Here is a 115,343-nt window from a genome sequence, read left to right as displayed (position 1 = left end):
CAGCTCAAAAAGATACTAATAAAGAGAATAGCAGCGAAGTTGCAATCTCTAGCGAAAGCAGTACTTCTGATTCTAGTGCTGTAAATGAAGAATTAGTAAAAATGTTAGAAGAATCAGAAGCCGCTAACAAAGATCTTTCAACCTATAGAACAGACGTGACATTTGAAAATCTTGCACGAACACCCGATAATTTTCAAAATGAAAAAATAGTATTAAGTGGTGAGGTAATTCAAGTAATGGAAGACGCTTCTGAAACACAGTTACGCTTAGCAGTAAATGAAAATTATGATACAATCGTTCTTGTTAAGTATGGTAAAAGTATTGTTCAAGAAAGAATTTTGGAAAATGATATAATTACAATTTACGGTTCTAGCAATGGATTAATTTCATATGAATCAACTATAGGTGGCACTATTACAATACCCGCTGTAACTGCTTATATCATTAATAGATAAAAGATTAGCCTTCGGGCTTTTCTTTAAAAATAAAAAAGAACATACATTCGTATTCAGTTAAATAAAATCCATAAATTCATTTTAAAATAAACTTAAATACGTGAATTTTTTCATCATATTCCGTACTTCGAAAGGACGAATTCATATGCAAGGTTCGGTTAGAAAAAAAGGTAATAACTGGTATTACACTATCGAAGCTGCTCGTATCAATGGTAAAAGAAATAGAATTGAGCGAGCTGGTGGTAAAACTAAAAGTGAAGCATTGGAAGCCATGAGAAAAGCTATAAGTGAATACGAGACAACTGGCCAAGTAGTAGATTTATCTGATATTTCTGTTCATGATTATTTTAACTTTTGGTTTGATAGTTATGTTGTTCTCAACTTAAAATATAATACTCAAGAAAATTATAGAGGGATCATTGACAATCATATTTTGCCTAAAATTGGTATGTATAAACTAAAATCAATAAAACCCGCTATATTGCAGGAACTTATAAATGACAAATTTAAAGAAGGCAAAGCAAAACAGACGATTGAAATAATTGGAACTGTCTTGAAAGGCGCTTTTAAAAAAGCTGTCTACCCTCACCAATTAATTAAAGAAAACCCAATGTTCTATGTTGAGATGCCAAAACATGATGTAAATATGAAAAAAACAAAAGATGACCTAAAAATTTTCACCTATTCCGATTTTAAAAATATGATTGACTTCATTCAACCAAATAATTCTTTTTACATTCCTATGATGATTGCATTTCATACAGGATTAAGACGTTCTGAAGTTTGTGGTTTAACCTGGGATAATATTGATTTTGAAAACAAAACTCTTTCCGTTGATAAAATTATGATAATGAAGAAAAAAGATATATCAATAGGCACTCCAAAAACGCAGTCATCATATAGAACTATTTCACTTGGTGATTCTATTATTTCTATTTTTCGTTTGTCAAATTAAGCTAGACAAATCATCTTTACCTACGTAACTCAAAAATACTTCCAATGGTGTGCGATAGTGTAATGATTTTCTAGGAATATGATTTCGTTTTGATGCCACCGATTGGATAAAGGTTTCGGATACCTCATTAAAATCCATAGCTTTATATAAGCCATCTTTACGTAATAAGCCATTCGAATGTTCATTTAGTCCTCGTTGAGAAGGTGTTCCTGGATCAGCGAAATAAATCGAAATATCATTGGTATTACTAATCTTTTTCCAATTCGAGAACTCTTTTCCACAATCAAATGTGATGGATTTAAACAAGTGTTTCGGTACAGATTGAAACCATTGATTCAGTCTATTCTCAATATCTATAGCTTGCCTACCAGCGGGTTTCAAGGTGATGATCACTTTAGATAATCGCTCAACTAACGTGATCACCGCACTTTTATGTTTTCCACCGACAATGGTGTCACCTTCTAGGTGACCAAACTCATGATTGAACTGTATATAATCAGTTGTTCTATCCTGAATCGAACGGCGAAAAGCTTGTTTTCCTCTTTTTTCTTTATGTCCGTTTGGTTTTCTTTTCCCTTTCATTGGTAAATCGTGAGGGTCAAAGGTTTTATCTTTAAACATCCGATATAGTGTACGTACCGAACAAGCAATAGGAAACTCTGCTCGACCAATAAGGACATCTGGAGTCCACCCTTGAGCCACCTTTTTTTGAATGTATTCTTGTTGCCCATCTGGTAACACAATTGGACGTCTTCCGCAGTTACGTTTGTTTTTCTTATATTGTTCATAGTAGCTTATTGCGCTTCCACCAGATTTAAGAAAACGATAGACATTATAAATGGTTTGTCGAGAACGTTGTACTAGATGGGCTACTTTTGAAACAGAGTGTGATTGATTGAAATAAGCTTCTATCATTACGAGTTCAGTTGGTGTAAGATGGGTATAGGTCATTTGTACTCACTCCTTATAATTCTTTCGACGGAACTATTTTGAGTGTAGCACAAATGACTTTTTTAGTTGTCTAGCTTAATTTTACAATTGGCGATTTTAAAAATATGGAGTAAAAGGCAGAAAGAAAACAAAATATTTTATGGCCAACATTATACTATTACTGATTTTGTATGTACTAAAGAAAATGGTGATCCAGTAACACCTAATAGCATCAAATGGTCGTGCGGATATGTAAGAAAAAATATTGATGTAGATTTCAGTTTCCACTCTTTTCGGCACACTCATGCTACTATGTTATTAGAAAATGGTGCTAAACCAAAAGAAATACAAGCTAGATTAGGCCACTCACGAATTTCAACTACTTTAGATACCTACTCTCACATAACCGAAAAAATGAAGAAAGAAACGGTCGACATTTTCGAGAAAATGTTGAAAGACAATGCATAGAATAAAAAAACTTCCGACCAAAAATTAAGTAAATTTCTTTTTGGTCGGAAGAATGGCGGAAGAACATTAATATTCTCCCTGTATTATTAAATTGTTTTCAAACAAACCCTTACTACTTCTTAGGTTGATCCTCGTCCATTTTCAGAACAGCCATGAAGGCATCCTGAGGTACTTCAACCGAACCGATTTGTTTCATGCGTTTTTTACCTTCTTTTTGTTTCTCAAGCAATTTACGTTTACGTGAAATATCTCCACCATAACATTTTGCTAATACGTTTTTACGCAAAGCTTTAATTGTTGAACGTGAAAGAATTTTATTTCCAATCGCTGCTTGAATTGGAACTTCAAACTGCTGACGTGGAATTAATGATCTTAATTTCTCAACAATAATTTTACCACGTTCGTAAGCAAAATCACGATGTACAATAAAGCTTAATGCATCTACTTTTTCAGAATTTAACATGATTTCCATCTTAACCAATTTACTTGGACGGTAACCAATCAAATCATAATCTAAAGAAGCATAGCCTTTTGTACTTGATTTTAATTTATCAAAGAAATCATAAACAATCTCAGATAATGGAATTTCATAGATTACATTGACACGGAACTCATCTAAATAGTCCATTGTAATAAATTCTCCACGCTTACGCTGTGCAATCTCCATTACAGCTCCAACGTAGTCATTTGGTACCATAATACTCGCTTTAACGTAAGGCTCTTCAACAGAGTCAATAACCCCTTGTTCAGGCATTTCTGCCGGATTGTCCACCACAACTTCTGAACCATCAGTCAGATTCACATGATAGATTACTGACGGAGCAGTTGTAATCAAATCTAAATCAAATTCACGTTCTAAACGTTCTTGAATAACGTCCATATGCAAGAGTCCTAGGAAACCACAACGGAAACCAAAACCTAATGCTTGAGAAGTCTCAGCTTCAAATTGCAAAGCCGCATCGTTTAGTTGCAGGCGTTCTAATGCTTCACGTAATTCATTGTAACGGGAAGAATCAATTGGATACAAGCCGCAATAAACCATTGGATTCATTTTACGATAACCAGGCAAGGCTTCTGTTGCTGGATTATTTGCAAGTGTAATAGTATCCCCAACTCGAGTGTCTTGCACAGTTTTTATACTAGCCGTAATATAACCAACATCCCCGACCATTAAGAAATCACGTTTAATTGGTTTTGGTGAGAAAATCCCCACATCAGCAACTTCAAATGTCGCTCCATTGCTCATCATTTGAATCTTATCGCCAGATTTAACCACACCCGACATAATGCGGACATTTAAAATAACTCCACGGTAAGAATCATAGACTGAATCAAAGATTAAAGCTTGTAATGGAGCATCTAAATCGCCAGTTGGTGCTGGAACTTTTTCAACAATCTGTTCTAAAATATCTTCAATCCCAATACCAGCTTTAGCACTCGCTAAAACGGCATCACTGGCATCAATTCCAATCACATCTTCAATTTCTCCACGAACGCGCTCTGGATCGGCGGCGGGTAAATCTATTTTATTAATAACTGGAATAATTTCTAAATCATTATCTAAGGCTAAATAAACATTGGCCAGTGTTTGTGCTTCAATTCCTTGGGCAGCATCAACCACTAAAATAGCTCCTTCACAGGCCGCTAAACTTCTAGAAACCTCGTAGGTAAAATCGACGTGTCCAGGAGTGTCAATTAAATGGAATGTATAATCAATTCCATCTTTAGCTGTGTACGTTAGTTCAACTGCATTTAATTTAATTGTAATCCCACGTTCTCTTTCTAAGTCCATAGAATCTAACAATTGTGCTTGCATATCACGATTAGCTACCGTATCCGTTTTTTCTAAAATACGATCGGCTAACGTAGATTTTCCATGGTCAATATGGGCGATAATCGAAAAGTTTCGGATTCGCGATTGACGAATTTTCATTTCATTTTTGTCCATCTAATTTATTGCCTACTTTCCTTTATTTAATCAAAAGTGTCACTGTAAATTATACCAATGAAATAGCTTAAATACAAGAAAAGTTGCAGTTAAGGGGCTTACTCAATGTAAAAAAGCACAAGTAAACCAATTTCCAAGTAAAAGTTTACATAAAAAAAGATAACTTGAAGAAAAATCCTCAAGTTATCCAACTTATTATTTTTTATTTACGTTTTTTTTTACCATCTGATTTAAAGGCATCTTTGACTTTATCAAAAATGTTGCCTTCTTGTTCACTAACTTCTATACCACTTGCTTCAGCAAAATCACGCATTGCTTTGGCTTGTTTCTCAGAAAGGTTTTTAGGTGTAATCACTTGAACTTTAACGTGTTGGTCACCCGTTCCATTCCCACGAAGTTTAGGCGCACCTTTACCTCTTAGACGGAAATTAGTTCCTGTTTGGGTTCCAGCTGGTACTTTTAATTTAATCTTACCATGAACTGTTGGAACTTCAATTTCATCTCCAAGAGCTGCTTGGACAAAACTAATTGGTAAATCGTAATAAATTTCAGAACCATCACGATCAAACAAATCACTTTCCTCAACGCGGAATACGACAAATAAATCGCCATGAGGTCCGCCATTCATACCTGCTTCACCTTGACCTTGTAAACGCATTTGTTGTCCATCTTCAACACCAGCAGGAACGGTTACTTTAACAGTATGGCGTTCTTTCACATGTCCAGCACCATGACAGGTTGGACATTTTTCTTTAATTTCTTGGCCAGTTCCATGACAAACGTCACAAGTTTGGCGTGTCATAACACGACCAAGTGGTGTATTACGCTCAACATTCAATGTACCTGAACCATGACATTTCGAACAAGTTACTGGGTCTGTTCCTGGTTTAGCACCATTCCCATGACACGTTTCACAAGTATCTTCACGGTTATAAGTAATCGATGTTTCTTTCCCAAAAACAGCTTCTTCAAACTTAAGATTTAATGTATATTGTAAGTCATCACCTTGTCTTGGTGCATTTGGATTTTGCGAACGACCGCCGCCACCAAAGAAAGATTCAAAAATATCTTCAAATCCGCCACCAAAACCTGCGCTACTTCCGCCAAAACCACCAAATCCGCCGCCACCGAAACCGCCACCGCCAAAGTTTGGATCTGTACTCGCATGACCGTATTGATCATAGGCTGCACGTTTTTGTGCATCACTAAGAACTTCATAGGCTTCAGCAATTTCTTTAAACTTATCTTCTGCACCAGCTTCTTGGTTAATATCTGGATGATACTTCTTTGAAAGCTTACGATAAGCTTTTTTTATTTCATCGTCACTTGCACCTTTGGCTACACCAAGTGCTTCATAATAATCTCTTTTTGCCATCTAATTCCCTCCATCGTTACGTATGCAAATTAAGTCACATTCGCTACCTCTCGATTATCCTTTAAAAGCATACCACATCCTAGAAGAAAAAGCCAAAAGCATTTTGCCTTGGCTTCTCCCTCCTAGAACATTTAAATTAGTTATAGATTATTTGTCTTCGTCTTTTTCAACTTCTTCAAACTCTGCATCAACTACATCATCTGCACCTGCTTGAGCTGCTTCTGGATTTTCTTCAGCTTGTTGTTGAGCAGCTTGTTCATATAATTTTACTGTCAATGCTTGAACGATTTCATTCAATGCATCGCGTTTTGTTTTCATAGCTTCTAAGTCATTTGCTTCAACAGCAGCTTTCAACTCTTCACGAGCTTCTTCAGCTTTTTTAACTTCATCTGCATCAACTTTTCCTTCTAATTCAGCTAATGTTTTATCAACTGAGAATAACAATTGATCCACATCGTTACGTAAGTCAACTTCTTCTTTACGTGTTTTATCTGCTTCAGCATTCGCTTCGGCATCTTTAACCATGCGTTCGATTTCTTCGTCTGATAAGCCTGATGAAGATTTGATAGTAATTGTTTGTTCTTTTTGAGTACCTAAATCTTTCGCACGAACATTTACAATCCCATTTTTGTCGATATCAAATGATACTTCGATTTGTGGAACACCACGTGGAGCAGCTGGAATATCAGTTAATTGGAAACGACCTAATGTTTTGTTATCTGCAGCCATTGGACGTTCACCTTGTAATACATGCACATCTACAGCAGGTTGGTTATCTGCAGCTGTTGAGAAGACTTGTGATTTACTTGTTGGAATTGTTGTGTTACGGTCAATAAGTTTTGTAAATACGCCACCCATTGTTTCAATTCCTAATGATAATGGTGTTACATCAAGTAAAACGATGTCTTTAACATCTCCAGTAATAACTCCACCTTGAATTGCAGCACCCATTGCTACAACTTCATCTGGGTTTACTGATTTGTTTGGTTCTTGGTTTGTTTCTTTTTTAACAGCTTCAACAACTGCTGGAATACGAGTAGATCCACCAACTAAGATAACTTCATCAATATCAGAAGCTGTTAAACCAGCATCTTTTAATGCTTGACGAACTGGAACTTTTGTACGATCAACTAAGTCATGAGTTAATTCGTCAAATTTAGCACGAGTTAAATTCATTTCTAAGTGTAATGGACCAGCTTCCCCAGCAGTGATAAATGGTAAGCTAATTTGAGTTGAAGTTACACCTGATAAGTCTTTTTTAGCTTTTTCAGCAGCATCTTTCAAACGTTGAACAGCCATTTTATCTTTAGATAAATCGATAGCATTTTCTTTTTTGAATTCAGCTACCATGTAGTCGATGATTTTGTTATCAAAGTCATCTCCACCTAATTTGTTGTCCCCAGCTGTTGCTAGTACATCAAATACACCGTCGCCTAATTCTAAGATAGATACGTCAAAAGTACCGCCACCTAAGTCAAATACTAAAACTTTTTCATCTTTATCTGTTTTGTCTAAACCATATGCTAATGCTGCAGCAGTTGGCTCGTTAACAATACGTTCTACTTCTAAACCAGCAATTTTACCAGCGTCTTTTGTTGCTTGACGTTGTGCATCGTTAAAGTAAGCAGGAACTGTAATAACAGCTTTTTCAACTTTTTCGCCTAAATATTCTTCAGCAAAACCTTTTAGATATTGTAAAATCATTGCTGAGATTTCTTGAGCTGTATATTTTTTGCCTTCCATTTCAATACTGAAACCAGCTTCACCAATGTGGCGTTTTACAGAGCTGATTGTATTTGGATTTGTTACTGCTTGACGTTTAGCTACTTCACCAACTTGGATTTCACCATTTTTAAATGAAACAACTGATGGTGTTGTACGGTTACCTTCTGGATTCGCAATAATTTTTGCTTCTCCGCCTTCTAATACTGCAACTGCAGAGTTTGTAGTTCCTAAGTCAATACCAATAATTTTACTCATAGTTAATTCCCTCTTTACAATTTATTTTTTTTTTCGTTTTTAAACATTTATTGATTCATACTGATTACTCAGTGAATACTTATTTTTTGCCTCTAGCTTTAGTATAAGCCTAATGCTAGAAATTATCTAAAGAAAACCATCGACTACTCAATAATTATTGAGCAACAATCACCATTGCTGGTCGTAATACACGGTCTTTTAATACATAACCTTTTTGTAAAACGGTAACGACAGTATCTGATTCTTGACCTTCTTCAACTGGTTGCGTTTGAACAGCTTGATGGAAATTCGGATCAAAAGCTTCGTTGACAGGATTAATTTCTTCAATCCCTTCATTTTTCAAAGCCGTTCTGAAAGTCGTCATAACCATTTCTAACCCTTTTTTCAAGCCTTCGCTTTCTTCATCACTAACTTGTGATGCCATTGCTCGTTCCAAATTATCAATAACTGGTAAAAGCTCTGTTGCTAAGTTTTGTGCACGATATTTTGCAGCATCTTCACGCTCTTTTTGATTTCTTTTACGGATATTCGCCAATTCAGCTTGTAAACGTAAATAGCGATCTTCCATTTCATCTAAAGCAACTTTAGTTTCAGTTAATTCATCAACTTCAATTAACTCTTCTACTTCAGTGTCTGTTGATTCCTCAACTTCTTCTGTCTTATTTTTTAATTCTTCGTTTAAATCTTGCTTCTCTTCTTTAGCCACATTAAAATCTCCTTTTCATTAGTCTTCCATTGAACGATAGTACTCAATCATCTTTTGCGAAAGTTCATTTCGAAAAACATCAACTAAACCAATCATTTTTGAATAAGGCATGCTCGTTGGTCCTAGTAAAGCAATCATACCTGAACCATGTCCGACTACATCGTAACTAGCTGTAATCAAACTGAAGTCTTGGAATAATTCATTTTGTAATTCTTGCCCAATCTTCACTTCAATTCCTTCATGGCTTTGATTAATTAAACTAGTCAAACTTGTATTTCCATCCATCAGATTGTATATAGATTTAAACTTTTCAACATCCATCGCTTCATTAAAATCAAGAATATTCATTCTACCTCTAACAAAAATGCGATCTTGCGCTGCTCGAGTGATAATATTGTCTACCACATCAATTATGCCAATTGGAGTACGAACATATTTTTGCAGAAGTTGGGGAATATCATTTTTTAATTTCTGATACACCTCAACTAATGGATAACCCACTAATTGATCATTAAAAATACGCACAATTTTTTCCAATTCATACCCATTGATGCTTTTTGGCAAATTAAAAATTTGATTTTCAACATGCCCTTTATCCGTTACTAGAATAACCATTACTTGAAAATCACTTAATGGTACTAAGCGAAATCCAGTTAAGCGACTATCTTTTAGTTCCGGACCTAATGTTATTGCTGTATAACTAGTTAATTGTGAGAGTACCTCAGCTGATTCTGCCACAATCTCATCTAACTCATGGAATTCATTTCCAAAAGAAGATTTGATAATCGCAATATCTTTTGAGGTTACTTTATCAGGATGAACTAAGTGATCCACATAAAACCGATAGCCTTTAATCGATGGAATACGACCTGATGAAGAATGGGTTTTTTGAATAAAACCAAGCTCTTCCAAACGTCCCATTTCATTACGAATGGTAGCAGAACTGTAGTTCAATCCAGCCTCATTCATTAATGTCTTCGATCCGACAGCATTTCCATAATCTGTGTACAATCGAATGATTGTTGTAAGAATTAAAATCTGCCTTTCTGTTAACATTATCTCACCTCTTTTTAGCACTTAACAAGCACGAGTGCTAATACAAGTATTAATTTACCAAATTCCCCCGTACTTGTCAACGATATACTACTAATTTTTTATGATTTTTTTGCTTTTTTTATGTATTTTTCTAAAAATCCAACTAAGTATGTAGCTATTTCTAGGTACTTAGTTGGATTTTTATTTTTTATTAATAGATTATTATTTTATTTTTTTAAAAATGGAAATTGTATGAATCATTTCTCCACTTTTATTACTTTTTGTAGTGCTCCACTTTCAAAAAAGCAACTAAAGTACTGTTTATCAGGGCTTGTTAATAAATGATTTAATATAAAGGGAATATTATCTGGCATGCCTTGGTTTTTTTCTGCAAATATCCAATCAATTTTTTTAAAATCCAAAATCCCTTCACGTGTTCCTTTTGGAGTTGGGTAGTGAAAATCAGCTGGTAATTCTGCTAAGTATAATTCTAATCCACCTCGCAACTCTCCATCTTCATACCAATCCATTTGCCCGCCATAGTGCGCATGATCCAATGAAATGTCGGTTTCTTCTTTAATTTCTCGTAAAGCGCACTCTAATGGGGTTTCTCCAACTTCAATTTTTCCTCCAACACCATTCCAACGCCCCATCCAAGGATTTTTTTGACGATTTAGTAATAGAATTTCATTTTCTTTTTTTAGAAAACACAATGTATATATCTGCACTTTAGAACCTTCTTTCTTTACTATGAATCTTGAGGGAATAAAAAAAATGAGCTTAATAAATAAGGGATTTCGTAATGAATTGTAAGCTTTCTTAAATACGTCACGAGTATTTCTGAAGATGCCATTCCTGCTTGATAATCAAAAAGTTTTCGTTGAAAGGTCAGCTTTTCCTCATTTGTTGCAATTTTTTTGAAATATCCCCAAACATGCTGCACCGCATTGCTAAATGAGCCAATAGTTTGCTCAACGGCTAGTGCTTCTCCCACTAACCGTTTAAAGTCAACATAGCTCTCTACTAGATCGCAACTCTCTTTAAACAATAACCGAATTTGATTATAATGCTGTTGAGAATGGGCCATAACTAAATATTTGAATTGTCCCCACTCTTTTTGTATCTCGTGAATGGTTCTTTTAGATTCTGTCACTAGCGTAAACTCCTAACTTTTTGCGAATGAATTCTGATTCTATTTTACTCTTATTATGTACAAAAACAAACCATCTTATCCAATAAATGGAATAAAATGGTTTTTAATTAACTTAATTTAGCTTTAGCAATCGCTGCTTCTATTTCTGAAAAGGCTGTTCCGCCAGCAGATGTTCGTCTTGCAACGGCAGTATCAGACTCTAGAAAATAATAAATATCTGCTTCTATAATTGGAGCAACTTTTTGATACTCTGCTAGCGATACATCTTGTAAATAAATGCCTTTTTTAGTACATGCTAAAACTAATTTCCCAACAATTTCGTGAGCTTCTCTAAATGGAATCCCTTTTGTAGCTAAATAATCTGCTAATTCAGTCGCATTTGAAAAATCTTTTTGAGTCGCTTTTTTCATTGTGTCTGAATGAAATTGAATTGTAGCAATCATTCCTGTAAAAATGCGTAAACTTTGAAGAACAGTCTCAACTGTGTCGAACATGCCTTCTTTATCTTCTTGTAAATCTTTATTGTAGGCTAACGGTAGGCCTTTTAGGACTGTTAATAAGCTAAATAGATTGCCATAAACTCTACCCGTTTTGCCACGAATCAATTCCGCCATATCAGGATTTTTTTTCTGAGGCATAATCGAACTTCCTGTTGAAAAAGCATCTGTTAATGTAGCAAACTGAAATTCATGACTCGTCCATAAAATAATTTCTTCGCAAAATCTGGAAAGATGCATCATTAAGATACTGCTATTACTTAAAAATTCAAGAATAAAATCTCGATCACTTACCCCATCAAGGCTATTGCTATAAATCTTAGAGAATCCAAGTAAATCAGCGGCATAATGACGATCAATGGGGAAAGTGGTACCAGCTAAAGCTGCACAGCCAAGTGGAGATATATCAATTCGTTTTAGACTTTCCTCTAAACGTTCCAGATCGCGTTTAAACATACTGTGGTAAGCCAATAAATGATGGGCTAATGAGATAGGTTGAGCGTGTTGCAAATGAGTATAACCAGGCATAATTGTTTGAATATTGCTCTCAGCTTTTTCAATTAAGATGTCCAATAAATCATTTACCCCATGAATAATTTCAACTACTTGATTTTTTAAGTACAAGTGCATATCTGTCGCTACTTGATCATTACGACTTCTAGCCGTATGCAGCTTCCCAGCTACTGGGCCAATCTCATCGTGAAGTAACTTTTCCATATTTAAATGGATGTCTTCATTTACACTGGTAAAATGCAATTTATTTTCGGCTAATTTTTCTACTAGTTTATTTAATCCACCAACAATTGTCTCTACCTCTTCTTGTGGAATAATTTTACATTTTCCTAGCATTTGTACGTGAGCTAAACTGCCTAATAAATCTTCTTTGGCAAGTTTCTGATCAAATTCAATGGACGCTCCAAATTGATCTACCCAAGCTTCACTCTTTTCTTCAAATCGACCACCCCATAATTTTTCGCTCATTTACGTATGCACCTCCATTAACTTTTTTACTTTTTTAGAACTTCTGCACTAACTTGAGTTGGTAAACCCCATAATTTAATGAAGCCCACTGCTGCTTCTTGATCAAATGTGTCCGCCGATGTATAGGTTGCCAGTTCTTCATCATACAGAGAGTTTGGTGATTTTCTACCTTCAACAATCGCATGACCTTTAAATAGTTTTACCCGTACAATTCCATTTACATATTGCTGCGTTGTTTTTAAAAAGGCTACTAAAGCTTCTGTTAGAGGGTTAAACCATAAGCCATTATAAATCATTTCAGTAATTTTTTGCTCAATCAGAGGTTTAAAATGTGCAATATCACGAACAAAGGTTAAATCTTCTAATTCTTTGTGTGCAGTAATTAAGGTAACTGCGCCTGGCGCTTCATAAACTTCACGGGATTTGATTCCGACTAAACGGTTTTCAATATGGTCAATCCGGCCAATTCCATGTTTGCCTGCTAACGTATTTAATTGAATAATTAATTCAGATAATGACAAAGATACTCCGTTCAAAGCCACCGGAACGCCAGCTATAAATTCGATTTCAATTGTATCAGGTGTATCAGGTGTTGTTTCTAAACTATTCGTTAATTCATACGCAACTTCTGGTGGTGCAATCCACGGGTTTTCTAAAATACCACATTCATTACTTCTCCCCCATAGATTTTGATCAATTGAAAAGGGATTATCTAAATCAATTGGAACTGGTATCTCATGTTTTTGAGCATAAGCAATTTCTTCTTCCCGTGACCATTTCCATTCACGGACAGGGGCAATAACTTTCATCGATGGAGCCAGAGAATGAATGGAAACTTCAAAACGTACTTGGTCATTTCCTTTGCCAGTACAACCATGGGCAATAGCTGTTGCCCCTTCTTTTTCTGCGACTTCCACTAATTTTTTCGCAATCAAAGGACGAGAAAGAGCAGAAATCAATGGGTATTTCCCTTCATAATAAGCATGAGCTTGTAGAGCGATTAAAGCAAAATCATTGGCAAATTCTTCTTTAGCATCAATGGTATATGAAGCGGATGCTCCCATCGTTAAAGCTTTTTCTTTAATAAAATCAAGATTTTTTCTTTCACCGACATCTAAACAACATGCTATTACATCATAACCTTCTTCTAGTAACCATTTGATGGCCACTGAGGTATCTAATCCGCCAGAATAAGCTAATACAATTTTTTCCTTTGTCATCCTTGTTCTCCCCTTTTCTACATTTCCTTAAAGTTAATCTGGTTGTATCATAACATTAAAGAAAAATTAAAACAAGATTAAAAACGGATTTTTATACAATTATTTGTATTTAAAACACTATATACAGCTTTTTTATGTATATTAATATATTTTATGCAAAATAAAAAGAGTTGAGACAATTGCCTCAACTCTTTTTATCAGTTAATTACTTAATCCCAGTATCCTTCATGAACAGCGGCAGCTTCCATTTCAACACTTGGAAAAGGTCCAATAATTTGGATATCTTTTTGACCACGAGCAATAATTTCACTACTAGGTAAATTAAATGTTGGGTTTTGATCATTATCGCCTGTTAGCTCTAAAAGACGCTTTTCAGTCATGGCAAAAACAATAGTTCCAATGTTCCCCCAGTAAATAGCTCCTGTACACATTGCACATGGTTCAGCTGTTGTGTATAAGGTACATTCCCATAAAAAGTCTTTATCATATTTTTGTGATGCACGGGCTGCTAAAGACGTTTCTGCGTGCCCAGTACAAATATGTTCTGTGATCTCAATGTTTTCTTGTTCAAGCAAAATGCTTCCTTCTGCATCCACTAACAATGCTCCAAAAGGGGTATTTCCATTGTCTCTTGCACTTTGTGATAGTTCAATACACCGTTTTAAGTAAAACTCATGGCTCTCTCTTGTCAATATAATCATCCTTTCCTCATTTATTTATTTTTTCCATCGCTCAATAAGAACGCTTGAAAAACTTCGTTGCCTAGAAATTTCCCTCTAGGAGTTAAACGTAACCACTGTTGGCTGACTTCTAACAAACCAGCTTCAACTAATTCCTCAATCGTTTCTTGATAGATATCAAAAACAGAAACTTGAAATTTGTCGAAAAAGTGTTCAATGCTCACACCTTGCAACTTGCGCAAACCTAAGAATAATTCTTCTTCTATTTTTTCCTCAAGTGATAATTTTTGGTTTCTTAAAACTGGCAATTTATGCTCTCTTAAAGGTTTTAAATATTGTTGGATTGGACCATTATTTTGGTAACGATGTCCACCTAAATAGCCATGAGCACCAGCACCAAAACCATAATATTTTTCATTTTTCCAATAAATCAAGTTATGTTTAGACTCATAACCTGGTAAAGCATAGTTACTAATTTCGTATTGCTTACGCCCTTTGTCCGCCATTTGATCAATAGCCATTTGATACATATTAGCCTCAGCATCTTCCGTCGGTAAAGGCAGCTTCCCTTGCCGCATTATATTATAAAAAATCGTCTTGTTCTCTAAAATTAACGAATAGGTAGAATAATGAGGTAAATCTAGCTCTAAAGCTTTTTTTAAACTTGATTCAAAATCAGCCTCAGTTTGACCTGGTAAGCGATAAATAAGGTCAATGCTGATGTTTTCAAAACCGACTTGTCTGGCGTTACTAATAGATTGATAGACATCGGAAACACGGTGGATTCGTCCAATCTTTTTTAGTAAGTCATCATTGAATGATTGAACGCCCATACTTAAACGATTGACTCCATGGTCATGTAAAACTTGTAATTTTTCAACTGACAAATCACCAGGATTCGCTTCAAAAGTAAATTCATTCCCAATTTTAAAAGGTAAATTTTCCTTGATTCCAATTAATAAACGATCTAATTGTTTTTCATTTAATGTTGTTGGAGTCCCACCACCAACATAAATCGTTTCGATTTCGGTTTCTCCTTGTTGTTCCATTGTTAATTTCATTTCCCTAACCAGTAAATCCACGTATTCATCAACTGGTTGACCTTCTAAGAAAACTTTATTAAAATCACAATAAAAACAAATATGCTCACAAAAAGGAATATGAATATATGCTGCAGTCATTTTGCGCGACTCCTTTCAAACAGATTACTTGCTCTCATTGAAAAAAGTAGCAGTATCAATTTCATCTTGCTTTAATTGGGCAATCAATTGTTCAACTGAATCAAATTTCAACTCACTTCGTAAATAGTGATACCAAGCAACTTCAACTTGTTCCCCGTATATATCTTGATTGAAATCTAAAATATAGACTTCGACTGTTAAATCTCGATCGTCACCAAAAGTGACATTGTAGCCAATTGAAGCCATGCCAAGATGCCAATTTTGGCCAACTTTAATTTTAACTGCATAAATGCCTGGTTGCGGCAAACGAACCCCAGAGGTAACTTCAATATTAGCAGTTGGAAAACCTAACAGTCTTCCCCTAGCGTCGCCATGAACCACACGTCCCGGCGTTTGATATGCATAGCCTAATAAGGCATTAACTTTCTCCATTTCACCTTCTGCTAACTTTTCTCTAATTCTAGTCGAACTTATTTTTTTATTATCCGTTGTTTGTTTGTCTACAACTACGACATCAAAGCGTTCCGCCGCATATTCTGGTAAATGAGCCATATCAGCTATTTCTTTTGGTCCATAAGTGTAGTCAAAGCCTGCAACAACAACCTTAGCATGTAAATCAACCATGTACTGATCAACAAAATCTAATGGCGCTAAACTCGCAAAGTGTGACGTAAATTCGATAATGTATAAATAATCGACCCCTAAGTCTTCCATTAAACATTTTTTGCGTTCGATAGTCGATAAATATTTCATTTGTTCTGGATTAATTTTTTGAAAAACAATTGATGGATGCTGATTAAAAGTCATAACAGCTAATTTCAACTTTTTTTCATTTGCTATTTTTTTTGCTCTTTCAATGACTTCTTGATGACCTAAATGAACGCCGTCAAAAAAACCTAACGCTAAGACAACATCCTCATTTGGAATTTGACTTGCTTCGTATGGATGGTGAATGTTGATAACTTTCATAATCAGAATACCCCTTTAGCTTTCTTGATTTCGTAAAACTTTGACTGGTTTTAACAATGTTGGTTTAGTCGGATGAACATCGTAAATACTACAAGCCCTATCTTGATACATGACGACAAAAGGAAAGCTTGCTACATCTTGGTAGTCACTTTTTGCTAAGACTGCTCCATCCTTAACTTTTTCCCAGACATCTTTTGAAATTTCAACTGCCGGTAACTCTTTTAAACCAAACTCTAATGGAAAAAGTTTTTGATCAATTTCGGCTTGATCGACTGCTTCTTGAACTTGAGCGAGAGTCACACAATCACTAGCTTTAAATGTCCCGCTTAAAATCCGAGTTAAATCTGACATATGAGCCGGATAACCTAATGCTTCACCTAAATCAACAGCCAAAGTTCGGACATAGGTGCCCTTGCCACATTCAACTTCAAAGCGCCAAGACACCGTTCCAGCGTTTTCATTAAACACAGGCTCTGATGAACGAATAAATTTTTTGATAGTGGCTTGTCTTTCTGGGCGCTCTACAGTTTCACCGTTTCTAGCATATTCATATAACCGCTTTCCGTTAACTTTAACAGCTGAATACATTGGTGGGACTTGTGTGATTATCCCTTCAAATTTTTTCATTAATTTATCAATTTCTGCTATTGTTGGGACTTCACTAACTTTTTTCGTTTCAACTACTTCACCGCTACTATCTTCTGTAGTTGTTGAAAAACCTAGCGTGATTTCACCAACGTAGGCTTTCCCAGTTTCCATCATATATTCAACAACTTTAGTTGCTCGTCCAACGCAGATTGGCAACACACCGTCTACGTCTGGATCTAAGGTTCCAGTATGTCCAATTTTTTTTGTTTGTAAAATTTTTCTTAGTTTAAAGACACAGTCATGACTTGTCATACCGCGTTCTTTCCACAATGGGAGAATTCCCTCCACAAAGCATCCCTACTTTCTTTTCATAACTTGATAATTATAGCATATTTCTGAGAATCATTAAACTTTTGATTCTTAAAATTCCTTAATGTTCACAGTGATTCAGGTAATTACTATGTCTTTTTCGTGTGAAATTTGTTATTCTTAGTAAGTAGGAAGTTCCTTTTCCTAATTTCCATCTATCTGAGGAGGCAACTTTATGAAAAACATCAAAATTGTAACGGATTCTACCGTTCAATTATCCAAGGAAGAAATAGAAAAATATGACATTACTATTGTTCCCCTAACGGCCATGATTGATAGTACAGTTTATATTGATGAAAAAACAATTACAAAGGAAGAGTTCCTTGAAAAAATGAATGCTGCAACTGAACTCCCAAAAACTTCACAACCAGCTATTGGTTCGTTTGTTGACACTTATCATGATCTAACTGCTGATGGTAGTGATGTATTATCGATTCATGTTACTGAAGTTTTAAGTGGAACTGTTCAAGCGGCGCATCAAGCTTCAAATTTAATTAAAGGGAATGTAACCGTTATAGATTCGAAGTTTATTGATCGGGCAATGGCTTTCCAAGTAATTGCTGCGGCTAAGATGGCACAAAAAGGGCATTCAATAGCTGAGATTTCTGAAAAACTAGATGCTATTCGTAGTAAAACGGATTTATTTATCTGTGTTGTTCATCTAGATAACCTAATTAAAGGCGGCAGAATTGGGCACACAATGGGGAAAATTTCTAATTTCCTGAATATTAAATTAATGCTTCGTCTAACAAAAGATGGTTTGGAACCAGATACAAAAGGTCGGGGTATGCGTTCTATGCAAAAACGAGTCGATAAAATGATTGAAGATATGAAAAAAACTGCTGGGATTAAAGCCATTGGAATTACGCATATTGGTTTAACCCCATTTACTGAAGAGTTGATTGCTAATTTTAAACAGCAATTTCCAAGTGCGGAATACCATATTGCATATGCAAGTCCAAGTATTATGACCCATGCTGGAAAAGATGCTTTTTCGGTTATGTACCTCACTCATTAAAAATTAAATGCAAATAAAGAAAGTTGATGAAATAATATGGTAAAAAAAGTAATGATTATTTTCAATCCCTCATCTGGTAAAAGTCAATCTAAAAAAATTGCACAACAAGTTCAAGATTATTTAGAAGAACAAGATTCAGCTTACCAGGTAAAACAAATGGGAACTAAAAGTGAAACAGATGCCACTAAATTCGCTAAGGAAGCCGCTGAAAATAAATTTGATTTAGTCGTTTCAATTGGTGGTGATGGCACAATCAGTGATGTGGTTTCTGGACTATCGCCTTTTGAACATCGCCCTAAACTAGGAATTATCCCAGCTGGAACGGTTAATAATTTAGCTCGAGTATTAGAAATACCACTTGATATCCCTGCAGCTATTGAAAATTTAGTCACTGGTGATTTAACTCCGCTTGATGTTGGTCAAGTCAATGATTCTTATATGATTAGTACTCTAACCTTAGGAGTTTTAGCTGATGCCGCTTTAGAGGTCAGCCAACAGGAAAAACAAAAATTTGGACCGTTCGCCTTTATTTTTAAAGGGAGTAAAATTCTTGTTCAGCACAAACACTACCACTTAAAAATCCAGCATGATGGCGGAAAATGGCGTGGTTCAGCACAATTATTACTGGTAACGATGACCAATTCAGCTGGCGGATTTCCTTATTTGGATCCCGACGCAGCCGTTGATGATGGTTATTTTCATGTCTTTATCGTTCCAGAATTATCTTTTATTGGCTCTTTACGTTTTTTACCGTATTTTATTAGTGGAAAAGCCAAAAAAATTCCTGATGTGACTTATTTTAAAACAAAAAAAATGACAATTGAAGGAGCAAAAAAGGAAATCCGCTCACGTATAGATGGTGATCCATCTGAAAAATTGCCCTTAAATATGCAAGTTTTAGAAGGACACATTCAAGTTTTAGCTCCTTAATGCAAAAGACAACGCTAAGTTTACCTAGCGTTGTCTTTTTTACTAATAATTAATTTTTGATTGATTTTTAAGTTGATTGCTTCAAATTCTCTAAAAAAATCATTTGTCGCTAGGTGTTTTTCAACCCCTTGAAAGCAATCCTCTGCATTTAAGCCCGTAATATACAAACCACAAGGTAAAAAAGAATAGGGTCTTGATTTCCCATTATCACGATGATCTCTAATTGGATCCCAGTATAGTAAACATTCTACTTTTTTATTTCTTATAAAAAGAGTTTGAAAATACTCTTCACAACTAGTTAATTGTGCGAAATAAATCTTCTCCATTTTTGATAAAAGTACGTTATCATTTAGCTGAGATTCAGTTAGTGTTAAATGATAGATTTCAGTTTCAGCGAAAGGAAAATCCGTAACTTCATAGACATAAGGTAAGGTAAACATAGAAAGAATCAGCGGATCAGTAACTTGCTGTAAGATACTAAATACATTAAATAGTGGTCTGCTATCGCCTTTTTCAATAATCCTAACTTCTTCCCTTTTTAGTACTGGATTACTCTTTTTCATTTCAGTGTAAAAATCTTCCTCAGATAAATCTGCCGGCATATTTTCACGTTCTGCAATGATGCAACGACTTGGATCTAAAATTTTTGATAATTTCAGAGGTTTCTCCGTAGCTAAATAAGAAAAAGGCATCATACTAGTTCCCCTCCTATCCTAATCATTCAGGTTTTAAAACTATTTTTCAATCACTAAAAATTCTTTTTCTCCTAAGTCCAACAATAGTGGATTGGCTTTAACTATATCCCATTTTTCGACGCGGCGTTGTGCTTCTCTCACACCTTCCTCACCCATCCAACATGTATACAGCTCGACTTTATCTGTATCTTCAAAACATTTTTCTAATACATCCATAAAACTAGTTTGTTGAACAGCGTTAACAGCACGTGCTTCATCCATCATTTGTTGGTATTGCGTAATTTGCTCAAAGGTATACTTATCACCAGTATTGGTTTCATTTTCTATTGGTTCCCAGACTGGAAAGTCAGAACATTCATAAACAAATTTTGTGGTGAAATGTTTTTTTATATCTGTTGAGTTAGTCAAATTTAGGATTTCAAATCCTCCAACAATTTCTTTTTCTGTATCAAAAAAAGCAATTTGATCTAAAGTTAAACTATCATCACCAGTCTGGTTTTGTAAATAACTTAGTACCATTTCATCGGTTACACCTTTATCTAAAGTATCCCGAGCAATCATTGCGACAATATTTTCAGCTGGCGGTTCAGCTACTGGCATCTTTTTTTCTGTTCCAATATAAGAATATAAACTCATTTAAACTTAGCCCCTTTTTAATTTATCTCGTATTAGTATAACAAACTTCTAAAGAAATACCTATAGTTAAAAGGCTTATTTGTTTCTAATTTAAGAATACAAAAAAAGAACCAATCACTTTTCAGCAATTGGTTCTTTTTTGTTATTCTTTATTTAAATCACGTAATAACTCATCAATCCGATTTCCGTAAGCTACAGACTCATCGCGCGCAAAACTAAGTTCTGGCGTTTTATAAAGTGTTAAACGTTGACCTAATTCTTTTCTAATTAAACCAGCGGCTTTTTCAAGACCTGCTTGAGCTTTTTCAATATCGCTTGCTTTATCAGATAAGATACTATAATAAATAGTCGCTTGTTGTAAGTCTCCTGTAACACGTACATCTGTAATATTTACATCTTGAACGCGTGGATCACGAACACGTTTTTTTAAAATGTCATTTACTTCTCTTTGGACTTCTTGAGTGACACGACCTAGTCTATGATTTGCCATGATATATCCCTCGCTTTTCCATTAAGATTTTATTTATTTACGTTTAATTTCTACCATTTGGTATGCTTCAATAACATCATCCATTTGAACTTCATTGTAATCTTTAATCATGAAACCAAATTCAAATCCAAGTTTAACTTCCTTAACATCATCTTTAAAGCGTTTCAAACTAGCTAATTCGCCTTCAAAAATAACAATGCTATCACGGATTAAACGAATGCTACTGTTACGTGTGATAAAGCCTTCAGTTACATAACCACCTGCGATTGTTCCAACTTTAGACACTTTGAAGGTCTCACGAACAATTGCTTGCCCAGTGATTTTCTCTTCAAATTCAGGATCTAACATCCCTTTCATTGCTGTTTCAATTTCATCGATAGCATTATAAATAATGCGGTGTAAGCGAATATCAACGGCTTCTTGTTCAGCTTGTTGTTTAGCTTGAGGTGTTGGACGAACGTTAAATCCAATCACAATTGCATTACTTGCTGCAGCTAAAGTAATATCACTTTCATTAATAGCTCCAACTGCCGTATGAATGATTTTAACACGAACGCCTTCAACTTCAATTTTTTGTAAGCTTGCTGCTAAAGCTTCAACAGATCCTTGTACATCTGCTTTGATAATCACGTTAACTTCTTTTAATTCGCCTTCTTGTAAGCTATCAAACAAGTTATCTAATGTTACACGATTCGTAACAGAACGTTGCTCAACAGCAGCACGTTTCGCACGATCTTCACCTGCTGAACGAGCAGTTTTTTCATCTTCAAAGACAACAAAACGATCGCCAGCTTGTGGAGCATTGTTTAATCCAGTAATTTCAACTGGTGCAGCTGGACCGGCTGTTTTCACACGACGACCTGTTTCGTTAGACATTACACGAACCCGACCAAATGTGTTTCCAACAACAATTGGATCTCCAACTTTTAGTGTTCCTTCTTGAACTAATAGCGTTGCAACTGGACCTTTACTCTTATCTAAACGAGCTTCAATTACTGTTCCAATAGCCAAACGAGTTGGGTCAGCTTTTAATTCTTGAACTTCAGCAACTAATAAAATCATTTCAAGTAGTTCTTCTAAGTTTTGTTGGAATTTAGCAGAAATCTCAACAAAAATTGTTTCTCCACCCCATGATTCAGGAACCAATCCATGCTCAGTTAATTCTTGCATCACACGCTCTGGATTTGCACCAGGCTTGTCAACTTTATTAACTGCAACAATAATCGGTACTTCTGCTGCTTTAGCATGGTTAATTGCTTCGACAGTTTGTGGCATAACACCATCATCTGCTGCTACAACTAATACAGTAATATCTGTGATACCTGCTCCACGAGCACGCATCGTTGTAAAGGCCGCATGTCCTGGTGTATCTAAGAATGTGATTGGTTTTCCATCAACATCAATTTGATAAGCTCCAATATGTTGTGTGATTCCGCCTGCTTCTCCTAAACTTACTTTTGTATTACGTAATGAATCTAGAAGTGTTGTTTTACCATGGTCAACGTGACCCATAATTGTAACAACTGGTGGACGAGTAACTAAAGCCTCTTCGTTGGTCTCTTGGTCAAAGTAGACATCTAAATCAGATACATCTAATTCGATTTTCTCTTCAGCTTCAATACCATAATCTGTTGCTAATAATTCAATTGCTTCTTTGCTTAAAGATTGATTTAAAGTAGCCATTACGCCTAATAGGAATAACTTCTTAATAATCTCTGCTGGTTCACGGTAAATCTTTTTAGAAATATCCGCAACTGTCATACCATCAGAATAAACTAATACTTCTGGTAATTCTTTAAATTTACGTGGCACTGGTGGTGCTACTGGTTTTGTTTCGCCACTACGACGTTTTTTCTTTCTGAAATTATTGCGATTGTTATAACCGCCTTGATAGCCACCGCGATTGCCGCCTTGTCCACCACGGTTACCTTGATAACCGCCTTGTCCTCCGCCGCTTCCACGATTTGCTCCTTGAGCATTATTTCCACTTGTTGTTCCTTGGCCTTGAGCCGCTGGACGACTAGTGTTACTTGATTGCCCTTGACTAGTTTTAGCTGCTGGGCGATTTGTGTTGTTTGATTGTCCTTGACCTGTTTTAGCCGCTGGACGGTTTGTGTTGCTTGATTGTCCTTGACCTGTTTTAGCAGCTGGACGATTTGTATTATTTGATTGTCCTTGGCTAGGTTTAGTAGCTGGACGAGTATTTGTTGTTTTATTTTGTGCTGGCTTCCCTGTTTGAGTTGGTTTACCTGCATTTTGTCCACCACTTTGAGCTGGACGCTTCTGATTATCTTCTTTAGAGTTCGTAGTGTTACCCCCTTGTCCACTTGAGTGTGGACGGTCTGATTTTTTAGTATTAGCAGCAACCTTTGTTCCTGCTTCTTTTTTTGTAAAAACTTGATTTAATTTTTGAACTTGATTTTCATCGATAGTAGACATATGATTGCCTAATTCAATTCCCAGTTCTTTTGCTTTTTCAATTACACGCTTACTAGACATATCATGCTCTTTAGCATACTCATGAACACGTTTTTTCCCCATGTAATCACCCTCCAATTATATTGATAATAACTCACGAAATTTCTTTGCGAAGCCTTTATCGATAATCGTACAAATGGTCCGTTCTTTCCCAATCGCATGGCTCAATTCCATTTTTGTGAAATGAACTGCTACAAGGACTTCATAATGCTGACCTTTATCGGATATTTTTTTTCGTGTATTTTCACTTGCATCCACTGCTACAATGACTAATTTAGCAGTGCCATTTCTGATTTCTTTCAAACTTAAGTCTTCTCCAGAGACGAGCTTTCCGGCACGCTGCGCCATTCCAAGAAGATTAAGCACCTTTTGATCATTATTCATAAACTCATCCGTGCTTTCTGATGGGTTACATAATCCAATAATTCTTGGTAAAATTCATCGTTAATGGTTGCTTCTAAATGACGATCAAGGACATGTTTGTCCCAAGCCGTTTGAACAACTGTCGGTTCAATAGAAACATAAGCTCCACGTCCAGGCATTTTTCCAGTTGGATCAATGGCGACAACGCCTTCTTTGTTTCTAACAATTCGAATCATTTCTTTCTTAGGCTTCATCTCGTTAGTTACAACACATTTACGCATTGGTACTTTTCGCTTTTGCATCTAAACAACCTCCTGCTTACTCGTCGACTCCGTCTTGTTCTTCTGCTAATTCGATTAACTCTTCTGCATCTTCTGGATTTAAAATATCTTCTTCTGTTTCAGAATCCAATTCTGAAACTTCACGAGACTCTTCTAAATCTTCTATGCTTTCAAGAACTTCTTCAGCATCATTTTCAGCTTCAACTGCCATATTTTCTTCTACAGCCTCAACATACTCAGCAACCGTCTCTAAATCAGTTTCTTCTTTTACTTCTGCTAATGCAGCCATATCAGATTCTGATTTAATATCGATTTTAAAGCCAGTTAATTTGGCAGCTAATCGCGCATTTTGACCACGTTTCCCAATAGCAAGTGACAATTGATAATCTGGAACTACAACTACACAACTTCCTTGTGCTTCGTTAAAGGTTACATCAACTACTTGTGCTGGGTTCAATGCATTTGCAATATAAGTTGCTGGATTTTCATTCCATTCAACAATATCCATGTTTTCGCCTTTCAATTCATTGACAATGGCTTGAACACGTTGACCTTTAGGACCTACGCAGGTTCCGACAGGATCAATATTAGCATCTCTTGACATAACAGCTACTTTAGCACGATCGCCAGCTTCACGAGCGATAGAGACAATTTCAACTGTTCCATCATAAATTTCAGGAACTTCTTGCTCGAATAAACGTTTTAATAAATCTGGATGACTACGGCTAACAAAAATTTGTGGGCCTTTTGAAGTATTTTCTACTTTAGTCACATAAACTTTAATACGATCATGGGCTTTATAGGTTTCATTTGGAATTTGTTCTTGCTTAGATAGAACAGCCTCAATCTTGCCAAGGTTTACATAAATGTAACGATTGTCTTGACGTTCAACAATTCCTTGCATGATATCATTCTCATAAGCGACAAACTCATTATAAATAATACTGCGTTCAGCTTCACGAACACGTTGCATAATGACTTGTTTAGCTGTCTGTGCAGCAATACGTCCAAAGTCTTTAGGAGTTACTTCAAAACGGATTTTATCGCCAATTTCATATGCTTTGTTGAGCTCTAAAGCATCTTCAATACTCACTTCTAAACGAGAATCAAAAACAACTTCAACGACTTCTTTAACGGCATAAACGTGGATATTTCCCTTTTTCATATCAAACTCGACTTCAACATTTTGCGCTTGACTATAATTCCGTTTGTAAGCAGAAACTAAGGCAGCCTCCAACGCTTCAATCACGATTTCTTTTGCAATACCTTTTTCTGTTTCTAAAGCATCAAGAGCATTTAACATTTCTTTGCTCATAATTCACTTCTCTCCTATCTACGTATCATAAATTTAAAACTTGATCGCTAACCTTGCTTTCGCAATTTTCTTGCGATCGAATTCCATCTTTTTCTCTCTAGTTTTTATTCGAATTGTTAAAATCAAACTGTCTTCATTCACTTCTTCTAAAGTGCCTTCATACATTTTTTCGCCATCAACAGGTTCATACAATGAAATATTCACATAAGAACCAACTGCATTTTGATAATCCTGTTCTTTCTTCAAAGGTCTTTCTGCTCCTGGAGAAGAAACTTCTAAGAAATACGCTTGAGGGATTGGATCTGGATTAATAGCATCCATTTTTTCACTAATCTTTTCACTCACTAACGCACAGTCTTCAATGTCAATTCCACCGGGCTTATCAATGTACATTCTTAAAAACCAACTTTTACCTTCTTTTACAAATTCCACGTCAACCAATTCAAAATTAAATTCGTCAACGATTGGTTGAACAATAGTCTTGACCGTATCAACCACATTACTCAATCTCATCGCCTCCTTTAGACACTTTTCACCTGACTGCCGAAAAAGAGTGAGCGTCGCCGCTCACTCTCTACAGGATATCTAAATACATTAACTATAATACCACGTTTTTACAGTGTTTGCAACTAAAGTCAGGTAGTTTATCGAATCATTTTGTGGTGTAATAAAGGTTTTACTATCAAATAAAAAAACTCAACTTTCTTAGTTAATTTAATTACAAAATTATTTAGTGCTATTTGTCCATATTTTTTTTGCCATGGGTGTATTTATTCTGTTTAATGAATCCTTTCAAGATGCTTTATAAGAACTTTTAAAAGATACTTATTATCACTATCAAGTACCTTACATTTTTGTTATAAGATTGTTAGATACTCCAATGGTAGATTGTTTTTAATGCTGATAAAATGAATGTTGAGGTGACAAAAACACGCCACATGAAACCTCCTTATTTTTCATTAACAGACTAAACTGGATTAAAAAAATTAGTGTCAGGAGGAACGTTTATGGATCAAGATTTTTTATTTATGTGTGGGATTATTGTCTTTTTCACAGGTGCTTTTTCATTAAGTTTATCAGGAATGTGCTACCGTTGGCGTGCTTTTCTAAATAAAAAAGCCTGGGATGGTTTAACATTGCCCTTTCTCTACTTTGGTTTGCCACTAGTTAGTATTGGATTAATTCTCATTTATTTCTATTATCCATACTAAAAATAAAAATAGGAACAAAGCCTATAATTCGGCTTGTTCCTATTTTTTTACATCATATCAAATAAAGATAATTGATTTTCATCTGGTAAGTCTTTCAAAACATTGTTCTCAGTCATATACTCAATCAATGTTTTAGAAACTTTACCACGCTTCGCTAAATCTTCTTTAGATAAGAATTTCTTCTCTTCACGGGCAATACAAATTTGCTTCGCCACATTGGCTCCCAAACTTGGTACTGCTCTGAAAGGAGCAATTAAAGCGTTGCCTTCGATAATAAAATCATTTGCATCTGATTTATATAGATCAATCATTTTAATTTCAAAGCCACGTTCAACCATTTCATTACAAATTTCTAGTATTGTTAGTAAATTCTTTTCTTTGGTTGAGGCATCAAGGCCCTTATCATTTATTTCTTTCATTTTAGCTTTTAACGCTTCTTTTCCTTGGCTCATTGCGACTAAATCAAAATCAGCTGCACGAACTGATAGAAACGCTGCATAGTAAAGAATTGGGAAATGGACTTTATAATATGCCACTCGCAAAGCCATTAGAACGTATGCTGCCGCATGGGCTTTAGGGAACATATACTTAATTTTCAAGCAAGAATCAATATACCAAGTTGGTATTTTTTCATCTCGCATTGATTTTTGCCAATCTTCTGGAATTCCTTTACCTTTACGCACACTTTCCATGATTTTAAAGGCTAATCCATCATCTAAACCATTATGAATCAAGTAGACCATAATATCATCCCGACAACCAATTACTTGAGAAAGCGGAATATCTTTTGTTCGGATTAGCTCTTCGGCATTCCCTAACCAAACATCGGTACCATGTGATAACCCAGAGATTTGGAGTAACTCTGCAAAGGTAGTTGGCTTCGTTTGTTCCAACATCCCTCGAACAAATCTTGTTCCAAACTCAGGAATGCCAAGCGTTCCAGTATTTGATTCAATTTGCTTAGGAGTCACACCTAAGATTTCAGTCCCACCAAAAATTTGCATTACATCCGGATCGTCTGTTGGAATCGTTTTTGGATCGATCCCTGATAAATCTTGTAGCATCCGAATCACAGTTGGATCATCGTGACCTAGAATATCAAGTTTTAAAACATTATCGTGAATGGAATGGAAATCAAAATGTGTTGTTTTCCACTCAGAATCTTGGGCATCTGCCGGAAATTGAATCGGTGTGAAATCATAGACATCCATATAATCAGGAATAACAATAATTCCCCCAGGATGCTGTCCAGTTGTTCGTTTCACGCCTGTTGAGCCTTTAGCTAAGCGATCAACTTCAGCTGCTCGGAAATTTAAATTCATATCTCGTTCATAGCCTTTTACAAAACCATAGGCGGTTCGATCGGCAACCGTTCCAATTGTACCAGCCCGGAACACATAATCTTCACCAAATAAAACTTTGGTATAATCATGGGCTTTAGCTTGATAATCACCCGAAAAGTTTAAATCAATATCGGGGACTTTATCGCCGTGAAATCCTAAGAAGGTTTCAAAGGGAATATCATGACCGTCTTTAAACAAACGAGCACCACATTTTGGACAAGCTTTTTCTGGCAAGTCATATCCTGAACCAACGGAGCCATCTTCGAAAAACTCAGAATATTGACATTCTGGACAACGATAATGAGGTGGCATTGGATTTACTTCGGTAATTCCCGTCATTGTTGCAACAAAACTGGACCCAACGGAACCACGTGACCCAACCAAATAGCCCTCGCTGACACTTTTGTGTACTAGTTTTTGGGAAATTAAATAAATTACGGAGAAACCATTTCCAATAATACTTTTTAATTCTTTTTCAATCCGTTTTTCAACTATTTCGGGAAGCACTTCGCCATATAATCGATGAGCTTCATCATAACTTAATTTTCTAATTTCATCTTCAGAACCTTCAATTTTAGGTGTATATAAATCTGTTTTAACTGGCGTAATATCATCTGCGACTAAATCTGCAACTTTGTGCGTGTTTTCCACGACGATTCGCTCAGCCATTTCTTTCCCTAAAAAGCTAAATTCTTTTAGCATCTCATCAGTTGTCCTAAAATGAACTTCTGGCAAAATACTACGATTAAGCGGATTAGCACCACCTTGAGAATGAATCAAAATCTTGCGATAAGTGGAGTCTTCTGGATTTAAATAATGAACATTTCCAGTTGCCACTACTAACTTACCTAATTCATCACCCATTCGTACCATATTTCGAATAATTTCTTCTAAATCTTTTTCACTTTTTACTAGTTCACGCTCAATTAATGGTGCATAGACTGGTTTAGGCATGACTTCTAAATAGTCATAAAATTTGGCACGATTTTTTGCTTCATCGTAGCCTTTCTGCATCATTGCTTCAAAAACTTCGCCTGAGCTACATGCAGATCCAACAATAAGTCCTTCACGATATTCAGTTAGTTTTGACCTTGGAATTCGTGGTGTCCGATAAAAATAATTGACCATTGACATCGAAACAAGTTTGAATAAATTTTTCAATCCGTCTTGGGTTGTCGCTATAATAGTGGCGTGGAAAGGTCGCGCTCGTTTATAGGAATCCCCTTCACCAATGTGCATATTTAATTCATCATGATAATGCATATCATGTTCTTCTCTAGCTTCTTTAATAAATATCCAGCATAATTGACCCGTTGATTCCGAATCATAAATGGCTCTGTGATGCTGTTCTAAATTTACACCATAGCGTTTTGCTAACGTATTTAAACGATGACTTTTTAATTGCGGATGTAAGAAACGTGACATTTCTAACGTATCAATAACTGGGTTTTCGGCTTCTGCTATGTCATATTTGCCATAGCTTGTATTTAAGAATCCCATATCAAAACTAGCATTATGGGCTACTAAAATATCATCACCAGAAAACTCTTTAAACAGGCGTAAAACTTCTTCTTCAGATTTTGAGCCACGAACCATATCATCAGTAATTCCTGTTAAATTAATGGTTGTTTGGGACAACGGGTGACCTGGATCAATAAACTGTTCAAAAGTTTCAATAATATTGCCTTTATACATTTTTACTGCAGCCAATTCAATAATCGTATCATAGACTGCCGAAAGACCGGTTGTCTCCACATCAAAAACAACATAGGTTGCTTCGCTTAAGGCAATATGTTTTGGATTATAGGCAATTGGAACACCATCATCGACAATATTCGCTTCAATACCATATAAAATCTTAACCCCATTTTTCTTCCCGGCATGATAAGCATCTGGAAAAGATTGTGCGCCACTATGATCTGTAATAGCTACTGCTGGATGTCCCCATTTAGCTGCTTGTTCAACTAAATCGGTAATATTGTTTGTTGCATCCATTTGGCTCATATTGCTGTGCAAATGGAGTTCAACTCGTTTTTTATCTTCATCAGCTTTATCTTTTCTTAACTCTCGACTGACTTCGGTGATATCTCGTGCGCTCATTACTAAATCACGCATAAAGTTATCTTCTTGTACGGCTCCTCTAGCTCGAACCCACATGCCTTTTTTCAAAGCTGCAAAGACAGCCTCATCTTCTGGCGAATTCGAAAACATTTTAACCGCAAAAGATGAAGTGTAGTCCGTAATTTTTAAAATTAAGATTTGGCGTTCGGAACGCAATACTCGCACTTCTACATCAAAGACATATCCTTCAATTGTCACACGACGTTCTTCTTCAATAATTTCAGCCATTGGCTTAATTTCTTCTTTATCATTGATTGCTCTTCCTAAGACTAATTTTCCTTTTGGAAGATTGGCAACTTTATTGTCACCGCCATTACGTTTTCTTTCTTCTTCAGCTTTTTGTAAATTATCCGCTGCACGTTCAGCTAAAAGTTGCTCGGCTTCTTCTTTTTTAGCTTTAAATTCAGCCAATTTCGCAGTATTCGCTTCTTCATCAATCACAGGTTCAATCCTAAATTTAGGAAAACCGAGTTTTTGATAGTGCTCTTCAACTGGAGGCAGGTACTGATTCGTCAAATGACCTTTAACTACTTCATTTTCAACATAAAGTTGCACTTTTTTTAGATTCAGAACAGGTAACTGTTGGCGAAATAGTTGATTGATAATTGGTGAAGAAACACCACTACGCTTAACCGCTTCTGGCCAATAATGTTCTAATTTTTCAATCGTTAATTCTGGATTTTCGGTTTCAATAGAAAAAGAAATTGCGGCTATCGAACGAAAAGCAATCTGCAATTTCTCTGAAAAATTTTGGTAGATTTCAAATGGCAAAATATCTTGAAAATAAAAATCAAAATGCCATAACTTTGACTGTTTATGCACTGTTACTTTACGTATACTCGCTTTTTCAAAATAAGGTTGGTAGTCTAATTCTTGATGCAAATTAATTTGCTCCAATAATTTTTGAAATAATTCTTCTTGACTTAAACTCATAGGATACCCCTTTCGTCATAATTCTTTGACGGTATTTCCTGCTTTACACTTGAAAAAAGGCACACTTCCTAAAAAGGTGCCTTCTGATTTTACTTCTATTATTGTATCATAGTTTTACTAGTTTGCGTTTAATAAAATATTTAAGGTATCAATTAGTTCTTCTTTTTTAACTTCAATCGTTTCACTTGTTTTGCGTAATTTAATTTCCACGATACCTTCACTCGCTTTTTTACCAACTGTAATTCGTACTGGTAAACCAATTAAATCAGAATCTGCAAATTTAACACCGACACGCTCGTTACGATCATCCATTAAAACAGATAATCCGGCTTGTTTTAATTCAGTGTATAAATCGTCTGACAAGCTTGTTTGATCTTCTGCCTTCATATTAACAGGAATTAAATGAACTTCATATGGTGCAATGTTACGTGGCCAGTTTACACCACGGTCATCTGCTTGCTGTTCAACAATAGCTGAAAGTAAACGACTAACGCCAATACCGTAACAACCCATAATAACTGGAATAGAACGACCATTTTGATCTAAGATTGTCGCGTTCATTGATTCACTGTAGCGAGTACCTAATTTGAAAATATGTCCAATTTCAATCCCTTTAGTAAACTTAATGACACCTTGTCCATCAGGCGATAATTCCCCTTCTAAAACAAAACGTAAATCAAGATACTCTTCAACTTTTAAATCACGATCTGGATTCACGTTGATGAAATGGAAACCTTCTTCATTTGCGCCACAAACAGCATTTCCTAAATCTTGTACATAACGATCAGCAATCACTTGGATTTCTTCTGGAACATTAATTGGTCCAAGAGAACCAAAACTAGCACCTAACAACTCAGAAGCTTGTTCATCGGTTGCCATTTCTAAGAAGTCTGCATTTAAATGATTTTTCAATTTCACATCATTGATTTCATGATCTCCACGAACAACAACTAAAACAGGTTTTTCATCGGCAATAAATAAAATACTCTTAATCACACGGCTTTCTTCAACTTCTAATAAATTCGCAACTTCTTCGACTGTTTTAACACCTGGAGTTGCAACTTTTTCCAGTTCTTTTTCAATCTCGTGGGATTTTTTGCGCATGTAAAAATTTGTCGCCATTTCTAAGTTTGCTGCATAGTCACTAGCATCAGAATAACAAATTGTATCTTCACCAATATCTGAAATCGCCATAAACTCTTTTGAATCACTACCGCCCATTGCTCCACCGTCACCGATGATGCTACGGAACTCTAAACCACAACGTTCAAAAATGCGATTATATGCTTGTTCAAATTGACGATATCCTACATCTAAACTTTCATCGCTATCGTGGAAAGAATAGGCATCATTCATAATAAATTCGCGACCACGTAATAAACCAAAACGCGGACGTTTTTCATCACGGAATTTTGTTTGAATTTGGTAAAGTGATAATGGCAAACGTTTATATGAATTAATTTCATCACGAATTAAGGTTGTAAAAGCTTCTTCATGAGTTGGCCCTAATAAGAAATCACGTCCATTACGGTCTTTTAAACGCATTAAATTTGGTCCGTATGTTTCGTAACGACCAGATTCTTCCCATAATTCTTTAGGTAGTAATGAAGGCATTAACATTTCAACTGCATCTATTTTTTCAAATTCTTCACGAATAATTGTTTTTAACTTTTCAATTACTAGATTAGCTAATGGTAAATAGCTGTATACGCCACTTGAAATTTGACGGATGTATCCAGCTCTTAATAACATTTGATGACTGATAACCTCAGCATCGTTTGGAACTTCCCTTAATGTTGGGACAAATAATTTTGATTGTTTCATTCTTCTTCTCCTTTATGCACTTCATTCTATCCCTCTATCAGACTTCTCCAAAAGTTTACTCTAAAAGACAAGATAGAATATGTGCGGTTCGACTTTTACATTACTTAATTATAAGCTTTCTAGACTAAAAGAAATAGCGTTGGATATCGTTCCAAGTCACTAAAATCATCAACAACATCATTAAACCAAAACCAACCATTGTAATGATACCTTCTTTATCTGGATCTAAAGGTTTGCGTCTGATGCCTTCTATAATATTTAACAATAACTTTCCACCATCTAAAGCTGGTATGGGAAGTAAATTAACAATACCTAAATTAATACTCAAAACAGCTAGGAAATTAAACACGCCCATAAAACCAATTTGAACGACTTGCTCTGTTGCTGCATAAATCCCTACTGGACCTGAGAACATTCCAATATTAAACCCTTTGGTAAAAATAGAGCCTAAAACTGTTACGATTTGAACCATAATAAACCATGTTTGGGTAAATCCGTATGCAATCTTCGCTCCAAATGAAGTATCAATTGCTGGTCCAATTCCAATCTGACCAATTTTTTTATCTTCAACTTTTACAGATTTAGGTGTTACATTGATTGTTTCTTTTTTGCCAGCTTTTGTTTCAACATCCAATTTAATTTCTTTGGCTGGATGAGCTTGAATCGTTGTTGCTAACATTGTCCAATCTGACATTTTTTTTCCGTCAACTGCTAAAATAGTATCGCCTTGAACAAGTCCAGCTTTAGCCGCTACGCTGTCAGAGGCTATCTCACCTAATTGCGTACTATGACTCACAACCCCGCCTTGCATAAAAGCAATCACGGTAAAGGCTAAAATTGCTAAAATAAAATTATTCATAGGTCCTGCAAAGTTTGTCATCATTCGTTTAGGTAAGCTTGCAGATTGAAATTGAACATCAATCGGAGCAATCTGAACCTCTGTACCGTCTTCTTCAATAATAGTCGCATCATGTAAGACAGGATAGCGAACTAACTCGTCTTCATTTCCTGCTAGATATCCTTCAACGTGTAAATCCTTTTCCAAATCAATTGAAACGACTTCCATTGGAACAGCTTCCATCAATTGGGTTTTCTTAGAGGTATTAATCGTTGTCACAATACCTTCAGAATTAATAATTAAACCAATCGGCATACCGGGTTTAATTTCGGTTTCATCTTCCCCGTAACCAGCCATACGTACATAGCCACCAATTGGTAAAATTCTAATCGTATAGGTTGTTCCATTTTTACGATAAGAAAAAATTTTCGGTCCAAATCCAATCGCGAATTCGCGTACGAGGATTCCCGATTTTTTAGCAAAATAGTAATGTCCGTATTCATGTACGACTACTAAAATACTAAAAACAATCAAAAATGTGATAATCGTTGTTACCATAGAATTCGCTCCTTTATAGCCAACTTGTGACTAATTTTCTTGTTTCTTTGTCAACATTAAGAATGGTTTCCAAATCTGGATTTTTTACATAATTATCCAGTTTAATCGCTTTTTCTACATAGTTCTCAATCTCCAAAAAGGAAATTTGCCCTTTTATAAACGCTGCAACAGCTATTTCATTCGCTGCATTCATCATGGTTGGTGCGGTACCACCCATTTTACCAGTCTCATAGGCTAGGGCTAACAATGGAAAACGTTCAAAATCCATTTCAGCAAAATGTAAAGCGCCAATCTTTGCTAAATCAAAGGGTTTTGGCTGAATCATTGGAATGCGCTTTGGATAAGACAATGCATACTGAATCGGCTCACGCATGTCACTAGCTCCCATTTGGGCCATAACGGCTCCATCGACAAAACTGACCATTGAATGTACAATGCTTTCTTTGTGTAAAACAACTTTAATTTTATCATAAGTCAGACCAAATAACCAATGTGCTTCGATAACTTCCAAACCTTTGTTCATCATTGTCGCAGAATCAATCGTAATTTTCTGACCCATTGCCCAATTTGGATGGTTTAAAGCATCTGATAAAGTTACATTAACTAACTCTTTACGACTTAACTCTCGAAAACTACCACCAGATGCTGTAATAATTAGTTCTTCTACTTCGCTAATATTTTCACCTTGTAGACATTGAAAAATAGCTGAATGTTCACTATCAACAGGCAGTAACTTAACATTTTTTTCTTTCGCTAAATTCATAACCAGAGCACCTGCCATGACTAACGTTTCCTTATTAGCGATGGCGACAGTTTTACCAAGTTCAATAGCTGTCAGTGTTGGCAATAAACCCACACTACCACTTAAGGCTGTTACTACTAATTGAACTTCTGAGTCAGCAACAACTTCTGATAATCCTTCTATACCATAAGTAAAGCGAATTTCGGGAAATTCTAATGAAAGTCCAGCTGCATCCTCTTTCGTAGCTACTGAAACAAGTTTGGGTTGCAGTTTTTGAATCAGCTTGCGCCCTTTTTCCTTATTTTGGTAGAAAGAAAAGGCGACTATTTGAAATTGATCTGGATGGGCAGTAACAACAGCTACTGTGTTTTCACCAACAGACCCTGTTGCACCTAACAAGCATATTTTTTTCATATTAGATTAAAAGTAGCTATCAAAGGCTGACAACTACTTTCCCACTCCCTTTCAACAAATTAAATAAGTGCAACTAAATGAAGCATTGGTAAAACAAATAATAGACTATCAAAGCGGTCTAAAATTCCACCATGTCCGGGTAAAATCTTACCTGAATCCTTAACATCATAATGACGTTTAAAAGCGGACTCCACTAAATCACCTAATTGACCGAAAATAGAAAATAGAACCGTTAAAGCTAACATGATGCCCATTGAGTAATCTTGTGGATAAAATGTTAAATATAGAGCTGCTACTACTAGAGCTGATAAAATACCACCTAATGATCCTTCAATCGTTTTATTCGGACTAATTGCTGGAGCTAATTTATGCTTCCCAATTTTTCTACCAAACATATAGGCGCCGATATCTGTTGCCCAGACAACAAAAAGAATATACATTAACAAATCTAAGCCTGCAGCGCGAGTAGCAATAAAATAATGGAAGCCATATCCAATATACAAAGCACCTAGAATAGCCACACCTGCATCATCAAAAGAAAAGCTATTTTTCGAGAACACAGTACAAACTAATAATAAAATTCCGCAAATATAAAATAAATAAAGCGGGGAATAATTACTTGGTAAAAAACTCAGACGTTCCGTTGGTACTAATAGTAGCAACATACCGATACTAGCTAATAACCCCTCTATTGTAAAAAATGAGTTACCTTTCATTCTAAATAATTCAAACAAGCCTACTAATCCCATCGCAGCTGCCACAATTTCTAAAGTCCATGATCCAATATAAAGAACAGGGATAAAAAATACTAAAGCAACTACTGCTGTAATAACACGTTGTTTCACTTTACGTTCCTCCTTTAATAAAAAGCTCGTTGAATCGATTAGCTCTGACAAGAAAATAGGAAAAATTGATAGGACGTTTTTTGTCCTCTCGAATTTTTATCTTTTTCTCGAAGAGTTGACTCAAAAGAGCTGGCCTTGATAAAAAGCTCGTTGAGTCGGTTAAACCTGGCAGAAAAATAGGAAATTCTAAGAAAAGTGTCTCTTTACTTTTTTAGGAATTTATCTTTTTTCCGAAGGTTTGGCTCAAAAGAGCTAGCCTTGATAAAAAGCTCGTTTAATAATTTCAGTACTAAACAAAATACTAAAGACATTTGATACGAACTTTTCGTCACCTCTAGTCACCTATTTTTTACATCCTATCAAACTCAAAAAATAACCACCTAATAAATTATAAGCCACCGAATCTCCGATGACGAGTTTGATATACTCCGATAGCTGTTTCTAGGACGTCTTCATCAAAGTCTGGCCATAAAACTTTTGAGAAATAGAATTCACTATATGCCACTTGCCATAGTAAAAAATTGCTAATCCGTTCCTCACCACTAGTTCGAACCAATAAATCTGGATCTTGGTAGTCACCCAATGTATGCGTCATTAAGGCCTCTGCATAAACTTCCTCAGTAATTTCATCAAGTTTCAATTGATTATTTTGAACTTTTTCAGCAACTATCTTTGTAGCCTCAAGCATTTCACTACGACTGCCATAATTTAAGGCAAAATTCAAAATCATACCAGTATTGTGCTTCGTATCTTCAATGGCTTTTTCAACTGCTTTTTTTGTATGATCAGGCAATTGATCAACAAATCCCATGACATTCACTTTGACATTTTCTTTAATTAAGTCGGGAACAAATGTATCGAAAAAATCAACAGGCAGCTGCATTAAAAAACTGACTTCATCGGTTGGGCGCTTCCAGTTTTCTGTTGAAAACGCATAGAGCGTTAAAACTTTAACGCCTAGTTTATTTGCATGTTTAGTAATTTTTTTTACTGTATTCATGCCTTCTCGGTGTCCTGCAACTCGTGGCAGGAATTTTTTTTGTGCCCAGCGTCCATTGCCATCCATGATGATAGCAATATGATTGGGGATTACTTCATTTTCTTGAAAAGGATGCGGATTTGTTCCAGCTTGTTGTTTTCCTTTTCGCTTAAATAAATGTTTCAAGTAGTTCCCTCCAATTTCTGTACTCAACTTAATCTATTGTAGCAAAAAGTTAAAGACATTCCTATTAGTTTTGCAAAAAATCCCACATTTTTCACATGATTTATATTTGTTCGTTAAACTTCTTTTCTATTTTAAAGGATATAAGACCGCTTGACTACTTTATTTGTGTTAAATTTTAGTTAATTAGCTCTAATAGCCTATTAAAACTTGCTCATTTGAAAGGGTTATCATTTGACTAGGTTTGGTTGCTTTAGTATGCTTATTTTATCTAATAGAGAAAGAAGGAATCGATATGGATGATTTTACAGAGTTCACAGATAGCGAAACGAAAAAAGTAGCAGCGCTACAAGAAATTGCAGATACCGTTGACCGTCTAGACACTATTTTAGAAGAACTTAAAGGAACAGATAACAAATTAAAAGCTTGGTATGAACAAAAAAAAGCCGTTTATGAAATCAAAAAAATCTTGCATGATGCGACTCATTACGAACGTTACAACAAAGCTGAAGCAGATGAATTTTTAAGCGAATATAATAGCTTTGTTCGTCCAAAACAACCCTAATATTTCAACATAATTTTTTTCAGATTAAAATAAACCAACATTTAAGGACCACAGTCCATCTTTGATGGATGTGTATCTTGGTTCTAAGTTGCTAAAGCAACAATAACCATGAAAAAAAGAGGCTAAGGATCAAAAATCCTTAACCTCTTTTTTAACTGATTGCTCTTATACTTCTAAGAGTTCTTTTTCTTTATCTGCTGCAATCTTATCAAGATTTTTAACACTATCATCTGTCAATTTTTGAGCTTCTGTTTCATAGTTGCGTAATTCATCTTCAGTCATTTCTTTATTTTTCTCTGCTTTTTTCAACTCATCAATTAAATCACGACGAATATTTCGAACAGTTACTTTAGAATTTTCAGCTTCTTTTTTAACTCTTTTCGCTAATTCTTTACGACGCTCTTCTGTTAACATTGGAATCACTAAACGAATCACATTTCCGTCGTTTGTTGGGGTAATTCCAACATCACTTTGCATTAATGCACGTTCGATATCTTGTAAAGAAGTTTTATCAAATGGTGATACCATTAAAACTCGTGCTTCTGGAATCGTGATTGAAGCCAATTGGTTTAATGGAGTTGGTGCTCCATAATACTCTACTTGAATACGATCTAAAATACTTGCATTTGCGCGACCAGCACGGATAGAACCTAATTCACGTTGTAAAGCTTGTTCAGCCTTTGTCATTTTTTCTTTTGCTTCATTTAATAATACTTGACTCATTTTATTTCCCCCTCACTGTTGTACCGATTGTTTCTCCCAGCGCAACACGTTTAATATTGCCCGTTTCATTTAAGTTAAAGACCACCAATGGAATATCATTGTCCATACTTAATGAACTTGCTGTTGTATCCATAACCTGTAACCCTTTATTAATAATTTCTAAATGAGTTAATTCTTCAAATTTAGTAGCTGTAACGTCGACTTTTGGATCTGCTGAATAGACTCCATCAACATTGTTTTTAGCCATCAAAATAACATCCGCATCAATTTCAGCAGCACGCAATGCAGCAGTTGTATCTGTTGAAAAATAAGGATTCCCTGTTCCACCTGCAAAAATAACAACACGCCCTTTTTCTAAATGGCGCATAGCTTTGCGACGAATATAAGGTTCTGCAATTTGACGCATTTCAATAGATGTTTGAACTCGTGTTGGAACACCAACAGTTTCTAAATTATCTTGTAACGCTAAAGCATTCATAACGGTTGCTAGCATTCCCATATAGTCTGCTTGAGCACGATCCATTCCCATTTGAGAACCAACTTGTCCACGCCAAATATTTCCACCACCAACAACAATAGCGATTTCAACACCAAGATCATGCACTTCTTTAATTTCTTTCGCAATCTCTCTAATTGTTGGCGGTTTAATACCGAATCCTTCTTCTCCAGCTAAAGCTTCTCCGCTTATTTTTAAGACAATACGTTTGTATTTTGGTTTGTTCATGTTAGCTTCCCTCCATTGGCTTCATTACTCTTCTATTTTAACATAATTGCAAGAAAAAAGGGAGCGCTCAATACGATGCGTTCCCTTTCTCATTAAAGTCTCAGGTTTGATTATTTATTTACTTGACTCATAACTTCTTCAACAAAGTTATCTTCGCGTTTTTCAATTCCGTCTCCAACTTCAAAGCGGACAAATGTTTTCACAGATGCGCCTTTAGATGCTAAGAATTGTCCAACAGTTTGGTCTGGATCTTTAACGAATGGTTGATCAACTAAACTGATTTCAGCTAAATATTTGTTCAAACGACCTTGAATCATTTTTTCAACGATATTAGCTGGTTTTCCTTCGTTTAATGCTTGTTCAGTTAGAATTTTTGTTTCATGAGCAATTTCATCTTGTGAAACTTGGTCACGTGAAACATATTTAGGATTGATTGCAGCAATGTGCATAGCAACATCTTTAGCAATTTCTTCATCAGTTGTTCCTTCGATTAAAGTTAAAACAGCAATACGTCCACCCATATGCAAGTATGCACCAAAAGCAGAGTTGTCATCTTTAGTTAAACGTTCGAAACGACGGAAGCTGATTTTTTCACCAATTACAGTCGTTGCTTCCATGATTTCAGAGCTAATTGTACCACTAGCAGTTTTGATTTCTAAAGCTTCTTCAAGAGTTGCTGGATTTGCTTCAGCTACTTGGCGAGTTACTTCTGCAACTAATGTTTGGAATTGATCATTTTTAGAAACGAAATCTGTTTCTGAATTAATTTCTACGATTGCAGCAGTATTTCCTTCAACAAAAACACTTGCTAAACCTTCAGCAGCTACACGGTCTGCTTTTTTAGCAGCTTTTGCCATTCCGTTTTCTCTCAAATGGTCAACGGCTTTATCAATGTCACCTTCTACGGCTACTAATGCTCTTTTCGCATCCATCATTCCAACACCGGTCATATCACGTAATTTTTTAACTAAAGCTGCAGTTACTTGTGTCATTTTTATATTTCCTCCTAATAGATAATGTTTGATTTTCAATTTATTTATAGAAAACTCCATAAATAAAAATTAGGCTATCTCTAAAAGAGAAATGATGCCGCTTCGTAAAAAGTCGCTCTCACTTCTCTCTTTACTCGAGACAGCCTAAAAGTTTTATATTGGTTGATTATTCAGCGTTGTCGCCTTCAACTACTTCAACGATTTCTTCGATTGATGCAGTTTCAGTACCTTCTTCTGCTACAACTTCAGCAACAAAAGTTTCTTCAACAACTTCATCTTCACCTTGACGACCTTCAATCATTGCATCAGCCATTTTAGCTGTCAATAATTTAACAGCACGAATTGCATCGTCATTCGCTGGAATAACTACGTCAATCTCGTCTGGATCACAGTTAGTATCAACGATACCTACGATAGGAATGTTTAATTTGTGAGCTTCTTGAACAGCAATACGTTCTTTACGAGGGTCAACAATAAACATTACATCTGGGATTCTAGGCATATCTTCGATACCGCCTAAGAATTTTTGTAAACGTTCGCGTTGTTTAACTAAGATTCCAACTTCTTTCTTTGGAAGAACTTCGAAAGTTCCGTCTTCTTCCATTTTGTTGATCTCTTTCAAACGTTTGATACGTTTTTGGATTGTATCCCAGTTAGTTAAAGTTCCACCTAACCAACGGTGATTTACAAAGTATTGACCTGAACGAATTGCTTCGTCTTTAACAGCTTCTTGAGCTTGTTTTTTAGTTCCTACGAATAGCGCGATTCCGCCATTTTCAGCAACATCTTTCATGTAGTTGTAAGCTTCGTCTACTAATTTAACTGTTTTTTGCAAGTCAATAATGTAGATTCCGTTTCTTTCTGTAAAGATGTAGCGTTTCATTTTAGGGTTCCAACGACGTGTTTGGTGACCGAAATGAACACCTGCTTCTAGCAATTGTTTCATTGAGATTACTGCCATGATGATTTTCCTCCAATATGGTTTTTTATTTTCCTCCCTCGAATTCAACTGTAAGGAGACTTGAGTTGCTCAAGCACCATTCCTTTACATCCTTCAAGGTGTGAAATTAGTTGGTTTTTACACCGTTTATAATTTTACTACACAGACGAATACTTTGCAAGAGTTTTCTTATATCTAGCACTTTTGATAACACTTATGGCTCAACAAGTCTTTCAATGGGATACGTCCAAATAATAAATCTCTTCCCCATTTTCATCAACTTTAGTTGTAGTGATAAATCCGTACGCTTCATAAAATTTTCTAGCGTTTTGATTTTCAGGATAGAAACTTAAAAGGATTTGCTTCAGTTCATATTCTGTTGGTAAATATTGACAAATTTTTTCTAAAAATAGTTTACCAAGGCCATGGCTTTGATTGGCTTCACCAATCATAAAACGATCTAACCAAATTGAGCGGTTAGTTGAATCATAACAACCATACATAGCAAAACCCACTAATTGATTTTCACTATATAAACCTACTGGAACCCAATCTTCTCCTTCAAATACAGCTTCTAAAAGGGACTCAGCATTGCTTTCAATAAAATTTTCTTGCCCCTTAGCTACCTTGAGTTGAACAATTTCTCGCCAATTTTCTTTTGTAACCCTTCTTATTTCTGTTTTCATTATATCCCTCTTCTATTGATTAATTTATCAATCGTAACTTTAACATAACCAAGCTAAAATTTAATTAAAAAATGAGGATATGACTTTTTTAAAGTTGACTATTTTTATTTTTAGTCACATTTAACTGACTAATTTCTATTATCGTTGCTGTGGCTTTTTCCATGCTTTCAACACTAATAAATTCATAGCGACCATGAAAATTTTCTCCACCTGTAAATAAGTTAGGGCATGGTAACCCTAAATAAGAAATTTTAGAACCATCTGTTCCGCCTCTGAAAGGTTCCACAATGGCTTTAATACCAATATTTTTCATCGCCTCAATTGCCAATTGAATAATTTCAGGTTTTTTTTGAATTATTTCACCCATATTATAATATTGATCTTTCAAAACTAAGCTGATAGCTTCATAACCTAAATCTAGATTCATTCTATCGACTAAGTTTTCAAAAAATTGTTTACGTTCACTAAATTTTTGCTGATCATGATCACGAATAATATACGTTAACTGAGCATCTTCTACATCTCCACTCAAGTTATTTAGTAAATAAAAACCTTCATAACCCGCTGTTCTTTCAGGAACTTCATTTTGTGGCAATGCCGCATCAAACTCTAAAGCTATTTTCAATGCATTAATCAACGTATTTTTAGCAACACCTGGGTGTACACTCTTTCCTTTAATTACAATTTTAGCCTCAGCGGCATTAAAGGTTTCATACTCTAAACGTCCGACCGTGCCACTATCAATTGTATAAGCAAAATCCGCACCGAAATTAACTACATCAAATAAGTCTGCTCCCCTGCCTATTTCTTCATCGGGACCAAACGCAACCTTAATCATTCCATGCTCAATTTCCGGATTTTGAATAAAGTAATCTATTGCTGTCACAATCTCAGCTATTCCAGCTTTATCATCTGCTCCTAAAAGAGTGGTGCCGTCTGTCGTAATTAACGTTTCCCCAATATAATTTTTTAAATTTGGAAAATCAGTGGGCTTCAATTTAATATCCAAATCTGAATGGAGTACTAGCTCTTTCCCATCGTAATTAGGATGTATTTGTGGCTGAATATTTACTGCATTAAAATCGGCTGTATCAATATGGGCAATAAAACCAATAGTTGGTACTTTATAGCTAGTTGTACTAGGTAAAGTTGCTGTTACAAAGCCATTTTTAACATTCAACTGAACATCTCTCAAACCTAAATTCGTTAATTCTACAACTAAATCTTTAGCAAAATCTGTTTGTGATGTTGTTGTAGGGACTGTCGAACTTGTTGGATCTGAACGGGTTTCTTTTTTTACATAGGTCATAAAACGTTGAACCAAATCGGGATACATATACTTCCTCATTTCTCGCTATTGCGCTCTCATTTGTTTTTCACTTTTAATTAGTATACCTAAAAAAGACTCATGAATCCATTCTATTTAGTTGCTTTAAATCATTTTAAAATTGTCTATTGACAAGCACCTAAAGAATTTGTTATGATTCATCCATAGATTAGAAATAGATGTTTTTTTAATGAGAAAAAAATGAATAACTAACAACTTTGAGAAGGAAAGTAGATATAAATAAGCTTTTAGAGAGCCCTCATTTGCTGAAAAAGGGCAGCTGATGTTTTATCGAAAATGGCCTTTGAGTTTAACAATCGAACAGCTTTGGCCTTTAGATTGTTACAGGTGCACCTGTTATCGTGCAACAGTTTAACGAATCGAATTTGATTCAAGAACTGTTTGAGATAGGAATCTTGAGATTCTTATAAATTAAGGTGGTAACACGACGTTTAAACGCTCGTCCTTTCTAGTTTTTTAACTAGTTATGGATGGCGTTTTTTTATATACTCGATTCTTTCTCATTCAAGATAGCTTCATTCGTCATTAAAAAAATAAATTTTACTATAAAGGGGATTGGGAGAAAATGAAAAAATGGAAACTAGGTTTAAGTTTGGTTATAACTGCTAGCATCTTAGCAGCATGTGGGGGATCTAACGGTAAAGATACAGCTGCAACGAAAGAATCAGATACAAATAAATCAGCAAATGTGGCACAAGTTCTGCGTGCTAGCGTACCGGCAGAGATTACTACATTAGATACAACTAAAGCTACAGATCGAAATACTTTTACAGTTATCGAACAAATTTTTGAAGGCTTGTATCGCTTTAACGGTGATAATGAACTTGAATTGGCCTTAGCAAAAGAGCCGGCAAAAATTAGTGACGATGGGTTAACTTATACATTTAAATTGAAAGAAGATGCAAAGTGGTCCAATGGGGAACCTGTTACTGCCAATGATTTCGTCTATGCTTGGAGCAAGATTGTAAATCCTGCTAGTGCTGCACCAAATGCCTACTTATTTGCTAATATAAAAAATGCAAAAGCCATTACAGCTGGTGAAAAAGAATTAGCTGAATTAGGCGTTAAAGCTACTTCAGACTATGAGCTAGAGGTGAATTTAGAATTGCCACAACCCTCTTTTCTTAGTTTAGTGGCCATTGGGTGGTTCTATCCGCAAAACCAAAAATTTGTTGAAGAACAAGGTGAGGGCTACGCTATGGATACAAGCAAGATTTTGTATAACGGACCTTTTACTTTAACAGATTGGAAAGATGGCGCTACAAATTGGAGCTATGAAAAAAATAAAAGCTATCATGATCAAAAAAATGTTTCTTTAGATAAAGTTGATATCTCTGTAGTTAAAGAAACTTCAACTGGTGTTCAACTTTATGAAGCCAATGAATTAGATGTAACAACATTAGTTGGCGACTATGCTAAAGAAAATGAAGACAACCCTGATTTAGTACGAAAACAAGAATTGGCTTTGCAATATCTGAGCTATAATACAGTTGAAGGCAGCCCACTAGCAAATACTCATTTAAGAAAAGCACTCTCTCTTGCAATTGATCGTTCTGCTATTACAGATAACATCGTAGCCAACGGTTCAGATCCATTGGGTGGACTGATTCCAACTAAGTTAGCTAAGAACCCTGAATCTGGCGAAGATTTCCGAAAAGAAAATGGTTCATTTTTAGATTATGACCTAAAAGAAGCTAAAAAAGAATGGGATTTAGCTAAAAAAGATGTTGGAGAACAGTTAGAATTGGAATTAGTAACTTCAGATGATGCGATGGAGAAAAAATTAGGCGAGTATATCCAAAGTACAATTAGTGAAAACCTTAAAGGAATTACAATTAAAATTCGTAGTGTACCAAAAAATGTAGCCTTAGAAGAACGTCGTGCAGGTAATTTTGATTTAGCAACTGCGGGTTGGATTGCTGGTGATATTGATCCCACTGGATTTTTCGTTTTATTTGAAACCGATGGTGCCTATAACTATGGAAAATATAAAAATGATAAATTCCAACAATTAATTACTGATTCTAAAACAATTGATGCTAATAATCCTGAAAAACGGTATGAAAAATTCTTAGCTGCTGAGAAAATTTTATTTGAAGACGCGGCATTTGAACCCTTATATCAAAGAACTACCAATTATTTACAACGCTCAACAGTTAAAGGATTAGAAAGTCATCTGTTAGGTTCCGACTTCACCTTTAGAAACGTAACGATTTCAAAATAAAGATTTATTAATTGAAAAATCAGCTCTAATCGTATTTTACATGAAATGCAGTTAGAGCTGATTTTATCTTTTCCTCGACCATTTAGGCGCTTTTGCCATTTAAAAAATAGACTTTCTAATTTTTCAAGAAATATTTCATGAAAATATACATAGAACTACTAAGAACGCCTTTTTAAATAAGAAGCTTTTTGCTATACTAGAAATTGTGTGAAAAAAGTAACTTGATGGAAGGATTTGTCCGATTTTGATTAATGCAATTGTTTTTGATGTTGATGATACATTATATGACCAACAAGCACCTTTTAAAAATGCTATTGCCAATTGTTTCCCTGCATACTTTAGTTCTTTAGATTTAACCAGAGCTTATCTCCGCTTTCGTTACCATAGTGATGAGACTTTCTGCAAGTATATTTCTGGAGAATGGACTTTAGACTATATGCGTTTTTACCGAATTCGCGAAGTATTAAAAGAACAAGGTTACTCACTAACTGAGGATCAGGGACTACTCTTTCAAGAAAACTATGAAACGGAACTGAACTCCATCCAATTATTACCTGAAGCTAAAGAATTGCTAAATGCGTTAGCTTCAAAAAGTGATATTCAAATTGGGATTATTACCAATGGCCCTACTGATCATCAATCTAAGAAGATTCAACAACTACAACTAGAACGATGGATTCCAGCAGAAAAAATGATTATTTCAGAGAGTTCAGGATTTGCAAAGCCTGATCGACGTATCTTTGATTTGGCCGCTAGACAATTTAAATTTGAGCCTAGCACTACTCTCTACATTGGCGATAATTATGATAATGATGTTAATGGAGCCAAGGAAGCTGGTTGGCAAGCTTTCTGGTTCAATCATCGGAAACGTGAAAAACCTGTTAGTCTATGGTCTTGTGATGAAGAAATTACTGAATTTCATGAATTCCCCTCAAAAGTATTGAGTTTACTTGATTAATCAGAGTAAAAAAACAAGGAATGCGGCAGTTTAACTGTCCACATTCCTTTTTTTTATATACTCCATTTTTCTAACTTTTGTTTAACAATGCTAGGTGTATTTGAACTTAGTAAAAACTGCTGATAAAAACGACGTGTATTGTAGTAGTTATTTTGATGGATTAATTCTTGCTTGCTTTTATTTTTTTCAATCTCTATTTGTTGCTTCTCAATTAAACAAATAATACTGACTGAAAAATCTGGTTGTTTTTTTAAGATTGTTAACAAGCTTTGTATCAATCGTTCTTCCTCACCAAAACTAAACATCTTGCCAAAGTTCGTGACTTTCCGAAAAATTGTCACTGTTAATAGACTTAAATCACTAGACTCTAGATATGGATGCTTGGCTAGTTCATTAGCCAGATCACCCGCATGAGCAAAAGCATGAGCCCAACCTTTCCCATCGATAAAACCGCGGTTATCATTTTCTAAAGTTAAGTAGCAACACAAATTCAACGCAATCTCTGACAATTCTTTGGTAGACATAAAGTGCTCTTTTGTCCGGTCATACTCCACAATAACGGCTAAATACAAATTACTAAATGAACGCCAAAAGATATCATCTGTTTCATCCTCTTGCATTCCTTTAAATAAATAATTTTTTGACAAAAGCTGGTTTTTCATTGTACGTAATTGCACTGTGTTTAAACAATTCTTTTCAACTAATAAAGCAACTAAGGTATATAAACCTTCATCACGCAAACTAGCATCACTATCCCCTAAATGAGCCATTAATAAAGAAATGTCATGATCATCCATTTTAAATTGCTCAACTGTTTCAACCTTTTGAAGTAAATCAGTAATGAATTTTTCTATAACAATCACCCCACTTTTTTCAATAAATATGGTCACTGATGACTCTTAAACCCCAATATTTAAAATCTCACGAATATCAGATTCGGTTAATTGAGTCAATTGTTTCGTATCTGTTGCTTCAGATGTAATCACTTGATCAAATAAAGCCTTCTTTTCTTGTTGCAATTGGCTAATCTTCTCTTCAATTGTACCTTCCGCAATTAAGCGCCAGACTTGAACCACTTTCTTCTGACCTAGACGATGTGCTCTACCAGCGGCCTGTTCTTCAACGGCTGGATTCCACCATAAGTCATAAAGAATAACGGTATCTGCTCCAGTTAAATTCAAGCCAGTACCTCCGGCTTTTAGTGAAATCAAGAATACTTCTTTTTCACCTGCATTAAATCGATCAACCATCTCGATCCGTTCTTTAGGTTTCGTTTGACCGCTTAAGTAGAAGGTCTCAATTCCTTCTTGAGCCAGTTCTTCTTCAATAATAGACAGCATTGATGTAAATTGAGAAAAGAGCAAGACACGCTGTCCATTTTCTTTGGCCGTTTGTAGCAATTCTTTCAATTGCTCAAGTTTACCAGAGTCTCCTGTATAATTATCAACAAATAAGCGGGGGTCACAACAAATTTGGCGCAATCTAGTTAAGCCTGCTAAAATTTCAATTCGATTGCGCTTAAAGTCATCACCGCTCATACTTCTGACACTATCTTGAATTCGTTGTAGATAAGCTAAATAAACCGTTTTTTGTTCTTTCGTCATCGAGCTATATAAATCTGTTTCAATTTTATCTGGTAACTCTTTAAGCACGTCTTTTTTGATACGTCTTAAAACAAAAGGTTGAATCATTCGTGCAATTTGCGGATACGGCATCGTTTTAAATTGTTTCATTGGCGGGAAAAACCCTGGCATAATTAGTTGGAATATCGCCCATAATTCTTCAATTTTATTCTCAATAGGTGTTCCACTAAGGGCAAAACGTTTACGAATTGTTAACTCTCGCAATGCTTGTGCTGTTTTCGTATGGTAATTTTTCACCATTTGCGATTCATCTAAAACTAATGTACTGAATTTTTTCTTTTTATAAAATTCTACATCCTGTCTAAAACTAGGATAAGATGTAATTAGAATTTGATTTGGTCCAACTTCTTCAATCCGTTTTTGACGCTCTTCTGCTGTGCCCGAAACGACAAAGCTTTCTAAACTAGGAGCAAATTTTTTGATTTCATGATGCCAGTTATAGGTTAGTGAAGCTGGAGAAACAATTAAGAATGGCTCGTTTTTTCCATAATCCTCAATTTCAGATAAAATAAATGTAATCACTTGAATTGTTTTCCCTAATCCCATGTCATCTGCTAAAATCCCACCAAAGCCGTATTTAGCTAACATTTTTAGCCATTTAAATCCTGTTATTTGGTAAGGTCGTAATTCAGCTTCTAGATTTTTAGGAACTTCCGCCTCAAAGTGAGCAGGGTCATTTAAATCTTCAATTAGATTTTTAAATTTTCTTGAAAGCTTTCGTTTATTGCTTTCTTCTATACCAATTGTCTCTTGTACTTCAAGTCCACGATAACTTGGTAATGTGATTTTTCCATTTTGAAAATCCTTTGTAATGCGTAATTCGGCTAAAACATCACTAACATGCTTAAATGCATCTGTTTCTAATGAAAGCAATACACCATTGTCCAATTTGTGAAAAGAACGTTTTTCAACTAAGCTTTTCAACACTTGATCAACTTCGTCTGGAGTGATACCTTTGATATCAAATCTAACATCTAAAAGTGAACCTTCATTTTGAACATCAATTGACGTTTCTGGATCAATTTGATCTAAAAACATACTATCTAATAAATCATCTACATAAACTTCTGCATCCATTTCCAAAAAAGGTATTTCTTTGGTAAATAATGTATAAAAGTCATCATCTCTAACCATGCGTTTCGCATAACTTGTTTCATCACGATGATAGTCAAATTGTTTAAATGAATTTAAAATTTTCAACTCTTGTTGGCTATCTCGAATCACTTGAACACCTGAATCGCCTAGTTGATTGTTTTTTTCATCTGTTGATAATACTAAGTTTTTATAGCTGAAATCAACAACTGCATGAACTGCATCTTGGTGATAGGTAAAATAAATTTTTGTTTTTAAAGGTTCTTGAATAAAGGTATCTTGAATAGCTTCATCAATTGAAACTTCACCAATTTTTGCTAGTAACGGCAGTACATAGGCTGTGAAATCAGGCATATTAATTGGATCAATGACCACTTCTTTCCCATCATATCGCTGTAAAAAATTTTGCAAAGGTTGATATGCTCTCAATTGTTCTTTTGAGGGTTGAAAAATGGCATGCTTCGCAATAAACCAATGATAAGCTTTTAATCTCGCATCCGTTTGGTTATTAATATATAATGAAATCTTTTGGTTTTGCTGAAATAGTTCGAATGAGATTGGCAATTGATTGGGCACAAAAATCATACGTTTATGTTTGTTTTCGCCAACAAAAAATTGTAGCTTACCATTTTCTTGAATCAATTGAATGGTTTCTTCTGCTAAAATTGGGGAAATAACTAAATAACGTTTATTGCTATAAATTGATTTTGGTTCTTTACTGCCGACACCCATCATTTCATTAGAAGCTGCTTGTTGTCCTAAAAAATCTAAAATCAAGCTATCTTCAGCTGTAATTTTGATTTGCTTAAAATCTAATGTCTGATTTGTATTTAAGTCAAAAGTTCCTTGATTGTGATAGCTTTCAAAAAAACTGGCGACATCTTTAACAATATATAATTTATCTAAGCCTGCTCTTAAACTTAAAGCAAGGACTTCATCATTATTTCTAATTAATGAATTGCTCGTTGATTTTATCTCAACTTTATATTCCATCATTAATTCAAGCTTATCCTCAACTTCTAAAAAAATCTCACGGTTTTCTTTCAAAAAAACACGAGTGAAGGATTCTGTTAGTTCTTGTCCTGGATCAGGTAAGACAGCAGTCATTTTCTCAGCATTTTCAGCTGTCATCACACGACTAACACCTTGTTCTTTTAGTGCTAATTCCACTGCAACTGTATGCTTACAGTACCCATGGTCTTTCCAATAAGGGCATTCGCAAAAATCTGATTCTCTTGTTGTTCCATCTAGCTCTACATGATAGATTTCGCTGCCCATTACTTCCGCAGTCCAAATTTTCTTTTCTAAAAAAGGTGTAATAACAAGAACCCTTTTTTCGGCTACGTATATTCTGGCGCGATCAATAACTTTTTCAGGTATGCTCCACTTCATTCAAAATTCTCCCACTTTCTTCCAACAATCCATCAAATTCTCAGCTTATTTTTATTTTATCTATCTCACCATTGTACGCTATTCTTGAAAAAATTACACTAACTTCATGATAATTTTTGATTGAACGATCGAATTAACTGACTGGATACTTTCCTTTAAATTTGTTAACCATGACTAATTTTAATTTTACTCTTACCGGTACCATTAGATTCAACTAATAACTTATCTGGAATCCGTTCTTTAAGCTCTTTAACATGGCTAATAATTCCGACTAATCTCCCACTACCTTCAATTTGCAATAAGGCATCCATCGCTTCTTCCAATGCATCTTCATCTAAGGAACCAAAACCTTCATCAATAAACATCGTTTCGATTTGAATCCCACCAGCATGCTGTTGCACAACTTCAGATAGTGACAGCGACAATGCTAACGCCGCAATAAAGCTTTCTCCACCAGATAGGGTGCGGACATTGCGTAAACCACCAGCATTATCATCATAGATATTAATTTCTAAACCTGTATCTGTTTTTCTTGACCCTTCTTCACGATTTAAATCAAATAAATAACGATTATTTGATAATTGTTGTAATCGGCCGTTAGCAATCGTTAAGACTTCTTCTAAAAAATAAGTCAAAACATAGCGCTCAAAGCCCATTTTACTTTGATCACCGTCACCATTAGCCACTGCTGATAAATTCGTTACTTCATCTAATAAATCCCATTGTTCTTGAATAGAACGAATAATTTCAGTCGCTTCTTTTAAAACTTTTTTATTTTGCATGTGAATTTGTTGATTCCTTGTCTGCTCTTCTTGCATAGTTTCTCGTTCAATAGCCACTTCCTTAAGACGCGATTCTGCAATCTCAACATTTGGCTTTTCAACAGAAAGTAACTGGTTTTCTAATTCAGCTATCCGTTGAGTGATGCGATACTCTTCTTTTTCGTATTGTTGAACTTCCTTTTCCCAATCAACTACTTCTTCCAATTCAGTCAAGGTTGCTTCAATCGACTTTTGGTTTTCAAAACTTGACTGACTAATCGCATCATTCAATTTTTCTGTTAACTCAAGTTCTAATTTTTCAGCCTTGGCTGATTGTTTTTTTAAATGAACTTGATTACTTATAATTTCTTTTAATTGATCTTGTGCTGCTACTTTTTTTAGTTCACGTTCTGAAAGTTCTTGCTTAAATGCTGCAACTTCCAATTCCAATTGAGATAATCGCCCTTTAAAAATCGTTTCATCTAGTAATTCTAAAGGTAATTGTTGTTTTATTTGGGTTAATTCTCCCTTTTTCTCCAGTTGCTCTTGCCATACATTTTGATAATCCTGCTCTATTATATTTAATTCTGCAGATTTTTTCTCAATAAAACTTTTTAATTTATTTTGCTCTTCTAACAATTCTGTTTCTTTTGAATGCTGTTGCTTTAATTCCATTATCTGTGTTTCTATTTTCTCTAATTGCACTTTAACTTCTTTTTTTAGTTGATCTAGACTACTTTTTTCCAATCTAGTCGCAAGTGGGTCATTTTCCATTCGTTTTTCTAATTGACTTTCTGAATCAGCAAGTTGCTCGTGTAGCCCTTCAATTCGGGTTTTAAAACTAGCAACCGTTTCTTTAACTGTTGTTAATTCATTTTCCCAAAAATCCAATTGATTTTCTGCCTGGCTCATTGTTTCAAATTCATCCATATCTTCAACTTGGCTGTGTAAGTACGGATGTTCCACCGACCCACATACTGGACAAGGAGCACCATCTTCTAAGTCTAAAGCGAGTCGCCTAATTTGAATTTTAGCCCAATCACTTTTGGCTTTCAAATAATTTTTTTCTGTTTCCGCTACTTTTTCCTCAGCCAATAATAGTGAGTCTCTAACTGTTATTTCTTGGTTTTTTAACTGCTGAATTTTCTCTTCTATTTGACTAAATTCAACCAGTTTTTGATCAATGGTTTGTACCCTTGTCTGTTCTTTATCCAACTGATTCAGCTGTTGTTCAACTTCTTTTAATTGATCTAATTTTTGAACAATCGCCATTTCTTGTTTTTGTTTTTCTTGTAACTGGTTACCACAAGCTACTTTTTCTCTATCTAATAAGTTAATTTTTTCAGCTAATCTTTCAGCCTCTTGTCGCACTCGACTATAACCATCCAGTACTATTTTTTGTTGTTTCAATTCAATCAGCTTCATTTCACGACGTTCTTGTTCTGGACTTTCAGCTAGCTTTTCTTGATACAGAGTTTCCCAATAATTTTGCTCTTTTTCAGCTAGTTTTTTTTGATCCTCAAGAGAATGCACTTCCGTCGCTAACTCAGCCAGTTCATTTTTCAGTTCTAATTGTCGAACTAATAATGGTTGAATGAGTTCTGCTTCCTTAAGTTTATTTAATTTCTCTTTTAAAGTCGTTATTCTTTCTGTTGCTGATTTGTGTATATTTTGTTGAGAATATAGCTGTTCCTTTTCGTTAAACAATAAGATTTCTGCTTGAACTTTTTGTAGCTCAAGTTGCCTCTTATTTTCTTCTTCTTTTAGCAATTGAATTCTTTTTTCATTTTTTTGCAATTGATTATGCATATTCTCTTGCTGTTCTTTTAAGTAGGATAACTCTTTTTTACCTCGCGCTTGTCCAAGCTCAAGAATTTCAGGTAACTCGGTGACCCAACGAGCATGTTGTAAAGTAGTAATTAATTCTTTCTCTTGATCTTTAATAGCAACACTAATTAATTTTTTTTGTTCTTTTAACTTCTCACTAAATAAACGATAAGGTTCTGTACCAAATAATTTGCGTAGAATTTTTTCTTTTTCATTACTATTCGCATTTAAAAAGCGTCTGAAATCACCTTGAGGCAACATAATAATTTGTCGAAATTGCTCATCTTCTAATTGAACAACTTCTTCAACAATCTGATTGACTTCTGTAGTCTTAGTAAAATGGTTTAGCTCTTTGCCAAATTCATCAAAAATTGTGATTGTGGCTTTAGCTTTAACTTCCCTAACTCCATCACCGCGTTTTTTGGCTAGGACTTGTTCAGGAATTCGTTCTATTTGATACACTTTATTTTGTGCCGAAAAAGTAAAAACAACTTTTGTTTCTTCACTTGGTTTTGCAAAAGTTGATCGCATTTCTTTTGGCTCACGATTTAAACCATTGGTTTTACCAAATAAAGCATAACTCATTGCATCAAAAAGGGTTGTTTTACCTGCACCAGTTTTACCAGCAATCAGAAAAATATGATGTTCATAAAAGGAACTAAAATCAATCGTTTCATTTAAGTATGGGCCGAAAGCCTGCAAATTTAATTTTATTGGTTTCAATTTCTTCCTCCTTTGTTTGTCACATCTAAATTTTGTAACAACTCGTTTAATAAGGTTTCCTGCTTACTTGATAGTGCTTCACCCATTACTTCTTCATAGTAGTCTTTAAATAGTTCACTTGGATCCTTTGTTTTTAATTTTTCACGAGTAGTCAAATTCATAGTTGCCATTAAACCACTGCGGTCCAAACGTTCCATTCCTAATACATTCGGATAAATTTCCCGCAAACGATTCATTGCATCAGGAATCATTTTTGTATCTTTTAGCTGAACATAAATAAAATCATCTCTTTTTTGTGCTTCATAATAGGTTGGTTCAATCAAATCAGCAAAAAAACCTTCAAGTACTCGAAGTTCTTTTTCAGGAGAAACAGGGAAAAATTGATTGGTCAGTTCGCCCTCATCGGAAAGTTCAATTAATTTGAAGCCTTTTTGCTGATTCGCTTCCGAGATTGAAAACTTTAACAAGGTACCCGAATATTGTAATTTAGCATGTCTAGTTGCATTTGGATCATGTAAATGTCCGAGGGCAACGTAGTCAAAAGCATTAAAAATACTTGCAGATACTTGATCCAATCCCCCAACCATCACTTCAGTTTCAGATTCTGTCCGTAAACTCCCAGCCACAAATAAATGCGCCACCAATACCTGATTATACTCCGAATTAAACTGCTTCTCCATTTCTTCAACGACCCGTTTAGCCGCTAATTCATGAGTAACTAGTGTCTCATCTTTAAAATAGAGACGAGCATCTATAGGTTCAAAGTAAGGCAATAAAAAAAACTGAGTATTCCCAATCACAATTGGTTTGAGGCTCTGACTAATTTTTGTATGAAGATGAAAATTTAGGGTTTGGTACCATGGTCCTCCAGTTTCTAATCGGGTTGGGCTATCATGATTTCCAGAAATAGCTAAAATAGGGAAACGATTTTCAATATTTAGTTCAACAAATAATTGATTTAACAATGCCACTGCTTCACTAGGTGGAACCGCACGATCATACAAATCACCTGCTACAACAATAGCATCTACTTCCTCACGTATAGCCACTTCTAGCATTTGCTCAAAAACTTCGCGTTGCTCTTTTAACAATTGAAAACCATGAATTTTCTTTCCAATATGCCAATCTGCAGTATGAATAAATTTCATTTTTTAACCTCCGAATTTTAGCTTCTGCTTCTATTATAACAAATTGTAAAAAATTAAGATGCTTCCTAGTGCTTTTTTAGCAAATTCTTTTTTATGTATAGGAATAAGAAAATTTTCTTGCTAAATACGTAATAATCTTGCATACTGTTAAGTAAGAAAATAGTTACATTTGAATTTAAAACTAGAGAGGTTGAGTTAACGTGTTCTATCGATTTATACGTCAGGTAGCTCGATTTGTAGTTTTTCTCCTTAATGGAAATGCACGCTACACGAATAAAGAGCGCCTACCTAAAGAAGAAGCTTATATTTTAGTTGGTCCCCATAGAACTTGGTTTGATCCAATCTATTTTGCCTTAGCAGGAACTCCAACTATTTTTTCATTTATGGCCAAACAAGAATTATTTAAGAATCCCATTTTACGTTGGATTTTGGTCCATGCCAATGCTTTCCCTGTCGATCGAGAAAATCCAGGACCAAGTGTAATCAAAAAACCAGTTAAGTTTTTAAAAGAGGGCAATCTAAGCTTAATTATGTTCCCAAGTGGAACACGCCATTCAAACGATTTGAAAGGTGGAGCCGCAACAATTGCTAAGCTAAGCGGCGCTCCAATCGTTCCAGCTGTATTCCAAGGTCCCTTAACCATTAAAGGACTACTTTCTAGAAAACGTGTAACTGTCAATTTTGGTGAACCTATTTATTTAGATAAGAAAGTAAAATTAACCAAAGAAACACTGAAAGACATTGAAGATCAAATGCAAGCAGCTTTTGATCAGTTAGATGCAGAAATTGATCCAAACTATAAGTATGAAGCTAAATAAAATAGAACCAATTAGTTTTCTCGCTAATTGGTTCTATTTTTTTAGGCTAGTTCGTTTAAAGCCAGCACCTCGAGCTTTTTAATTAGCGAATACCACGTTCATACTGTTTAGGAGGTACAACTGATTTGCCTATTTTTTTCAAAGCATGGATTCCCCAGTAAGGATCATCTAGCAAACCTCTTCCAATCGCAACTAAATCAGCATCTTGATTGGCAATAACCGCTTCAGCAAGTTCAGGACTCTCTAATTTTCCTACCGCAATCACAGGTACATTTAGCATTTCACGATATTTCCTAGCCATTGGAACTTGGTAACCTGGATAATTACCTGGTTTTAAAGTTCCTGGAGTCCCTTCTCCACCACTTGAAATATGAAATACATCAACACCCGCTTCTTGACATTTTTTAGCTATTTCAAGAGAGTGTTGAATATCGTAGCCATTTTCAACGTACTCAATTGCTGAAAGACGCATAAGCAATGGCATATCATCTGGCATAACACTTTTGACAGCCTTAATAATTTCAACTGGAAATCTAGCTAAGTCCTGCCCGTATTGATCCTCACGGGTATTCACCAAAGGCGAGATAAACTGATGAATTAAGTAACCATGAGCTCCATGAATTTCAATCGTATCTACCCCAGCTTCAACGGCTCTTCTAGCTGCATCTTTGTATTTATCCACCATAGCACCAACCTCTTCAGTTGTTAATGCTCTAGGTACACCACGTCGAGAGACGCCATCTTCGATTGGTTGATTAGTTGCTCCAACAGGTTCCTCTGTATCTTGTGCCTTACGACCTGCGTGGGCAATTTGAATACCAATTTTAGCTCCTTGACGATGGACTTCATCAATTATTTTTTTGAAAGCTGGTATCTGTTCATCTGTCCATAAACCTAAATCATTATTTGTAATTCGACCATCAGGTTCAACATCCGTCATTTCTATTAAAATTAAGCCGACACCACCAACCGCACGAGAAACATAATGCACAAAATGCCAGTCATTTGGTTTACCATCTTCTTTTTCGACTGAATATTGACACATTGGAGCCATAACAATTCTATTTTTTAAGGTTAACCCTTTAATTGAAAATGAATGATCTAAATTCACCATACTTTTCGCCCCTACTTTCGGATAAGTTTTTCTATACTATCTCGCTAAAAAAATTATTTGTCAACTAAAAAAGTTCGTTGAACTGGTTAGCTCCCACAAGAAAACAGGAAAATGGATATTACGCTTTTTGTCCTCTCGAATTTTTATTTTTTATCGAAAAGTTGGCTCATAAGAACTGCGCTAAAAAACAATACGGAAGCAACATATAAGTAGCTTCCGTATTGTCTATTTAAATGAATTAACCAGTTGCATTTTCACTATTTTGCAAGCGATACATATCATAATATATACCACCTAATTCAATTAGTTCTTCATGAGTTCCACGTTCAATAATTTTTCCATGATCTAAAACAAGAATTAAATTTGCATCGCGAATTGTTGACAGACGATGAGCAATCGCAATCGTAGTCCGACCTTGTCGCATTTTTTTAAGGCCTTCTTGAATTAATGTTTCGGTCTCCGTATCAATATTAGCCGTTGCTTCATCCAATACTAAAATTTTCGGATCCGTTACAATTGTTCTGGCAAATGAAATCAGCTGACGTTGACCACTAGAATAACTGGCACCACGCTCAATAACTTTTGCATTGTATTGCCCGGGCAACTCTTCTATAAAACTATCTGCTTGAACAAAACGAGCAGCCTCTTCAATTTGATAGTCCGTAATCGTTTGATTCATTAAGCGAATATTACGTTTAATATCTCCATAAAACAAGAAAGAATCTTGTAATACTAAGCCCATTTTTTCACGTATTTCTGTAATCGGATACTCTTTAATGGATTTTCCATCAATTAAAATATCTCCTCGATTAAATTCATAAAAGCGTAATAATACATTAATTATCGAGCTTTTTCCACTCCCAGTATGACCGACTAAAGCGACCGTTTCACCAGGTTTTGCTGTAAAACTAATATCTGTTAACACATCGTGCTCGCCGTCATATGAAAAACTCACATGCTTAAATTCAATCTCAGCATCCTGAATTTCACCTGTAGCGAGTGAGTCTTGTTGAGGAGTTAGGCTTGTTTCATCCATTACTTTTAACACACGGCTACTTGAAACAATCCCATCTTGAAAAATGCTTAAATAATCCATCATATTTGTCATTGGATTAAAAAAACTTTGAGTGTATGAAATAAATGCATAAACCACACCAATACTAACAGGCTCTGTCAGTGCATTATATCCAAAAAAGCCTAGAATAACTGCAAGAGAAAACGTATAAAGCAAGCTAATAATTGGTCCTAGTAACAACGCGTTAATTTTAACCATCGAAATTCTTGATTGAAAATAGTCGTTATTCGTTTCATTAAATTCAGCTTGTAGTCTTTTTTCCTGACGAAACTGCTGAATAATTCCCATGCCTGAAATAGACTCATTTAATTTTGTATTTAATTGGCTTAGTTTTTCACGCATACCACGATATACTTTCGAACTAAAATGTTGGTAATACCATACAACTACCATTAAAATTGGCAAGAAAAGTAAGCACCACATAGCAATTTGACTATTCAACAAGAACATCGCTGTAAATGCGGAAATAATAGCAAATAGACCTTGTAATACTGTTAAAAAGACCGCCCAAAATTCTTTAATCGTTTCAGTGTCATTTGTTACTCTTGAAACAATTGATCCTGCTGGAGTTTGATCAAAATAACGCATTCCTAGTGTATGCAGTTTTTCAAATAATTGATTACGAATATTTTGAACTGTTTTTTCAGCTGCCATATTAAAAATATACATCTGACAAAACCAAACAACTATTTTTGCTAAAGTTACTGCAAAATAAATGCTTGCAAAAGTAATAATTATCTCTGTTGTAGCTTTTCTTGGCGTTAAATAACTATCCATAAAAATTTGTAAAATACGAGGCAATAAAATGTTAATAATCGCTAAAATAACTCCGAAAAAGATAGCAATAAAAAACTGTTTCTTAAATGGTTTAGCAAAAACAAACATTCTTTTTACAATGGCGACTTGTTCTTTGACTGGAATTGACTTTAACCACTCTGATTTATTTTCTTCCACTAGTTCGCACCCCCTTCAAGCTTGTCTTCTAGTTGTTGGCGATCGAACATATCTTGATACCAGCCGTCAATTTCTATTAATTCTTGATGATTTCCTCGTTCAATAATTTCAGCATCGTCTAACACAATAATCTCTTCTGCATGCATGACACTACTAATTCGATGTGCCGCAATAATTGTAGTTTGGTCTAGACGTTGGGCTTTCAAAGCCGATAAAATGGCTTCTTCTGTTTTTGCATCAACTGCAGAAAGGGCATCATCTAAAATTAATAACTCTGGATTTGTAATTAATGCGCGAGCAATAGAAATTCTTTGCTTTTGCCCACCTGATAAGGAAACACCACGCTCACCAACTAAAGTGTCATAGCCATTCGGCAATCCCAAAATATCATCATGAATAGCTGTTAATTTAGCTGCATTGATTACGTCTTCTTCCGTTAAATTGGGGTTTGCAAACCGGATATTTTCACGAATCGTTGTTGAAAATAAAAATTGATCTTGAGGAACATAGCCAAGCCCATGAAGTAATGCATTTAATGAATAATCACGAATATCGTGACCTCCAAATCGAATACTTCCTGCATACTCATCATATTCTCTCAATAATAATTTAAACAAAGTCGTTTTGCCTGCTCCAGTTTTACCAACGATACCCAAAGTATCCCCCTGTTTAATGGTAAAATGTACGTGATTAAGCGCTACTCGATCATCCTCAGGATAATGAAACTCATCAATTCGATAATCAAGTCTGCCATTAACTAGCTCTTGAACAGTATTTGGATTTTCAATAATTGATGAACTTTCGCTTAATAATTCCTCAACTCGGTTATAACTCGCACTCCCACGTTCTAAAATATTAAATAAACGACCAATTGCAAACATTGGCCAAATTAGCATTGCAATATAGCTGATAAACGAAATCAGTTGCCCAATTGAAATTGTCCCAGACATTACGTAACTTCCACCAATAATAATGGTAAGCACATAAGAAATTCCCATGATAAAAGTAATCGCCGGGTCAAATAGGGAATCAATCAGATACACACGTTTATTTTTTGCAACAACTTTATCTGTCTGTTCTTTAAAATCTGCCACATCTGCTGCTTCTTCTCCAAACGTCTTAATGACCTTAATCCCACTAATACTTTCTTGTGTTTTATCGTTCATAGAAGAAAAGGCAGCTTGTGCACCTCTAAAACGTTCATGTAGTTTGGACCCTAAAACCCGGGAAGCCACTGCTAAAAGTGGCAAAGGAATGAGCGCTATTAACGTTAAACGCCAATCAATAAAAATAGCCATTGCGATAATTGTTGCTCCACCAGTAATCATTGAATCTGCTAAGGTTAAAATTCCACCACCTGCAACCATTTGAATTGCAGATAAGTCATTCGTAGCATGTGCCATCAAATCCCCAGTTCGATATTTTTGGAAAAAGCTATGATCCATCTGGGTAAAATGTTTAAATAAATTATTTCGTAGCGTTTGCTCTAATTTTGCAGCGCCACCCCAAATATTTAATCGCCAAATGTAGCGAAAAGTATATTGACCGATTCCAGCGGCAACTAAAATAAGGATCCAACGACTAAGATAAGCCCCCGTCATTTTCCCAGCCGCAATTTCATCCACAACTACTCCGATAACCCGTGGAGGTACTAGTTGAACTAGTGCAACTAAAATAAGGAAAAAGATACCTGTGATATATGATTTTTTTTCTTGCTTAAAAAACCAACCTAACTTTTTAAAAATACCCATAACTGTTTCTTACACCTACTTTTTATTTTTATTTTGACCACTCTATTAGAAGCCTGTTTATTTATACATGATTTCAAAACAATAGCCAAAATCCGCTATTAAAAACAAAAAAGACGAGCAGAATAATCTGCCCGTTTTTTTTGAAAGAATCAAAATAAAAAATCAGTCCCCTAATTTATTAAATTATTTCTTTTTATTCGCTTTTTCTGTTTGAACTTGCATTGAAGCCATCATCTGTTTAATTTTCTTTTCAGACGGTTTTTGACCCATTTGCATCATTAACATACGTAGCATATCCTCATTAACGGGAGGATTCTTTTTAAAATAATCCATCATGTATTTTCTTGCAATAAAATATCCACCAACTAATCCTCCTACTAAAGCAAGAACGATTAATAAAATAGCAATTCCCATGTTCATCTCAATTCACTCCTTTCCAGACTTCTCATTTATCAATTGTACTAGATTATCACTTAAAAATAAATAGCTACTCAAAAGAATATTAAAAAAAGTTGATTTATTTCTTAATTTAGCAGTTTTATAGCTTAATTTGACTATTCTTTTGAATAAACATGCAAAAAGGAGCTGAGATTTCTCAATCCCAGTCTCCTTTTTACTACTTTGATGTGACATTATTTTATAAATTTTTAAATGTTTGAACTACATTTTCAACTGTAAAACCATATTTTTCAATAACAATATCGCCAGGAGCACTTGCACCGTATTTGTCGATTCCAATCATAGCTCCATCAAGTCCAACAAAACGTTCCCAACCAAAAGTTGCACCCATTTCAATTGACACTCGTTTGCGAACATCATTTGGTAACACACTTTCTTGATAAGCTTTGTCTTGTTTCGCAAATAAATCAAAGCTAGGCATTGAAACAACTGAAACATCTTGACCTTCTGCTTGTAACGCTTTTTGAGCTTCAATTGCTAGAGCTACTTCAGAACCTGTTGCAATTAAAATACCAGCTGGTTTTTCACCGGCTTGAGGAGAAATTACATATGCTCCTTTAGCTACATTTTTACGAGCATTTTCTTTTGTTCCAGGTAAAACTGGTAAATTTTGACGAGTTAAGACAAGAATAGTTGGATGATCTGTTGATGTAATAGCTTGTTCCCAAGCAGCAACAACTTCATTTCCATCAGCCGGACGAATCACTGAAAGATTTGGCATTCCTCGTAAACTTGATAACTGTTCTACTGGTTCATGAGTTGGTCCATCTTCTCCAACTGCAATTGAATCATGAGTAAATACATACGTTACTGGCGCTTTAGAAATAGCAGCTAAACGAATAGCAGCACGTAAATAATCTGTAAAGACAAAGAATGTTCCGCCATATATTCTTGATCCGCCGTGTAGAGCAATTCCGTTCATTGCTGCTGCCATTGCAAATTCACGAACACCGTACCAAATATTGCGTCCTTCATATTGTCCTGGTTCAAAATCTTTTTCACCAGCGACCATTGTATTATTTGATGCTGATAAATCAGCTGACCCGCCCCAGAAACCTGGTAAACGTTTCGATAATGCTTGGATAGTTTCGCTACTTGTCACACGAGATGCTGCACTTTGTCCAACTTCATAAACAGGTAATTCACTATTCCAATCACTTGGTAAATCGCCAGAAATAATTTTTTCAAATTGTGCTGCTAATTCAGGGTAAGCTGTTTTGTATGCTGCAAATTTCTCATTCCAAGCAGCTTCAGCTTCAGCTCCTTTTTGAATCATCGTTTCTTCAAAACGCTCTGCAACAGCAGTTGGTACTGTAAATGCTGGATAATCCCAACCGTACGCTTTTTTAGCTGCTTCAATTCCATCAACACCAAGTGGAGCACCATGAACTTTAGATGTTCCGGCATTTGGAGCACCAAATCCGATAACAGTCTTAACCTCAATTAATGTTGGTTTTTTTGTTTCAGCTTTAGCTGCTTCAATAGCTGCTTCAATCTCAGCTAAGTCGTTGCCATCTTTTACTAAAATATGTTGCCAATTATATGCTTCAAAACGTTTTCCAACATTCTCTGTAAATGCTTTAGAAGTTGGTCCATCTAATGAAATATCATTTGAATCATAAAGAACGACTAATTTACCTAATTTTAAATGCCCTGCCATACTTGCTGCTTCAGCAGAAACACCTTCCATTAAATCACCATCTCCACATAAAGCGTAGGTGAAATGATCAACGATTGTATGTCCCTCTTTATTATACGTAGCTGCAATATGGGCTTCTGCCATTGCCATACCTACAGCATTAGCAATTCCTTGACCAAGTGGTCCTGTTGTTGCTTCAACACCATCTGTATGATGAACTTCTGGATGTCCTGGTGTTTTGCTATCCCATTGGCGGAAGTTTTTAAATCATCCATAGTAACCGCATAACCAGATAGATGTAACATGCTATATAAAAGCATTGATCCATGTCCAGCGGATAACACAAAACGATCACGATCCGTCCAGCTTGAATTCTTAGGGTTGACTTTCAAATGCTTTGTCCAAAGTGTATAGGCCATTGGAGCTGCCCCCATTGGTAAGCCTGGGTGTCCAGAATTAGCTTTTTGAATTCCATCCATACTAAGTGTTCTAATCGTATTTACTGCAAGTTGGTCAGTTGTATCGAACAATTAAATCATCCTCTCGGTTTTAATATCTTTATTCTACTGTTTTATTTGTATTTGTGCAACGCTTTCTACAAAGAATTTAATCGTTTTTTCGTTTAATAACAACTAAACGTTCATTTTTAGGTATTTTTCACTTATATTATTTTTTATTTTTATGTGAAGATTTTAATCAATTGGTCTATTTGGCTCCTATTTAGTTTTAAAATTCTCACAACACTTTATTTTGTCCAAAAATTTATTTAGGTATTTTTCACTACTATTAAGCATTTTATATTTCTTATTCTTTAGATTCTTTTAATTTCGATACATGCCATTGCTCTATTTATTTCCTAGATTTCTTTAATCCGCTTTTTATCGTTTAAGTAAATTTTGACTAATTTAAAAAATCATTAAATTACAGCACTGCTTATAAAATTAAATTAACCATTTATTGTTTAAACAGAAAAAAGAACTCAGAAAACAATCTGAATTCTTTTAAAAATACAAATAGACAACAAGGGATTAACGACCATGAAGTCCTTTTTCTTTTTGAATATCTTTTAACTTCTCAGGAGTTACATCATTTCCTTCATCATCAACAACCTTCATTCCTTCGATATGATGGCGCATCCCACCGCGAAATGCTGTTAAATATTCTTCACGTAACTGTTTTTGCTCTGCTTGTTCAGTTATAGTCAAACCTTCCTTTTTAGCTTTATTAGCTAGTTCATTAATTCGACTCATTTTATTTTTTTCTAACACTTTAATCACTCCATCTCTCTTATCTTCTCTTCATACTATACCAAAAAAAACCAAAAAAATATATTCCTTTGCTTAATTCTCCACAAAAGCGAACATCTGTTTGAATTTCATTTCAATCTATGGTATTCTATAGATAAGAAATTAAGAAAGAAAAGGGGTGCACTATTTTATGCGTAAAACACCAGAATCAAGACAAATCGAGGTACTACAGTACATACATGAACAAGTGCAGTTAAAAGGTTATCCACCGACTGTTCGTGAAATTGGTACTGCAGTCTCACTTTCTTCTACATCTACTGTCCATGGACATCTATCACGTTTAGAAAAAAATGGTTACATCCAACGAGATCCTAGTAAACCTCGTGCAATTGAATTAACCAGTTTAGGCCTTTCAAAATTAGGTGTTCCATCTGATAAAATTCCTTTATTAGGAACTGTTACTGCTGGTGAACCAATTTTAGCAGTTGAGGAAGCCATTGATTATTTTCCAATTCCACCTCATCTGAGTTATGATCCCGAATCTTTATTTATGTTAAAAATTCGTGGAGAAAGTATGATTAATGCAGGCATACTTGATGGAGATGATGTCATTGTTCGTAAGCAAACAAATGCAGATAATGGTGATATTGTTATTGCTATGACCAATGAAGATGAAGCAACATGCAAACGATTCTACAAAGAAAAAACACACTATCGTCTGCAACCTGAAAATGATGCTTTAGAGCCAATTATCCTGAATGAAGTTAGTATTTTAGGTAAAGTTGTCGGTTTATACCGCAGCCATATTTCTTAAATCTATGTAGTCACTAAATAAAGCAAAAAGCTCACACTTTTTGCTTTATTTTTTTGTTTTCAATTCGTTTCATTTGTATCTTCTTGTATTTGTGCTAAAATTTATGGTGTAGATAAAGGCTAGTTCTTTTGAACCAGGCCTTCGGAAAAAAGATGAAATTTCGAGGTGACAAAAAGCGTCACATCAAATTTCCCTATTTTTCTGCCAGGCCTAGACGGCTCAACAAACTTTTTATTATTAAGGAGGAATTATTAATGGTTGCATTTATGTTTTATTGGTTTAGTTTATTAGTACAAGTAGCTTGGATTGTTTTAAGCGTAGGTCTTTGTGCTATGTATCTAAACAACAAAGAAAATGGAAATTTATGGGCTTTTGGTGCTTTAAATATTCTATCAATGATTTACAGCTTGGTCGTAATTTGGATTTATAATACATGGGACTTCGGTGTAACAACATCCAGTTGGTTTATCATCATTGTTGGTATACTTGCCATACTAACTGTACTAGAATTTATCTTAGGTCGCGAACCTAAAACAAAAACAGCCTAATTTAATTAACTTGTAGCAAAAACCTTTCGTGGGTTTTTGCTTTTTTTTATGTGAACTCTTTAAATACATATGAAATTAAAAAATAAATAAAAATTCATTAGCATAGGAATCATTATTATGATATGCTATATTTTAGAGCCTTTAACTAATAAAGACTACACTTAAAAATATTGGAGGATATGTAAGTGAAAAATGTAAAAGTTGTATTGGTATTTCTATTCTTGTTAAATGGTTCACTATTCCCTGCTTTTGTCAATGCGGATGAAGCAAAAAATGACTTTATTACAGTGGAAAAATCAACTGTAATGGCAAACAAAAATGGTGAAGCAAAAGTATCTGGAACTACAAAGAAAAAGACTAAAGTCAACTATGGTAAGTTTAAATCTGAAAAATCAGATAGTAAAGGAAAATTTACGCTAACTTTAAAAAATAAAACAAAAGAAAAAAAGCATTCACTTTAAAAGTTAAAATAAACGGAGAAACCTACTCTAAAAAAGTTTCTGTTAAGCCCTATTCAAAAAAAGAGGCTGAGCAAAAAAAATTAGAAGCAGAAGCTAAAAAAATAAAGAAAGAAAAACTTGCTAAAGAATTAAAAACTGCCACTAATGCAGTCAAATTAGCCGAAAGGAAACCTACTAGAGCTAGCTACGATAAAGCGAACACTCTGGTCGTTGCTTTAACTAATGAAAATAAAGAATTATCTAACCGGTTAATAAAAATAATGGATACAGTTGAAGCAAATGAAGCTCTAGCTCAAAAAAAAGCTGAATCTGAAAGTAAAGAAAAAGAAAGAATTGCAAATGAAAAATTAGAGGCCGAACGTAAAATTGCAGAAGAACAAAAAGCTCTGGAAGAAAAAAGAATTGCTGATGAACAAGCTAGGATAGCTCAAGAACAAGAACAGCAACAAGCTCAAACAGCAGCAGAAGTTGAAACTGGACAAGGACTAATAAAAGGAAGCGAAAGTGGCATTTATCACACTCCTGGTAGCACCTATTATGATCGTACGACAAATGTTGTCCAATGGTTCAATACCATTGAAGAAGCTGTTGCTGCTGGTTACCGAGCACCAAAAAGATAACCAGTCGGATAAGCTATTATCCTTAAAAAAATCGATATAATTGTAATTCCAACTATTTATTGTGAACATAAAAAAAGTTGCTGACTAAAATTCTTAGTACAGCAACTTTTTTTGATTCACATTCTAAAATTTTAATTGTTTTATTTATTGAAAAAATTTACTTATTTTACTTTTGATTCTTTTCTCATAATGAATGCTGAAATAACTACCAATAATATATTAGCCATGAATCAAACTAGGAAATAATTGATTATACAACAATATCTAACTATCTAATGGGTTTTCTATTGCTCTTAAACTATTCTAAAATTTATCTTTTTTTACTATTCATTCGCATTTTCCACCTTAAGCTAAGTTGCTCTCAGATTTCTCACGATGAATAGTAGACATTACTTTTCGAGCTAGTGGTTGCGCAATCAATAGTTCAATAAATAGAACAACACCAAAGTTTCTAGGCCAAGCCATTAAAAATCTAGCTACAATCCCTTTCTCAAGTACAAATCCATGTCCAATAAAATCGCCTATCAGTGTCATACAAAACGACATTCCAACCACAGTAAAGAAGATGGAAAAGAGAATGTGAGCGTTAAAGCTATCTTGAGTTGCTGAATATTTTTCTACTAGTTTATTTGCAAAACGACTAATAACAAAATTTTCCAGTAACATCGCCACAATAAAAAATAAAGGAAAAGCTTTTAAAATAATAAATAGCACCTCTTTATTTACTGTATAGAATTGGAGGTAAATATTTAGAAAAGTCATTAAAAATGCTGTAATTCCACAAATAATCATACCGTATAAAAGTCCTTCTTTACTACTTTGGGGTAAACGTAAATCATGTTTCATTGTCAATCTCCTATCTTTTTTTCAGAGAACAAAAAAAGACGCAGAATCCCATCTGTTCAGATGGTTCCTACGTCTACTTGTAATGTTCACTGTTTGATAATTATAACAAAACAACTGGATTTTGTCTAGATTTAAATAATAAATTTCATTCGTTTTCAATAGGAGTAATTCTAGTATCAAATGATAATGATACACACTCACCCACTGAATTAATGAAAACTTCACCTACTAGTTCAAAAAAATTGTTTATTTAAAAATAATATTTACATTTTTTCAAACAAAATTTTAAAATCGCTTTTAAATAAGCCTAAAATGCTACTAGTCTTAATATTCCATCAAATTAAAGATATCATAACCTTTAATTTTATCTCGGCCATTTAAATCTGTTAATTCAATAAAGAAGGCAGTTCCAACTACTACTCCACCTAATTTTTCAATTAATTCAATAGTTGCTGCGATTGTTCCACCAGTTGCTAATAAATCATCACAAACTAAAACTTTTTGCCCTGGTTTAATCGCATCTTTATGAACTTGTAAAATATCAGAACCGTATTCAAGACCATAGCTAACCTCAATTGTTTCACGAGGGAGCTTTCCTTTTTTACGAACGGGTGCAAAACCAATTCCCAATTCATATGCGACTGGACATCCTACAATAAACCCACGAGCTTCAGGCCCAACAATCATTTCTACACCTTTGTCTTTTGCATATTGAGTAATTTGATTGGTTGCATAACGATATGCATCCCCATCAGCCATTAAAGGTGAAATATCACGAAAAATAATTCCTTTTTCAGGGAAATCAGGTACATCAGCTATATATTTTTTTAAATCCATCTTCAAAAATCCTCCATTCAATCTTCGTTTGTTAATTGTGCTTTTAACCATGTCTCAAGTTCAGCAAAGTGACTATAGACCAGCAATTTTTCAGCTTCTATTTTTTCTAACCGGTTTTTATAAACCACTGCTTCACTCAATTCACTTTTTGGTGCATTTTCAACAAAATTCATTATGCCGTTTTCTATTGTAACAAATCCAACTTCAAAAAACACGTTAATCATAAAAATTAAATTATTTTCTTTAATTTTTAAATAATCTGATAGAACTTTTAGTTTGTGACGAATGTCAACATCACGATGACTTGCTGCAAATTTAAATAATTGACCAAACTGTTGGCGACTAGGCATGCCATTCAAGTATGAGTCGTCTCCACTGTAAAAACAAGCGATTATTTTTTCAGCTTGTGTATTACGAAGAATTTCAGTTACTAGTTCTGTTTGATTAGGACAATCTACAAAAACAATTTTTTCTTTTGTAGTTGTAACAGCACTTGCTTCAGCTAAATTCTCAATGAACTCGACTTGACTGCCCGCCGGAATATTTGTTTGTTGCTTTTCTTGTATTTTTTTATTGAAAAAGACAAAACAAGCATCCTCTTGCCAAATTGTTGGTGAAATATGAGTACCACGCATATCAAAAATTTGAAGACCCTCAACAGCAATATCCTCTAACATTAATTGTGGTTTTTTATTGCCATTCCACTCATTCACGCTGAGTTTTCCAACCAATGAAACCTCGGCATCTTTATTCATCTCATCAGCAACTGGACCAAATTGAAAGCCAATTACATCCAATGATGTTTCTTTATCAACAGCTTTCATTTTTAAATGGGCATTGTTGCCGCCAATTTTTCGAATATCTTGGCCTGAGACATGTTCAATTAAGAAACTAGGTTTCGGATTCCCCGTTCCAAATGGCGCCAATCGATCAATTTCATCAATTGTAGCAATCGTAATTTCTGATAATGTGATTTTTTCATCAATTGAAAGTTCAATACCAGCAACAGAAGTATTATTTTGGTGCTCCCAAAATAGATTTAACTGTTCTTGCAGTAATTCGATATTTTCCATTGGCAACGTGATGCCCACAGCCATATGATGTCCTCCGAAGCTAGTTGTTAAACCTCGCACCTCATTAATCGACTCATATAAATGATACGATGAAATACTTCGACCAGAGCCTTTTACATAACTTTCTGTTTCATCTATATTCAAAACAAGTGCCGGTTTCCCCGTTTTTTCAACAACTTTACTAGCAACGATACCTAATACACCTTCATGCCAGTTCTGACGTGCTAAAATATAGACTGATGGCTCTTCGGTTAAATCTGCAATCATTTGAAAAGCTTCTTCTGTAATTTCAGCTACATATGCTTGACGTTCTTCATTCTTCTTATTTATAAAAGTTGCTAAACTATCGGCTTCTTCTTCATCAAAAGTAGTTAGTAATTCAACAGCTGGCTTGGCTTCTCCAAGACGTCCAACAGCATTTAAACGTGGTGCTAAAGCAAAACCAACTGTTTCTTCTGTAACAGCTTCTTGAGTTACTCCTGCCGCTTTAATTAAAGCACTTAATCCAATTCTTTCAGATGATTTTAATACTGCTAGTCCTTGCTTGACTAAAGCACGGTTTTCACCAGTCAATGAAACCAAATCAGCAATTGTCCCAATCGCAACTAAATCCAATAACTCAACTGGAAATTCTCCAAGAAGAGCTGTTGCTAGTTTAAATGCGACACCTACTCCCGCTAAATCACCAAATGGATAAGCACCTGCTGGATGTCGTGGATGGATAATTCCATAGGCCTCTGGTAAAGTTTCTGGTAACTCGTGGTGATCTGTTACAATCACATCAATACCCAATTCATTGGCTTTTTGAATTGCTTCATGTCCGGAAACACCGTTATCACAAGTTAAAATTAAACCTGCTCCCTCTTCAATTAGTTCCTCAAAGACACGAACATTCGGTCCATATCCATCCGTAAAACGATTAGGGATATAAAAATCAACTTCAGCCCCTAACATCTCCAGCGTTTCTTTTAAAACAGAGGTACTTGTGACACCATCAGCATCATAATCTCCGTAGACAACAATTTTTTCGCCAGCTTCAATAGCAGTCGTAATCCGTTCTACTACTTTATCCATATCAAACAATAAAAACGGATCATGAATCCAACTTTCATCAGGGGTTAGAAAAGCTTCGGCCTTTTCCTTCGTATCTAGCCCTCTGTTTAGCAATAGCCCTGCGAATAATGGCGAGCTAGACAATGATTCACTTAATTCAGTTATTTTATTATGTTCAACTACTTGATTTATTAATTTCCAGTTCATTCGAGATTTCAACAATCAAATCACTCCTAACCTATTTATTATACCAAATTATCTCTCAATAGAGTAGCAACTCTTTCAATGTTATTTTTTATTTTTGTTGTATCTTGATTCGTTTAACTTTATACTAGAGATGTTCTTTTTTTTGTAACATTTAGGAGGTTTTAACCATGACTTGGAAAGTGAAAAATTTTAATGAATTAACAACTACTGAACTCTTTTATATCTATCAACAACGGATTAAAATATTTGTTGTTGAACAAAATTGTCCTTATCAGGATATTGACGAATTAGATTTAACGAGTCTTCATGTCTTTAAACAAAGTGAGTCTGGTGAAATTATGGCTTATGGACGAATAATTGCGCAAGATCCACGACTCCATTTCGGTCGAATTATCGTTGCTCAAAAATATCGAAAAACTGGACTAGGTAAAGAACTTCTTTCAACTATTTTAAAAACCATTGAAGAGAAATTTCCTAACCGCGAAATTGAAATCCAAGCTCAAGCTTATTTAGAAAAATTTTATGGCAGTTTTGGTTTTCTACCGATTTCTGAAATCTATTTAGAAGATGATATTCCACATATAGATATGTTGCGCCAAGTTTAGTTTTTTCAAATCAAAAAAAGCATTGAGAATCTGATTCTTCAGATCCACAATGCTTTTTCATTTTATGATTTATTTCTTTTTCTTTGTAGATTTTGGTTTTGTAATAATGCCAAATGGTTTTCCAATTGGTAAGAAGGTATACCCAAAATGTCCATTTAAAACAGCTGCTCCACAACCATAGAATGAGAATACAGCGATTAAAAATTCTGCAATAGCTGCCATCATATGGAAAAACTCAGGTGCAATGCCTAATGTTGACATAAATAGTCCTAGGAATAGAAAATCAATTAAAAAGAAAATAATAAATAGAACTTTATTTGTTTCAAGCGCACCAATTGTCATAAAGACGGTAAAGATAAAATAACCAATAAATGCAAAACCTAAATCTTTCACATCAAATGACTCTTGTAAAGCTGTTCCAAACAAGCCACTTTGAATCATCCAGCTCATACCAGTACCTAACCAAAACAATCCGTATGCCGCAAATGCTGTTGCTCCAAAAAGATTGTTATGCTTAGCATCATATGCTGAAGCAATTAATTGTGCTACACCACCTAAGAAAATCGCCCAAGGAATAACACCGCTTGTTCCTTCAGTCCAACCTAATTTTTGTGAAGATGCTACTAATGTAACGATTGCTAATCCAAAAAGACCAATTGCAGTCGGATCAATCGTGACTGTTTTTACTTCATAATACTTTTTTTCCATTATCTGTATGTGCTCCTTTAAAAATATAATTATCAACTCGTACTAAAATAACACGTTATAGATCACTCGTCAATCTAATTTTATCCCTTGTCATCATCCCTTAATAATAAGTAGCCTCTGTTTCTTAATGAAAGCGAAACCATCTATCTTAATTTCTTAATTCACCTTTTCTAGTACTTTTCCATATGTAAATAATAAAAAAAAAGCTAGCCAAAATATTATTGGCTAGGCTTTTTAATAATAGTTAGTTTTAAACGATTGGATTTGTCATTTTACTGACTAGCTCATCTTCTAAACTGTTAATTTTCTTTTGTTTTGCTTCGATTTCTACTTCTTTTTCAAGTAACTCTTGCTCATACTCTGCTTGAACCTTAGAAAGTTGTTCTTTAGTTTGGTTATCTTTATCATCCAATTCTTTTTTCACTTTTTTTAATTCTTTTTTTACTTGAATACTTGAACTAGTAGAAACTAAAACTGTTGCGATAGCCCCAATAAACAAAGAACCTAAAATAATCATAATTAAAGGCCAATCAACTTTAATAAAGCCAAAATTCACAGGAACTGCATCTACATTAAAAATTGCAAATAAAACGATAATTAACACTAAAATAATACCAACTACTAAACGCCATTGATTTTTCATCCCTAACACTCCTTATAATAAAAGTTTGTTGAGCCGATTAGGACTGACTCATAAGAACTAGCCTGATTAAAATTTTTGTTGAGCTGGCCAACTCCGATAAGAAAATAGGAAATTATGCGAAAAGTGTTTTTTTCCTTTAGCTTAATTTATCTTTTTCTTGAGAGTCCAACAACATCAACCTAGCTTTCTATCTAAATTTAAATTCAGATTTAATTCATCTACCACTTAAGCATACCTTTTTTTTATTTTCTTGTCTAATATTTTCTACTAAATTTAATAATTTTCAAATAGAAAAAGCTAAGAAAAAATTCTTAGCTTTTTATGTGTTTATTTATTATTAAATACATTTCCGGCGATATAATCTCCAATATGCGGAAATAATGTATAAAATTTGCTGGCGACTTCAATTAACACAGGTAAATTTAATTCTCGACGAGGAATCCCCATAACACCAACAATACGATTGGCAACTACTTCAGAATCAAGCACTAGACGGTCTACTTTATCCAAATAGCCCCCCTCTTTATCTGCAATATCAAAAAAGTTTGTAGCAATTGGCCCTGGATTAACTGTTGTTACATAAATACCTAAAGGTTTTAATTCCAAACGTAATGCATTGGAGTATCCTAGTACAGCAAATTTAGTTGCTGAGTATACGGATGATTTAGGAGTAGCCATTTTACCAGCCTGAGAAGCAACATTAATGATGTGCCCTACTTTGCGTTCTGCCATTTGTAAGGCCACTAATTGAGTCATATACATCATTCCCAATACATTGACGCGGAACATTTTTTCAGCAAGATCCATATCGAATTTCAAAGCTTCTTCAAAGAAACCAAATCCAGCATTGTTAACTAAAACATCCACAGTTCCAACTTCATCATAGATACGCTCAACAACTTCTTTAATAATTTCTGGATTCGCTATATCAAGTTGAAAAGCATAAGCTTCTTTACCCGAAATTGCTTCACAATTTTGCTTCACCTTACCCAGTTTATCAATTCGTCTTGCGCAAACAACTACTCTAGCATTTTGGCGAGCACAAGCATACGCTATCTGTTCTCCCAAACCACCTGAACCACCTGTAATCACTACTACTTTATCCGTTAAGTCTCGACGATTATCTAACATAAATTTCAGCTCCCTTATTTTAGTTAACTTTATTTATCGGTTCGCACCAACTGAATCTCAATTTCTTCAAAATCTTTGACGATGTGTGACTTTTTAAAAATGCTCTGAGCTTCCTTTTCAAGGGCGTATGCTTCTTTCCCTAAATATCTAGCACTGATGTGTGTAAGCAATAAACGTTTGGCATTGGCCTCTTTAGCCACTTCTGCAGCATCTAAGCTAGTTGAATGGTGATAATCACGAGCAATTTTTCGATCTTCTCCATCAAATGTACTTTCATGGACTAATACATCGGCATTTTGAGCCAATAAAACACTATTAGGATGCTTTCTTGTATCACCTAATATGGTTACAATTCGACCTTTTTGATCTTCTCCCACAAAATCCCGACCATCAATTACTTGTCCATTTTCTAAGGTCACTGTCTCTCCATTTTTGATTCTACCATACATTGGTCCAAAAGGAACGCCAACGGCTTTCAACGCTTCAACTTGGAGCATACCTTGGTGATCGCTTTCTTCAATTCGGTAACCAAACGACTGAATTCCATGATCGAGCTCTAAACAGGTAACTTTAAATTTCTGATCTTGAAATAAAACCCCTTCTTCAGTAATTTCATGAAAGCTCAAAGCATATTTCAAATGAGTTCCTGAAACTTTTAAACTAGTTAACACATATTCACGAATTCCTTTTGGACCATAGACAACGAGTGGTTCGTCTCCACCTTGAAATGAACGACTACTCAGCAAACCAGGTAAGCCAAAAATATGATCTCCATGCAAATGTGTGATAAAAATTTTCTCTATTTTTCTCGGTTTAAGCGTTGTATGAAGAATTTGCTGCTGTGTTCCTTCACCGCAATCAAATAACCAGATACTATTACGTTCTTCTAATAATTTTAATGCAATGCTTGTTACATTACGATGTTTCGCAGGGACACCTGCTCCAGTACCTAAAAATAATAACTCCATATATTCATGTCCTATCTATATCTTATTCTTTCATCTTCTTTATTTTAGCAGAAAACGGAAACTTTGACTAAGAAATAATTGATTCTGGCTAAATTTATTTTTACTTTATTTAATTCTTCAAAACGCTTGTAGCAATCAACTTCGTATATTCTTCCGCTCCAGTTTCATTCGGATGAACTCCATCTTCATAAAACCAGGCACTATGATTTTGACTGTAGCTATTCCAGTCAATTACTTCAACATTAGAATGTCGCTTAGCAGCACTACTTATGCCTTGATTCACACTGTTTTTCCAATTCTTTGGCACTTGAGTATTAACTAGATAAACTTTTTTAGAATCGCCAACAGCTGCCAATAAATCATCCATTTGTTTATCTGTAAAGGCTCCATTTGTTCCTAATGCTATCACGACTGGATTGCCTAATTTATCCTCTTGCTTCAAGCTTTCTACTACTGGAACTGTTTGATAAAGTTGTCTTCCAATCACACCATCAATCACTGCTTTTGGAAATAGTTGTTCAACAGGATTGACGACACTTAACATCACAGAATCGCCAATTAAGGTTACTTTCAGTTCACCAGCTTCTTCCATTTGCTCTGGAGTTAGACCAAATAGCGGTTCTCTTACAGCTGATTCTTCTACTTCTTTATTTTTTTGTTCAATCAAGTCTTGTTTTTGCTTATCAATTTTAGTTTGATTTGCCTTTAACTGAGCAGCTAATCTTATTTTGCCAGGGCTATCCCCAACTGGCGCTACTGTAAAACCTACTAATGAAATAATCAAGATCAAGCTCAATAGCACAATCCCTACTTTATGCATCTTTCCTGTTATAGTTTGATTTCTCCATAAAGATTTCCCATGGTCTACAATCACATTCCAATTCAAAACTTCACGAATGTTTAGTTTCTTGAATGGCATCTCAACGAATCGATATGAAGCCTCTGAAATCAGAATAATCAACGTAATTTGGATAATTAAATGGCGCAGTGGATGTAAACTTGTATCACCTACTTTGACTTCATATAAAATCATCACTGGATACTGCCATAAGTACAAGCCATAACTCCGTTGACCAATCCATTTTAACGGTTGAAGGCTTAATAATTTAGCTAGCCATGTCGCTGGGTGAGCTACTACTGCCACTAAAATGCCACTGATGAGACTAAAAATAAAAATGCCACCATAATACGTAAATGGATCACTATCCATCAATTGAACCATTAACCAGATTAAAAGGCCTAATGACAACACACCAACAGCATCTAATGTTACTCTACCTGCATTTGGCAAGTTTTTTTTCAGTTTCGTGCTTGGCCAGATAAAAGCTAATGCTGATCCAATTAATAAAGAAAATGCACGTGTGTCAGTTCCATAATAAACACGACTAGGATCTGCTCCTGGAACATATAAAATAGCCATTAACAAAGCCGATAAGATTGAAACACCAATAAAAGTATAGAAAATCCAATCATTTCGTTTAATAAAGACAATCGCAAAAACGACTATCACAGGCCAAATCAAGTAAAATTGTCCTTCAATTGCCAACGACCATAAGTGGACAAATGGTGAAGGTGTTGTAAATCGATCAAAGTAAGAAGCACCTTGGCTAATTTGCCACCAATTATTTAAATAAACTAAACTAGTTAAAATCATATTTCGAATATTTAATAACAAACTACGCTCAAAAATTGTAATCCACCCGGTGACTAAAATCAACATAGTCACTAAAGCAGGATAAAGACGATTTAAACGTCGTTTCCAAAATTGTTTCAAACTAATTTTGCCATTTTGTTCAAATTCTTGAATCAATAAATCACTAATTAAATAACCAGATAAAACGAAAAAAATGGGAACCCCTAGAAAACCTCCTGGCAATATATGAGGTGTTAAATGATAAAATATGACGCCAATTACTGCTAATGCTCTTAAACCATCTAAACCAGACATATATCGACTACTTTTTAGTCTTTTAGCTTTCTCCATTTGTTCCAATCTCCTTTAAACTCTGTTACTTTTTCTTTAAGTTTCTTTTCTTTAGTGTAACAAAGTTAGTTGAAATATGCGACACTGATTGACTGTTTCATTCTAATTATTCTTAAAATTTATAAAAAAAGTAAAAAATAAAGCTTGTTTTCATAAAAAATAACCTAAAACGAATTTTCGTTTTAGGTTATTTTAAAATTAGAGAATAATTGATTTTCTATTATTCAACAAATTCAAATTCATATTTCATAATACGAACAATATCGCCATCTTTCGCACCACGAGCACGCATCTCTTCATCGACACCCATCGCACGTAATTGTCTAGCAAAACGCATGATACTTTCATCATGTTCAAAGTTCGTCATTTTAAAGGTTTTCTCAAGCTTGTCGCCACTAAGAACCCAAGCAGCATCAGGATCACGAGTAATTTCAAAACCTTTTTCTTCTGGTGTATGTTTGTATAAAACAGTTTCATCTTCATCAACTAATTCATAAAGTGGGAATTCTGATGTAACATCTAAAACATCAGCTGTTGCACTCAACACATTATTCATTCCTTTATGGCTAATGGCAGATATTGGAAAGACCGGAATATCGTCAGTAAACTCATCCGTTTTCCCTGCATTTAATTTCTCTCTGAAAATTTTCAGATTCTCTTCAGCTTCAGGCATATCCATTTTATTGGCTACAATTAATTGCGGACGTTCCATTAAACGTAGATTATACGTTTCTAACTCTTTATTAATTGCTAGATAATCATCAAAAGGATCTCGACCTTCACTCCCACTCATATCAATCACGTGTAAAATAACACGAGTACGTTCAATATGACGTAAAAATTGTGTTCCTAAGCCTATTCCTTGAGAAGCCCCTTCAATTAAGCCGGGTAAATCAGCCATAACAAAGCTACGACCATCTTCTGCTTGAACCATGCCTAAATTAGGAACCAAGGTTGTGAAGTGATACGCACCAATTTTGGGACGCGCTTTTGAAACGATAGATAAGATTGTTGATTTTCCTACTGAAGGAAATCCTACTAAACCAACATCAGCTAAGACTTTTAATTCTAATTCTAAATTACGTTCTTGACCTGGTTCACCATTTTCAGCAATCTCTGGCGCTGGATTTCTAGCAGAAGCAAAACGGATATTCCCACGTCCACCACGACCACCTTTAGCAACGACTAATTCTTGGTCATGATAAACTAAATCACCTAATACCATTCCAGAATCTGTATCTTTAATCGTTGTACCTGGTGGAACTTTAATAATTGTATCACCAGCACCACGACCATGCATGCCTTTGCTCATTCCTTTTTCGCCTTCTTGAGCTTTAAAGTGACGAGTAAAACGGAAATCTAAGAGTGTACGCAGACCTTCGTCTACAACAAAAACGATATCTCCACCGTCTCCACCATCTCCACCTGCAGGTCCACCATCAGGAACATATTTTTCTCGACGAAAAGCCACCATACCATTCCCACCGGAACCGGCTTTAACATTAATTGTCACTTGATCTAAAAACATTGACATCTTTTTCTTCCTCCTCATTAAAGTCTGAGTTTGTGAGAATTTAACTTCATTCATTTATTTAATTCATTAAGCTACTCTTTGGATTACTGCGACTATTCTAAGTGTTACACTTGTTCCAAGATGTAATTTAAGATGCGAATTCCCAAAACACATTCGCCATTTAATTGAGGCATGTTCAGTCTGCCCCACTTAATCCATTCTCTATTGTACTTGTCAATTGCTAGTTTGTCTATAAAGATACTCGATATTTAATGTAATTTTAGTTGAAATTGTAAATTCTCACTCTGAATTCTAGGAATTTACTGGGCTAAAATAAAAAATACCACAAACTTAAGTTTCTAGCAAAAGTTTGTAGCAACTTATTTTTATGTCAATTGGCTATAATTGATTCGTTCAATCCCTAAAGAAGCAATTTTATTTTTAACTTCATTAGAAGTTAAGATATCTAATTCATCTAGCCTTTTCTTTGTATACGAACTTAGGGCTAATAAATCATTGTCAATAAAAGCCGGATGAGTGGCAATTTCCAAAGATTCAACTGCTTGGTAGCTTTGCAATAATTGATTGAGTTTTTCAACTGTTGCTTCAGAAGCATAAAATCCAGCGTCAAAATTCGTTGTGTGTCGAACTGTTGGCGTTAATTCTTCAATTTTTGCGCCTGTATTAAGGTCGTGGTGACTTTGTCTCAAAGGCACTTGGTACTTTTCAGCTAATTTCAAAACAAGAGGCAATAAACTCGGATTCATATGAACATGATGATGACTGTCTATATGCGTCATAGATAATCCAGTCTGTTTAAATTGTTGTATTTGCGCTTCCCATTCCTTTTCCACTTCTGTAACAAGTACTTTTTCACTATAGTCTTCTTTTTTATAAAAATTGTTCGTCTTTTGATCCGTTAATGATGAGACATTTTCAGCAATAGATTGCCCCGCTGTCAACACCAAATGAATTCCTACTCCTAGACTTGGGTTTTCTTTGGCTAATGCAACTGCCGAAGAAAATCCAGGCATGTTGACCATTAACGTTGTTGATGTAACAATTCCTGAACGATGGGCCTCTATAATTCCGTAATTAACTCCTTTAGATAATCCAAAATCATCTGCATTGACAATTAATTTCATCTAACATTCCTCATTCCATCATTTATTAAGAAAAAAACAACTTCTAAACTGGAGCTTAATTTTTTTTATTTTGTTCATCCTTATTCTTTTTACGCATAAACACTAAAAATAAAATCACTAAAATGACTAATATTATCCCCATAATTAAAGGTAGCTGACTTTTTTGTTCCCCAGTTTGTGGAAACACATCTGTTACATAAGTAACTTCATCCATTACTTTGTTTTCACTATTATTAGCATCCGCTGCTGGCGGATTAACTGCTGGAGTTTCAATAGTTGCTTCCTGTTCCGCTTGTGTGCCCGGATTTTGTTCTGAAACTGCATTATTAAGATTATTTCCAGAAGAAGTCGAATCTTCTAAATCAGTATTTCCATTGGAGACGTCAGCTATACTTGATGATGATTCCTCTTTCGTTGGTGCATTTTTTTCGCTAGAACTACTATCTAAACTCGAAGTTGACTCTTTGTTAGATGAATCAACCTCACTTGAGTTACTAGCTAGACTCGAAGATGATTCTTTTTCTTCACTTGAACTCACTTCTTCTGAATCCGTTTTTGAATTTTTATTTTGGCTGTCATTATTTTTAGTTGTAGATGCTTCGCTACTACTTTTAGAAGATGATGACACATTAACTTGACTTTCTGGACTCGATCCGCCTAAATCAGCAAATGAAGCAACTGCCGTAGCAGCTAAGCCTAGTCCAATTGTTCCTAATACAATCACTCCTAATAATGTTGAACTTTTCATTGTTAAACACTCCTCCATTCTACCAACTTGCTATGTATCAAATTGTTATATTTCTATTATACGTGTTTATGTCTAAAAACGCACGTCTCTCTCTTTCTTTTTTCTTCTTGAACTAAAGAAATTTTAATAATAGCTTTTATACTCGGTTATATATATAACCGAGTATCCAATTTATAAACAAATTAAAAATAGCAGTTGCACCAGAAAATTGGTGCAACTGCCACTAATGTAACCTTATTTATTTTCAATTAATTTAAAGTTTGACCATGGTTTTAAGAAGTCTAGTAAAAATAATTCGTCGTCACTAATTCGTCCAACTACATTGACACGACCGATATTTTCCATTTCCTTCAAAGCAATTTGCATCTCCCCTTTATACTGACCAAAATCAACGTTGTCGACTAATAAATCGCCGCGTTTAATATCGATTGTATTATGAGGTGGAAACTCTTCATTTTTATATTTTATTCTAGTCATTGTTGAACGTAAAATATAAGCCGAACGGTCACCACGGTAACTGTGTAACTCATCTAACACAACTTTTCTTTCAACATCACTAATCTCTTGATCTAAGTCTACTTTAACAGATGGATAATCTGCATTAAAAGCTTCTGCCATGGCAATAATTTCAGCTTCTGATGCATACGCATTTCCAATAATGATATCATCAATTAAATCTGTTAGTACTAAGTGTTTGACTTGAGTCGCAATCTCTAAATCGCGATGATCTTCTAATGAACAAAGTCCATCCTGTGTTGGCCAAGGTCCAAAAGTCGCTTCATGCGAATTCACAAAGGCTGCTGTATTTAAGTTATGGTTACGATATTGGTTTGAACAATAAACAAAATGATTATATTCTAAACCAGAATAACGATGTGGGTAAAAATTATGTGAGCCTAATAAATTTTCACGATTTGGTGAAAATGCCATAATACTATCTACATACTTTGTTCCAGAACTCATATTAACTTCTATTTTAATGCCATAAGGATTACGTGTCATACGCGCTTCTTCTTGGCCAGTAAATCCAATATCTAAGCGAATGCCATATGCTCCCATTTTATGGAAGAACGATAAATCATCATAAGAAATATTTAATTGTGTAAATAAACCTGGGTTGATATCAACCATCACTTCCATGCCTAAACTATTTGCATAGGCTACAACTTTATTAAAACTACCTAAAACTTGATCAGCATCGCCGTCAATTTCTAACAAACTAGTAAAAACTCGTGTGTACCCATGTTTGTGTGCTAAATCTAAATAAGCTTGGTCCTTTTCAAATGTTGAACGTTCTGGATAAATCGAAACACCTAATTTTCCCATCGTTTATTCCTACCCCCATACTCTATTTTAACGCATCTATTTTACTTAAACGAATACGCTACCATAAACATTATAACAAATGAAAACTGTTTCATCTAGGCTTATTTCCGATAAAACTTACACAACTTAACCACCAATTAATTGGTACGTAAAAAAACAAACGATTGCCCCTAGTTGAAAAGTTTCTTTAAAAAAACTGGTATACACCATTTAATTTTTTGTTTATTTTCAATCTGATGAAGAAAAGAAAGAAACGAACAAATCCAATGACTTCTATTCCATATTTGCTCATTTTAAGGTAAAATAAACGTTGGCTAATAAAATAGAATGAAAGTGTGGTAAAAAAATGAAAAACAAAAAATTAATTTTAGGAATTTTACTTTTAATTGTTGCAATTGTAGCAATTATTTTTGGAATCAACTATGTCAACAAAGACAAAAAAGATGATGTAAAAACAGAAAATTCTTCATCTAGTGAACAAATTGAAAGTAGTAGCGAAGCTGAAGCACCTGTTGATTTTTCAAAATTGACACTTCCTCAGCTTTCAAATGAAGTCACAGAAAACGAAGCTGTTGTTGAGATTGTAACAACAATGGGAACGATTAAAGCGAAACTATTCCCAGAATTCGCTCCTAAAGCTGTTGAAAACTTTATTACTCACAGCAAAGATGGCTACTATGATGGTACAATCTTCCATCGCGTCATTGAAGACTTTATGATTCAAGGTGGCGATCCCGACGGTACTGGCATGGGTGGCGAAAGTATCTGGGGTAAACCATTTGGTGTAGAAATTTCACCAGAACTTTATCATATTCGCGGTGCTTTAGCTATGGCTAAAACAAATCAACCCATTTCAATCGGCAGTCAATTTTATGTTGTTCAAAATCCGGCTGATATGAGTGCTGGATTATCTTCAAGTACAACTCCTGAAAAAATTATTGAAGCTTATAAAAATGGTGGATATCCAAGTTTAGATGGAGGATATACAGTCTTTGGCCAAGTAATTGAAGGCATGGATGTTGTCGATAAAATCGCTGCTGTTGAAGTTGGACAAAGTGATAAACCAAAAGAAGATATCAAAATCGAAAAAATTAACGTGATTCAAGAAGCAAAGTAAACTGAAAAAACTGCGCAAGAGTCTCTCTTCGCAGTTTTTTTTATACATAATAATCAGATTGGAGTGAATAGAATGGCAGAAGAAGCAGAGTTAAAAGCTATCATTCAAAATGATCAAGAAATGCTACGCATCCTAAAAATAGTAAAAAGTTTAAATTTACCAGATTGGTGGATTTGTGCTGGTTTCATTCGCAATAAAATCTGGGATGTTCTACACGGTTACCCTTCAGATACTCCTTTAAATGATATCGATATTATTTTTTTTGATCCAGTAGATACGAGTATTGAAACAGAAGAAAATTTGAATGAAAAATTACATGTTCTAGATTCTACCATGCCTTGGTCTGTAAAAAACCAAGCTCGAATGCACCAAAAAGCTGGCTTTCCACCATTTAAGTCTTCACAAGATGGAATTGCTCATTTTCCAGAACTTCCTACCGCTATTGGAGTTAAGTTGACTCAAGATGGTCAACTCCTGATTGCTGCACCATGGGGAATAAAAGAATTAATGAACTTAATCGTTTCGCCAACACCTTACTATCAACTAAATTCACAACATTATAGTATTTATCAAGAACGATTAAAGAAAAAAGACTGGCAAAAAACTTGGCCTTTGCTAAACTTTAAAGACTGTTAATAAATTTTAAAAACAACAAAGGATGAGCTTCTCTAAAAATAGATTAGCCCATCCTTTTATTGCTATTACATTGTTTTCACAATTAACTCTACTGCTTCTCTCACAGCTTCATCCTTTTCGGGATTTGTGCCATTTTCATACTCAATTGATTGAATCAAATTTTCAGCAACCATTAATCCCATGACTTTATCGATACTGGAACGAACAGCTGATAATTGTACAATGATTTCTTTACACTCTTTTCCATCTTCCATCATTTTTAAAATGCCACGCATCTGTCCTTCTGAGCGCTTCAAACGATTTAAGATTTTTTTATCACATTCCATAGACACTTTCTCCCTTCCAAGCTGACATTCCTCCCATTACATTCGTAACATGGTACCCTTCTTGAGCAAGATACTGACAAACGGCATTTGAACGTACTCCACTATGACAAATAACATAATAATTTTCATCATAATCTAACGTATCTAATTGTTCTGGAATAGATTGCATCGGTATAAATAATACATCCGCAATATGTCCTTGTTCATATTCATGAGCTTCTCTGACATCAATAATTGATACAGATTTCTTTTTAATTAATTGCTCAAATTCAGGCATAGAAATCGTTTCAAACATTTTTACTTAACCTCCTCAGGTCGAACCGTTGAATACAGGCTAAAAGCCCCGTCTAAATTTTTCACTCGGAAACCATTTTGTTTTAAAATTCTTTCCGCTATATAACTCCGTAAACCACTTTGACAACTAACGATAAATTCTTTATCTTGTGGAAGTTCATGCATTCTTTCACGTAAACTATCTAAAGGAATCGTTAAAGCATTAGGAAAATACCCATTAGTAGCAATTTCTTTTTCTCCGCGAACATCTAACAGCAATGCACCCTTTTTTAAATAACTTTGGAGTTCATACCACTGAATGGATTCAGTGATACCTTCCATACTATTTAACGCTGCATAACCAGCCATATTTACAGGATCTTTTGCCGAGCCAAATGGTGGCGCATAAGTAAACTCCAATTCTGGTAAATCTTCAACTGTCAGATTACCTTTAATTGCTGTAGCCAAAATATCGATTCGCTTATCAACACCCTCTTTTCCAACAGCTTGGGCTCCATAAATTTCTCCAGATATCGGATTAAATAATAATTTAAGCAGAATCATAGAAGCATTTGGGTAATAGCCTGCATGATTCTTACCTTGAATATGGACCACTTGATAATTTTTTTCTTCACTCTTCAACTGCTGTTCAGTTAATCCTGTTGAAGCAATTGTTTGATCAAACACGCGCACAATTGCCGTTCCTAAGCTACCTAAATTCTTTCTCTTTAACCCTGATAAAATATCGGCAACTTGTCTTCCTTGACGATTAGCAGGAGAAGCAAGTGAAATTAAAGTATCTTTTTGAGTGCTATATTGCTTTACTAAAATAGCATCCCCAACAGCGTACACATCTTTAGCACTTGTTTGATAATTATCATCTACTACTATACCACCTCGTAGCCCAGTTTGGATACCTGAATCTACTGCCAAACGACTTTCTGGCTGAACTCCCACAGATAACAAAATAAAATCAGTTTCAATCTTAGCTCCATTTTCTATTATGACACTGCGACCCTCATTTTCGATTCCAATAACAGAGGTACCAGTTATTACATTGATTTGATTCTTACTTAATTCTTTCGTAATAAAAGCAGCCATCTCTTCATCAATAGTCGGCAATACATGTGGTGCTTTTTCAACAATTGTTACATGAATTCCTCTGTTGACTAAACTCTCAGCCATTTCTAGCCCTATAAATCCCGCACCAATAATAACTGCCTTCTTAGGATTGTGTGACTCAATATAAGTCATAACTTCATCAACATCTGGCACATTCCGTAAAGTAAAACTATTTTTTGCCATTTCCAATCCTTTAATTGGTGGAATAAATGGTTTCGCACCTGGCGACAAGATAAGTTTGTCATATGCTAATGTATAGGTATCACTTTCCGAAGCTACCATTATTTCCTTACCCTCCGTATCAATTTTAATGGCTTCACTATTTGGACGGACATCTAATCGAAATCTAGCTTTTAACTGTTCAGGGGTTTGCACAAGCAAATCAGAACGGTTTTCAATCTCCCCTGCCACATAATAAGGCAATCCACAATTAGCAAAAGACACATAAGGACCTTTTTCCAGTACAATAATTTCAGCTTGTTCATTTAACCTTCTTAATCGTGTAGCAGCAGACATTCCCCCTGCTACTCCACCAATAATTACAATTTTCATCTTTAGTTTCCTCCTTTAATACTACCATTCCATGCTAACATACCGCCTTTAACATTGATCGCATCGTATCCTGCATTGATTAATTTTTTTGTGGCTGCTTTGCTACGCATACCTGATTGACAAATAACATATACCTCTGTCTTTGGTTTATAATTGCCAATTTTATTTAGCGGGATATTTTTTGCACTAAGAATATGTCCATTTCTAAACTCATTTGGTTCCCTAACATCAATGAGAACAATCTTTTCAGTTAACTTACGTTCTAATTCCTTAATTGAAATAGAAGGAATTTTTTTAAATAAAAACATAATTTCCCCTTTCTGTAAACCTAATTTATCCAAAACCTCGCAAACAATACCCCTGCAGGTATAAACGTATTATACCTGTAGGGGTATTGTTTGTAAAGAAAAAAAATTCAGCATTACACTGAATTTTTTTTCTTAGCAGCAATTAATAGCATCATTGGTCTGCGTAATTCATCCTGCATATAAGGAATATCTAGCAGTTCTTCAGCAGGTTCTGGCTCAACAATACTCGTAATTTCAAAATTATTTTTTAATAAAGTATTCAAATAACTTGTCAATGTTTTATGATATTTTATTACTTCTTCACCTAAAAATATACTGCTACGTTGATCTTCATCAAAATAACGATCCACAGGCCAATGAAGTCGATTACCAGCCTCATCGTAGGACCAATCTTGCATTCCTTGTGCTGTAAAAATAGGATGCTCAACAGAAAAGACAAAATCCCCACCAGAAACTAAACATTGTCTAACATTTTTACAAATTTGTTCAAAAGACTCAATGTAGTGGAAAACTAATGAGCTAATAACTACGTCAAAGCTATCTTTAGGATACTCATACTCTTCAATTCCTTGTTGAATATACTGTATCTGCGGAAACGATGTTTTCTTTTTTGCCTCAGCTAACATTCTTTCTGATAAATCAATTCCAATCACTGAGGATGCGCCTTGCTCAGCAGCATAAATACAATGCCAACCAAATCCACAACCTAAATCTAAAACTCGTTTCCCTTTGAAATCAGGTAACATTTTTTTTAATTCATGCCATTCTCCCGCTCCTTTAAGTCCTTCAACAGAACGACTCATTTGACTGTATTGTTCAAAAAACTTCGGATTATCATACTTATTTTCTTTCATCATCTCACCTCTCAGCTCAATTTATATTACTTCAAAAAAAATATAGGAACAAAAATAATTATAAACTTTTATTTTTGTGATATCAATAATCTTAAGTTCTATTTAAGTTATAATTTATTTGAACTTTTTTTACTTTAATTGAATAAAATACCTATTAAAAGAGGAATTGCTAAAATAGCAATTAGAAACGCCCAACTTTGCCAACGTGCCATGTTCATTGTATTTCCAACGCCAAATCGTTTTTCTACCCAAATTGAGGGATCTTTTGAATTAAAGTAAATCACACCTAATTTCCAACTTATGTCGTCATCGTAACCTGCGACGGTTTCAATTTTATCACCTTTGCTGTCTTTTAATTTTAGACGTTCTCCCCCTTGACCATATTTAATAGACAAGATTAATGTTCCTCCGATTGTTAAAACAACAAAAATAATAATCATGAGCGGAAAATTGACTTTATTCATCCAGTCAAAAATCATAATTAATTGTAATCCACCTAGCAAAAGCTGAAGTAAAATCGACATCACTAATCCATAAATGGACCAAGCATAACGAAAAGCTCGATTCTTTTCAATCGATACTGCTGGATTACGTGGATCTACTTTTTGCTTAGCTTTTTGAAAAGATAGATTTGCGACATACATTGTTCCCATCATAAATAATTGCATCACTGGTAAAGCCAAAGCACTTGTATAGCTTTTAGCAACTGTTACACTAGGTTTCATATTAATATCCCAGTTCGTAATAATTCTGTCTGGCATTTGTTCATAGTTTATTAATGTTATTCCGACAACAGCTAAAATAATAATTAAATTAGAGATGATAATAAAATAGCTTGGTACAATCAACCTTCTTTGACGATAGGTGGTATCAACTACGATATCATGGCTCTCATCTTCTACTATTTCTTTTGGTATCGTAGATTTAAATTCTATAATATTTTTACGAATTTTTAAAAATAATAGTCCAACAATTCCCATGAAAGCTACTAGTGCAAAAAGTAAGTAAAAAGAAATAAATTGAGCAATTTGTTCAGAGACGTCAAGTCTCATTGCATACAAAATGGGCAATCCTAAAATAAAACTTAAACTTACATTCATGCTTAAAAAGAAGCGTTGTTGCTTCTTAATAAATGGATCATCTTGATATTCAACTGGCATACTAACCCCAAATTGACTGCTTCGACGACTGAAATAAGGCGTTATTCCATTAATGATTCCCAACATAAAAATGGTTCCAAACATTATCCAAATAAATAAAATCATATCTGTTCACTCTCTTTCAACATTTTTTCTATACTTTCTCGCATTTTTTCAATTTCTTCCTCACTAATACTAAATATATGCGTATCAATTATCAGCTCTTCTAAACGTTCACGATAAAGTGCTAATTCTTTTTCTTGCATCTTTATTTTCATCGTTGGATTCACCATAAAACCTTTTTTTTGTTGAACTAAGACACCTTCTTCGACTAATAACTTATAGGCCTTATTTACAGTATGCATATTAATACCAATATCTCCTGCTAAGCTTCGAACACTGGGTAAACCTTCACCTGGAAGTAATTCTTTTTTTAAGATGCCTCGCTTTATTTGGTAAATCAATTGCGTATAAATTGGTGTCTGACTTTCTGGTTGAATACGAATAAACATTTGATTCCCTCCTATCTATGCATGGATTGTATATTTTCTATGTTTAATCCATATAACACTACTATAAATCAAAATGGCTGCTGTACTAATTAAAAAAATAAGTGATCCAGTAACCGTTGCATTCCATTTTTCTGTTACTAAAAAATTGATTGCTTGTTGACTCAACATTGCAGGGTTGATTTTATTTATAGCTAAATCAAAGCTAGCTACTAATTTTAAAAGAAAAAAAACACCTAAAGTAATCAAGGCAACCATTCCTTGGCTTTTAAAAAAAGTACTACAAAATAAAATCAGTGAAATTATCCACCCTACCCAAAGTAAGAAGCAGATTAATGCCCAAAAACTGGTTATCAAAGGCACTGCTGAATAATAAATCATCGTATAATAAATAGAGGCATAGTAGCCTAAAATAATCCCTATTGCTACTATTGAAAAATTGGCCAACCATTTACTTATTATATAATTCCATTCTGAAACTGGTTTCGTTAAGATGAAATCCAACATTCCATTATTTTTTTCAGATAAAATTGTGCCCATTGTCGCAACGACCACTACCATCATCCCCAGTTGATCAAACTGTGAACTTAAGGTTGCTGATAAAACTTCACTTCCAGATTGCTGAATAGGAATAATCGAAATACCCTCAGTACCACCTAATTTTTTTAGTATCTCTGGTAAAAAATATAAAGTAATAGGTTGACTAATACCTAAAAATAAAAAGACAATTGGCAACCAAAATAATTTAAATTCTTTGTAAGATTGCTGATATTCCTTTTTTAACAAAACAAGTAAACCTTTCATTCTGCTAAAACCTCCTTAAAAAAGATATCTTCAATACTTTCTTGTCTCACTTCAAATGAGATTACATCAAGATTAACTTCTACTACACTAGATAAAATCTTGATCTTATTTTGCGCGCTATCTGTAACAGAAATAATTGCTTCTTGTTTTTTTTCACTCACTTCTATGACAAACGACAATTGCCGAACATGTTCTAACCATCTTGATCCATCGCCTTTATACTTGACGACAAATTGGTTTTTAGAATTAGCATCATATAATTCATCTAATGTAGTGTCTAATACTTTATGTCCTTTTTTTATTAAGCAAAAACGATCACATATTTCGCTTGCATCATTTAAAATATGGGTTGAAAAAATAATTGCTGTTTCTTTCTTTATCTCATTTAAAATAGCAATTACTTCTCTTCTACCGATAGGATCTAATGCTGAAACAGGTTCATCCATAACTAGAAAGCTTGGTTTATGCAAAATCGCTTGTGCAATACCTAAGCGTTGTTTCATACCGCCAGAAAATTGACTGATTTTTATTTTCCCGCTATCGTGTAATCCAACTTTTTTTAGGACTAAGGGAATCTCCCTATCAAGCTCAATTGCACTCATATTTGATAAAGATCCCATAAAAAATAAAGTCTCTTCTGCAGTCATCCATTGAAAAAATTGAGGTGTTTGAGGCAAATATCCAATTTTTTTCTTTTGAGTCGTACTTTTTTGATCATTTAAATAAATAGTTCCTTCAGAGGCTTCTAAAATCCCAACAATAATTTTTAGTAAAGTTGTTTTGCCAGCCCCGTTTGGTCCAATCAATGCCACACACTCATTAGCCTGTATCTTTAAGGAAAAATCCACGACTGCTTTTTTTTGTTTAAACTTTTTTGATATATTCTCAATGCTAATTTCCATAGTATTTATCCTTTCTGCCGAAAATAAAATAAAGTATCGAACCTATTGTATTGACAAATAAAATAATAATAAACCATATCCAAAAATTCTTACGTTCTTTGCGGTAACGAATAAGATCAATTAATGCAACAACACTGAGTAAGGTAGCTAATACAATAATTGGAATAAAGGGTCTTAAATCAATTTGACTTATTTGACTAAAATCTGTATTCATTTTACTCTCATCTCCTAAACCTATTTTTGTTATATACAAACTATAACACCAACCATGTTCTATTACAACTAGAACGAACAAAAAAAATAAAATTAAATCTTTTTCCTATCTTTTACATATAATCTTAATAAGAGAGCATCTAAAGGAGGATTTAGTGTTTTAAAACATGCAGTTCTTATAAAAATACGTTATAATTTAAAATAGTCTCTTATTTTAACGAATAGTTCTTTACTTATCGAACAATTGTTCGTATAATAGAAAAAGAGAGAAAGTTTAGAGGAGGAAAAAAAAGATGGCAAAAGAAAAAATGGCTCCAAGAGATATATCACAAAAAATGGGCGACGGCAAACAAGCTGCATTAAGCAAAGCTCTTAGTAAAATTGAAAAAGATTTTGGTAAAGGCGCCATTATGAAATTAGGCGAAAAAACATCAATGAAAATTGAAACAATTTCAAGCGGCTCAATCGCTTTAGATGTGGCATTAGGAGTAGGTGGTTATCCTAAAGGACGGATCCTTGAAGTCTATGGTCCTGAAAGTTCTGGTAAAACAACTATGGCTTTACATGCTATTGCAGAAGCCCAAAAAGCTGGTGGAACTGCAGCCTTTATTGATGCCGAACATGCTTTAGACCCAAAATATGCAGCCGCTTTAGGCGTTAATATTGATGATTTACTTCTATCACAGCCTGACACTGGTGAGCAAGCACTTGAAATTGCTGATGCATTAGTATCCAGTGGTGCCGTAGATATTTTGGTTGTCGATTCAGTTGCTGCTCTTGTTCCTCGTGCCGAAATCGAAGGTGAAATGGGACAAAGTCATGTTGGTCTTCAAGCTAGACTTATGTCACAAGCTCTTCGTAAATTATCAGGATCAATCAATAATACAAAAACTATTTGTATCTTTATTAACCAAATTCGTGAGAAAGTTGGCGTCATGTTTGGGAATCCTGAAGTAACTCCTGGTGGACGTGCGCTTAAATTCTATGCAACCATTCGGTTAGAAGTTCGTCGTGCTGAACAAATTAAAACTGGTACTGACATTTTAGGAAATAGAACAAAACTAAAAGTTGTAAAAAATAAAGTAGCTCCACCTTTTAAAATTGCTGAGGTAGATATTATGTACGGTGAAGGTATCTCACGTGCTGGTGAATTAGTGGATATGGCTTCTGATAGTGATATTATCGACAAGGCTGGCGCATGGTATTCATATAATGGAGAACGCATTGGTCAAGGCCGTGAAAATGCTAAAAAATATCTATTAGATAACCCTGAGCTATATGCTGAAATTGAGAAAAAAGTTCGCGATAATTACTTTGCTAAAGAAGTTGCTGTTGAACCAGAAAAAACAGAAGCACCTATTGAAAAAGAATAATTTCTACTCCTAACCTTTTATTGGTTAGGAGTTTTTTTACTAAATATAAAGATAAAATAAAAAACTGACTGTTTCTATTTCAAAATAGTAGCCTGTTAAAAAGAATATGCTATACTAGTCTTAATGAGAAACACTCAAAAGTTGAAAGAAGGTATCGAATGAAATTAAATAAAAGCTTAGAACAGGCGATTTGTATTATTACTCTGCTTGCAACACAAGATAAAGCCATCCCTGTTACTTCTAGTGTAATTAACCATCGTTTAAATGGCTCTCCAACGTATATAAAAAAATTAATGCGTAAGCTGGTAGTTAATAATTTAGTTACCTCAGTTTCTGGAAACAATGGAGGTTTTACTTTAGTTCACTCCCCCGATGATATTTCAATTTTACAAATTGTTGAAGCGGTTGAAGGAAAAGTAAGTACCTATCCAAACTCAGGATTAATCGACGTCGTTTTTCAAGATATGCAAGTAGCTGCCAATCAAGGAGAAGTCGTATTGGCTGAGACCTTTGAACAAGCAGATTCATTGTGGAGTCAATACTTAGCTAAACAATCTGTTGCTGATTTGCTTTATAAAACATTAGGACGTAATGCCATTCCAGTTCTAAATTGGAATGAGTTAGATGAGCATAAAAGCATTCTAAAAAAAGTTTTCAATAGTGTATCTAGCGCTGAAGTAGATGAAAAGTAAATAAATAAGAGATTGGCAGAAAAACTAAAATTAGTTTTCTTGCCAATCTCTTATTTTTAAATCTATCTACAAAATGGTTACTCAATTTTCTCAGTATAACTATTTGTTTTAAACAGAATTTAATTATTAATTTAAAAGTTCATAGTTTCCATCTAGATAAACTTTATATCTGCCTATTGTTCCACTTCCACCATTATTTTTCAATTCCAATGAAACTAAGCGAATCGTATAAAAATCGCCTTTATCATCTTTTTCAAGTTCAGTAACACTATTTTCTTCACCGCTACCTTGAATGTCTGGTCCCATATTTAATTGTTTTAATAAATATTCAGTTGCAGACTTCGCATCAGTTATCTTAGTTTCAACTTCTTCCACAACTACCTCTGATGATGATTCTTCCTCTACAATACTACTACTTACTTCTGAAGAAACTTCCGAACTAGATTCACTATTTGTTTCATTTTTTGAATTTTTATCTTTTTTCTCTTCACTAGAAATAGCACTCATTTCACTTGTACTTTCTTTTTTTACATCTTCATTTTTTGTTCCACATCCACCCAATACCATTAATGAAATACATACAAATCCTACTATTTGAATTTTTTTCATCTTTTCTCCTCCTTAGATACTATCAAGAAATCTATTCGCAACATAATTGTATCCCTAAAGAAATCAAACAGCAACAATAACGATCATTCCATTATTTATTTTTTCTTCAACTACGAATAAACAATTGAAATATCTATTTTTAAAAATAATGTTGTATTAAAAGAACTACTATTTGACGGTTTTTGACTACTTAATTTAGTATCCTGACAAATCAGCCAAAACCAATCACCACCAATACTTACACTAATTTCTAGTTAATCCAAAATTGGTAGCGCTACAAATTAATTTCACTTTTTTTAAAACTTTGACACCTTTTGATTGTTTTTGACCGTTTTTGATGGTACACTTCTTTTATCATAAAGAATTAAGTAAATTTAATTTGTATGAGGCAATTTCATTGAATAATGTAGTCTTGATATTTTCAGGTTAGAAAATTCTTTTTTAGCTCTCATTATTTAGGATAGGAGGAATACTATGTTAACCGAGGAAAGGCATGCGTTTATTATCAAGAAATTAACTGAATCGGATATTGTTAAGTCCCAAGATTTAATGATGGAATTAAATTGTTCTGAATCAACAATCAGAAGAGACTTAGCCTTACTTGAAGAAAGTGGCGAACTAATCCGAGTCCACGGTGGTGCCAAAAGAAATTATCACCTCGACGAAGAATTAGATATCGTTGAAAAATCGGCTAAGAATATTGTTCAAAAAAAAGCTATTGCTCAATTAGCAGCTTCTCTAGTTCATAATAATGATACTATCTACATTGATGCTGGCTCAACAACCATCGAGATGATTCCCTTTCTAACTCAAAAAAATATTACCGTGGTCACCAATGGCGTGCAACATGCCTCACTTTTAGCTGATTATAAAATCAATACAATTTTAATTGGTGGTCAGTTGAAAAATACAACTAAAGCAATCATAGGTTCAACAAGCATTGCCGAGTTAGCTCGTTACCAATTCGATAAAACATTCCTTGGCATGAATGGCGTACATCCTAAATATGGTTATACAACACCTGATCCTGAAGAAGCTTCATTAAAATCCATGGCGCTTAAACAAGGATTTGAAACTTTTATCTTACTTGATAAAAGTAAATTTGATAAGGTTAATTTTACTCAAGTGGCTTCAATTGAATCAGCAACTATCTTGACTGAAACACTTAACCATATCGATTATCAATCCTACTTTACAAAAACAAAAATTATAGAGGTGAAAATATGATTTATACGGTTACATTAAATCCATCTATTGATTACATTGTTCATTTAGAAAAAATTGAACTAGGTGAACTAAATAGAATGGATAGCGATCTTAAATTACCTGGTGGAAAAGGAATTAACGTTTCCCGCGTCTTGCATCAGTTAGAGCATGATACAACCACTCTTGGTTTTATTGGAGGATTTACGGGTCATTTTATTAGCGATTGGTTAGTAAAAGAAGGTGTGAAGACTAATTTCATATCCATTCAAGATGATACTAGAATTAACATAAAATTAAAAGCGATTTCTGAAACTGAGGTCAATGGTTTAGGACCGACTATTACATCTAAAGAAGCTTCGGCATTATTAACTCAATTAGATCAACTGACATCAGATGATGTCGTTATTTTATCAGGGAGCAAACCTCCTTCTTTACCGGATGACTATTATCATAAAATGATTGAGTTGATTACTAAATCGGGTGCTGAATTTGTTATTGATACAACAGGTACTGATTTAATGAATGCTCTACCCTACCATCCACTTTTAGTTAAACCAAATCATCACGAGCTTGCAGAGTTGTTTAATGTGACTTTTTCAAGTGTTGAAGAGATGTTACCTTTTGGCAAAAAATTAATCGAATTAGGTGCACAATATGCTCTAATTTCAATGGCTGGCGACGGCGCACTCTTCTTCACGCCTGATGTAATTTATACGTCAACTGTTCCTAAAGGCACAGTCAAAAATTCAGTTGGTGCCGGTGATTCAATGATTGCAGGATTTATTGGGACATACGTTGCAACAAATGATCCCATTAAAGCTTTTCAAATGGGTGTAGCAACAGGAAGCGCGACAGCATTTTCAGATGACTTAGCTACGAAGGAAAACATTTTAGCCTTAGTGAACGATGTAAAAATTACTCAACAATACTAAAATAAATTGGAGGAATTATTATGAATATAAAAGACCTATTAGTCAAAGATGTAATGATTATGGATTTAAAAGCAACGACCAAAGAAGCTGCGATTGATGAAATGATTGCAAAACTAGCAGCTAGTGGAAGAATTAGCGATGCAGAAATTTATAAAGAAGGCATTATGAAACGGGAAGCTCAAACATCAACTGGTTTAGGTGATGGAATTGCTATGCCACATGCAAAAAACAAAGCGGTTAATCAAGCAACTGTGTTATTTGCTAAAAGTGCCCAAGGGGTAGATTATGACTCACTAGACGGACAACCTGCCTTTCTATTCTTTATGATTGCTGCTCCAGAAGGCGCAAATGATACTCACTTACAAGCACTAGCAGGACTTTCAAAATTACTCATTAATCCTGATTTTGTAGCCTCATTAAAAGAAGCAACTTCACCTGATGAAGTTGAAGAACTGGTTGCTCAAGCTGAAATTGCTTATGCTGAAGCTGAAAAAGCTGAGCTAGAAGCTAGTAAAAGCTCAGTACCCAGTGAAGATAAACCCTTTGTCGTGGCCGTAACAGCTTGTCCCACCGGTATTGCTCACACTTATATGGCAGAAGATGCATTAAAGAAAAAAGCAGCTGAAATGGGTGTTGATATTCGCGTTGAAACCAATGGATCTGAAGGAATTAAAAATAAATTAACAGATGATGAAATTGCTCGCGCAGCTGGTGTCATTGTTGCTGCAGATAAAAATGTAGAAATGAATCGTTTTGCAGGAAAAGCTGTTCTAGAACGACCAGTTAGCGATGGTATTCGTAAATCAGAAGAGTTGATTCGTAAAGCAGTTGCCAGTGATGCACCTATTTATCATGCTAGTGGTGAAAAAAGTTCTGAGACGAATGAAAAATCTGGTGGCTCTATTTGGAGTAAGATTTATAAAGATTTAATGAATGGTGTTTCGCACATGTTACCTTTTGTGGTTGGTGGCGGAATTTTAATGGCTATTTCTTTCCTAGTTGAAAATACGATGGGAGATAAAAGTCAAGCCTTTCAATTCTTAAACTCAATTGGTGGAAATGCTTTTAGCTTTTTAATTCCGATTTTAGCTGGATTTATTGCAATGAGTATCGGTGATCGACCAGGTTTAATGCCTGGTATGGTTGGTGGATTTATGGCAGTTGAAAGTGGTGCTGGATTCCTTGGTGGTTTAGCTGCTGGTTTTATTGCCGGATATATTATCTTAGGCTTAAGAAAGCTCTTTAGTGGGCTTCCAAAATCACTTGATGGTATCAAACCAATTTTATTGTACCCTGTCTTTGGGCTTTTAATTATTGGTGCAGTAATGTTCTTTATCATTGACCCTATCTTTGGTTCAATTAATACAGCAATGCTAAATTTCTTAGAAAATCTTGGAACTGGAAATGCCGTTTTACTTGGTGCTTTACTAGGTGGAATGATGGCATTTGATATGGGTGGTCCTTTTAATAAAGCTGCCTATACCTTTTCAATTGGCGTCTTTACTGATACTGGTGATGGAAAATTAATGGCAGCTGTTATGGCAGGCGGAATGGTTCCTCCTTTAGCAATTGCATTAGCTTCAACTATTTTTAAAAATAAATTTACTGCAGATGAAAGAAAATCTGGTTTAACAAACTATATTTTAGGTTTATCATTTATCACAGAAGGTGCAATTCCTTTTGCAGCAACGGATCCGATTCGAGTTATTGGTTCTTCTGTTATTGGAGCGGTTATCGCCGGAGGTTTAACGCAATTCTGGGGAATTAGTATACCAGCCCCTCATGGTGGAATTTTTGTTATTACTCTAGCAAATCATGCATTGCTATTCCTAGCTTCACTCGCTATCGGAACAGTTATATCTGCCTTGATTTTAGGTATTTGGCGTAAACCAGTTGATTTAATCGACTAAATCCTATGTTATAAACTTTAGTATAATTTGCATATCAGCTCTTTCTACTTGTTCTTGGATCTATCCATAAACGATTAGCGAGAGCTTTTTATAGCGAATCAAATTTACATAACACTTTTTAGTACTCTTTCCTATATGCAAAAACGACAACCATACACCGGGTATACTCCGGTATAAAGTCATCGCTCTTTAAAAATTAGTCCTATCTCTTTGAACTAGTTAATTTACTTCACACATGCCATATTGAATAAAATACAGCATTTCTTTTGTTCTGGTAAATAAAAACTCAAAATCTGCGGCAGTTGCTTCTGGGTTAGCTTTCAAATAGCGTTGTGCTTCAATCTGGATATTTTCAAAAACACTATGAATTAAACTAACAGCAACCTCCTTAGATACCTCAGGTTTCAAAGTCATTTGATTCAATACATGCTCGATCACTTCATAAGATTTCTTTTGCTGTTCTTGATAAAACTCCTGAAGTTGACTTTGCAGTTTTTTAGGAGCATTTCCGTAGGATTGTAAAACCAGACGAAAAGCCAATGGATATTCCTGACTTAAAAAAATCTTTTTGGTTGTTGACCAAACAACTAACTGAACTAAATCTTTTTTAGGCGCTTGATCTAAATCCACGGCATTAATCAAGATAGTCAAAGCCGCTTGGACTGTTTGTAAATACAATTTTTCTTTTGATCCAAAATAATGAAAAATTAACCCTTTTGATACTTTGGCAATTTCCGCAATTCGATCCGTCTTGGCTTCATAGTAACTATGAGTAGCAAATTCACTCATAGCGGCATCTAAAATACGTTGTTCACGCTCTTCTTTCATATTTTCAAATCCTTCTTTTGATACATAAAAATACTCAATAAACTAAAAACAGTTATCACTACTATTAAAATAATTAAATAAGTCCAACCCATCCACTCTTTTAGTAAATTAGCAGGAACGCCATAATGTAATAGTGAAATATATTTAAGAAAACTAACTTTATCATTTAACTCAGATAAAATCCCAATCACATATGTTCCAAAAACAAATCCTAAAGCTAAACCTGTCGCTTGTTTACTTGATTTAATAATTGTTGAAAAAAAGAAACCAATACCTAATAAAGCTACCAAAATTAAACCATCATTTAAAAATAATTGAATCAACTTAAAAAATATATCACCTAATTTATCTGTTTCGTTTCTAAAAATCAAAATAATTATTGCTGCAAAAATAAAAGTTATCACCCAAAAAGTAGCAAGTATTGCTAAATTAGCAACCATTTTAAAACCTACTAATTCTTTTCTAGTCATTGGCTGAGCATATAAAAATTCAATCGTTCCATCTGATTCTTCTTTAATTAAAGCTTGCGCGCCTATAAGAACGGCATAGATAGCAGAAGCAATAAACACATATTGAAAAACATAAGCAAAATAACCCATCACTTCCAATAAACTAGATCCATCATTTAAATTAAATATTTTCAAAACATCTTGCGGCATTGCACTAAGTTTCGTGTTAACGATATCTGTCATTCCTGCACTCTGCATTGTTGGAAAAACAGCCATAAATAAACTTAAAATAAGCACAATGACACCACACCAAGCAAGAACACTTTTATATTGTGTTTTCCATTCAATTTTAAAAATTGTCATGCTTTTTTACCTCCCTCATACATCGCCATAAACTTATCTTCTAAATCTTGATTTTTAATAATAATATCAGTAATTGACGAATTTACGAATAACGGTAAAATCAGCTGTAAATCTCCATTATAAATAAACTTGAGACTAGACGTTGTTGATTCTATAATTGTAGCGCCTTTTTTAATAAACTCTGTTCCATTTAAGTTCTTTCCTCTTAATTGGACTACCTTACCATCTGCTTTATCTTTATCAATGTCTTCAATTCGAATAAGTTCACCATCTTTAATAAAAGCAGCCTTACTGCAATAATTTTGAACTTCCATTAAATCATGGCTAGATAAAAATACAGTCATCCCCGATTTATTCTTCTCAGTTAAAATTTCAAATAAACGATGTTGCATTAATGGATCTAAGCCACTTGAAGGTTCATCTAAAATCATTAATTTAGGTTCAGCAATTAAACCAGCAACAATTGCCACTTTTTTCTTATTTCCTAGCGACATATCCCCTAATTTCTTATTCGACTCAATCTCAAAGCGGTCATAATAATGCTTTATTTTAGCTTCGGCATCTTGAATTTGATGAAATTCTGCAGCATAGCCAATAATTTCAGAAGCCGTCATCGCTGGATAAAAGCGTACATCACTAGATACATAACTGACTTCTCTTTTTATAGCCTTGGAATCTTTCACACTATCTAACCCTAAAATTTTTGCACTCCCACTAGTTGGATAAATGAAATTTAAAAGAGCTTTAATTGTCGTTGACTTCCCTGCGCCATTAGGTCCAATAAAACCAAATATTTCTCCCTCATTTACCTCTAAATGAACATTTTTAACAGCAGCCTTGTCTTTGTACATTTTAGTCAATCCATTAATCTCGATTGCTTTCATTTTACTCACTCCCCCAATCTATTACACACTAATTGACTTACTAGTCAAACAAGAGCATACGCCCTTTTGACTGAGAAGTCAATCGAAAGCACTTTAAATTTTTGTAACTTATTGTTTATTTATTGCCCATTTTACAGTAAAGTAAAAGAGAGAGAAATACGCGCTTAAAGTTAATTAAAAGGAGAATAAAAATGAAAATTGCACATTTTGGTGTTGAAGAGTGGTTAAATGAAAGAGAAAAATCAGCGATATATGATTTAGCAGGCAGTTCAATTGCTTCGTTTACTTTAGAAGAAATTATTTCAATTGATGGTACTCAGCCACAAGATTTTTTTTCAGAATTATTACCTAAAAAAATGAATTATGGATGGATTGAGGGATCACCCGAATTTAAAAATGAAGTGAGTAAACTGTATAAAAATATGCCTGTTGATAATATTTTACAAACAAATGGCGCAACAGGGGCCAATCTTTTAGCTTTATATGCTTTAGTTGAACCTAATGATCATGTAATTGCGATGCACCCAAGTTACCAACAGTTATATGATATCCCAAAATCACTTGGAGCAGACGTTTCTTTTTGGGAAATAAAGGCAGAAAATGCTTGGCAACCCCAATTAGCTGATTTAAAAAAACTAATTCGAACAGATACAAAATTAATTTGTTTAAATAATGCAAATAACCCCACAGGAACCTTGTTAAGTGAAGAATTCTTACAAAAAATTATTGAAATTGCTAAATCAGTTGATGCTTATATTTTAGTTGATGAGGTTTATAAACCATTGGATGATACTCACTCAACTCCATCAATTGTTGATTTATACGAAAAAGGTATTGCAACAAATAGTCTCTCAAAAACTTATTCCGTACCTGGGATTCGAATTGGCTGGACAGCAAGTAATCATGAAACAGCGAACTTATTCAGAAAATATCGTGATTATACGATGATTTGTGCGGGTGTCATTGATGATGCTTTAGCTGTTCATACACTAAAAAATAAAAAGCTGGTCTTAAATAGAAATAAAAAAATTGTTTCTACAAATCTAGCTATTTTAGAAAAATGGGTGGCTAATGAACCTTTAGTTTCTGTTATTCTTCCAAAATCAGTCTCTACATCTTTTATTAAACTTGATATTCCGCTTAACTCCGAAGAATTTTGTATTCAACTATTAGAGGAAACAGGAGTTTTACTAGTTCCTGGTTCAAGATTTGATTTAGAACAACATGCCCGTTTAGGATACTGTACGCACACAGAGACTTTACTTACTGGCTTAGAAAAACTATCTCATTTCTTAACTCGCTATACAGAAAAATAAAAAAGAGAAAATTTGGACAATCTTTGATAGACAATCCAAATTTTCTCTTTTTATTTTTTTAATTTTTTTTTGATATATTCCTTAGCTTCAACCAAATTTTCAATATAAGTATTTATTTTCTCATACTCATCTTCAAGTGCTTTTTTTTCAACCGTACACTCTTTATTCTCGCTATTAATTAATTTTGCATACTCTCTTAAATCAATTAATGGCAATCCACTTCTTTTTAATTTTTTTACAGATTCTAGAAAACGAATATAACTGATATCCTCTTCTGAATAGGAACGATAGCCATTTGGATTACGTGAAATATTACTTAACATTCCCTCATGTTCATAATAACGAATAATTTGCGGCTTAACCCCAATTTTTTGAGCAACTTGATTAATTTTATAGCTCATATCTTTATCCTCCTCTACATCTGTCTTATTTTCACGTTTTTAAAAGATACTCTCAGAAAACAACTTTAGTTATCAAGATTCCATACATTTAGCTCAATAAAAAACCACTTGGTTTTCTTCTTCTACTAAGTACACATTCTTCTTAATTTAATTTTATTACTCTTATTATTTTAACATTTAAAGTAACTTAAATCTAGTCTAAATGAAAATTAATTTTAAAGGTTACAATGTAAAAATCATTCTATTTTATACTAAAAAAATAGCACAGCCGTTTGCTGTGCTACTTTTTTTATAATACTTTTGCTAGAAAATCTTGTGTTCTTTCATTCTTTGGATGTTCAAAAACTTCAGTTGGTGTTCCTTGTTCTACAATATAACCAGCATCCATAAATAGTACGCGATCGGATACTTCTTTTGCAAATCCCATTTCGTGAGTGACAACCACCATCGTCATTCCTGATTCTGCCAAGTCTTTCATTACCTTAAGAACTTCTCCTACCATTTCTGGATCTAAGGCTGAAGTTGGTTCATCAAATAGCATCACATCTGGATCCATCGCTAACGCTCTCGCAATCGCAACCCGTTGTTGTTGACCACCTGATAGGCTAGCTGGATAGGCGTCAGCTTTATCAGCTAAACCAACTTTTGCTAATAAATCTTTAGCTTTTTCCTCTGCCTCTGTTGCAGTTAAACCTTTAACTTTCATTGGAGCTATTTTTAAGTTTTCAACAACAGTCATATGTGGAAACAAATTAAAACTTTGAAAAACCATTCCCATTTTCTCGCGAAGTTGGTTCAATTTGTCTTGTCCAACCTTTGTAATCGTCGTATCTTCAAAAATAATATCTCCACTTGTTGGTTCTTCAAGCAAGTTTAAACAACGTAATAGTGTACTTTTACCTGAACCAGAAGGCCCAATAATTACTACTACTTCTCCTTTATTAACTTCTTCATTGATATCTTTTAAAACCTCAACGTCACCAAATGACTTCTTTAAATGTGCAATTTTAATCATGATTCATCTTCCCTTCATAATAATTTAGTAGTTTTGTTAAGCTAAATGTTAAAATAAAGTAGATAATTAAAGTAACTGCTAATGGAGCAACAGGGCGATAAGTAATCGCTGTAACAACTTTTGTTTGATAAATTAAATCTCCCACTCCAATAATAGAAACGATTGAACTTTCTTTAATAACTGTAATAAATTCATTCCCTAAAGCTGGCCAAATATTTTTAAGGGCTTGTGGGAAGATAATATAGCGCATAGTGTCAACCTTACCCATGCCTAAACTTCTAGCCGCTTCCATTTGCCCTTTTGAAACAGAATTTAAGCCTGAACGAATGATTTCACAAATATAGGCACCACTGTTTAAAGATACCGCAATAATTCCTGCAAGTAAAGCTGGAATATTAATGACGACCCCTAAAGCAAAATAGATAAACATCACTTGAATCATCATTGGAGTTCCACGAACAAATTCTACATATACTCCGGCTATTCCTCTTGAAATTTTACTTTTAGAAAGACGCATTAATGCTAATACTGCCCCTAAAATAATCCCTATAATAACACTAATAAAAGCAATAAAGATTGTATAACCCGTTCCTTTGGCAAAATATTCCCAGAATGAAAAGATTGGTTTAACATCGCCTTCTTCATTACCACCTTGTCCCTCAATAAGTTGTTCTCCCGCTTTTTTGATAAATTGTGGAATTAAGTTTTGCTCCTTAATCTCAGCAATACTTTGATTAACTGCAGTTACTAATGATTCAGAGCCTTTTCTAAAAGCAATAGCGGAACCTTGCTCATTTGCATCTAAGTCAAATTTTCCATCAATAAAAGCCAAATTTTTATCATTTGAAACATAGGCTAAAGCACTAGGTTCTTCTAACACAATCCCATCAATTTTCTTAGTTGTTAACGCTAATATCAAATCAGGAATCTTAGTTAAACCCATCATTTTTACGTCTTCAATTTGTTCTTTCGCAACAGTTTCTTGCATTGTGCCTTTTTGAACACCTAATATTTTACCAGAAAAATCACTTTTTTGAGTAAAAATATCTTTATCTTCATTTCTGATAATAATAAATTGTCCACCTTGATAGTAGATATCTGAAAAATCTACACTCTTACGTCTTTCATCCGTTGGATTCATTCCTGCAATGACCATATCCACCTTACCAGCTTCTAAAGCAGGTAATAAACTATCATAATCCATATCACGAATAACTAAACTGACACCGATATCTTTTGCAATTTTTTCAGCAATTAAAATATCCATACCTACGATTTGATCTTTTCCATCTAGTTTTGCATGGAATTCATAGGGCGGATAATCCGCACTTGTTCCAATAACCAACTTTCCACTACTTTTCACATCAGCTAAAGAAGTTTCCGCCGCTTCAACCGTTTTTGTTCCTCCCCAAATACTTAAACTCACACAGAGAAACAGAATTAAATTAATCCATTTTTTTTGCTTCATCTTAATTACTCCTCTTCTTTAAAAAAATATAAGTGCATCTTACTATTATTAGTCTCGTCTAATTTCTATCTTGTATAAATAATAGCAGAAAAAGAATATTTATGCTATATAAAAGCCAAAAAAACCCATTTTTTTTACTTTTTATGCACATATAGCGTTTGCATACAAAAATAAATGTATAAAAAAAGCGAATAAAAAATTGGACCAAGGATTGTACCTTTGATCCAACTTTTTTTATTCAACTATCGATGCTTCATAACCAGCAGCAATCACTGCATCATTAATTTTAGCTGGGGTAGCAAGTTGCTGATTGTATTTCACTTTAGCGATTCCTTTTTTTAAATGAACCTTCACTTTTTCAACGCCATTAATTGTTAAAACCGATTCTTCTACTCTTTTCACACAATGTTCGCAACTCATTCCAGTTACTTTGAATTTAATCGTTTCCATTATACACACACTCCGATTTTTATCATTTTAGATAGTGACATTTTGGTGCTCCTGGCACTCACACTGACCCGGCACACAATTGCAAACAATCTCTTCTACTGCTGTTGCTTTTTTTGATTGAATTAGTTTTTCCAACATTTGTATATCTGACTTAGACAATTGTGCTTCTTCAATTAAATTTCCAATCGTTGATCCTACTTTTTTACTACATACGTGAGCAAATAGGCTTTCTGTTGCTGATTTTACACTTTCCGTTTCAGAAACATTAGCTCGATATATAAAACGATTTCCATCTGCCTCTGTTGTTAACAATTCTTTTTTCACTAAACGCCCAATTAAGGTTTTTATCGTCGCCGGTTTCCAATCCATTTTTGTTGCCAACACCGAAACAATTTCTTGGCTAGAAGCTTGTTTTTTTGACCAAACTACGCGCATAATTTCCCATTCAGCATCACTAATCTTGACTTTTTCAGCAGTTGTCATTTAATCCCTCTTTTCGTTTACATAAGTAATCTACTTAGAGTTTACAACTGTAATCTGTTTTTGTCAAGTATTCTTCATGCTACATCAAAATATCCTGCTAGCTTTTTCACTTAAAATCAGCTAAGATAAAAGAAAGATGAAAGGGGATATACCGATGGGATTAACACATAAAACTGAAACAAACTTAGATGATTTATTTAGTCGCTTTGCAGTCGAGCCTGAACCTGAAAAACGTAAGGAAGACGACGAAAAAGATGATGATAAAAAAACTAAGGCTAAAAAAACAGAAGATAAAAAAAAATAACACAAACGAACTGAAAGTAGCTAGACTTCTGTTACTTTCAGTTCGTTTGTGTTTATACTCTAGCAAAATAGTCATTTCGCACCATTCCATAATGATCCATATCATAAAATTGCTGATCTTTGTAAAAAGATTCTCGCGTTTTACCTTCAAAAAAGAGACCATTTTTCTTCATTACCGCTGCAGAAGCTTGATTTACAGAACAACATTTAGCTGTTAGTCGATGCACGTTAATCTCTTCAAAAGCAATTTGGATTAACTTGCTAAAAGCTTCAGTAACATAGCCTTTTCCCCAGTGTTCTTCGGCAATCACATAGCCAACCTCAACATTTTCATGCATATCTGACCAACTGACAAAATCAATTGCTCCAATCATTTCGCCTGTTTCTACAATTTCAATTGCCCAAGGCGCTAGAACTTGTTTTTCATAACAAGTTAATATAAATTGGATATATTTCTGAGCTTCTTCAATCGTTTGATATACAGGCCAACTACAATATTTTGCAACATTAGGATTACTTGTATATGTATACATTGAGTCAGCATCATCGACCTTAAATTGCCTCAACTTCAAACGATTTGTTTGATAAATTTTTTGCTTTTTAAAAAATTCTTTTTCACTTAACATGGTAATTCACTCCCAATGTATATTTCTATTATCTTAGCATGATTCATTTTTCTAAACAAGAAAAAGCTTAGCAAAGTGATTACACAACTTTGCTAAGCAAATAAGAACATATTAATCGTCTACTCGATTTTGGCTCGCTTCTTTTGAAAAACCATTTGGATAACGCTTTTCTAGTTTTTCAATATTTTGGGTTGCAACATTTTCAAATGGGATATCAGCCCATTCAGCAATTTGTGATAAATACCAAAGAACATCTCCCAATTCTTTCGTTAACGCCTTTTTATCTAAATCATGCCCATGAAACGTATATTTTTTAATTAAGTCAACAACTTCACCAGTTTCACTAGCAACTCCCAATGCACAATTTGTCAACACCTGTTCATTGCCATACAAGGTTCTATTTGCTAATTTTTGATAATCATTAAACTCCATATTAATCTAACTCCTTTTCCAATCAAGCTATTTATTCATAATTAATGCAGTAAAACTTTCATCCATTGCTACCAGTGTCTCTTCAATATCCGAAAGCGTATGTGCCTTAGACAAGAACAAACCTTCAAACTGAGAAGGAGGTAAAAAGATGCCACGATTAGCCATTTCACGATAGTAATTCCCGAAAAATTCAGTATCACTCGCTTTACTTTCTTGATAATTAGAGACAGGTCCTGAATTAAAAAACAAACCAATCATACTGCCCGCACGATTAACTGTAATTGGCAGGTTATATTTCAAACTGAGTTTAGCAATTCCTGTTTCTAACGCATCTCCTAATTTCTCAAAATGAGTATAATCGGCTTCGTATAAATTACTTAAAGTTGCATAACCTGCTGCCATGGCTAAAGGATTTCCCGATAACGTCCCCGCTTGATAAACACTTCCAGCTGGCGCCATATGTTCCATAATATCACGTCGTCCGCCATATGCACCAACAGGAACTCCACCACCAATCACCTTTCCTAAACAGGTTAAATCTGGGGTAACAGAATAATGCCCTTGCGCAGAATAATACCCAACTCGAAAACCCGACATTACTTCATCAAAAATAAGCAATGCACCATCTTTTGTCGTTACCTCTCGGACTGTTTCTAAGAAACCAGGAACAGGTGGAATAACTCCCATATTGCCTGCTACCGGCTCAACAATTACAGCAGCAATTTGGCCTTGATACTCTTTAAAAATCCTTCTAACAGCCTCACTGTCATTATAAGGCGCCACTAACGTATTGCTTGTTGTACTTTTCGGAACACCTGGAGAATCTGGCAAACCTAATGTTGCTACCCCTGAACCAACCTTTACTAGGAGAGCATCATCATGTCCATGATAACTTCCTTCAAGTTTTAAAATCTTATCTCGACCAGTGTAACCACGAGCCAAACGTAAAGCACTCATAGTTGCTTCTGTTCCAGAATTAACAAAGCGAATCATCTCGATTGAGGGGACTCGTTCAATGACTAATTTAGCCAACTTATTTTCCATTAACGTTGGTGCTCCAAAACTAGTTCCTAAGCTAGCTGTTTGTTGAATAGCAGCAACAACATGTGGCTCTGCATGGCCTAAAATCAGTGGACCCCATGATAATACATAATCAATATAACTATTTCCATCAACATCCACAATTCGACTACCTTTTCCATGATCCATGACGATTGGGGGTACATCTACGGATTTAAACGCTCGGACAGGACTACTCACCCCTCCCGGCATTAATTCAACAGCTTCACTAAAAATCGCTTCTGAATGTTCTGTCGACCTCATAAATCGCCCTCCTTTTCTAACAGTTGTAAGTCTTCGATTGGGACTTCTGTCTGTTCTTCACTTTGTTTTAAACCAATTGAACGAACAAATAGTTCCAGTGCATCATTCATATCCTTACTTGGGTTCATTCGAGCAAACTCTTTCATCGATTGAATCGGAGTTTTAATCAATTGATTCACAACACTTTGCATATGTTTATCTATCAACTTCATTTCTCTAGCATCTAAATCAGGTAATTTCTTAGCTAAACTATCAATTGTCTTCTCTCTAATTGCCATCGTATCTTTTCTAATTTGATAAATGTAAGGAACTGCGCGGCGCTCTTTATACCAACGATTAAACTTAATTACAGCTTCATCAATATCCGCTAAAATACCTTTAATTATTTTTTCCCGCTCTTCTTTAAAATGATCAATTTGCACAGCTATTTGATCCATGTCAAAAATACGAATCCCTTTAACTAAATTTAGGTCAGGGTCAACGTTCCTTGGAACCGCTAAATCAATCAGACATAATTCTTTAACTGAGCCACTTCTAATCGCCTGCATTTTAATAATACTCTCTGTTGTAACAATATATTCTGACGCTTTCGTTGCTACAATTACACCATCTGCTCCAGCTAAAGCCATGGGTAAATTTTCATATTCAGCGGAATATACATAACGCTTTAACTTTTCAGGATGATAGTTAGTTTGGACCCATTCATTCATATCATGGGCAAATGCCTCTGCTTTCAAACTATTTCTCGAAACTACCGTGATATGCTGTGCTCCATTTTCCAACAATGATTTTGCTGCCAAACGAATCATTTTACCCGCACCTAAAAGTAAAATTCTTTTTTCTTTTAAATTTTCCCACTCTAATTTTAAGAGCTCTACTGCTGCCGTACTCGGATTAAAAGAAAGTTGATCAATTTTCGTGTGAGTATGTACTCGTTTAGAAAATGAAACAGCCTTGTTAAAAAGCGAGCTTAGAATTGGACCTGCTGTTGCCACTTCCTGTGCATTTTTTAAAGCAAATTTGACTTGACTTAATATTTGCGTTTCCCCAACCATTAATGAATCTAGACCTGTTGCAACTTTAAAAATATGAGTTGCAACATCGCTATTTGACTTTCCATAACTTGTTGAGATCACATCAGATACGTCATAACCAGTATACTCTCCAATATAACGCAACATGTCACCATGCATAAATTCAGTTTGATCTATATATAAATAATATTCAGTTCGGTTACATGTCGTTAAAATAACTACTTCGCTAACCCCATTAAAAGCTTTAATTTCGGTTAATTGTTTTGGCACATCGTCCTCTTTAATTGTATACCGTTCTCTTATTTCTATCGGTGTTGTTTGATGACTCACGCCATACAATAAAATTTTCAACTTTACTCACTCCTATGACTAGCTACTGTAACCCGCTGTATTTTTAAGTTAAATACCAGAAAAAAACAACTAAGAAAAATCTTAATTGTTTTTCTAATCTTTCCTGACCTTTGATTATTGGCTAGTCAACTTTTTATAAAGCTAAATACTTCTCAATCAAACGCCAAGCCTCATCTTTTCCTTCGCCAGTTTCTGATGAGAACATCACAAATTCATCGTTTTTATCAAACTCTAACGTATCTTTGACAATCTTGATATGCTTATTCCATTTACTGCGTGGAATTTTATCGGCTTTTGTAGCAACTACAATTACAGGCAAATCATAATATTTCAAAAATTGATACATTTGGACATCTTCCTTACTTGGAGCATGTCGCAAATCAACAACAGATAATACGGCTTTCAATGTGTCACGTTTTGTTAAATAGGTTTCTAACATTTGCCCCCATTTAGCACGTTCAGTTTTTGATACTTTAGCATAACCATAACCAGGTACATCAACAAAATAAAATTGATCTTGAATAATATAAAAGTTTAAAGTTTGTGTTTTCCCAGGCTTACTAGACGTCCGAGCTAATCCTTTTCGATTAATCATTCGGTTAATAAACGATGATTTCCCTACATTAGAACGACCTGCTAAAGCAATCTCTGGCAAACCTGTGCTTGGGTATTGAGCAGGTGCGACTGCACTTATTACGATATCGGCTTTATGCACATCCATTTTTTTAATCTCCATCTCTATTCTAAATTCTTTTACCATTTTAACATAAAAAAACAAGATAAGATATTCTTTCATAAAAATAAAAAAACATAAACAAAAAACAGAATTACCATCTATTTAGTGGTAATTCCGTTTTTGTTATTTATTAAGACTAAAACATATTTTATTAATCAACATAATAGTGTTGCCCATCCATCCAAACTATATTTGAAGAAACCGTATTATGAATTATCTTACAAGTTCCATTTGTTAATACTTGGAAAATAAATTTTTTCGTTGTATCACTATCTTGTACTGTAGCTGACGCTCTATATTCTTGACTTGGATAAAAACCACTCGGCATAATCAAAAAGGTATAACCACCTGCTATTGGAAAATTACCACCACCACGAAACTCAACTCTATTCCCAATTTTACGGTAAGAAAATGGTTGATTGGCATTATGCGTCACTCCAGAAGTTACCGCTTTTATCCAACCAGAGTCACTAACTTTAGCTTCTTTTTGATTTAATTCTGTTTGTAAATTAGTAATTTGACTAATTGAGTGGCTGTGTAAAGCTGCTGCTTTATTATTCCAATTTGTTCGTTCCACATTTGTAATATGGATACTTTCATTACTTAGATGCGTGTTTAAGTTCTTTTTCAATTCATCAATAGCCAATGCTAATTTAGCAGCTTCATTTTCATCGATTAAATCTTTAATATCTTCTAACCATTTTTTCCAGTCTGCTTCAAACTGTAGCCATAAGGTTGTTGGATCAATATCAATTAGCGAGCTAACATAGCCACATAATTCACCATTCCCTCTCGTATCCTTGATCATGCTCTGAGTAATTGGCAAACCACCACCAGGAATCGATACTTCCGCTAACATCAATTCATAAATCGAATTTGTTCGCGTCAACTCAGTCGTTCCTTTTGTCTCCACACTCATTAAACGTTCATTTAAGTCCATTCGTAAGACAACTGCACCTTTTTTAGCCGTTCCAGAAACATCGGCTACTTTAAAGACAATCGTTTTAGCTTCTGTCAATTGATACAGATAACCGTTAATATTTCCATAACCAGCTCCAACTACTACTGCTAATCCATTTGTTTTAGAAGCTAGTACCTGTAAATTTTCACTATTATTACTAAATACACCGTTTGAAAATAAATGGGAAAAATAGCCTGTAAAATCACTTGCTTTGTATTTACGATCCCCGTTTTTAGAAGGGAAAAATAAGCCTTGTTCCATCTCTCAATCACTTCACTTTCTTTCTAATTTTATCAACCAATGTCGGTACTTGATTGCCGAATGACAATCGAATTTCCAATCCTCGTTCTTCGTAAACTTCTTCCACAGTCTCAATCCTTGTATCTAGTTCTAATCCTAAACTCTCTGATAGAATTGTGACTCGATCACCTAACATGAAGTCCTTTTGATAACGAGTAGAACCATTCATTACAACATCTGCTTCAACAGTTTGAATGATCTGGAAGTCTAACAACTCTTTCGTTCCTACTTGTTTGACTAACTCTTTTTGTTGCGTTTCAGTTAATTTATCTTCTTCAGTAGATTGTCCAATATTTTTAGCATCAACATAGATTTCTCTTCGCAAAATGTCTGATGTGGAATTTGCTACTTCTAATAAATATTTCTGCTCTTCCCATTGCGATTCTACTAAAGCTGTCGTTTTTAAATTCAAATTATTAACTATAACTGATTGGGTTAAAATGTTTTCAAAATCCTGTGAAAATAAAACTTTTGTGTTTTTTGATTGGCCATTAGTACGATCTACACCTTCATATATGGTTAGAACTAATTGCTTAGTACTCAATTCTATCTCAACAGAAAAACCCCATTCTAATTCTTGGCACAACGTTGAAATAGATTCTAATAAATTCGTATATTTTAATTCCACCGACATTGTTCGTGTCGAATTTGGAAAATCGCCCAATTTAAACTGCTTCATTTTGCGTTGATTATCTTTAGGGTTTATGACACAACTCTCCAACCAATCATGTATTAATTTTTGAGGTGTTCCAAAATAAGCTTTTTCACCTAGAATAATCCTTCGATCTAAATAAACCCTTAAATCGCGCCCTTTTATAACAATCTCTCCACCATTTTTTTCAAAATTTGAATTCATTTCTTCAATTAAATAACCAACTAATTCTGACTCTTTCATTAAAATATTTCCTAATGATAATTGATTATCTTGAATTAATTGCAGATTTTCTTCCGTCATTGGCAGATGTAACTCAAATTCACTTGGTACTGAATATCGCTTTGTTAGAATAAAACTACTAAATTGTTCAATTCCATTAATACGCTCCAACTCTTGATTTAATACCCATAAAATCATATTTATACCCCCACGTAACGTGATTCATACTGAACCTTAATTTCTAATTGATCGCTATGAGTCGCGGCTGTAGAACGTAGATAATTCTCTCCAACATCTAATTGTATAAAAGTACTATCCATAGTTAATGTATTAAAAATATTTAGCCATTTTTGCCTATCATCTGACCACTTTTCAACTCGTTTTTGACCCGAAATAGTTGAAATTCGGATTCTATCACCAGCTTTCATACTCGTCAGTAATTTCATTTTCTGCGTACTTGACCCATCTGGCATGATACGAATGATTTCAGGATTCAACACATCACTACTAGCGCTTAACAAAAAAATTGCACCCGTGAACTCATCACCATCATTTTCTAAGGTAACTAGTCCATCTTTTAGAAAGGTTTCTAACTCGATACCTAAGTCTTTATTTTCAGTTAATGGAAATTCTAGCTCCCACTCTAAATTGGGTTGCCAATTAGATAAATAATGAACCTCAGAATTTTCTGCATACCAGAAAGGATCTGAGGCAACTAATGTTAGTGTCACTCGTTGTCTTTTTTTTCCTAAATAATCTTCAGTTGTAAAGGTTGGAACATGGTCACTAGCAACATTGATTCGATACGTCTTTTGCTCTTCTTTATATCTTAACTCTAGTAAACCAGCTTTTGGATTGACTATTTTACTGATTTCTCGACGTAATTCTTCCATATTTTTACTTTCATCAGCTAAAATAACTAATTCGATTTGAAGTTCTCGCTCTGCCAAATTAGAATTGATATAGATACTTCCGTCTCCATGAGCATCCATCGTATGTCGATCTGCTTGAACTTCACCCAATCCATCTAGTTTTAATAAAAAATAGTTCCCTTTCGGATTGCCATCAGTGGCAAAAGTTTCAGTTATATAGTCCTTAATCATTAATTTTTGACCAAGTACTTGATTATAAATTTCACACTCCACTACATGTTCCACCCCATTTCTTGATTCGCTTGACGCATTTTACGCAGCAATTCAGAAGGTCGTGCAATAGGCTGATTAAATTGAATCGTTTGCTGATTGCTAATCATTTTACGGTTACTATTGCTTGCCTCTAACCCTTGAGTATCAATCATATTTGAAAAAGACAAAGGTTTAGATAAGCTGCGCATATCTGACATCTTCATTTTAAGATCTTTTGGATCTATCATTGCTGCTTCTGCTAAATGATCAGTAGCACGTTTAACTTTATCAGACTCACTCTCAATCCCGTTTGCTAATCCAATCGACATATATCCTCCAATACCTTTCATTACTCTCGAAGGTGATTTAATACCAAAAAGACCTTTAATTCCATCTAACATACTATTTCCAATTTCTTTAATTTTGTTAACCACAGCATTTTTCATAGCTCCCACACCATCTATTAAACCTTGAATAATATTTTTTCCGATATCCAACATGCTTGCCATTTTTTCAACAATACCATCTTTTAACTTGTTGAATATTTCAGCACCTTTATCTTTAAGTTGCCCGATAACAGTTGCAATCCCTGAAATAATCGTAGAAATAAAATCGCCACCAATTTTCAATAAATTTCCAATCATAGAAGTAATCCCTCCAATTAAAGCGATTAAAATCTGAATACCTGCAGCAATCAAGTTTGGAATTGCACTAATAATCATCGCAACAAAACCAACCATCAAACTTAATGCTGTCGCTAAAATAGTCGGAATAATCGTCACTAACCCACTTATAAAATTTGTTAATAGCGTAATTCCTGCTTGAATTAACCCTGGAACTGCTGAAATGATTGTACTAACAAAATTAGTTAACATTTCAATACCAGATTGAATAACTTCCGGAATCTTCTCAGAAAGCCCTTTAATAAAGCCTATAATTAAATTTTTTCCATTTTCTATAATTTGTGGAACTGCTTCAATAATCCCTGAAACAAAACCAAACAATTTATCTTTTAAGGTAATAAAAAATTCTCCTAATGACATATCTCCACTAAATACTTTGCTAATATCTGAAAATATTCCTAAGTGATTCATTAGCAATGCCACTCCTGCAACGACTGCAATGATTGGCAATGCAATCGCCAAAAATGGTGCAATTAATGCCCAGACACTTGCAGCTGCTGCCATTGCTCCAGTTCCAAGCGTGCTTAATAAAGGTAAAATCGCTGAAAAATTTGGCTTGGGAATAGATGACATTAAACCGCCTAAATCACTAAAATCTGCTCCCGTCACACTCAACATCTCTTGAAGATCTGTAAAGGTCCCTTTAATCTCCGAAAAACCTGATAGAGCACCTGATATATTCTCAGCACTACTGACAACACCACTAAATGCTCCTGACAATCCATCGATAATTCCAATATCTCCACTAAAAATATCCCCAATTGAACCGGCAGAATTTTTAATATCTTCAACCGCAGAATGGACAGCTCCGAACGGTTCCATTAATTGCCCTATAGTACCTGACAATGCGGAAAAATCATCTTGAATAAGTCCGACAGTTCCTAAGATATCATTTAAATTACCTGACATACCAGATAAATTCATATCCATACTGTTCCTCCTTTCTAGTTTTTATACTTGTGCATCTGCTATAAATTTCACCTCATAGTATTTCAAAGCACGACTTGCATTACTGATTAAATTTGGATTAAGTTTATTTTCATGACTTCCTACACTTAGACTTCTCAGAGCTTTTTCTTTATCGAAAATTTTACGCTCCTTCGCTTGCTTTGCATGATGGGCATAGCGATTGGCCATAGCTGATTTAGCCATCATCTCATAACTGTCTATTACTCTGAGTTGCATTCCTTTAATTGCAGCTTCATATTCAGCAATACTTAATTCTAAAATATCATCGATAGAACTTACTCCATATTGAAAACAAGTTTCTATAATTTTGAGAGTAGAGAAATGGCTTTCTTGCGTTTTTGTTCCATCTGTTTTACTAGTTCTTTGTTGCTGGCTTCCTTCTTCAAATTTTCCATTACTGTTTTTCTTGTTTTTGCGAAAAAACCGCTTAGTTCCATGACACCTACTGCTTTTAAAAACAGCACATCTAGCGCTTCCTCATCTTGTTCTAGCAGCTTATCAAGTGCTGTTTCAATTTGATCCATGCTGGGTCTTTCTGACGTTTTAATGCCGTAATATAGAAAATTTAACAAGGCATTAATTGAATCACTTTGTAGTCCCATATATAATAGTGCCAAACCATTTAGCTGATTGATGCCATCTTTCTTAGTTGATAAATACGTCTCAATGTCTCGAGCAAAACGTAAATTCCCCTTAACCTCATAAGCTTTTTCATTAATATCAATGGTAAACATCTAATTCCTTCTTTCTAGTTGCTAACTTTTAATTTGACT

Annotated in this window: 108 protein-coding genes, 2 pseudogenes and 1 other annotated feature (1 of these 111 only partly in view); of the genes and pseudogenes, 24 read left to right on the top strand and 86 right to left on the bottom strand. The window is 34.6% G+C overall.

The annotated features are described in order from the left end of the window. A protein-coding gene (locus BR77_RS02160) for a DUF308 domain-containing protein (RefSeq protein WP_015076492.1) crosses the window boundary here: on the top strand, positions 1–455 show its 3' portion. 196 nt of this gene lie to the left of the window's left edge; the window shows 455 of its 651 coding nt (coding positions 197–651); the start codon falls outside the window, past its left edge; the stop codon is at positions 453–455. A gap of 145 nt (positions 456–600) precedes the next feature. Beyond that, the gene (locus tag BR77_RS02155) at positions 601–1,410 is read left to right on the top strand and encodes a tyrosine-type recombinase/integrase (protein ID WP_236700871.1); all 810 of its coding nucleotides are present in this window, start codon (positions 601–603) and stop codon (positions 1,408–1,410) included. Here BR77_RS02155 and BR77_RS02150 read toward each other — a convergent pair. Next, on the bottom strand, positions 1,402–2,361 hold the full coding sequence (locus BR77_RS02150) for an IS30 family transposase (RefSeq protein WP_035063802.1): 960 nt from the start codon (positions 2,359–2,361) through the stop codon (positions 1,402–1,404). The genes BR77_RS02155 and BR77_RS02150 overlap by 9 nt on opposite strands. An 87-nt stretch (positions 2,362–2,448) precedes the next feature. On the opposite strand from BR77_RS02150, the pseudogene BR77_RS02145 reads away from it, so the two are divergent. After that, positions 2,449–2,808 (top strand): annotated as a pseudogene (locus tag BR77_RS02145) (tyrosine-type recombinase/integrase); the annotation flags it as partial. Positions 2,809–2,920: 112 nt separating this feature from the next. Here BR77_RS02145 and lepA read toward each other — a convergent pair. The 13 genes from lepA to truB all read right to left on the bottom strand — a co-directional run bounded on the left by lepA (position 2,921) and on the right by truB (position 17,469). Further along, positions 2,921–4,756 (bottom strand): translation elongation factor 4, encoded by a 1,836-nt coding sequence (lepA, locus tag BR77_RS02140; protein ID WP_010053131.1) that lies wholly within the window; start codon positions 4,754–4,756, stop codon positions 2,921–2,923. A gap of 202 nt (positions 4,757–4,958) precedes the next feature. After that, entirely contained in the window at positions 4,959–6,131 is a 1,173-nt protein-coding gene (gene dnaJ / locus BR77_RS02135) for a molecular chaperone DnaJ (protein ID WP_010053120.1), read from the bottom strand. Positions 6,132–6,278: 147 nt separating this feature from the next. Continuing rightward, positions 6,279–8,111, bottom strand: coding sequence for a molecular chaperone DnaK (dnaK, locus tag BR77_RS02130; RefSeq protein WP_010053117.1), 1,833 nt, complete (start codon positions 8,109–8,111; stop codon positions 6,279–6,281). A gap of 154 nt (positions 8,112–8,265) precedes the next feature. Next, positions 8,266–8,817 (bottom strand): nucleotide exchange factor GrpE, encoded by a 552-nt coding sequence (gene grpE, locus BR77_RS02125; protein WP_010053115.1) that lies wholly within the window; start codon positions 8,815–8,817, stop codon positions 8,266–8,268. 18 nt (positions 8,818–8,835) lie between these two features. After that, complete coding sequence (hrcA, locus tag BR77_RS02120; protein ID WP_010053113.1) at positions 8,836–9,873, bottom strand: heat-inducible transcriptional repressor HrcA; 1,038 nt, start codon at positions 9,871–9,873, stop codon at positions 8,836–8,838. Between the two features lie 236 nt (positions 9,874–10,109). Next, positions 10,110–10,580 carry an NUDIX hydrolase gene (locus BR77_RS02115; protein WP_015076567.1) on the bottom strand — a complete coding sequence of 157 codons (471 nt, stop codon included), beginning with the start codon at positions 10,578–10,580 and terminating at the stop codon, positions 10,110–10,112. 20 nt (positions 10,581–10,600) lie between these two features. Beyond that, complete coding sequence (locus BR77_RS02110; RefSeq protein ID WP_015076568.1) at positions 10,601–11,005, bottom strand: YbgA family protein; 405 nt, start codon at positions 11,003–11,005, stop codon at positions 10,601–10,603. A 107-nt stretch (positions 11,006–11,112) separates the two neighbouring features. Then, entirely contained in the window at positions 11,113–12,483 is a 1,371-nt protein-coding gene (gene argH / locus BR77_RS02105; protein ID WP_015076569.1) for an argininosuccinate lyase, read from the bottom strand. Positions 12,484–12,509: 26 nt separating this feature from the next. Then, a complete protein-coding gene (locus tag BR77_RS02100; protein ID WP_015076570.1) occupies positions 12,510–13,703 on the bottom strand; it encodes an argininosuccinate synthase in 1,194 nt (397 codons plus the stop codon). Between the two features lie 209 nt (positions 13,704–13,912). Continuing rightward, entirely contained in the window at positions 13,913–14,404 is a 492-nt protein-coding gene (locus BR77_RS02095) for a nucleoside deaminase (RefSeq protein WP_015076571.1), read from the bottom strand. Between the two features lie 11 nt (positions 14,405–14,415). After that, the gene (gene hemW, locus BR77_RS02090) at positions 14,416–15,564 is read right to left on the bottom strand and encodes a radical SAM family heme chaperone HemW (RefSeq protein WP_035063796.1); all 1,149 of its coding nucleotides are present in this window, start codon (positions 15,562–15,564) and stop codon (positions 14,416–14,418) included. Positions 15,565–15,588: 24 nt separating this feature from the next. Further along, positions 15,589–16,533: a riboflavin biosynthesis protein RibF gene (ribF, locus tag BR77_RS02085; RefSeq protein WP_015076573.1), complete on the bottom strand. Its 945-nt coding sequence runs from the start codon at positions 16,531–16,533 to the stop codon at positions 15,589–15,591. Positions 16,534–16,548: 15 nt separating this feature from the next. Beyond that, a complete protein-coding gene (gene truB / locus BR77_RS02080; RefSeq protein WP_051120431.1) occupies positions 16,549–17,469 on the bottom strand; it encodes a tRNA pseudouridine(55) synthase TruB in 921 nt (306 codons plus the stop codon). Positions 17,470–17,665: 196 nt separating this feature from the next. Between truB and BR77_RS02075 the strand changes: the two genes are divergently transcribed. Together BR77_RS02075 and BR77_RS02070 are read left to right on the top strand one after the other, a co-directional pair. Beyond that, the gene (locus tag BR77_RS02075) at positions 17,666–18,508 is read left to right on the top strand and encodes a DegV family protein (RefSeq protein ID WP_015076575.1); all 843 of its coding nucleotides are present in this window, start codon (positions 17,666–17,668) and stop codon (positions 18,506–18,508) included. A 36-nt stretch (positions 18,509–18,544) separates the two neighbouring features. Beyond that, on the top strand, positions 18,545–19,438 hold the full coding sequence (locus BR77_RS02070; RefSeq protein ID WP_035063794.1) for a diacylglycerol/lipid kinase family protein: 894 nt from the start codon (positions 18,545–18,547) through the stop codon (positions 19,436–19,438). A 20-nt stretch (positions 19,439–19,458) separates the two neighbouring features. Here BR77_RS02070 and BR77_RS02065 read toward each other — a convergent pair whose 3' ends face one another. The 8 genes from BR77_RS02065 to rimP all read right to left on the bottom strand — a co-directional run bounded on the left by BR77_RS02065 (position 19,459) and on the right by rimP (position 26,203). Then, positions 19,459–20,133 carry a hypothetical protein gene (locus BR77_RS02065; RefSeq protein ID WP_035063792.1) on the bottom strand — a complete coding sequence of 225 codons (675 nt, stop codon included), beginning with the start codon at positions 20,131–20,133 and terminating at the stop codon, positions 19,459–19,461. Positions 20,134–20,172: 39 nt separating this feature from the next. Continuing rightward, positions 20,173–20,769 (bottom strand): hypothetical protein, encoded by a 597-nt coding sequence (locus tag BR77_RS02060; RefSeq protein WP_015076581.1) that lies wholly within the window; start codon positions 20,767–20,769, stop codon positions 20,173–20,175. Between the two features lie 142 nt (positions 20,770–20,911). After that, a complete protein-coding gene (gene rbfA, locus BR77_RS02055; protein ID WP_010053093.1) occupies positions 20,912–21,259 on the bottom strand; it encodes a 30S ribosome-binding factor RbfA in 348 nt (115 codons plus the stop codon). 33 nt (positions 21,260–21,292) lie between these two features. Continuing rightward, positions 21,293–23,800 carry a translation initiation factor IF-2 gene (infB, locus tag BR77_RS02050; protein WP_010053092.1) on the bottom strand — a complete coding sequence of 836 codons (2,508 nt, stop codon included), beginning with the start codon at positions 23,798–23,800 and terminating at the stop codon, positions 21,293–21,295. A 15-nt stretch (positions 23,801–23,815) separates the two neighbouring features. After that, a complete protein-coding gene (locus BR77_RS02045; protein WP_010053090.1) occupies positions 23,816–24,121 on the bottom strand; it encodes a YlxQ-related RNA-binding protein in 306 nt (101 codons plus the stop codon). Continuing rightward, positions 24,118–24,402, bottom strand: coding sequence for an RNase P modulator RnpM (gene rnpM, locus BR77_RS02040; RefSeq protein WP_010053089.1), 285 nt, complete (start codon positions 24,400–24,402; stop codon positions 24,118–24,120). Before rnpM ends, BR77_RS02045 begins: the two co-directional genes overlap by 4 nt. Before the next feature lie 16 nt (positions 24,403–24,418). Then, complete coding sequence (nusA, locus tag BR77_RS02035; RefSeq protein ID WP_010053088.1) at positions 24,419–25,696, bottom strand: transcription termination factor NusA; 1,278 nt, start codon at positions 25,694–25,696, stop codon at positions 24,419–24,421. Positions 25,697–25,729: 33 nt separating this feature from the next. Next, positions 25,730–26,203 carry a ribosome maturation factor RimP gene (gene rimP / locus BR77_RS02030; RefSeq protein WP_010053087.1) on the bottom strand — a complete coding sequence of 158 codons (474 nt, stop codon included), beginning with the start codon at positions 26,201–26,203 and terminating at the stop codon, positions 25,730–25,732. A 500-nt stretch (positions 26,204–26,703) separates the two neighbouring features. Between rimP and BR77_RS02025 the strand changes: the two genes are divergently transcribed. Further along, positions 26,704–26,907: a hypothetical protein gene (locus tag BR77_RS02025; RefSeq protein ID WP_015076583.1), complete on the top strand. Its 204-nt coding sequence runs from the start codon at positions 26,704–26,706 to the stop codon at positions 26,905–26,907. 47 nt (positions 26,908–26,954) lie between these two features. Here BR77_RS02025 and BR77_RS02020 read toward each other — a convergent pair whose 3' ends face one another. The 6 genes from BR77_RS02020 to BR77_RS01995 all read right to left on the bottom strand — a co-directional run bounded on the left by BR77_RS02020 (position 26,955) and on the right by BR77_RS01995 (position 37,690). Further along, positions 26,955–31,304, bottom strand: coding sequence for a PolC-type DNA polymerase III (locus BR77_RS02020; protein WP_010053084.1), 4,350 nt, complete (start codon positions 31,302–31,304; stop codon positions 26,955–26,957). Between the two features lie 117 nt (positions 31,305–31,421). After that, positions 31,422–33,128, bottom strand: a complete 1,707-nt coding sequence (locus BR77_RS02015; RefSeq protein WP_010053082.1) for a proline--tRNA ligase — start codon at positions 33,126–33,128, stop codon at positions 31,422–31,424. Between the two features lie 124 nt (positions 33,129–33,252). Then, complete coding sequence (gene rseP / locus BR77_RS02010; RefSeq protein WP_010053081.1) at positions 33,253–34,524, bottom strand: RIP metalloprotease RseP; 1,272 nt, start codon at positions 34,522–34,524, stop codon at positions 33,253–33,255. A gap of 13 nt (positions 34,525–34,537) precedes the next feature. Continuing rightward, on the bottom strand, positions 34,538–35,680 hold the full coding sequence (locus BR77_RS02005; protein ID WP_016356470.1) for a 1-deoxy-D-xylulose-5-phosphate reductoisomerase: 1,143 nt from the start codon (positions 35,678–35,680) through the stop codon (positions 34,538–34,540). A 59-nt stretch (positions 35,681–35,739) separates the two neighbouring features. After that, positions 35,740–36,525: a phosphatidate cytidylyltransferase gene (locus tag BR77_RS02000; RefSeq protein ID WP_010053078.1), complete on the bottom strand. Its 786-nt coding sequence runs from the start codon at positions 36,523–36,525 to the stop codon at positions 35,740–35,742. Between the two features lie 388 nt (positions 36,526–36,913). Further along, positions 36,914–37,690 (bottom strand): isoprenyl transferase, encoded by a 777-nt coding sequence (locus BR77_RS01995; protein WP_010053077.1) that lies wholly within the window; start codon positions 37,688–37,690, stop codon positions 36,914–36,916. Positions 37,691–37,982: 292 nt separating this feature from the next. Here BR77_RS01995 and BR77_RS01990 point away from each other — a divergent pair, with 292 nt between their 5' ends. Further along, positions 37,983–38,252, top strand: a complete 270-nt coding sequence (locus tag BR77_RS01990; protein ID WP_010053076.1) for a hypothetical protein — start codon at positions 37,983–37,985, stop codon at positions 38,250–38,252. 165 nt (positions 38,253–38,417) lie between these two features. Here BR77_RS01990 and frr read toward each other — a convergent pair whose 3' ends face one another. From frr to pepT, 6 genes are all read right to left on the bottom strand, one after another. Continuing rightward, positions 38,418–38,975, bottom strand: coding sequence for a ribosome recycling factor (gene frr, locus BR77_RS01985; RefSeq protein ID WP_010053074.1), 558 nt, complete (start codon positions 38,973–38,975; stop codon positions 38,418–38,420). 1 nt (position 38,976) lies between these two features. Further along, a complete protein-coding gene (gene pyrH / locus BR77_RS01980) occupies positions 38,977–39,699 on the bottom strand; it encodes a UMP kinase (RefSeq protein WP_010053072.1) in 723 nt (240 codons plus the stop codon). Between the two features lie 110 nt (positions 39,700–39,809). Then, the gene (gene tsf / locus BR77_RS01975; RefSeq protein WP_010053071.1) at positions 39,810–40,691 is read right to left on the bottom strand and encodes a translation elongation factor Ts; all 882 of its coding nucleotides are present in this window, start codon (positions 40,689–40,691) and stop codon (positions 39,810–39,812) included. A gap of 166 nt (positions 40,692–40,857) precedes the next feature. Next, on the bottom strand, positions 40,858–41,652 hold the full coding sequence (rpsB, locus tag BR77_RS01970; RefSeq protein ID WP_010053070.1) for a 30S ribosomal protein S2: 795 nt from the start codon (positions 41,650–41,652) through the stop codon (positions 40,858–40,860). Positions 41,653–41,864: 212 nt separating this feature from the next. Beyond that, positions 41,865–42,317 (bottom strand): GNAT family N-acetyltransferase, encoded by a 453-nt coding sequence (locus BR77_RS01965; RefSeq protein ID WP_015076588.1) that lies wholly within the window; start codon positions 42,315–42,317, stop codon positions 41,865–41,867. A gap of 88 nt (positions 42,318–42,405) precedes the next feature. Then, positions 42,406–43,653 (bottom strand): peptidase T, encoded by a 1,248-nt coding sequence (gene pepT, locus BR77_RS01960; RefSeq protein ID WP_015076589.1) that lies wholly within the window; start codon positions 43,651–43,653, stop codon positions 42,406–42,408. A 200-nt stretch (positions 43,654–43,853) separates the two neighbouring features. Further along, positions 43,854–44,115 (top strand) — a binding site (T-box leader). 115 nt (positions 44,116–44,230) lie between these two features. Between pepT and BR77_RS01955 the strand changes: the two genes are divergently transcribed. Continuing rightward, entirely contained in the window at positions 44,231–45,889 is a 1,659-nt protein-coding gene (locus BR77_RS01955; RefSeq protein ID WP_010053064.1) for a peptide ABC transporter substrate-binding protein, read from the top strand. 244 nt (positions 45,890–46,133) lie between these two features. Continuing rightward, positions 46,134–46,847 (top strand): HAD family hydrolase, encoded by a 714-nt coding sequence (locus BR77_RS01950; protein WP_015076590.1) that lies wholly within the window; start codon positions 46,134–46,136, stop codon positions 46,845–46,847. A 53-nt stretch (positions 46,848–46,900) separates the two neighbouring features. Here BR77_RS01950 and BR77_RS01945 read toward each other — a convergent pair whose 3' ends face one another. The 4 genes from BR77_RS01945 to BR77_RS01930 all read right to left on the bottom strand — a co-directional run bounded on the left by BR77_RS01945 (position 46,901) and on the right by BR77_RS01930 (position 55,433). Then, entirely contained in the window at positions 46,901–47,737 is an 837-nt protein-coding gene (locus BR77_RS01945) for a DUF2785 domain-containing protein (RefSeq protein WP_015076591.1), read from the bottom strand. Positions 47,738–47,746: 9 nt separating this feature from the next. Continuing rightward, positions 47,747–50,974 carry a DEAD/DEAH box helicase gene (locus BR77_RS01940; RefSeq protein ID WP_035063780.1) on the bottom strand — a complete coding sequence of 1,076 codons (3,228 nt, stop codon included), beginning with the start codon at positions 50,972–50,974 and terminating at the stop codon, positions 47,747–47,749. A gap of 164 nt (positions 50,975–51,138) precedes the next feature. Beyond that, positions 51,139–54,285, bottom strand: a complete 3,147-nt coding sequence (locus BR77_RS01935; protein ID WP_080732530.1) for an AAA family ATPase — start codon at positions 54,283–54,285, stop codon at positions 51,139–51,141. Next, complete coding sequence (locus BR77_RS01930; protein WP_010053060.1) at positions 54,282–55,433, bottom strand: exonuclease SbcCD subunit D; 1,152 nt, start codon at positions 55,431–55,433, stop codon at positions 54,282–54,284. The genes BR77_RS01935 and BR77_RS01930 overlap by 4 nt, the downstream gene beginning before the upstream one ends. 200 nt (positions 55,434–55,633) lie before the next feature. Here BR77_RS01930 and BR77_RS01925 point away from each other — a divergent pair, with 200 nt between their 5' ends. Further along, complete coding sequence (locus BR77_RS01925; protein WP_010053059.1) at positions 55,634–56,251, top strand: lysophospholipid acyltransferase family protein; 618 nt, start codon at positions 55,634–55,636, stop codon at positions 56,249–56,251. Positions 56,252–56,333: 82 nt separating this feature from the next. Here BR77_RS01925 and BR77_RS01920 read toward each other — a convergent pair whose 3' ends face one another. From BR77_RS01920 to BR77_RS01895, 6 genes and pseudogenes are all read right to left on the bottom strand, one after another. Beyond that, positions 56,334–57,365: an NADH:flavin oxidoreductase/NADH oxidase gene (locus tag BR77_RS01920; RefSeq protein ID WP_015076597.1), complete on the bottom strand. Its 1,032-nt coding sequence runs from the start codon at positions 57,363–57,365 to the stop codon at positions 56,334–56,336. A gap of 238 nt (positions 57,366–57,603) precedes the next feature. Next, positions 57,604–59,394: an ABC transporter ATP-binding protein gene (locus tag BR77_RS01915; protein ID WP_016356474.1), complete on the bottom strand. Its 1,791-nt coding sequence runs from the start codon at positions 59,392–59,394 to the stop codon at positions 57,604–57,606. After that, positions 59,394–61,145 carry an ABC transporter ATP-binding protein gene (locus tag BR77_RS01910; RefSeq protein WP_035063776.1) on the bottom strand — a complete coding sequence of 584 codons (1,752 nt, stop codon included), beginning with the start codon at positions 61,143–61,145 and terminating at the stop codon, positions 59,394–59,396. Before BR77_RS01910 ends, BR77_RS01915 begins: the two co-directional genes overlap by 1 nt. 183 nt (positions 61,146–61,328) lie before the next feature. Continuing rightward, entirely contained in the window at positions 61,329–61,565 is a 237-nt protein-coding gene (locus tag BR77_RS01905) for a YneF family protein (RefSeq protein ID WP_010053053.1), read from the bottom strand. Between the two features lie 217 nt (positions 61,566–61,782). Beyond that, a pseudogene (gene tkt / locus BR77_RS01900) lies at positions 61,783–63,773 on the bottom strand (transketolase). Between the two features lie 498 nt (positions 63,774–64,271). Then, complete coding sequence (locus BR77_RS01895) at positions 64,272–64,511, bottom strand: DUF896 family protein (RefSeq protein WP_010053050.1); 240 nt, start codon at positions 64,509–64,511, stop codon at positions 64,272–64,274. 169 nt (positions 64,512–64,680) lie between these two features. Here BR77_RS01895 and lexA point away from each other — a divergent pair, with 169 nt between their 5' ends. The 4 genes from lexA (at position 64,681) to BR77_RS01875 (ending at position 66,933) form a co-directional block, all read left to right on the top strand. Continuing rightward, positions 64,681–65,304, top strand: a complete 624-nt coding sequence (lexA, locus tag BR77_RS01890; protein ID WP_010053049.1) for a transcriptional repressor LexA — start codon at positions 64,681–64,683, stop codon at positions 65,302–65,304. Positions 65,305–65,558: 254 nt separating this feature from the next. Further along, positions 65,559–65,852: a hypothetical protein gene (locus BR77_RS01885; protein WP_015076603.1), complete on the top strand. Its 294-nt coding sequence runs from the start codon at positions 65,559–65,561 to the stop codon at positions 65,850–65,852. Positions 65,853–66,037: 185 nt separating this feature from the next. Beyond that, positions 66,038–66,313 (top strand): hypothetical protein, encoded by a 276-nt coding sequence (locus BR77_RS01880; protein ID WP_015076604.1) that lies wholly within the window; start codon positions 66,038–66,040, stop codon positions 66,311–66,313. Between the two features lie 260 nt (positions 66,314–66,573). Then, on the top strand, positions 66,574–66,933 hold the full coding sequence (locus BR77_RS01875) for a sunset domain-containing protein (RefSeq protein WP_015076605.1): 360 nt from the start codon (positions 66,574–66,576) through the stop codon (positions 66,931–66,933). 345 nt (positions 66,934–67,278) lie between these two features. Here BR77_RS01875 and BR77_RS01870 read toward each other — a convergent pair whose 3' ends face one another. From BR77_RS01870 to recJ, 3 genes are all read right to left on the bottom strand, one after another. Continuing rightward, complete coding sequence (locus tag BR77_RS01870) at positions 67,279–67,779, bottom strand: DUF2798 domain-containing protein (protein ID WP_010053044.1); 501 nt, start codon at positions 67,777–67,779, stop codon at positions 67,279–67,281. A gap of 324 nt (positions 67,780–68,103) precedes the next feature. Further along, entirely contained in the window at positions 68,104–68,616 is a 513-nt protein-coding gene (locus tag BR77_RS01865; protein WP_010053043.1) for an adenine phosphoribosyltransferase, read from the bottom strand. Between the two features lie 17 nt (positions 68,617–68,633). After that, positions 68,634–70,964 (bottom strand): single-stranded-DNA-specific exonuclease RecJ, encoded by a 2,331-nt coding sequence (gene recJ / locus BR77_RS01860; RefSeq protein ID WP_035063773.1) that lies wholly within the window; start codon positions 70,962–70,964, stop codon positions 68,634–68,636. Positions 70,965–71,116: 152 nt separating this feature from the next. On the opposite strand from recJ, the gene BR77_RS01855 reads away from it, so the two are divergent. Then, a complete protein-coding gene (locus BR77_RS01855; protein ID WP_010053039.1) occupies positions 71,117–71,554 on the top strand; it encodes a GNAT family N-acetyltransferase in 438 nt (145 codons plus the stop codon). Positions 71,555–71,623: 69 nt separating this feature from the next. On the opposite strand, the gene BR77_RS01850 is transcribed toward BR77_RS01855, so the two are convergent. From BR77_RS01850 to BR77_RS01810, 9 genes are all read right to left on the bottom strand, one after another. Next, the gene (locus BR77_RS01850; protein ID WP_010053038.1) at positions 71,624–72,262 is read right to left on the bottom strand and encodes an acetate uptake transporter; all 639 of its coding nucleotides are present in this window, start codon (positions 72,260–72,262) and stop codon (positions 71,624–71,626) included. A gap of 250 nt (positions 72,263–72,512) precedes the next feature. Next, positions 72,513–72,905 carry a lipopolysaccharide assembly protein LapA domain-containing protein gene (locus BR77_RS01845; RefSeq protein WP_010053037.1) on the bottom strand — a complete coding sequence of 131 codons (393 nt, stop codon included), beginning with the start codon at positions 72,903–72,905 and terminating at the stop codon, positions 72,513–72,515. Between the two features lie 327 nt (positions 72,906–73,232). After that, a complete protein-coding gene (locus BR77_RS01840; protein WP_015076607.1) occupies positions 73,233–74,036 on the bottom strand; it encodes an SDR family NAD(P)-dependent oxidoreductase in 804 nt (267 codons plus the stop codon). A 29-nt stretch (positions 74,037–74,065) separates the two neighbouring features. Further along, the gene (gene rnz, locus BR77_RS01835) at positions 74,066–75,004 is read right to left on the bottom strand and encodes a ribonuclease Z (RefSeq protein WP_015076608.1); all 939 of its coding nucleotides are present in this window, start codon (positions 75,002–75,004) and stop codon (positions 74,066–74,068) included. 109 nt (positions 75,005–75,113) lie between these two features. Then, positions 75,114–76,988, bottom strand: a complete 1,875-nt coding sequence (locus tag BR77_RS01830) for an acyltransferase family protein (RefSeq protein WP_035063770.1) — start codon at positions 76,986–76,988, stop codon at positions 75,114–75,116. A 220-nt stretch (positions 76,989–77,208) separates the two neighbouring features. Further along, complete coding sequence (obgE, locus tag BR77_RS01825; protein WP_010053031.1) at positions 77,209–78,516, bottom strand: GTPase ObgE; 1,308 nt, start codon at positions 78,514–78,516, stop codon at positions 77,209–77,211. 371 nt (positions 78,517–78,887) lie between these two features. Next, positions 78,888–79,646 (bottom strand): chitin disaccharide deacetylase, encoded by a 759-nt coding sequence (gene chbG, locus BR77_RS01820; protein WP_015076610.1) that lies wholly within the window; start codon positions 79,644–79,646, stop codon positions 78,888–78,890. A 55-nt stretch (positions 79,647–79,701) separates the two neighbouring features. Beyond that, positions 79,702–80,394, bottom strand: a complete 693-nt coding sequence (locus tag BR77_RS01815) for an LPXTG cell wall anchor domain-containing protein (RefSeq protein WP_010053026.1) — start codon at positions 80,392–80,394, stop codon at positions 79,702–79,704. A 234-nt stretch (positions 80,395–80,628) separates the two neighbouring features. Beyond that, complete coding sequence (locus BR77_RS01810; RefSeq protein ID WP_015076612.1) at positions 80,629–81,720, bottom strand: DUF871 domain-containing protein; 1,092 nt, start codon at positions 81,718–81,720, stop codon at positions 80,629–80,631. A 346-nt stretch (positions 81,721–82,066) separates the two neighbouring features. Here BR77_RS01810 and BR77_RS01805 point away from each other — a divergent pair, with 346 nt between their 5' ends. Further along, positions 82,067–82,837 (top strand): peptidylprolyl isomerase, encoded by a 771-nt coding sequence (locus tag BR77_RS01805; RefSeq protein WP_015076613.1) that lies wholly within the window; start codon positions 82,067–82,069, stop codon positions 82,835–82,837. Between the two features lie 72 nt (positions 82,838–82,909). Further along, complete coding sequence (locus BR77_RS01800) at positions 82,910–83,473, top strand: nucleotidyltransferase family protein (RefSeq protein ID WP_016356477.1); 564 nt, start codon at positions 82,910–82,912, stop codon at positions 83,471–83,473. Between the two features lie 65 nt (positions 83,474–83,538). On the opposite strand, the gene BR77_RS01795 is transcribed toward BR77_RS01800, so the two are convergent. The 10 genes from BR77_RS01795 to BR77_RS01750 all read right to left on the bottom strand — a co-directional run bounded on the left by BR77_RS01795 (position 83,539) and on the right by BR77_RS01750 (position 90,476). Continuing rightward, positions 83,539–83,799 (bottom strand): metal-sensitive transcriptional regulator, encoded by a 261-nt coding sequence (locus tag BR77_RS01795; RefSeq protein ID WP_010053021.1) that lies wholly within the window; start codon positions 83,797–83,799, stop codon positions 83,539–83,541. Continuing rightward, positions 83,789–84,094 (bottom strand): rhodanese-like domain-containing protein, encoded by a 306-nt coding sequence (locus BR77_RS01790; protein ID WP_015076615.1) that lies wholly within the window; start codon positions 84,092–84,094, stop codon positions 83,789–83,791. Before BR77_RS01790 ends, BR77_RS01795 begins: the two co-directional genes overlap by 11 nt. Before the next feature lie 2 nt (positions 84,095–84,096). Beyond that, a complete protein-coding gene (locus BR77_RS01785) occupies positions 84,097–85,746 on the bottom strand; it encodes an FAD-dependent oxidoreductase (protein WP_015076616.1) in 1,650 nt (549 codons plus the stop codon). Between the two features lie 2 nt (positions 85,747–85,748). Further along, positions 85,749–86,054: a rhodanese-like domain-containing protein gene (locus tag BR77_RS01780; protein WP_029451614.1), complete on the bottom strand. Its 306-nt coding sequence runs from the start codon at positions 86,052–86,054 to the stop codon at positions 85,749–85,751. Between the two features lie 113 nt (positions 86,055–86,167). Next, positions 86,168–86,908, bottom strand: a complete 741-nt coding sequence (locus BR77_RS01775; RefSeq protein ID WP_035063764.1) for a class I SAM-dependent methyltransferase — start codon at positions 86,906–86,908, stop codon at positions 86,168–86,170. 134 nt (positions 86,909–87,042) lie between these two features. After that, positions 87,043–88,173, bottom strand: a complete 1,131-nt coding sequence (locus BR77_RS01770) for a DUF1648 domain-containing protein (RefSeq protein ID WP_035063761.1) — start codon at positions 88,171–88,173, stop codon at positions 87,043–87,045. Then, positions 88,170–88,559, bottom strand: a complete 390-nt coding sequence (locus tag BR77_RS01765; protein ID WP_010053010.1) for a GntR family transcriptional regulator — start codon at positions 88,557–88,559, stop codon at positions 88,170–88,172. Before BR77_RS01765 ends, BR77_RS01770 begins: the two co-directional genes overlap by 4 nt. A gap of 15 nt (positions 88,560–88,574) precedes the next feature. Continuing rightward, entirely contained in the window at positions 88,575–89,360 is a 786-nt protein-coding gene (locus BR77_RS01760) for an ABC transporter permease (RefSeq protein ID WP_035063759.1), read from the bottom strand. Then, entirely contained in the window at positions 89,357–90,262 is a 906-nt protein-coding gene (locus BR77_RS01755) for an ABC transporter ATP-binding protein (RefSeq protein WP_035063756.1), read from the bottom strand. Before BR77_RS01755 ends, BR77_RS01760 begins: the two co-directional genes overlap by 4 nt. Then, entirely contained in the window at positions 90,252–90,476 is a 225-nt protein-coding gene (locus BR77_RS01750; RefSeq protein ID WP_010053004.1) for a PLD nuclease N-terminal domain-containing protein, read from the bottom strand. The genes BR77_RS01755 and BR77_RS01750 overlap by 11 nt, the downstream gene beginning before the upstream one ends. Before the next feature lie 334 nt (positions 90,477–90,810). Here BR77_RS01750 and recA point away from each other — a divergent pair, with 334 nt between their 5' ends. Together recA and BR77_RS01740 are read left to right on the top strand one after the other, a co-directional pair. Further along, positions 90,811–91,848, top strand: a complete 1,038-nt coding sequence (gene recA, locus BR77_RS01745) for a recombinase RecA (protein ID WP_016356480.1) — start codon at positions 90,811–90,813, stop codon at positions 91,846–91,848. Between the two features lie 158 nt (positions 91,849–92,006). Then, a complete protein-coding gene (locus BR77_RS01740; RefSeq protein WP_010053002.1) occupies positions 92,007–92,540 on the top strand; it encodes an Rrf2 family transcriptional regulator in 534 nt (177 codons plus the stop codon). Positions 92,541–92,666: 126 nt separating this feature from the next. Here BR77_RS01740 and BR77_RS01735 read toward each other — a convergent pair whose 3' ends face one another. Then, complete coding sequence (locus BR77_RS01735) at positions 92,667–93,149, bottom strand: hypothetical protein (RefSeq protein ID WP_010053000.1); 483 nt, start codon at positions 93,147–93,149, stop codon at positions 92,667–92,669. Positions 93,150–93,623: 474 nt separating this feature from the next. On the opposite strand from BR77_RS01735, the gene BR77_RS01730 reads away from it, so the two are divergent. From BR77_RS01730 to BR77_RS01720, 3 genes are read left to right on the top strand one after another with little or no spacing between them, the layout of a single operon-like run. Then, positions 93,624–94,376 (top strand): DeoR/GlpR family DNA-binding transcription regulator, encoded by a 753-nt coding sequence (locus tag BR77_RS01730; protein ID WP_015076620.1) that lies wholly within the window; start codon positions 93,624–93,626, stop codon positions 94,374–94,376. Beyond that, a complete protein-coding gene (pfkB, locus tag BR77_RS01725) occupies positions 94,373–95,287 on the top strand; it encodes a 1-phosphofructokinase (RefSeq protein ID WP_010052997.1) in 915 nt (304 codons plus the stop codon). The genes BR77_RS01730 and pfkB overlap by 4 nt, the downstream gene beginning before the upstream one ends. Before the next feature lie 20 nt (positions 95,288–95,307). Further along, positions 95,308–97,197: a PTS fructose transporter subunit IIABC gene (locus BR77_RS01720; RefSeq protein WP_015076621.1), complete on the top strand. Its 1,890-nt coding sequence runs from the start codon at positions 95,308–95,310 to the stop codon at positions 97,195–97,197. A 219-nt stretch (positions 97,198–97,416) separates the two neighbouring features. On the opposite strand, the gene BR77_RS01715 is transcribed toward BR77_RS01720, so the two are convergent. From BR77_RS01715 to BR77_RS01705, 3 genes are read right to left on the bottom strand one after another with little or no spacing between them, the layout of a single operon-like run. Then, positions 97,417–98,025: a TetR/AcrR family transcriptional regulator gene (locus tag BR77_RS01715; protein ID WP_015076622.1), complete on the bottom strand. Its 609-nt coding sequence runs from the start codon at positions 98,023–98,025 to the stop codon at positions 97,417–97,419. After that, positions 98,022–98,837 carry an ABC transporter permease subunit gene (locus tag BR77_RS01710; protein WP_010052993.1) on the bottom strand — a complete coding sequence of 272 codons (816 nt, stop codon included), beginning with the start codon at positions 98,835–98,837 and terminating at the stop codon, positions 98,022–98,024. Before BR77_RS01710 ends, BR77_RS01715 begins: the two co-directional genes overlap by 4 nt. Then, on the bottom strand, positions 98,834–99,721 hold the full coding sequence (locus tag BR77_RS01705; RefSeq protein ID WP_010052992.1) for an ABC transporter ATP-binding protein: 888 nt from the start codon (positions 99,719–99,721) through the stop codon (positions 98,834–98,836). Before BR77_RS01705 ends, BR77_RS01710 begins: the two co-directional genes overlap by 4 nt. A gap of 191 nt (positions 99,722–99,912) precedes the next feature. On the opposite strand from BR77_RS01705, the gene BR77_RS01700 reads away from it, so the two are divergent. After that, positions 99,913–101,037, top strand: a complete 1,125-nt coding sequence (locus BR77_RS01700; protein ID WP_010052991.1) for an aminotransferase — start codon at positions 99,913–99,915, stop codon at positions 101,035–101,037. Positions 101,038–101,087: 50 nt separating this feature from the next. On the opposite strand, the gene BR77_RS01695 is transcribed toward BR77_RS01700, so the two are convergent. The 5 genes from BR77_RS01695 to BR77_RS01675 form a co-directional block, all read right to left on the bottom strand. Next, the gene (locus BR77_RS01695) at positions 101,088–101,438 is read right to left on the bottom strand and encodes a MerR family transcriptional regulator (RefSeq protein WP_010052990.1); all 351 of its coding nucleotides are present in this window, start codon (positions 101,436–101,438) and stop codon (positions 101,088–101,090) included. Between the two features lie 289 nt (positions 101,439–101,727). After that, on the bottom strand, positions 101,728–102,453 hold the full coding sequence (locus BR77_RS01690) for an amino acid ABC transporter ATP-binding protein (protein ID WP_010052989.1): 726 nt from the start codon (positions 102,451–102,453) through the stop codon (positions 101,728–101,730). Further along, entirely contained in the window at positions 102,446–103,921 is a 1,476-nt protein-coding gene (locus BR77_RS01685; protein WP_010052986.1) for an ABC transporter substrate-binding protein/permease, read from the bottom strand. The genes BR77_RS01690 and BR77_RS01685 overlap by 8 nt, the downstream gene beginning before the upstream one ends. Positions 103,922–104,155: 234 nt before the next feature. Next, positions 104,156–104,371: a copper ion binding protein gene (locus tag BR77_RS01680; RefSeq protein WP_010052984.1), complete on the bottom strand. Its 216-nt coding sequence runs from the start codon at positions 104,369–104,371 to the stop codon at positions 104,156–104,158. 27 nt (positions 104,372–104,398) lie between these two features. After that, positions 104,399–104,854 (bottom strand): CopY/TcrY family copper transport repressor, encoded by a 456-nt coding sequence (locus tag BR77_RS01675; protein ID WP_010052983.1) that lies wholly within the window; start codon positions 104,852–104,854, stop codon positions 104,399–104,401. A 154-nt stretch (positions 104,855–105,008) separates the two neighbouring features. Between BR77_RS01675 and BR77_RS18950 the strand changes: the two genes are divergently transcribed. Beyond that, on the top strand, positions 105,009–105,158 hold the full coding sequence (locus BR77_RS18950) for an SPJ_0845 family protein (RefSeq protein WP_016356481.1): 150 nt from the start codon (positions 105,009–105,011) through the stop codon (positions 105,156–105,158). 52 nt (positions 105,159–105,210) lie between these two features. On the opposite strand, the gene BR77_RS01670 is transcribed toward BR77_RS18950, so the two are convergent. The 11 genes from BR77_RS01670 to BR77_RS01620 form a co-directional block, all read right to left on the bottom strand. Beyond that, positions 105,211–105,783 (bottom strand): GNAT family N-acetyltransferase, encoded by a 573-nt coding sequence (locus tag BR77_RS01670; RefSeq protein ID WP_015076623.1) that lies wholly within the window; start codon positions 105,781–105,783, stop codon positions 105,211–105,213. 111 nt (positions 105,784–105,894) lie between these two features. Next, the gene (locus BR77_RS01665) at positions 105,895–106,215 is read right to left on the bottom strand and encodes a nucleoside triphosphate pyrophosphohydrolase family protein (RefSeq protein WP_010052981.1); all 321 of its coding nucleotides are present in this window, start codon (positions 106,213–106,215) and stop codon (positions 105,895–105,897) included. Between the two features lie 27 nt (positions 106,216–106,242). After that, complete coding sequence (gene hemL, locus BR77_RS01660) at positions 106,243–107,538, bottom strand: glutamate-1-semialdehyde 2,1-aminomutase (RefSeq protein ID WP_015076624.1); 1,296 nt, start codon at positions 107,536–107,538, stop codon at positions 106,243–106,245. Then, positions 107,535–108,923 (bottom strand): glutamyl-tRNA reductase, encoded by a 1,389-nt coding sequence (gene hemA / locus BR77_RS01655; RefSeq protein WP_016356482.1) that lies wholly within the window; start codon positions 108,921–108,923, stop codon positions 107,535–107,537. The genes hemL and hemA overlap by 4 nt, the downstream gene beginning before the upstream one ends. Before the next feature lie 133 nt (positions 108,924–109,056). Continuing rightward, positions 109,057–109,644 (bottom strand): ribosome biogenesis GTP-binding protein YihA/YsxC, encoded by a 588-nt coding sequence (gene yihA, locus BR77_RS01650; protein WP_010052977.1) that lies wholly within the window; start codon positions 109,642–109,644, stop codon positions 109,057–109,059. A gap of 166 nt (positions 109,645–109,810) precedes the next feature. Continuing rightward, positions 109,811–110,881: a phage tail fiber repeat family protein gene (locus BR77_RS01645; protein WP_015076627.1), complete on the bottom strand. Its 1,071-nt coding sequence runs from the start codon at positions 110,879–110,881 to the stop codon at positions 109,811–109,813. A 7-nt stretch (positions 110,882–110,888) separates the two neighbouring features. Continuing rightward, a complete protein-coding gene (locus BR77_RS01640; RefSeq protein ID WP_015076628.1) occupies positions 110,889–111,992 on the bottom strand; it encodes a siphovirus ReqiPepy6 Gp37-like family protein in 1,104 nt (367 codons plus the stop codon). Between the two features lie 2 nt (positions 111,993–111,994). Further along, on the bottom strand, positions 111,995–112,939 hold the full coding sequence (locus tag BR77_RS01635) for a phage tail domain-containing protein (RefSeq protein ID WP_016356483.1): 945 nt from the start codon (positions 112,937–112,939) through the stop codon (positions 111,995–111,997). After that, complete coding sequence (locus BR77_RS01630; RefSeq protein WP_015076631.1) at positions 112,939–114,531, bottom strand: phage tail protein; 1,593 nt, start codon at positions 114,529–114,531, stop codon at positions 112,939–112,941. Before BR77_RS01630 ends, BR77_RS01635 begins: the two co-directional genes overlap by 1 nt. Positions 114,532–114,552: 21 nt before the next feature. Beyond that, positions 114,553–114,786, bottom strand: a complete 234-nt coding sequence (locus BR77_RS01625) for a hypothetical protein (protein WP_010052968.1) — start codon at positions 114,784–114,786, stop codon at positions 114,553–114,555. Between the two features lie 83 nt (positions 114,787–114,869). Beyond that, entirely contained in the window at positions 114,870–115,304 is a 435-nt protein-coding gene (locus BR77_RS01620; RefSeq protein ID WP_010052967.1) for a tail assembly chaperone, read from the bottom strand. Positions 115,305–115,343 lie beyond the last annotated feature (39 nt).

The organism is Carnobacterium maltaromaticum DSM 20342 (assembly GCF_000744945.1).
GTDB lineage: Bacteria > Bacillota > Bacilli > Lactobacillales > Carnobacteriaceae > Carnobacterium > Carnobacterium maltaromaticum.
The sequence above is the reverse complement of the archived record's forward strand: the minus strand, read 5'-3'. Positions and strand labels throughout refer to the sequence as shown.

Coding starts and splice junctions, on each gene's coding strand:
- BR77_RS01625 (WP_010052968.1), bottom strand. CDS start 114,786: ATGCAACTCAGAGTAATAGACAGTTATGAGATGATGGCTAAATCAGCT.
- BR77_RS01765 (WP_010053010.1), bottom strand. CDS start 88,559: ATGTTTATTCGTATTCAACCAGAAAGTCAGACACCAATTTATACGCAA.
- BR77_RS01815 (WP_010053026.1), bottom strand. CDS start 80,394: ATGAAAAGTTCAACATTATTAGGAGTGATTGTATTAGGAACAATTGGA.
- BR77_RS01710 (WP_010052993.1), bottom strand. CDS start 98,837: ATGACAATTTTTAAAATTGAATGGAAAACACAATATAAAAGTGTTCTT.
- infB (WP_010053092.1), bottom strand. CDS start 23,800: ATGGGGAAAAAACGTGTTCATGAGTATGCTAAAGAGCATGATATGTCT.
- BR77_RS01865 (WP_010053043.1), bottom strand. CDS start 68,616: ATGGATTTAAAAAAATATATAGCTGATGTACCTGATTTCCCTGAAAAA.
- BR77_RS01910 (WP_035063776.1), bottom strand. CDS start 61,145: ATGGGTATTTTTAAAAAGTTAGGTTGGTTTTTTAAGCAAGAAAAAAAA.
- BR77_RS01930 (WP_010053060.1), bottom strand. CDS start 55,433: ATGAAATTTATTCATACTGCAGATTGGCATATTGGAAAGAAAATTCAT.
- BR77_RS01845 (WP_010053037.1), bottom strand. CDS start 72,905: ATGAAAAATCAATGGCGTTTAGTAGTTGGTATTATTTTAGTGTTAATT.
- BR77_RS02075 (WP_015076575.1), top strand. CDS start 17,666: ATGAAAAACATCAAAATTGTAACGGATTCTACCGTTCAATTATCCAAG.
- BR77_RS01870 (WP_010053044.1), bottom strand. CDS start 67,779: ATGAAACATGATTTACGTTTACCCCAAAGTAGTAAAGAAGGACTTTTA.
- BR77_RS01810 (WP_015076612.1), bottom strand. CDS start 81,720: ATGGGAAAATTAGGTGTTTCGATTTATCCAGAACGTTCAACATTTGAA.
- rpsB (WP_010053070.1), bottom strand. CDS start 41,652: ATGGCAGTAATCTCAATGAAACAATTGCTAGAAGCAGGTGTTCATTTC.
- BR77_RS02045 (WP_010053090.1), bottom strand. CDS start 24,121: ATGAATAATGATCAAAAGGTGCTTAATCTTCTTGGAATGGCGCAGCGT.
- BR77_RS02155 (WP_236700871.1), top strand. CDS start 601: ATGCAAGGTTCGGTTAGAAAAAAAGGTAATAACTGGTATTACACTATC.
- BR77_RS01720 (WP_015076621.1), top strand. CDS start 95,308: ATGAATATAAAAGACCTATTAGTCAAAGATGTAATGATTATGGATTTA.
- obgE (WP_010053031.1), bottom strand. CDS start 78,516: ATGTTTTTAGATCAAGTGACAATTAATGTTAAAGCCGGTTCCGGTGGG.
- BR77_RS01630 (WP_015076631.1), bottom strand. CDS start 114,531: ATGGATATGAATTTATCTGGTATGTCAGGTAATTTAAATGATATCTTA.
- BR77_RS02020 (WP_010053084.1), bottom strand. CDS start 31,304: ATGAGTTTAAGTCAAGAAGAATTATTTCAAAAATTATTGGAGCAAATT.
- BR77_RS01700 (WP_010052991.1), top strand. CDS start 99,913: ATGAAAATTGCACATTTTGGTGTTGAAGAGTGGTTAAATGAAAGAGAA.
- BR77_RS01740 (WP_010053002.1), top strand. CDS start 92,007: ATGAAATTAAATAAAAGCTTAGAACAGGCGATTTGTATTATTACTCTG.
- BR77_RS01640 (WP_015076628.1), bottom strand. CDS start 111,992: ATGATTTTATGGGTATTAAATCAAGAGTTGGAGCGTATTAATGGAATT.
- BR77_RS01730 (WP_015076620.1), top strand. CDS start 93,624: ATGTTAACCGAGGAAAGGCATGCGTTTATTATCAAGAAATTAACTGAA.
- rbfA (WP_010053093.1), bottom strand. CDS start 21,259: ATGGCAAATCATAGACTAGGTCGTGTCACTCAAGAAGTCCAAAGAGAA.
- rnpM (WP_010053089.1), bottom strand. CDS start 24,402: ATGCAAAAGCGAAAAGTACCAATGCGTAAATGTGTTGTAACTAACGAG.
- BR77_RS01735 (WP_010053000.1), bottom strand. CDS start 93,149: ATGAAAAAAATTCAAATAGTAGGATTTGTATGTATTTCATTAATGGTA.
- BR77_RS18950 (WP_016356481.1), top strand. CDS start 105,009: ATGGGATTAACACATAAAACTGAAACAAACTTAGATGATTTATTTAGT.
- BR77_RS01770 (WP_035063761.1), bottom strand. CDS start 88,173: ATGATTTTATTTATTTGGATAATGTTTGGAACCATTTTTATGTTGGGA.
- BR77_RS02100 (WP_015076570.1), bottom strand. CDS start 13,703: ATGACAAAGGAAAAAATTGTATTAGCTTATTCTGGCGGATTAGATACC.
- BR77_RS01955 (WP_010053064.1), top strand. CDS start 44,231: ATGAAAAAATGGAAACTAGGTTTAAGTTTGGTTATAACTGCTAGCATC.
- tsf (WP_010053071.1), bottom strand. CDS start 40,691: ATGACACAAGTAACTGCAGCTTTAGTTAAAAAATTACGTGATATGACC.
- lepA (WP_010053131.1), bottom strand. CDS start 4,756: ATGGACAAAAATGAAATGAAAATTCGTCAATCGCGAATCCGAAACTTT.
- BR77_RS02060 (WP_015076581.1), bottom strand. CDS start 20,769: ATGAGTTTATATTCTTATATTGGAACAGAAAAAAAGATGCCAGTAGCT.
- nusA (WP_010053088.1), bottom strand. CDS start 25,696: ATGAGCAAAGAAATGTTAAATGCTCTTGATGCTTTAGAAACAGAAAAA.
- BR77_RS01670 (WP_015076623.1), bottom strand. CDS start 105,783: ATGTTAAGTGAAAAAGAATTTTTTAAAAAGCAAAAAATTTATCAAACA.
- BR77_RS01685 (WP_010052986.1), bottom strand. CDS start 103,921: ATGAAGCAAAAAAAATGGATTAATTTAATTCTGTTTCTCTGTGTGAGT.
- BR77_RS01690 (WP_010052989.1), bottom strand. CDS start 102,453: ATGATTAAAATTGCACATTTAAAGAAGTCATTTGGTGACGTTGAGGTT.
- recA (WP_016356480.1), top strand. CDS start 90,811: ATGGGCGACGGCAAACAAGCTGCATTAAGCAAAGCTCTTAGTAAAATT.
- BR77_RS01885 (WP_015076603.1), top strand. CDS start 65,559: ATGGTTGCATTTATGTTTTATTGGTTTAGTTTATTAGTACAAGTAGCT.
- rnz (WP_015076608.1), bottom strand. CDS start 75,004: ATGGAGTTATTATTTTTAGGTACTGGAGCAGGTGTCCCTGCGAAACAT.
- BR77_RS01855 (WP_010053039.1), top strand. CDS start 71,117: ATGACTTGGAAAGTGAAAAATTTTAATGAATTAACAACTACTGAACTC.
- BR77_RS01940 (WP_035063780.1), bottom strand. CDS start 50,974: ATGAAGTGGAGCATACCTGAAAAAGTTATTGATCGCGCCAGAATATAC.
- BR77_RS02065 (WP_035063792.1), bottom strand. CDS start 20,133: ATGATGCCTTTTTCTTATTTAGCTACGGAGAAACCTCTGAAATTATCA.
- hrcA (WP_010053113.1), bottom strand. CDS start 9,873: ATGTTAACAGAAAGGCAGATTTTAATTCTTACAACAATCATTCGATTG.
- BR77_RS01675 (WP_010052983.1), bottom strand. CDS start 104,854: ATGACAACTGCTGAAAAAGTCAAGATTAGTGATGCTGAATGGGAAATT.
- BR77_RS01800 (WP_016356477.1), top strand. CDS start 82,910: ATGGCAGAAGAAGCAGAGTTAAAAGCTATCATTCAAAATGATCAAGAA.
- dnaJ (WP_010053120.1), bottom strand. CDS start 6,131: ATGGCAAAAAGAGATTATTATGAAGCACTTGGTGTAGCCAAAGGTGCA.
- ribF (WP_015076573.1), bottom strand. CDS start 16,533: ATGAAAGTTATCAACATTCACCATCCATACGAAGCAAGTCAAATTCCA.
- BR77_RS01695 (WP_010052990.1), bottom strand. CDS start 101,438: ATGAGCTATAAAATTAATCAAGTTGCTCAAAAAATTGGGGTTAAGCCG.
- BR77_RS02095 (WP_015076571.1), bottom strand. CDS start 14,404: ATGATTATATTGACAAGAGAGAGCCATGAGTTTTACTTAAAACGGTGT.
- BR77_RS01680 (WP_010052984.1), bottom strand. CDS start 104,371: ATGGAAACGATTAAATTCAAAGTAACTGGAATGAGTTGCGAACATTGT.
- BR77_RS01905 (WP_010053053.1), bottom strand. CDS start 61,565: ATGAACATGGGAATTGCTATTTTATTAATCGTTCTTGCTTTAGTAGGA.
- yihA (WP_010052977.1), bottom strand. CDS start 109,644: ATGGATGTGCATAAAGCCGATATCGTAATAAGTGCAGTCGCACCTGCT.
- BR77_RS01990 (WP_010053076.1), top strand. CDS start 37,983: ATGGATGATTTTACAGAGTTCACAGATAGCGAAACGAAAAAAGTAGCA.
- BR77_RS02025 (WP_015076583.1), top strand. CDS start 26,704: ATGGATCAAGATTTTTTATTTATGTGTGGGATTATTGTCTTTTTCACA.
- BR77_RS01790 (WP_015076615.1), bottom strand. CDS start 84,094: ATGTTTGAAACGATTTCTATGCCTGAATTTGAGCAATTAATTAAAAAG.
- BR77_RS01785 (WP_015076616.1), bottom strand. CDS start 85,746: ATGAAAATTGTAATTATTGGTGGAGTAGCAGGGGGAATGTCTGCTGCT.
- BR77_RS02070 (WP_035063794.1), top strand. CDS start 18,545: ATGGTAAAAAAAGTAATGATTATTTTCAATCCCTCATCTGGTAAAAGT.
- hemL (WP_015076624.1), bottom strand. CDS start 107,538: ATGAGGTCGACAGAACATTCAGAAGCGATTTTTAGTGAAGCTGTTGAA.
- BR77_RS01665 (WP_010052981.1), bottom strand. CDS start 106,215: ATGGAGTTTAATGATTATCAAAAATTAGCAAATAGAACCTTGTATGGC.
- pepT (WP_015076589.1), bottom strand. CDS start 43,653: ATGTATCCCGATTTGGTTCAACGTTTTATGACCTATGTAAAAAAAGAA.
- BR77_RS01920 (WP_015076597.1), bottom strand. CDS start 57,365: ATGGTGAATTTAGATCATTCATTTTCAATTAAAGGGTTAACCTTAAAA.
- BR77_RS01755 (WP_035063756.1), bottom strand. CDS start 90,262: ATGGAAATTAGCATTGAGAATATATCAAAAAAGTTTAAACAAAAAAAA.
- chbG (WP_015076610.1), bottom strand. CDS start 79,646: ATGAAATTAATTGTCAATGCAGATGATTTTGGATTATCTAAAGGAGTT.
- BR77_RS01805 (WP_015076613.1), top strand. CDS start 82,067: ATGAAAAACAAAAAATTAATTTTAGGAATTTTACTTTTAATTGTTGCA.
- BR77_RS01840 (WP_015076607.1), bottom strand. CDS start 74,036: ATGTTAGATAATCGTCGAGACTTAACGGATAAAGTAGTAGTGATTACA.
- dnaK (WP_010053117.1), bottom strand. CDS start 8,111: ATGAGTAAAATTATTGGTATTGACTTAGGAACTACAAACTCTGCAGTT.
- frr (WP_010053074.1), bottom strand. CDS start 38,975: ATGAGTCAAGTATTATTAAATGAAGCAAAAGAAAAAATGACAAAGGCT.
- rseP (WP_010053081.1), bottom strand. CDS start 34,524: ATGGTAACAACGATTATCACATTTTTGATTGTTTTTAGTATTTTAGTA.
- BR77_RS01705 (WP_010052992.1), bottom strand. CDS start 99,721: ATGAAAGCAATCGAGATTAATGGATTGACTAAAATGTACAAAGACAAG.
- lexA (WP_010053049.1), top strand. CDS start 64,681: ATGCGTAAAACACCAGAATCAAGACAAATCGAGGTACTACAGTACATA.
- BR77_RS01760 (WP_035063759.1), bottom strand. CDS start 89,360: ATGAAAGGTTTACTTGTTTTGTTAAAAAAGGAATATCAGCAATCTTAC.
- BR77_RS01850 (WP_010053038.1), bottom strand. CDS start 72,262: ATGGAAAAAAAGTATTATGAAGTAAAAACAGTCACGATTGATCCGACT.
- BR77_RS02150 (WP_035063802.1), bottom strand. CDS start 2,361: ATGACCTATACCCATCTTACACCAACTGAACTCGTAATGATAGAAGCT.
- argH (WP_015076569.1), bottom strand. CDS start 12,483: ATGAGCGAAAAATTATGGGGTGGTCGATTTGAAGAAAAGAGTGAAGCT.
- BR77_RS01715 (WP_015076622.1), bottom strand. CDS start 98,025: ATGAAAGAAGAGCGTGAACAACGTATTTTAGATGCCGCTATGAGTGAA.
- BR77_RS01875 (WP_015076605.1), top strand. CDS start 66,574: ATGGATACAGTTGAAGCAAATGAAGCTCTAGCTCAAAAAAAAGCTGAA.
- pyrH (WP_010053072.1), bottom strand. CDS start 39,699: ATGAACAAACCAAAATACAAACGTATTGTCTTAAAAATAAGCGGAGAA.
- BR77_RS02005 (WP_016356470.1), bottom strand. CDS start 35,680: ATGAAAAAAATATGCTTGTTAGGTGCAACAGGGTCTGTTGGTGAAAAC.
- BR77_RS01795 (WP_010053021.1), bottom strand. CDS start 83,799: ATGGAATGTGATAAAAAAATCTTAAATCGTTTGAAGCGCTCAGAAGGA.
- BR77_RS01965 (WP_015076588.1), bottom strand. CDS start 42,317: ATGAAAACAGAAATAAGAAGGGTTACAAAAGAAAATTGGCGAGAAATT.
- BR77_RS01750 (WP_010053004.1), bottom strand. CDS start 90,476: ATGAATACAGATTTTAGTCAAATAAGTCAAATTGATTTAAGACCCTTT.
- BR77_RS02015 (WP_010053082.1), bottom strand. CDS start 33,128: ATGAAACAATCAAAATTATTTGTCCCAACATTAAGGGAAGTTCCAAAC.
- BR77_RS01775 (WP_035063764.1), bottom strand. CDS start 86,908: ATGAAAGAAAATAAGTATGATAATCCGAAGTTTTTTGAACAATACAGT.
- BR77_RS01830 (WP_035063770.1), bottom strand. CDS start 76,988: ATGGAGAAAGCTAAAAGACTAAAAAGTAGTCGATATATGTCTGGTTTA.
- pfkB (WP_010052997.1), top strand. CDS start 94,373: ATGATTTATACGGTTACATTAAATCCATCTATTGATTACATTGTTCAT.
- BR77_RS01780 (WP_029451614.1), bottom strand. CDS start 86,054: ATGTTTTTATTTAAAAAAATTCCTTCTATTTCAATTAAGGAATTAGAA.
- BR77_RS01620 (WP_010052967.1), bottom strand. CDS start 115,304: ATGTTTACCATTGATATTAATGAAAAAGCTTATGAGGTTAAGGGGAAT.
- BR77_RS01645 (WP_015076627.1), bottom strand. CDS start 110,881: ATGGAACAAGGCTTATTTTTCCCTTCTAAAAACGGGGATCGTAAATAC.
- hemW (WP_035063796.1), bottom strand. CDS start 15,564: ATGACTGCAGCATATATTCATATTCCTTTTTGTGAGCATATTTGTTTT.